This window comes from Roseococcus suduntuyensis (genome assembly GCF_014196305.1).
GTDB classification, from domain to species: Bacteria; Pseudomonadota; Alphaproteobacteria; order Acetobacterales; family Acetobacteraceae; genus Roseococcus; species Roseococcus suduntuyensis.
Genome location: NZ_JACIDJ010000010.1, coordinates 1 through 92,115, shown reverse-complemented (window position 1 = coordinate 92,115; position 92,115 = coordinate 1). Strand labels below are relative to the sequence as shown.

The 92,115-nt window shown below is 69.6% G+C and carries 82 protein-coding genes and 1 tRNA gene; 37 read left to right on the top strand and 46 right to left on the bottom strand.

Annotated elements, in window-relative coordinates; genetic code table 11:
* Window positions 1-174 precede the first annotated feature (174 nt).
* Window positions 175-477: a TM2 domain-containing protein gene (locus tag GGQ83_RS19400; protein WP_184386649.1), complete on the bottom strand. Its 303-nt coding sequence runs from the start codon at window positions 475-477 to the stop codon at window positions 175-177.
* Between the two features lie 75 nt (window positions 478-552).
* Between GGQ83_RS19400 and GGQ83_RS19395 the strand changes: the two genes are divergently transcribed.
* The 5 genes from GGQ83_RS19395 to GGQ83_RS19375 all read left to right on the top strand — a co-directional run bounded on the left by GGQ83_RS19395 (window position 553) and on the right by GGQ83_RS19375 (window position 5,388).
* Window positions 553-1,185 carry a glutathione S-transferase family protein gene (locus GGQ83_RS19395; protein WP_184386648.1) on the top strand — a complete coding sequence of 211 codons (633 nt, stop codon included), beginning with the start codon at window positions 553-555 and terminating at the stop codon, window positions 1,183-1,185.
* Between the two features lie 103 nt (window positions 1,186-1,288).
* Window positions 1,289-1,381, top strand: a tRNA-Ser gene (locus GGQ83_RS19390).
* Entirely contained in the window at window positions 1,339-3,267 is a 1,929-nt protein-coding gene (locus tag GGQ83_RS20350; RefSeq protein WP_311728791.1) for a site-specific integrase, read from the top strand. The genes GGQ83_RS19390 and GGQ83_RS20350 overlap by 43 nt, the downstream gene beginning before the upstream one ends.
* A 220-nt stretch (window positions 3,268-3,487) precedes the next feature.
* Window positions 3,488-3,706, top strand: coding sequence for a helix-turn-helix transcriptional regulator (locus GGQ83_RS19380; RefSeq protein ID WP_184386646.1), 219 nt, complete (start codon window positions 3,488-3,490; stop codon window positions 3,704-3,706).
* Between the two features lie 50 nt (window positions 3,707-3,756).
* Entirely contained in the window at window positions 3,757-5,388 is a 1,632-nt protein-coding gene (locus GGQ83_RS19375) for a reverse transcriptase domain-containing protein (protein WP_184386645.1), read from the top strand.
* Here the strand turns inward: GGQ83_RS19375 and GGQ83_RS19370 are convergent.
* On the bottom strand, window positions 5,345-9,358 hold the full coding sequence (locus GGQ83_RS19370) for an Eco57I restriction-modification methylase domain-containing protein (RefSeq protein WP_184386644.1): 4,014 nt from the start codon (window positions 9,356-9,358) through the stop codon (window positions 5,345-5,347). The two genes, GGQ83_RS19375 and GGQ83_RS19370, sit on opposite strands and share 44 nt — an antisense overlap.
* Window positions 9,359-9,629: 271 nt before the next feature.
* Between GGQ83_RS19370 and GGQ83_RS19365 the strand changes: the two genes are divergently transcribed.
* From GGQ83_RS19365 to GGQ83_RS19355, 3 genes are all read left to right on the top strand, one after another.
* Window positions 9,630-10,361 (top strand): recombinase family protein, encoded by a 732-nt coding sequence (locus GGQ83_RS19365; protein WP_242534779.1) that lies wholly within the window; start codon window positions 9,630-9,632, stop codon window positions 10,359-10,361.
* Window positions 10,362-10,470: 109 nt separating this feature from the next.
* Window positions 10,471-11,553, top strand: a complete 1,083-nt coding sequence (locus GGQ83_RS19360; protein ID WP_184386643.1) for a DUF262 domain-containing protein — start codon at window positions 10,471-10,473, stop codon at window positions 11,551-11,553.
* Entirely contained in the window at window positions 11,540-12,046 is a 507-nt protein-coding gene (locus GGQ83_RS19355; protein ID WP_184386642.1) for a HEPN domain-containing protein, read from the top strand. Before GGQ83_RS19360 ends, GGQ83_RS19355 begins: the two co-directional genes overlap by 14 nt.
* Before the next feature lie 355 nt (window positions 12,047-12,401).
* Here GGQ83_RS19355 and GGQ83_RS19350 read toward each other — a convergent pair whose 3' ends face one another.
* The 6 genes from GGQ83_RS19350 to GGQ83_RS19325 form a co-directional block, all read right to left on the bottom strand.
* Window positions 12,402-14,759 (bottom strand): ATP-binding protein, encoded by a 2,358-nt coding sequence (locus GGQ83_RS19350; RefSeq protein ID WP_184386641.1) that lies wholly within the window; start codon window positions 14,757-14,759, stop codon window positions 12,402-12,404.
* 323 nt (window positions 14,760-15,082) lie between these two features.
* Complete coding sequence (locus GGQ83_RS19345) at window positions 15,083-16,303, bottom strand: ABC transporter substrate-binding protein (RefSeq protein WP_184386640.1); 1,221 nt, start codon at window positions 16,301-16,303, stop codon at window positions 15,083-15,085.
* Window positions 16,304-16,336: 33 nt separating this feature from the next.
* Complete coding sequence (locus GGQ83_RS19340; RefSeq protein WP_184386639.1) at window positions 16,337-17,353, bottom strand: branched-chain amino acid ABC transporter permease; 1,017 nt, start codon at window positions 17,351-17,353, stop codon at window positions 16,337-16,339.
* A gap of 3 nt (window positions 17,354-17,356) precedes the next feature.
* Window positions 17,357-18,229, bottom strand: coding sequence for a branched-chain amino acid ABC transporter permease (locus GGQ83_RS19335; protein ID WP_184386638.1), 873 nt, complete (start codon window positions 18,227-18,229; stop codon window positions 17,357-17,359).
* Between the two features lie 3 nt (window positions 18,230-18,232).
* Window positions 18,233-18,937: an ABC transporter ATP-binding protein gene (locus GGQ83_RS19330; RefSeq protein ID WP_184386637.1), complete on the bottom strand. Its 705-nt coding sequence runs from the start codon at window positions 18,935-18,937 to the stop codon at window positions 18,233-18,235.
* Window positions 18,927-19,712 (bottom strand): ABC transporter ATP-binding protein, encoded by a 786-nt coding sequence (locus tag GGQ83_RS19325; RefSeq protein ID WP_207017790.1) that lies wholly within the window; start codon window positions 19,710-19,712, stop codon window positions 18,927-18,929. Before GGQ83_RS19325 ends, GGQ83_RS19330 begins: the two co-directional genes overlap by 11 nt.
* 271 nt (window positions 19,713-19,983) lie before the next feature.
* On the opposite strand from GGQ83_RS19325, the gene GGQ83_RS19320 reads away from it, so the two are divergent.
* Window positions 19,984-21,618 carry a flavin-containing monooxygenase gene (locus GGQ83_RS19320; RefSeq protein ID WP_184386636.1) on the top strand — a complete coding sequence of 545 codons (1,635 nt, stop codon included), beginning with the start codon at window positions 19,984-19,986 and terminating at the stop codon, window positions 21,616-21,618.
* Window positions 21,619-21,624: 6 nt separating this feature from the next.
* Here GGQ83_RS19320 and GGQ83_RS19315 read toward each other — a convergent pair whose 3' ends face one another.
* Genes GGQ83_RS19315 through GGQ83_RS19295 form a run of 5 tightly spaced genes read right to left on the bottom strand, consistent with a single transcriptional unit; the run spans window position 21,625 to window position 26,658 of the window.
* On the bottom strand, window positions 21,625-22,374 hold the full coding sequence (locus tag GGQ83_RS19315; RefSeq protein ID WP_184386635.1) for an SDR family NAD(P)-dependent oxidoreductase: 750 nt from the start codon (window positions 22,372-22,374) through the stop codon (window positions 21,625-21,627).
* A 50-nt stretch (window positions 22,375-22,424) separates the two neighbouring features.
* Window positions 22,425-23,393, bottom strand: coding sequence for a Bug family tripartite tricarboxylate transporter substrate binding protein (locus GGQ83_RS19310; protein WP_184386634.1), 969 nt, complete (start codon window positions 23,391-23,393; stop codon window positions 22,425-22,427).
* 29 nt (window positions 23,394-23,422) lie between these two features.
* Window positions 23,423-25,024 (bottom strand): acyl-CoA carboxylase subunit beta, encoded by a 1,602-nt coding sequence (locus GGQ83_RS19305; protein ID WP_184386633.1) that lies wholly within the window; start codon window positions 25,022-25,024, stop codon window positions 23,423-23,425.
* A 31-nt stretch (window positions 25,025-25,055) separates the two neighbouring features.
* Window positions 25,056-26,435, bottom strand: coding sequence for an acetyl-CoA carboxylase biotin carboxylase subunit (locus GGQ83_RS19300; RefSeq protein WP_207017792.1), 1,380 nt, complete (start codon window positions 26,433-26,435; stop codon window positions 25,056-25,058).
* A 1-nt stretch (window position 26,436) separates the two neighbouring features.
* Window positions 26,437-26,658, bottom strand: a complete 222-nt coding sequence (locus tag GGQ83_RS19295) for a biotin/lipoyl-binding carrier protein (RefSeq protein WP_184386631.1) — start codon at window positions 26,656-26,658, stop codon at window positions 26,437-26,439.
* Window positions 26,659-26,751: 93 nt separating this feature from the next.
* On the opposite strand from GGQ83_RS19295, the gene GGQ83_RS19290 reads away from it, so the two are divergent.
* Window positions 26,752-27,426: a GntR family transcriptional regulator gene (locus tag GGQ83_RS19290; RefSeq protein WP_260170946.1), complete on the top strand. Its 675-nt coding sequence runs from the start codon at window positions 26,752-26,754 to the stop codon at window positions 27,424-27,426.
* Window positions 27,427-27,592: 166 nt separating this feature from the next.
* Complete coding sequence (locus GGQ83_RS19285; RefSeq protein ID WP_184386629.1) at window positions 27,593-28,576, top strand: Bug family tripartite tricarboxylate transporter substrate binding protein; 984 nt, start codon at window positions 27,593-27,595, stop codon at window positions 28,574-28,576.
* Window positions 28,577-28,640: 64 nt separating this feature from the next.
* On the opposite strand, the gene mnhG is transcribed toward GGQ83_RS19285, so the two are convergent.
* From mnhG to GGQ83_RS19220, 13 genes are all read right to left on the bottom strand, one after another.
* Window positions 28,641-28,997, bottom strand: a complete 357-nt coding sequence (gene mnhG / locus GGQ83_RS19280) for a monovalent cation/H(+) antiporter subunit G (RefSeq protein ID WP_184386628.1) — start codon at window positions 28,995-28,997, stop codon at window positions 28,641-28,643.
* Window positions 28,994-29,275, bottom strand: a complete 282-nt coding sequence (locus tag GGQ83_RS19275) for a K+/H+ antiporter subunit F (RefSeq protein WP_184386627.1) — start codon at window positions 29,273-29,275, stop codon at window positions 28,994-28,996. Before GGQ83_RS19275 ends, mnhG begins: the two co-directional genes overlap by 4 nt.
* Window positions 29,272-29,760: a Na+/H+ antiporter subunit E gene (locus GGQ83_RS19270; RefSeq protein ID WP_184386626.1), complete on the bottom strand. Its 489-nt coding sequence runs from the start codon at window positions 29,758-29,760 to the stop codon at window positions 29,272-29,274. The genes GGQ83_RS19275 and GGQ83_RS19270 overlap by 4 nt, the downstream gene beginning before the upstream one ends.
* On the bottom strand, window positions 29,757-31,334 hold the full coding sequence (locus GGQ83_RS19265; protein ID WP_184386625.1) for a monovalent cation/H+ antiporter subunit D: 1,578 nt from the start codon (window positions 31,332-31,334) through the stop codon (window positions 29,757-29,759). Before GGQ83_RS19265 ends, GGQ83_RS19270 begins: the two co-directional genes overlap by 4 nt.
* Window positions 31,331-31,675: a Na+/H+ antiporter subunit C gene (locus GGQ83_RS19260; RefSeq protein WP_184386624.1), complete on the bottom strand. Its 345-nt coding sequence runs from the start codon at window positions 31,673-31,675 to the stop codon at window positions 31,331-31,333. The genes GGQ83_RS19265 and GGQ83_RS19260 overlap by 4 nt, the downstream gene beginning before the upstream one ends.
* On the bottom strand, window positions 31,675-34,593 hold the full coding sequence (locus GGQ83_RS19255) for a monovalent cation/H+ antiporter subunit A (RefSeq protein ID WP_184386623.1): 2,919 nt from the start codon (window positions 34,591-34,593) through the stop codon (window positions 31,675-31,677). The genes GGQ83_RS19260 and GGQ83_RS19255 overlap by 1 nt, the downstream gene beginning before the upstream one ends.
* Window positions 34,594-34,599: 6 nt before the next feature.
* Complete coding sequence (locus tag GGQ83_RS19250) at window positions 34,600-35,073, bottom strand: PTS sugar transporter subunit IIA (RefSeq protein ID WP_242534780.1); 474 nt, start codon at window positions 35,071-35,073, stop codon at window positions 34,600-34,602.
* Between the two features lie 55 nt (window positions 35,074-35,128).
* On the bottom strand, window positions 35,129-35,776 hold the full coding sequence (locus tag GGQ83_RS19245; protein WP_184386622.1) for a hypothetical protein: 648 nt from the start codon (window positions 35,774-35,776) through the stop codon (window positions 35,129-35,131).
* A gap of 145 nt (window positions 35,777-35,921) precedes the next feature.
* Window positions 35,922-36,143: a DUF2934 domain-containing protein gene (locus GGQ83_RS19240; RefSeq protein WP_184386621.1), complete on the bottom strand. Its 222-nt coding sequence runs from the start codon at window positions 36,141-36,143 to the stop codon at window positions 35,922-35,924.
* A 59-nt stretch (window positions 36,144-36,202) separates the two neighbouring features.
* Window positions 36,203-36,421, bottom strand: a complete 219-nt coding sequence (locus tag GGQ83_RS19235; protein ID WP_184386620.1) for a DUF3008 family protein — start codon at window positions 36,419-36,421, stop codon at window positions 36,203-36,205.
* A 44-nt stretch (window positions 36,422-36,465) separates the two neighbouring features.
* Window positions 36,466-37,782, bottom strand: coding sequence for an NtaA/DmoA family FMN-dependent monooxygenase (locus tag GGQ83_RS19230; RefSeq protein WP_184386619.1), 1,317 nt, complete (start codon window positions 37,780-37,782; stop codon window positions 36,466-36,468).
* Between the two features lie 13 nt (window positions 37,783-37,795).
* On the bottom strand, window positions 37,796-39,100 hold the full coding sequence (locus GGQ83_RS19225) for an LLM class flavin-dependent oxidoreductase (protein WP_184386618.1): 1,305 nt from the start codon (window positions 39,098-39,100) through the stop codon (window positions 37,796-37,798).
* A 138-nt stretch (window positions 39,101-39,238) separates the two neighbouring features.
* Window positions 39,239-40,858: an amidohydrolase gene (locus GGQ83_RS19220; protein WP_184386617.1), complete on the bottom strand. Its 1,620-nt coding sequence runs from the start codon at window positions 40,856-40,858 to the stop codon at window positions 39,239-39,241.
* A 355-nt stretch (window positions 40,859-41,213) separates the two neighbouring features.
* On the opposite strand from GGQ83_RS19220, the gene GGQ83_RS19215 reads away from it, so the two are divergent.
* From GGQ83_RS19215 to GGQ83_RS19190, 6 genes are read left to right on the top strand one after another with little or no spacing between them, the layout of a single operon-like run.
* A complete protein-coding gene (locus tag GGQ83_RS19215; RefSeq protein WP_184386616.1) occupies window positions 41,214-42,320 on the top strand; it encodes an extracellular solute-binding protein in 1,107 nt (368 codons plus the stop codon).
* 15 nt (window positions 42,321-42,335) lie between these two features.
* Complete coding sequence (locus GGQ83_RS19210) at window positions 42,336-43,274, top strand: 2-hydroxyacid dehydrogenase (RefSeq protein ID WP_184386615.1); 939 nt, start codon at window positions 42,336-42,338, stop codon at window positions 43,272-43,274.
* Complete coding sequence (locus GGQ83_RS19205) at window positions 43,274-44,044, top strand: class II aldolase/adducin family protein (RefSeq protein WP_184386614.1); 771 nt, start codon at window positions 43,274-43,276, stop codon at window positions 44,042-44,044. Before GGQ83_RS19210 ends, GGQ83_RS19205 begins: the two co-directional genes overlap by 1 nt.
* Entirely contained in the window at window positions 44,041-45,135 is a 1,095-nt protein-coding gene (locus tag GGQ83_RS19200) for an ABC transporter ATP-binding protein (protein WP_184386613.1), read from the top strand. The genes GGQ83_RS19205 and GGQ83_RS19200 overlap by 4 nt, the downstream gene beginning before the upstream one ends.
* Window positions 45,132-45,980 carry an ABC transporter permease gene (locus GGQ83_RS19195; protein WP_184386612.1) on the top strand — a complete coding sequence of 283 codons (849 nt, stop codon included), beginning with the start codon at window positions 45,132-45,134 and terminating at the stop codon, window positions 45,978-45,980. The genes GGQ83_RS19200 and GGQ83_RS19195 overlap by 4 nt, the downstream gene beginning before the upstream one ends.
* 3 nt (window positions 45,981-45,983) lie before the next feature.
* Window positions 45,984-46,769, top strand: a complete 786-nt coding sequence (locus tag GGQ83_RS19190) for an ABC transporter permease (RefSeq protein WP_184386611.1) — start codon at window positions 45,984-45,986, stop codon at window positions 46,767-46,769.
* A gap of 115 nt (window positions 46,770-46,884) precedes the next feature.
* Here GGQ83_RS19190 and GGQ83_RS19185 read toward each other — a convergent pair whose 3' ends face one another.
* The 4 genes from GGQ83_RS19185 to GGQ83_RS19170 are packed head-to-tail and all read right to left on the bottom strand — an operon-like array spanning window position 46,885 to window position 50,904.
* On the bottom strand, window positions 46,885-47,823 hold the full coding sequence (locus GGQ83_RS19185; protein WP_184386610.1) for a tripartite tricarboxylate transporter substrate binding protein: 939 nt from the start codon (window positions 47,821-47,823) through the stop codon (window positions 46,885-46,887).
* 5 nt (window positions 47,824-47,828) lie between these two features.
* The gene (locus GGQ83_RS19180) at window positions 47,829-48,617 is read right to left on the bottom strand and encodes a cyclase family protein (protein WP_184386609.1); all 789 of its coding nucleotides are present in this window, start codon (window positions 48,615-48,617) and stop codon (window positions 47,829-47,831) included.
* A 21-nt stretch (window positions 48,618-48,638) separates the two neighbouring features.
* Window positions 48,639-49,925 (bottom strand): fumarylacetoacetase, encoded by a 1,287-nt coding sequence (gene fahA / locus GGQ83_RS19175; RefSeq protein WP_184386608.1) that lies wholly within the window; start codon window positions 49,923-49,925, stop codon window positions 48,639-48,641.
* A 19-nt stretch (window positions 49,926-49,944) separates the two neighbouring features.
* Entirely contained in the window at window positions 49,945-50,904 is a 960-nt protein-coding gene (locus GGQ83_RS19170; RefSeq protein ID WP_184386607.1) for a tripartite tricarboxylate transporter substrate binding protein, read from the bottom strand.
* A 76-nt stretch (window positions 50,905-50,980) separates the two neighbouring features.
* Between GGQ83_RS19170 and GGQ83_RS19165 the strand changes: the two genes are divergently transcribed.
* Window positions 50,981-51,982, top strand: coding sequence for a VOC family protein (locus GGQ83_RS19165; protein ID WP_184386606.1), 1,002 nt, complete (start codon window positions 50,981-50,983; stop codon window positions 51,980-51,982).
* A gap of 70 nt (window positions 51,983-52,052) precedes the next feature.
* Window positions 52,053-53,090: an extracellular catalytic domain type 1 short-chain-length polyhydroxyalkanoate depolymerase gene (locus GGQ83_RS19160; RefSeq protein ID WP_242534781.1), complete on the top strand. Its 1,038-nt coding sequence runs from the start codon at window positions 52,053-52,055 to the stop codon at window positions 53,088-53,090.
* 185 nt (window positions 53,091-53,275) lie between these two features.
* Here the strand turns inward: GGQ83_RS19160 and GGQ83_RS19155 are convergent, their stop codons facing one another.
* Window positions 53,276-54,253 (bottom strand): Bug family tripartite tricarboxylate transporter substrate binding protein, encoded by a 978-nt coding sequence (locus GGQ83_RS19155; protein ID WP_184386605.1) that lies wholly within the window; start codon window positions 54,251-54,253, stop codon window positions 53,276-53,278.
* A gap of 102 nt (window positions 54,254-54,355) precedes the next feature.
* On the opposite strand from GGQ83_RS19155, the gene GGQ83_RS19150 reads away from it, so the two are divergent.
* Together GGQ83_RS19150 and GGQ83_RS19145 are read left to right on the top strand one after the other, a co-directional pair.
* Window positions 54,356-55,816 carry an amidase gene (locus tag GGQ83_RS19150; RefSeq protein ID WP_184386604.1) on the top strand — a complete coding sequence of 487 codons (1,461 nt, stop codon included), beginning with the start codon at window positions 54,356-54,358 and terminating at the stop codon, window positions 55,814-55,816.
* On the top strand, window positions 55,813-56,112 hold the full coding sequence (locus tag GGQ83_RS19145) for a hypothetical protein (protein ID WP_242534782.1): 300 nt from the start codon (window positions 55,813-55,815) through the stop codon (window positions 56,110-56,112). Before GGQ83_RS19150 ends, GGQ83_RS19145 begins: the two co-directional genes overlap by 4 nt.
* A 51-nt stretch (window positions 56,113-56,163) precedes the next feature.
* On the opposite strand, the gene GGQ83_RS19140 is transcribed toward GGQ83_RS19145, so the two are convergent.
* The gene (locus GGQ83_RS19140; protein WP_184386603.1) at window positions 56,164-57,846 is read right to left on the bottom strand and encodes a thiamine pyrophosphate-binding protein; all 1,683 of its coding nucleotides are present in this window, start codon (window positions 57,844-57,846) and stop codon (window positions 56,164-56,166) included.
* Between the two features lie 125 nt (window positions 57,847-57,971).
* Complete coding sequence (locus GGQ83_RS19135) at window positions 57,972-58,697, bottom strand: transporter substrate-binding domain-containing protein (protein WP_184386602.1); 726 nt, start codon at window positions 58,695-58,697, stop codon at window positions 57,972-57,974.
* A 232-nt stretch (window positions 58,698-58,929) separates the two neighbouring features.
* Between GGQ83_RS19135 and GGQ83_RS19130 the strand changes: the two genes are divergently transcribed.
* The 4 genes from GGQ83_RS19130 to GGQ83_RS19115 all read left to right on the top strand — a co-directional run bounded on the left by GGQ83_RS19130 (window position 58,930) and on the right by GGQ83_RS19115 (window position 63,259).
* Window positions 58,930-59,976: an ABC transporter ATP-binding protein gene (locus GGQ83_RS19130; RefSeq protein WP_184386601.1), complete on the top strand. Its 1,047-nt coding sequence runs from the start codon at window positions 58,930-58,932 to the stop codon at window positions 59,974-59,976.
* Between the two features lie 29 nt (window positions 59,977-60,005).
* The gene (locus GGQ83_RS19125) at window positions 60,006-61,334 is read left to right on the top strand and encodes an ABC transporter substrate-binding protein (protein WP_184386600.1); all 1,329 of its coding nucleotides are present in this window, start codon (window positions 60,006-60,008) and stop codon (window positions 61,332-61,334) included.
* Between the two features lie 65 nt (window positions 61,335-61,399).
* Window positions 61,400-62,371 (top strand): carbohydrate ABC transporter permease, encoded by a 972-nt coding sequence (locus GGQ83_RS19120; protein ID WP_184386599.1) that lies wholly within the window; start codon window positions 61,400-61,402, stop codon window positions 62,369-62,371.
* 12 nt (window positions 62,372-62,383) lie between these two features.
* Window positions 62,384-63,259, top strand: coding sequence for a carbohydrate ABC transporter permease (locus GGQ83_RS19115; RefSeq protein WP_184386598.1), 876 nt, complete (start codon window positions 62,384-62,386; stop codon window positions 63,257-63,259).
* A 28-nt stretch (window positions 63,260-63,287) separates the two neighbouring features.
* Here the strand turns inward: GGQ83_RS19115 and GGQ83_RS19110 are convergent, their stop codons facing one another.
* Window positions 63,288-64,262, bottom strand: a complete 975-nt coding sequence (locus GGQ83_RS19110) for a tripartite tricarboxylate transporter substrate-binding protein (protein WP_184386597.1) — start codon at window positions 64,260-64,262, stop codon at window positions 63,288-63,290.
* 58 nt (window positions 64,263-64,320) lie between these two features.
* On the bottom strand, window positions 64,321-65,346 hold the full coding sequence (arsB, locus tag GGQ83_RS19105; protein WP_184386596.1) for an ACR3 family arsenite efflux transporter: 1,026 nt from the start codon (window positions 65,344-65,346) through the stop codon (window positions 64,321-64,323).
* A gap of 87 nt (window positions 65,347-65,433) precedes the next feature.
* On the opposite strand from arsB, the gene GGQ83_RS19100 reads away from it, so the two are divergent.
* A complete protein-coding gene (locus GGQ83_RS19100) occupies window positions 65,434-66,072 on the top strand; it encodes a glutathione S-transferase family protein (RefSeq protein ID WP_184386595.1) in 639 nt (212 codons plus the stop codon).
* 6 nt (window positions 66,073-66,078) lie between these two features.
* On the opposite strand, the gene GGQ83_RS19095 is transcribed toward GGQ83_RS19100, so the two are convergent.
* From GGQ83_RS19095 to GGQ83_RS19075, 5 genes are all read right to left on the bottom strand, one after another.
* Window positions 66,079-66,912, bottom strand: coding sequence for a ChaN family lipoprotein (locus GGQ83_RS19095; RefSeq protein WP_184386594.1), 834 nt, complete (start codon window positions 66,910-66,912; stop codon window positions 66,079-66,081).
* A 93-nt stretch (window positions 66,913-67,005) separates the two neighbouring features.
* Entirely contained in the window at window positions 67,006-69,111 is a 2,106-nt protein-coding gene (locus GGQ83_RS19090) for a TRAP transporter permease (protein WP_184386593.1), read from the bottom strand.
* A 7-nt stretch (window positions 69,112-69,118) separates the two neighbouring features.
* Window positions 69,119-70,132: a TAXI family TRAP transporter solute-binding subunit gene (locus tag GGQ83_RS19085; RefSeq protein WP_184386592.1), complete on the bottom strand. Its 1,014-nt coding sequence runs from the start codon at window positions 70,130-70,132 to the stop codon at window positions 69,119-69,121.
* A gap of 308 nt (window positions 70,133-70,440) precedes the next feature.
* The gene (locus tag GGQ83_RS19080; protein ID WP_184386591.1) at window positions 70,441-71,769 is read right to left on the bottom strand and encodes a tetratricopeptide repeat protein; all 1,329 of its coding nucleotides are present in this window, start codon (window positions 71,767-71,769) and stop codon (window positions 70,441-70,443) included.
* A gap of 3 nt (window positions 71,770-71,772) precedes the next feature.
* Window positions 71,773-72,891, bottom strand: coding sequence for a CaiB/BaiF CoA transferase family protein (locus GGQ83_RS19075; protein ID WP_184386590.1), 1,119 nt, complete (start codon window positions 72,889-72,891; stop codon window positions 71,773-71,775).
* Window positions 72,892-72,945: 54 nt separating this feature from the next.
* Between GGQ83_RS19075 and GGQ83_RS19070 the strand changes: the two genes are divergently transcribed.
* Both GGQ83_RS19070 and GGQ83_RS19065 read left to right on the top strand, forming a co-directional pair.
* Complete coding sequence (locus tag GGQ83_RS19070) at window positions 72,946-73,926, top strand: Bug family tripartite tricarboxylate transporter substrate binding protein (RefSeq protein ID WP_184386589.1); 981 nt, start codon at window positions 72,946-72,948, stop codon at window positions 73,924-73,926.
* A 3-nt stretch (window positions 73,927-73,929) separates the two neighbouring features.
* A complete protein-coding gene (locus GGQ83_RS19065; RefSeq protein WP_184386588.1) occupies window positions 73,930-74,913 on the top strand; it encodes an NADPH:quinone oxidoreductase family protein in 984 nt (327 codons plus the stop codon).
* Here the strand turns inward: GGQ83_RS19065 and GGQ83_RS19060 are convergent.
* From GGQ83_RS19060 to GGQ83_RS19035, 6 genes are read right to left on the bottom strand one after another with little or no spacing between them, the layout of a single operon-like run.
* The gene (locus GGQ83_RS19060; protein WP_184386587.1) at window positions 74,897-75,649 is read right to left on the bottom strand and encodes an enoyl-CoA hydratase-related protein; all 753 of its coding nucleotides are present in this window, start codon (window positions 75,647-75,649) and stop codon (window positions 74,897-74,899) included. The genes GGQ83_RS19065 and GGQ83_RS19060 overlap by 17 nt on opposite strands.
* 30 nt (window positions 75,650-75,679) lie before the next feature.
* Complete coding sequence (locus GGQ83_RS19055; RefSeq protein WP_184386586.1) at window positions 75,680-76,888, bottom strand: molybdopterin molybdotransferase MoeA; 1,209 nt, start codon at window positions 76,886-76,888, stop codon at window positions 75,680-75,682.
* Window positions 76,889-76,898: 10 nt separating this feature from the next.
* Window positions 76,899-77,405 (bottom strand): molybdopterin-guanine dinucleotide biosynthesis protein B, encoded by a 507-nt coding sequence (gene mobB, locus GGQ83_RS19050; protein ID WP_184386585.1) that lies wholly within the window; start codon window positions 77,403-77,405, stop codon window positions 76,899-76,901.
* 6 nt (window positions 77,406-77,411) lie between these two features.
* A complete protein-coding gene (locus GGQ83_RS19045; RefSeq protein WP_184386584.1) occupies window positions 77,412-78,587 on the bottom strand; it encodes an enolase C-terminal domain-like protein in 1,176 nt (391 codons plus the stop codon).
* Window positions 78,588-78,594: 7 nt separating this feature from the next.
* Window positions 78,595-79,218: a class I SAM-dependent methyltransferase gene (locus GGQ83_RS19040; RefSeq protein ID WP_184386583.1), complete on the bottom strand. Its 624-nt coding sequence runs from the start codon at window positions 79,216-79,218 to the stop codon at window positions 78,595-78,597.
* On the bottom strand, window positions 79,215-80,387 hold the full coding sequence (locus GGQ83_RS19035) for a CaiB/BaiF CoA transferase family protein (RefSeq protein ID WP_184386582.1): 1,173 nt from the start codon (window positions 80,385-80,387) through the stop codon (window positions 79,215-79,217). The genes GGQ83_RS19040 and GGQ83_RS19035 overlap by 4 nt, the downstream gene beginning before the upstream one ends.
* 89 nt (window positions 80,388-80,476) lie before the next feature.
* Here GGQ83_RS19035 and GGQ83_RS19030 point away from each other — a divergent pair, with 89 nt between their 5' ends.
* The 9 genes from GGQ83_RS19030 to GGQ83_RS18990 all read left to right on the top strand — a co-directional run bounded on the left by GGQ83_RS19030 (window position 80,477) and on the right by GGQ83_RS18990 (window position 92,027).
* Window positions 80,477-81,256, top strand: a complete 780-nt coding sequence (locus GGQ83_RS19030) for an enoyl-CoA hydratase (protein ID WP_184386581.1) — start codon at window positions 80,477-80,479, stop codon at window positions 81,254-81,256.
* 64 nt (window positions 81,257-81,320) lie between these two features.
* The gene (locus tag GGQ83_RS19025) at window positions 81,321-82,448 is read left to right on the top strand and encodes an FAD-dependent oxidoreductase (RefSeq protein WP_260170941.1); all 1,128 of its coding nucleotides are present in this window, start codon (window positions 81,321-81,323) and stop codon (window positions 82,446-82,448) included.
* Window positions 82,445-84,037 carry an acyl-CoA dehydrogenase family protein gene (locus GGQ83_RS19020; RefSeq protein WP_184386579.1) on the top strand — a complete coding sequence of 531 codons (1,593 nt, stop codon included), beginning with the start codon at window positions 82,445-82,447 and terminating at the stop codon, window positions 84,035-84,037. The genes GGQ83_RS19025 and GGQ83_RS19020 overlap by 4 nt, the downstream gene beginning before the upstream one ends.
* Before the next feature lie 176 nt (window positions 84,038-84,213).
* A complete protein-coding gene (gene crtI / locus GGQ83_RS19015; RefSeq protein WP_242534783.1) occupies window positions 84,214-85,695 on the top strand; it encodes a phytoene desaturase family protein in 1,482 nt (493 codons plus the stop codon).
* A complete protein-coding gene (locus GGQ83_RS19010) occupies window positions 85,692-87,278 on the top strand; it encodes a phytoene desaturase family protein (RefSeq protein WP_184386577.1) in 1,587 nt (528 codons plus the stop codon). Before crtI ends, GGQ83_RS19010 begins: the two co-directional genes overlap by 4 nt.
* A 20-nt stretch (window positions 87,279-87,298) precedes the next feature.
* Window positions 87,299-88,090 carry a lysophospholipid acyltransferase family protein gene (locus GGQ83_RS19005; protein ID WP_311728758.1) on the top strand — a complete coding sequence of 264 codons (792 nt, stop codon included), beginning with the start codon at window positions 87,299-87,301 and terminating at the stop codon, window positions 88,088-88,090.
* Between the two features lie 6 nt (window positions 88,091-88,096).
* Complete coding sequence (locus GGQ83_RS19000) at window positions 88,097-89,194, top strand: glycosyltransferase (RefSeq protein WP_184386575.1); 1,098 nt, start codon at window positions 88,097-88,099, stop codon at window positions 89,192-89,194.
* Window positions 89,191-90,822: a squalene/phytoene synthase family protein gene (locus tag GGQ83_RS18995; RefSeq protein WP_184386574.1), complete on the top strand. Its 1,632-nt coding sequence runs from the start codon at window positions 89,191-89,193 to the stop codon at window positions 90,820-90,822. The genes GGQ83_RS19000 and GGQ83_RS18995 overlap by 4 nt, the downstream gene beginning before the upstream one ends.
* A complete protein-coding gene (locus tag GGQ83_RS18990; protein ID WP_184386573.1) occupies window positions 90,819-92,027 on the top strand; it encodes a hydroxysqualene dehydroxylase in 1,209 nt (402 codons plus the stop codon). Before GGQ83_RS18995 ends, GGQ83_RS18990 begins: the two co-directional genes overlap by 4 nt.
* The last annotated feature ends 88 nt before the right edge of the window (window positions 92,028-92,115 follow it).

Genomic DNA, 92,115 nt, shown 5'->3' with positions numbered 1-92,115 from the left:
CCGCAAGCTGGTGCATCACCTTGGGCTGGGCGGACCGCATGCGGGTGCCCTGCCCCGCGGCGAGAATGATGGCGGCGCGCATCCTTGGCCCCTGACCTGCAACGGCTTCGCGGTCTAGCCGAGGGGTTCACGGGGCGGCAAGGGCGCGCCGCCCACGCTTTCTTGCGCTTCGTGTCAGCGCGAGAGGCGGCGGATCAGCGCCTCGTTGCTGCGGCTGACCAGCCCGGGCATCAGCAGCGCGTCCAGCGCCCACCAGACCAGAATGAAGCCGAGCCCGATATAGCCGATGAACACCAGCGACAGCACCCAGGACATCACGAAGACGCCGAGCATGACGAGGCCCGAGACCCAGCGGCCCAGATACATGCGGTGAATGCCGCCATAGCCCAGGAAGAACCAGATGAGGTAGGCCGCGACCAGGGACTTGGCGTTGGCGTGGTAGCGCATGGCGGCGTAATCGTCGTGGCGGGGAGGCATGGGTGGAGCGAACCTTTGTCTTGGCGTGGCGCTTGCGGCATATGGAACCTTGTCCCTTCCGGAACGAGGCCCCGCATGACGATCGAACTGCACACCTGGAACACCCCCAATGGCCGCAAGATCAGCGTGGCCCTTGAGGAGATGGGGCTGGACTACAGCGTGCATCCAGTGAACATCTCAAAGGGCGAACAGTTTAACCCCGAGTTCCTTAAATTCGCGCCGAACAACCGAATTCCCGCCATCCGTGACCCGAACGGCCCCGACGGGAAGCCGGCCACGGTGTTCGAAAGCGGCGCCATCCTGTGGTATCTGGCCGAGAAGACCGGCAAGTTCTGGCCGAAGGATCTCGCTGCCCGCGTGCCGGTGATGGAGTGGCTGATGTGGCAGATGGGCGGCTTCGGCCCCATGCCCGGCCAGGTGCACCACTTCCTGATGCAGCCCGAGGGCCCGGCGCGGGACTACGGCTTCACCCGCTACCACACCGAGACCAAGCGCCTCTATGGCGTGTTGGACCGGCGCCTGGCGGGGCGGGACTTCGTAGCGACGGAGGGCGAGCCCTCGATCGCGGATTTCGCCATCATCGGCTGGGCGTGGCGGCATGAGCGGCACCAGGTGCCCTTCGACGACCTGCCCAACGTGGCCGCCTGGTATGAGCGGATGATGGCCCGGCCGGCGACGGCGCGGGGCTTCGAGGTGTCGCTGGGCTGAAGGGCTGGCCGGGGGGCATGCCCCCCGGCAGAGGCATTTGACGGGGGCGGGTTGGGGCTGTATCACCCGCAACTGCATACGCCGTGTGACTTTCCACTCCTGCGGAGGGGTGGCCGAGTGGCCGAAGGCGGCGGTTTGCTAAACCGTTATAGGATGTCAAGTCCTATCGTGGGTTCGAATCCCATCCCCTCCGCCACCTCACGATCCGGGTTCGCTATGCCTCGGAAACTCAAGCAAACCAACGACATCAAGCGGCATCACCCCACCGGACCACTACACAGGTCCACTACACATGGGGGAGAAGAAGTGCCGCGCGTTCCGTGCCTCGCCCGGTTGAACGGCGGCCCGTGGGGACTGCGCCGCCGGGTGCCGGATGAACTCCGGCCGATCATCGGCAAGCGGGAGATTTGGGTCTCCTACAAGACCGATTCCTTTGCCGACGCGAAGCGGCGCCATCACCGGGAGATGGCCGTGGTGGATGCACTATTTGAGGACGCGCGTAAGCGCCTTGCCTCCGGGGGAGACCCGTCCAGCATCGCGCGGAAAGAGGCCGCCCGCATCGCACAGGCGACAGTGGAGGACATCCACCACGCAGCGCGGGCTTGGTTCCATGCGGAAGAGGGCCGCCTGTTGGATCGGTGGCGGCGGGCCGGCAGCCATGACGGCGGAACCGCGGTGGAGCGCGAGGACGGGCTTCACGCGCTCCAGGATAACCAAGCAGCGATCCACGGTCCCGCGGGCGAGGAATGGGCTGCCGAAGCGGCGCAGAAGGCTTTCGCCGCCCGCAACCTCACGTTGCCCCCGGGCGCCCTGTTCGCGGAGGCCGTGGAGGCGTTCCACGCCGCCGCAAAAGAGGCCGTTGACCGCGCGGTGCAGCGGTGGGGCGGGCGGCCGGTGGAGCCGCCCCGGGACAGGCGCTTCGCGGACGTGACCGCTGGCTCCCCGGCGCCTGTGCCCCCACCGCCAGCGGTGACGTTGCGCGCCCTGTGCGATGCCTACCTGAACGATCCTGAGCGCGCGGACATCTCCCCGAAGACTCGGGTGAAGTATGTCGGCAGCCTCCGGCTACTCTGCGACCTGATCGGGGAGGATCGCCGCGCCGACTCCATCACGCGCGAGGATTGCCGGCGGGTCCGGACGGTGCTGCTGACCTACCCCACGAACGCGGTGCAGCGGTATCCAGGCCTGACCGCGCGACAGGTGGCGGAGGCAGCGGCGCGCGATGGCGTGCCGCCCATGAGCGCGAAGACCCTGCGGCACCACCTGGACATCCTCGCCACGCTGTTCCGGTGGGGCGAGAAGGAGAAGGTCATTCGGTTGCCTGATGGGAACCCTGCCGTTGGGTTGCAGGCGACCACCGCGAAGAACGTCACGGCGAGAAAGGGTGAGGACCGGCGCCCGTTCACTCCCGCCGAACTGACCGCGATCTTCAAGGCGCCGCTCTACATCGGATGCGAAAACGATGAAGAGGGCTATCACCTGCCCGGGCCGAACCACCCCCGGCGCGGTCGGTTCTGGGTGCCCCTGCTTGGTCTGTATGCTGGTCTGCGCCTAAACGAAGCCTGTCAGTTGCTCACCGCGGACGTTGAGGAGGTGGACGGCGTTCATGTGATCCACGTGCGGGCGACAACAGAGGGGCAGCGTCTGAAAACGAAGGCAGCCGAGCGACGCATCCCGGTCCATCCCGAACTTCAGCGCATTGGCTTCTTGCACCTCGTTTCACGTCAACGTCTGGCCGGCGAGGTCCGACTGTTCCCCGACCTACGTGCGGGCAAACTTGGCAACTACAGCGACCCGTTCTCTAAGTGGTTCGCGCGCTTTCTGGACAAGGTAGGGGTGAAAGCGCCCGGTGCGGTTTTCCATAGTTTCCGCCACGGCTTCCGCGACCGGATGACGGAAGCGGGCATCCCCGACAGCGTGGCCGATCTGCTTGGAGGGTGGACCGCGCCAGGCAGGAAAAGCGAGGGTGGACGCTATGGCGAAGGCGGCTCCGTGCGCTTCCTCGCGGAGCACGTGGCCCGGATCACCTATCCCGGCCTCAATCTCGACCACCTCCACCTGAGTAACGAAGAGGCTTCGTAAAGCAAGTCGGCAAAGACGTTAGGCAGCGGCGTCGTTGGTCGTTCGGGAAGCGCCCTCAGTCATGGTTCTCACCTCGGTAAGTTCTTTGCAATCCGGTGCAACCGATTCTTGGTCACGCTTATGGATTCTGGGATTGAAGTTCAGGGCATCCCTATTCACGTGTCTGGTAATGGCCCGCGATGTCGGGTGATTGATTGGACTGTTGAGCGGGGGAACCACCATGCGCGACGAAACCGACTTGCTCACCGTTGCCGACGCTGCGGACCTTCTCGGCCTTGCGGCGGAGACCCTAGACCATTGGCGCATGACGCCTGACCGTGGCCCCGCCTTCGTGAAGTTGGGCCGCGCGGTCCGCTACCGGCGCGCGGACGTGCTCGCCTTCGTCCAGCGCGGCCGGCGCACCTCCACCGTGGGCACGCGGGGCGGCGAGGCCGATTGAACCCGGTTGCACACATCCGCAGTCCCGTCCCACACCCGACAGGCTGAGCCATGATCACTCCGCGCTCGCGCCCTCCGCAGCCCACCGGCAACCGCCATCGTGACCTCGCCATGCAGGCGAAGCGTGCGCGGACCAGCATGGCCGCGGGCGCCGCTCTCGGCCACATGCTGGCAGCGGATCAGAAGCGTCTCCGCAATGCCGAAGCCTATCTCCGGAAGCACGCAGGGAGTCGGAAGGCACGACGCGCTGCGCGTAGGCTTGCGGGGGCCTTCGCGGTGAAACTGGCCCACGTCGCGACCGCAGCACGCAAAGGCGCGGCTCAGCGCGCACCCGAAGGGACACGTCCGCGGATGTCGGCGGCAGAGGTTGTCCGGCTTGCGGAAGAGATGCGCCCGAATCGCGCTACCGCGTCGCGGATCACGATGCGCGTGGAAGCAAAGCGGCCGAAGCCTGGGGACGTGCCGCGACTGGTTGAAGCGAAGTCCTGGACGGCGCCGACGCGCACGCGCCGCGTCTTCGCGTTCGGGATGGAGCACAAGGCCCGGCAGGGTATTGTGGCGTGGCTGGCGGGCGCGCTCCACCGCACGCATCCGCATCAGTTCACGCGCCGAGGGCGCGGCCTTGGTCAGATGCAACGGGCCATCGCGGACGCGCTTACCCGCGGCCACCTCTGGGCGGTTCGCCTGGACATCAAGGATTTCTTCGACTCCTTCTGCGGGAACGGGGTGCGGCGCCGCATCGCGCTCCCAGCCGGGGTCGTTGAAAACTCCGTCCTGCACCGGACGGGCAACATCCACGTCAGCAGAAAAGGAGGACCTGAAGAAGCGGAGAGACAGGGATTGTTTATCCCCCTCAGTGAGAGACTTGCCTACGACGACATCATGGACATGCACACTTCGGCGTGCCGAACCGGACTCCCCCAGGGTTCCGCCGCCTCCGGCATCATCGCGGACATCTTGCTCGCGCCGATCTTCGACGCGCTGCCGGATGGAGCGGAGATGTTCATCTACTGCGATGACATCCTGATCCTGACGCGGGATAGGAAGACGGGGGTGCAAGCGATTGAAGCCCTGCGTGCTGCCCTTTCTGGGCAGGGGTTCCCCGGCTCGTTCCGACTGACTCCGGACGATGCCAAGCCGCGACGTGTGAGCCGCGATGTGGAGTTCTGCGGCCTCGTCATCTCCATGCGGGATGGACAGGTGAATATCGCGCCGAAGCCGGCAAGTCTGGCGAAAGCCGAAGAGCGTATTCGACGCCGCGCCATCATGGTTGCCCTGCTGGAAGGCGAAGAAGGCCCAGTGCGGGCGGAAATTGCCGCCACCGTGTCCCGATACCCATGCTGGCGGGGGGCCGTGCCATGGACAGCGCGGCAACAGGATGTGATCCGCCGGGCGGAGACAATCCAGAGGGGTGGGCGGGCTCTTATCGGCGCCGCTGCCCGAGAGCTTGCGAAGCGATGGCGAATACCGCGCGCGGATGACTCGTTGAACGAAGGCATACGCATCATTGGGTGGCTGCTTGAACCCAGGTGCAAACCTCGCGGACAGGGCCGGTCCTTGGTGGACGCCATGCTCGCCGCGCGACGCGAGGAGATGGCCCGCGCCGAAGCGCGTTCGGGCCGAACCAACAATGCTTCGATCACTCCGCTGCCGAGGCCGCTGCATCCGATGCTGGCAGCGTGATCGGCATCCGAGGGGGAGCGGTGCGCCAGACCAGCGCCTCTTCCTCCAGAGTGAGGCCATAGGCCGCGTTGACCACCGCCGACAGGTCTCGCTCAAGCCGCACTGCTTCGCTCAGGCGGACAGCGATGGGGGCGACGGTCTCAGCGTGCGCGGCCTTCACCGCAGCCACTTCCGCGACCGTCAACTTGCGCCTTTTAGGCAGCACCTTCCGCAGCGCGTCCGCAAAGGCGTCGGCGGAGAGCGCGAAGGGCGAGGCGAGCGCGGCCGGAGGTGCAGAGAGGCCCCATTCCACCCGCAGCCAATCGGCCACCTCCACCGCTGCGGCGTGGCGCGCATAGTGAACCTCCGCGAGCCGGTCCGTCAGGTCCATGGCGCGTTCAGTCTGCTTCGGCGTGGGGAGTGGGATGGGCGCGCGCTCCATATGGTAACCCTTCGGACGAAGAGCGTCGTCCTTGCCGTGCACGAGTGTCCGCCAGTTGCGCCACCACATGAGATTGCTGTTCAGGCAGGCGAGAAGCCAAGGGTCCGAACCTGGGACGAAGAAGGTCGTATCGTTGCTGTAGAGCCCCTCTCGGTCCAGGCAGTAGGCGGCGTAGAACTGGATGTCCTGCCACATGATCTTAGGTGCATCGAATGATGCATAGTAGGCGCACGGCCGGAGTTCCCACCAGAACCGACCTTGGTCTTCGCGTGTCTGCAAACGCTTTCTGAACCCGTCCATGTGCCGATGGAGCGCGGGATAGGTCCGTTGAAAGATGCGCTCGGCTTCGCGCGTGTCCTTCGCTTTGGCCCAAGGCCATGCATGATCGGCGCTCGACTTCAGCCCGATCATCCACCTGCCCTCCCAGTGGGGTAGCCAGCGGCTCAGATCACCTCCGCGCACGAACTTGCGAAACACTTCCGCGGAGCCCGGATCGTCGTTCACGAGTCGGTTGCGAGTGGCATCGTCCACTACGAATGCTTCATTCAAGCCGGTCTTGATCCCGTATTGAGGCGCGGCACCTGTGCGCTCAATCAGCGGCGGAAACGCGCTGTTCAGGCGCTCCATGAGCGCGCGCACCGGGGGCGGCTCTAGCATCCAACCGGCGGCCGTCAGCGAGCGGCGAGGCACTGGGAACTGTAGCCCCTTCACCACGGCCGCGAGCCGATCCTGTGGCACCCGGTTGCCCTGGATCACCGCCACAGCAACATCGCTCGCCGGTTCCATCGCCGCATCGGGGCGGCGCGTCACCAGCACGCAAGGGAACACGTCCGCGTCGGGGAAGAGGTCCCGGTTGTGGCCAAAATCAACGATGCTTTCGATCCAGGTGTTCTTCGCCAGGAAGGCGCGCAGCGGCTCCCCGTAGTCGGCCTTAAAGAACTTGTTGGGGAGGACGAAGGCGACGCGACCGCCGGGCCGCACGAGCCGCTGGGCTTGCTCCAGGAAGAAGGTGGAGAGGTCGGCCTTGCCCTCATAGGTCTGGTAGCGGGCCTTGAGCACCGGCTTCTTCGCCGCGATGGTTTCCTGCCGAACCCACGGCGGGTTTCCCACCACCGCGTCGAAGCCGCCCTGTGCGTCCATGCCCTTCCAGGCGCCCCACACGCCCGGGAAGGCGGGCTGCCAATGCAACAGGTTTTCCCGGCGGGCGATGGCTCGCAAGTCTTCCAGGAGTGCGGCCACCTCACGCGCGAAGCGGGGGATGCCCTTTGGCCTCTCTGTCCCAGCGGCGAGGGCGACAGGATCGCCGCACAGACCGTCCAGCCACATATTGATGGTGCGCTGCCGGGCCGCCTCCGCCTCCTTCACCAGCGCCTTCCGCTTTGGCCCGGCGGGGATACCCTCCCCGACCAGTGGTAGCCACAGGAGCGCATGCCAGAGGTCCAGGAAGGCCCGCAGCGGGACCGTGGCCTCCTCTACCGTCTCAAAGACTTGCTTGCTCTCCCGGACCTGCGAGAGGTCTGCGTCTGCCAGGTCTTCGATGCGCGCCATTCCGGCCGCAGCGCCGCGGGCGTTGTCCACCGCCTGATGCAGCAGCATCGAGCCGCGTTTCGCGAGTTGGTCCCCGGTGTCCGCGACCCAGGCACCGAAGAGCGAGTTTCCATGTCGGAGGTGGTGATCCAGAAAGGAGAGCGGCGCCCCGACCGTGAAACTGTGTAGCCACAGGGACAGCTTCGCGAGTTCCACAGCAAGGCGGTTCTGGTCCACGCCATAGACCGCCCGCTTGAGCACGAGGCGGCGAACAAGGTGCCGGTCGTCCAGGTGTTCGGCGCGATAAGGCCACCCGTGCGTCTTCGCGGCGCCCTCGATCCGCGCGCGCTCGGCTTCAATGCGGTCGGAAAGGGGCGAGGTGTAGCCCTCCACCTCGCCGTCCAACTGCGCGACCACCGCAGCCTCTTCCATCGCAAGCAGCACGGCATCCGCGAGCCGGTCCACGACGGAAACTAGGAAATGGCCTGACCCCATCGCGGGATCGGCCAGTTTCAGGTTGAGCAGCGCGTCAGCGGGGTCGAAGCGGCGAAGGTCCTCGATGCGTTCCGCAACCGGGCGCCGATCCCCGTTCAGCGTCTCAGCCTTAGCCTTGAAGCGGTCCCGGCTTTGCGCGACGTGCGGGCCGATGGTGGAGTCCAGGATTAGCCGCACAAGCGAGGGCGGCGTGTAGAAAGAGCCGCTTTCCTTCCGTGCGATGCTATCCTTCGTAAGCACCACCGCCCCGGCCGCGTCCACCTCCACGTCGAAGTCCAGGAGGCGTTCGTAAATGGCGCCCAACTGCTGCACCGACAGGTCCCGGTAATTGACGCGCCGCTTCTCCTCGCCCGCCTTCAGCCGCGAAAGACCATCCAGGATCGCGGCCACCGGCTTGTCGGGCAGCGCCACCGCGTTGAGCATTGGGGCTTCATGCGGGTCGAAGAGGCCGCCGTTGTAGGCAGGAAGCCCCATCGCATCGCTGCCCTTGTCCACCGCATTGAACAGCGCTTTGAGGTCGCCCCACCAGAACGCATCGGTGTCTGAAAGCGGGCGCGCTGCGTCCAGCGCCTCCGCCACCTCCTGCCGCAGTCGGGCGAGCGACCGGGGCTGGTAGCCTTTGTGATCCACCGGCAAGAGGTCCCGATCTTCGGCGTAAAGCAGGAACAGGAGCCGGTAGAGCAGGATCACCGCGTTCTGCCGCACCGTGTCAGGCCATGCGGGATCGGACGGCTTCCGGACGGGATCGGCGGCGCCGAGCGCGGCGAGCAGTTCCGGATAGACGGTGGAGAAGACCGCACGCGAGAGGTCCGCGGTGACGCGCTCCTGCCACTCGCGCCCCTCCTCCATCGCGGCGAGCAAAAAAGAGCGGCCCGCAGTGTCGGGCGCGAAGGCGTCCCGGCGGAAGAACAGCATCAAGGTTCGGAGCCGTCCGTTGCCGTCCGGTGTGTCGGCATCGTCCACCAACGCCGGCAGGTCCACCTCCAGGAAACGGTCTGACATGGAAGCTGCGCCTGCGTAGTAGAGGCGCCACTGCCGCCCATTGGTCAGTAGCGCCCACCTAAGCGCGCCGCCCGTGTGTTCGTCCCCAAGCCGTAGATAGCGGAGCGCCTGAGAGGCCGGGGTCCGCACCGTCTTTCCGCTCGCGCGGTCCAAAGGAAGGTTCCACGCCTTGTTCTCCACCACCACCGCAGCCTGCTTCCAGCGGTCGTAACCGGCCGGCATCGCGAGCGCGTGCGCTTGTGTGGCAGGGTCGAGGAAGAGGAGCGCGTCGGGCACATCCTCCCGCCGCTTGTTCCCCTTCTGCTGCGGCAGGTGTGACCATCCGAGCGCGGCGAGGATGGGAAAGAGCACGAGGGTTTCGGTCTCGGCCTCCCGGAGGTTACCGGAGGCCGGAACCTTCGCGAGCGCTGCGCGGGCGACGCTGGCGAAGGCTTCTACCTCCGCGTCGGTGACGGAGCCCCAAGCTGCACCCTGCCGAACGCCTTCGTCCAAGTAGTATCGGCTGAACAGACCACCGCCGATCATTACGTCCTCACTCCGAATCACACCGCCACAATTGACGACGCGGGCTCAAAAACCGCCCCTGAATTACCCTTGCACATTTTTGGGTTCGCGCTGGACAGCGTTGCACGAGAAGTTTTGTTTTTTCTGCCTCCCCGGGGGGTGGCGGGTTTGAAACCGGTTGTAAGAAGCCGTCAGGCTCACGGGAGCGTGGGTGTGTCTGCACCGCACAGGGGCTTTCAGTCGCCCTTTCGCGCCGTTACATTTACTGTCAACGAGCGTTGCTATAAATGTAATGGAGCGGATGCAGATGGCGACTGGGCGGAAATGGGTGGCCTACTACCGGGTCTCCACGGAGCGGCAGGGTCGGAGCGGTCTCGGCCTGGACGCGCAGCGGGAGGCCGTTGGGGCGTACCTTGCCGGCAAAGGCTGGCCCCCGGTCCAGGAGTTCACGGAGGTAGAGTCCGGCAAGCGTGCGGATCGGCCCGAGCTAGCTAAGGCCCTCGCCGCCTGCCGGCTCCAGGGCGCTACGTTGGTCGTCGCCAAGCTGGACCGGCTCGCGCGCAACACTCGCTTCCTGCTGTCCGTGGTGGAGGGCACAGGGGATGAGGGCGTGGTCTTCTGCGACCTCCCCTCCATCCCACCGGGCGCGGTCGGAAAGTTCATGGTCACGCAGATGGCGGCCGTGGCCGAATTAGAGGCCGCAATGATTTCGGCACGCACCAAGGCGGCGCTGGCGGCTGCGAAGGCCCGCGGCGTGGCCCTCGGGGGGCGCCGAGAGGGCGCTGGAGACCTCTCTCGTGTGGCAAACAAGGGCAGGGCCGCCAGCGCGGCTTCGCGGGCCGCTAAGGCCCGTCAGAGGGGCGCGGACCTCTCTGGGATCATCGCCGAAATTAGGGCCTCTGGCACAGCGTCCCTGCGCGATCTGGCCTCCGGCCTTAACGCCCGCAACATCCCGGCTCCGCGGGGCGGCACGTGGTCGGCGGTTCAGGTGTCGCGGGTGCTAGAGAAATTGGCGCAACCCTGAAAACATAGAGTTGGTGAGAGAGCACTGACGTGCTTGTGCGCCTTCAGGGCAATGCTACGGTCAAGGCAGTGCAAGCGTTTGGCCCACGATACCTGGCGGCGAGAATCCAATGACCAATCCCGACGACCCTGAAGAACTCACCACAGAAGACGAGGTGGATGAGGTTCCATACGTTGAATTTGACATTTCCGTTTCGCCATCCGATCCAAGCCTTGAATTGCTGGCTCAACAGATCGAACGGCAAGACATAATCATCCCGTTCTACCAACGAAAATTTGTATGGAAGATCGAGCAGGCGTCTAAACTTATCGAATCATTTTTGATGGGCCTGCCGGTTCCACAGATTTTCCTTTATGTGAACTCAGACGACCAGCTGGAGGTAATAGATGGCCAGCAACGACTTATGTCAGTGAAGTATTTCATGGAGGGATATTTTGGTGACGTAGATGCCAAGGGCAAACGTCAGGTTTTCAAATTAAAGGGCCTGGCGGAGCGGTCAGAGTTCAACGGAAAGACGTTTGCGGATTTACCTGCCAAAGATCAACGGCGGTTTCGCAACTCGACGCTTCGGGCCATAAATATCAAGCAACTTAAGCCAAGCCTACGTAACGATAGTGTGTTCCATATATTTGAGCGCCTAAACACCGGCGGAACTCAACTGAAGCCTCAGGAGATTAGAAACGCCGTCTATAGGGGGTCCATCGTCTCCAAACTCACTGCCTTGAACGAGAACCCGAATTGGCGCAGCATTCTGGGGCAGACGCTGCCTGACAAAAATCAAAAGGACATAGAATTACTTCTCAGGCTCTTCGCACTTTTTGAAGTATGGTCCGAATACGAAAAGCCTATGCTCCGGTATCTTAACCGGTTCATGGATCGTGAGCGGGATTTCTCTTCGGAGCAGGCCAAGCGATTCACCACACGGTTCCAGGCTGTCACCGCGCTAGTCGCAGGCAGCCTCAATCGTCCATTCCGCCCACGTGGGGTTATCAATGCAGCGGTCCTTGAGGCCGTGATGATTTCGCTTCTAGAAAGTCCGCAGATTGACAGTGCCGCTCTGAAGGCCCGTTATCCTATCCTACTCGCAGACAACGCATTCTTAAAGGTAACTACAGGCGCCACGACTGACACGTTAGTTCTTAAGGATCGTCTCCGTATCGCTCGTGAAGTTTTGACCAATGGCGCGGTCTGATATTGCTCCAATTTTAGATCGGATTGACGCGCTGGCTCAGGAAATCAACAGCTTCGTTCCCCTTGATGCTAGGTCTATTCAGTTTAGAGCCGACCTTGCGGGCCTACTGGTTGTCTCGATTGTTGCGACCTACGAATCTTGCGTCAAAGAGACACTGATGGGGTTCGCGGGACGACATCACGCGCAGTTCCACTTATTTACTCAAAATCACTTTAGAAAGTTGAATAGTAGGATCAGCGTTAGCGATTTGTATAAATATGCCAGAACCTTTGATAATACCACACATACTAAATTCGGCGTGTTGATGAACAAACGAAAGAAGAAATTGCAGAATTATGTTGGTAAAGACTTCACTGCTGCATACGAACAGTTACTGAATTGGCGTCACGATTTTGCTCATGCTGGCGTTAGACACACGACTGTTGAGGAAGCGCTAAAGACCCACCGCCTTGCCAAGTGGGTGCTGCTCACCTTCGACGACGCTTTCTGCTGACTACCGCGCGCACCCGAGACCAACCAGCGGCTCCAGCACTTAGCTAGCTCTGCGGTCCGTGGCGACAATATCTGGCGATAAGGGATCGTATGATCCTTTGCTCTGGAACTTGCCGGCACTACACAACGGCTCTACGCTTGAGTGTAGTGGTGCTATCAAGCCGTTGATTTTGCTGGCGGTGGTGGAGGGTGGGGAGTGTCCCATCCCCTCCGCCAGTTCCCCTTTCCACACCGGACCTGTGAACATCTTCCCCCACCGCGACGGGGTACGGTGCAGCTGCGCCACGCAGCACCTGTGCGTCCGGCGCCACCTTGCGACAAACGCCCCGCACCACATCGCACCCGACAGGGCTGGGCTAGCCGCGCCCAGGCTCCGGCTCCGGCGCGAGCGGCCGCAGGCGCCGCAGGCGCCGCAGCATGGCGAAGAGCGCCTCGCGGTCCACCGGCTTCGCGATATGCGCGTCCATGCCGGCGGCGCGGCACTCCTCGACTTCCTCGGACATCGCCGAGGCAGTCACGGCGATCACCGGCGTGCGGTTCAAGGGCGGCGGCAGCGCGCGGATGCGGCGCGTCGCCTCCAGCCCGTCCATCCCGGGCATCCGCACATCCATCAGCACCGCGTCGAACTGGCCAGCCTCCACCTGCGCCAGGGCCTCCGCGCCATTGGTGGCGAGGCTCACCTGATGACCCGCGGCGCTGAGCAGCGCGCGCATGAGGATGCGGTTGGGCGCGATGTCATCGGCGACCAGCAGGCGCAGCGGCGGCAAGGCGGGGGCCGCGCCCCGCGCGCCGGGCGCGTCCACCGGCAGGCGCGCGGGCTCCAGCGGCAGTTCGAGCCAGAAGGTGGCGCCCTGGCCAGGTACGCTTTCCACGCCGACACGCCCGCGCATCAGCTCCGCGAGGCGCGCCGTGATGGCGAGGCCGAGGCCCGTGCCGGAGCTTTCCGAATCGCCCGTCCGTCCAAGCTGGGTGAAGTCCTGGAACAGCCAGTCGCGCTTTTCCTCGGGCACGCCCGGGCCGCTGTCCTCCACCTCGATGCGGACCATGCCGCCGGCCTGCGCCGCGACGCGCATGGTGACGTGCCCGCCCTGCGGCGTGAACTTCACGGCGTTGGAGAGAAGGTTCAGCAGCATCTGCCGCAGCCGCGTCGCGTCCGCCTCGACGGCCTCGGGCAGGCCCGGCGCGGTGTCGAGCCGCAACGCGATGGCCTTGCGGCTGGCCTCCGGGCCCAGCAGGCCGAGGCAGCCTTCCAGCAGCGGGCCGAGCGCGATGGGCGCCGGCTCCAGCTCCAGCTTGCCGGCGTTGATCTTGGCGAGGTCCAGCAGCCGGTTCACCAGGTCGCGCAGATGCATCCCGGCCTCGTGCAGCAGGCGAAGCTGGTCATATTGCGCGGCGGCGGGCGCGCTGCCGGAGAGCAGCAGTTCCGCGAAGCCCAGGATGGCATTCAGCGGCGTCCGCAGCTCGTGCGACATCCGCGCGAGGAACATGCTCTTGGCCTCGGCCGCCGCCTCCACCTCCGCCATGGCGTCCTTGAGCGCCGTGATGTCGGTGCGCAGGCTCACGATATGGCCCGCGCGCGTGCGGCGCTCCAACGCGTGCGCCCAGCGCCCGCCGGTCAGCGGGACCTCACGGCTCGGGCTGTCGGGCCCAGCCGAGCGGATGCGTTGCAGCAGGTCCGCGATCCAGTGCTCGTTCTCGGGCGTCAGCGGGCCGGACGCATGGACATAGGAGTCACTGGCCACCCCGGCCCTGATCAACCCCTCAAGCGTGGTGCCGGCCCGCAGCGCCGGGGCGAGGCGCGGGAACAAGGCGAGGTAGGCCTCGTTCCAGAGGAAGATGCGCTCCTGCGGGTCGCACACATAGAGGCCGGAGGGGAGCGTGTTGATGATCTCGCGCAGCAATGTCTCCACCGCGCCGCGACGGGCGATCTCGGCCTGCGCCTCCTCCTCCGCGTGGCGGCGGGCCGTGATGTCGGTCTCCACCGCGATGAAGCCGGTGAGCGTGCCGTCCGCGGCCCGCATGGGGCTCGCCTCGACCTCGACCCAGAAGGGGCTGCCATCCTTGCGGTGGTTCACGATCGAGACATGAAACCCCTCGCCCGCGCGGACGGCCTCGCGCATCAGCGCCGCCGTGGCCGGGTCGGTGCCCGGTCCACGCAGCACGGAGCCGGGGCTGCGGCCCAGCAGCTCGGGGCGGCTGTAGCCCGTGACACGCACGAAGGCCTCGTTCACCCATTCGATGCGTCCCGCCGCATCCGTGATGATGACGGGCGTCGTCATCTGCTGCACGACCAGCGCGAGGCGCGCATGTTCGGCGCGGCGCGCGGCGAGCTCCGTGATGTCCTCGATGATGCCGAAGAGCAGGCGCCGGCCGGACGTGTCGCGCGCCGCGCGGCCCCGCACGCGCACCGTGCGCGCGCGCCCGCGCGCCGTGACGAAGGGAAGGTCGAGATCCCAGGGCGAGCCGTCGCGGAAGGACAGTTCCAGCGCCTCGCGCAAGACGATCTGCGCGGCCTCGGGATAGAAGTGAAGTCCCGCATCGAGCCTGGGGATGTAGCCTTCCTCCACCTCGTGCAGTTCGCGCGTCCGCCGGGACCAATGGAGGGAACCATCCTCCAGGTTCGCGCGCCAGGCGCCGATACCGGCCAGGTCGAGCAGCTCGCTGTCGCCGATGCCCGCCTCGGCCCATTCCCCGGAGATGAGGGAGTTCGTCACCGAACCGCTCCGTTCAGCTGGTTCTCGGCGTTGCGGCGGGACATGTCTTGCAAGCTCGGCCCTGGGTCGGCGATGGCGGTTCCGGGAAATCGTCGCAACGCATCCTCTCCGGGTGGCTGACAGGCACCAGGGTCCGCACGGCGCTGCTGGAACAGCGCCCGCGCCGGCCATGCCGTCACCTCGCCCAACGGCCGGGGTGGCAACGATCACCTCAACCAGCGATAAAATCACCTTATCCGAAAATTACGTTCTTCGTCTACTTGGGCGCCGAGGGCGGCGATGCCGCCCCCCCCCACGGCGAGGGTTGGTCGCGCCCCAGCGCCTCAGCTTCCCGCGCCCTCGATCACATTGCCGAAGCGTTCCCAACTGCTGCCATTCCAGCGCTGCAGCTGCATCTGACGGATCACGTTGTAGTTGTCGGGCTGGCTCTGCACCATGACGCCCGGCAACAGGGTGGCGAGCTGCATGGGGCGGATGTTGCGGGCCTGGTTCATCACGTTCTCGCGGCTGAAGTCGTTGCCGCATTGGCGCAGCACCTGGATCATGGTGGCGCCCACGCCATAGCCATAGGTGTAGTTGTTGTCGCCGAGGTCGCCATCGGGGATGTAGCGCTGCATGAACTGGCGCCATTCGTTCATGCCGGGGTCGTTGGCCCAGGCGGGGTCGGACTGGTCCTTGCGGTAGTCGGAGGTGATGAGGCCCACCCCCTTCTCTACCCCGGCCGGCTGCATCACCACGCCCACCGAGACCGAGACATTGGTCATGAACATCATCGGCCGCCAGCCGATGTCATGCACGCGCCGGATGGCCTGTGCGGCGAAGCGCGGGATCACGCCGCAGATCAGCACATCCGCCCCCGTGGCCTGGAGCTGGACGATCTGGCTGTCGATGGTGGGGTCCGTCGCCTCGTTGGTGGCGGTGACGACCATGGCGCGGAAGCGGTCGCCCAGCACGTCCTGCACGCCGTGCAGGTAGTCGCGCCCGAAATCATCGTTCTGGTAGAGCAGCGCAATCTTCGCGTTGGGCCGCTGTTCCAGCACGTGCTTGGTGTAGATCTGCGCCTCGACGCGATAGCTGGGCTGCCAGCCCATGGTGTAGGGGAATTCGCGCGGGTTGGCCCATTTGTCGGCGCCGGTCGCCAGGAACAGATGCGGCACGCGGCGCTGGTTCACATAGCGGTGCACGGCGTTGTTGGTGGGCGTGCCGAGCTGGTTGAACAGGAAGGCCACGCGGTCACGCTCGACCAGGCGGCGGGTCTGTTCCAGCGTGCGCGGCGGCTGGTAGCCGTCATCATAGACGGTGAAGCGCACGCGGCGCCCGCCCACGCCGCCCTCGTCGTTCAGCCGGCGGAACATGCCCTCCAGGCAGCGCGAGATCACGGAATAGGAGGAGGCAGGGCCGGACAGCGCATTGGTGCTGCCGATGTGGATCTCGGTCGCCGTGACGCCGGGCGCTTCCTGCGCGGCGGCGATCCGCGGGGCGGCCAAGGGGGCGGCGATGGCGCCGGCGCTGCCGGCGAGGAGAAGGCGGCGGGTGGTGGTCATGGATGTGTTCCTCTCGTCTCTTGTTGTGATTTTTCAGGAAGCACGCCCGCCCAGCCGGGCGAGGACGCGGCGCACCAGCCCCGCGACCCCATCCGGCAGGACGAACAGAAACACGATGAGAATGATGCCGTAGATCACGCCCGGTGCGGCACGGCTGATGCTCTCCGCGATGTTGGGCACGAAGAGCACGAAAAGCCCGCCGAAGACCGAGCCCAGGATGGACGCCACGCCCCCCACCACCATCCCGACAAACAGCGAGATGGAAAGCAGGAAGGTGAAGCTGTCGGGGGCCACGAACTCCACCGCGGCGGCCGAGAGCGCGCCGGCCACGCCCGTGATCATGGCGCTCACCGCGAAGGCGCGGGTCTTCAGCGCGGCGATGTCCATGCCCATGGCCTCGGCGGCGGTGGGGTGGTCACGCGTCGCCATCAGCGCGCGGCCGATGCGCCCGCGGATGAGGTTCCAGGCCAGCAGGTAGCAGAGGGCCGCCACCACCAGCGCCACCAGGTACATGAACTGGTCGGGCGTGATGGCCACGCGCGCGGTGAGCCAGGCGGGCGGTTCGGGCTTCATCAGGAACAGGCCCTGCACGCCGCCCGTCCAGCCTTCCAGCGCGCGGTGCTTCAGCAGCTGCGGCACGGCGACCGCCAGCGAGAAGGTGACGAGCGCCAGGTACAGCCCGCCCAGCCGCAGCGCCGGCAGCCCCACCGCATAGCCCACCATGCCGCAGACGGCCGCCGCGAAGGGCAGGGTCGCGTAGAAGGACCAGTCGGCCTGCGCCATCAATATGGCGGTGACATAGGCGCCGATGGCGAAGAAGGCGCCATGCCCCAGCGAGATCTGCCCGTTGTAGCCGGTGACGATGTTCAGCCCCAGCACGGCCAGCGACATGATGACGGCCATGGTCAGCTGGAACAGGTGGAAGCTTTCCAGCAGCCAGAGCGGCGCGAGTGCGGCGGCCAGCCCCAGCGCCAGCCACACGCTGCGTCTTGCGATGCTGGCGCGGGGGGCGGCGGCGGCGAGGGTCGGCGTGTCCTGGATCGCGCTCATCTCTCATACCCTCGAGAAGACGACGCGGCCGAAGAGCCCGGAGGGCTTCAGCACCAGCACGCCGATGATGATGATGAGGGCCACGGAGAGCTTGAGCTCGGTCCCCACGATGTAGGCACCGGCCAGGTTTTCCAGCACGCCCACCAGGAACCCGCCCGCGACCGCGCCCGGCGGGTTGTCAATGCCGCCCAGCAAGGCGCCCGCGAAGGCGTAGAGCAGGATGCCCAGCATCATGTTCGGGTCGAGGAAGACGATGGGCGCCACCATCATCCCCGCCACCGAGCCGATGGCCGCCGCCAGGCCCCAGCCAAGTGCGAGCATCACATCCACCCGGATGCCCACCAGCCGCGCCGAGCGCGGGTTGTAGGCGGCCGCGCGCATGGCCAGCCCCAGCGATGTCTTGGTGAAGAAGAGATAGACCAGAACCAGCACGCCGAGCGTCACGCCCACGCTGCCCAACTGATGCGCGGAGAGCAGCCCGCCGAACATCGGTCCGCCCCCCTCGAAGGGCGAGGGGAACACCTTCGTGGTGTAGCCGAACACCCAGCCGGTCAGATTCCCGATGATGAGCAGCATGCCGATATAGACGCCCACATGCGTCAGGATGGGCGCGTGCTGCACGGGCCGCATGATGAGGCGTTCCACCAGCGCGCCCATGACGAAGGAGACGGCGAGCGTGGCCCCGAACGCCACCCAATAGGGAAACCCCGCCTGGATGAAGGTGAGCGCGATGAAGGTGGAAAGCGTCGCCATCTCGCCCTGGGCGAAGTTCACATGGTGCGTCGCCTGGTAGATCATGACGATGGCCAGCGCCACCGAGGCATAGATGCCCCCCGTGGCGATGCCGGCGGCGAGCTGGAGAAGAAACGCATCCATGGGTCAGTATCCCAGATAGGAACGGCGGATGGCCTCGTCCTGCCGGATTTCGGCGGCGGGGCCGGACATGACGATGCGCCCCGTCTCCAGCAGGTAGGCGCGGTCGGCGAGTTCCAAAGCGAGGTTCGCGTTCTGTTCCACCAGCAGGATGCCCACGCCGCTCTCGGCGCGGATGCGACGGAGGATGCCGAAGATGTCCTGCACGATGAGCGGCGCGAGGCCGAAGGAGGGTTCATCGAGCAACAGGAGTTTGGGCCGTAGCAGCAGCGCGCGCGCGATGGCCAGCATCTGCTGCTCACCGCCCGAAAGCGTGCCGGCCTGCTGCTTCCAACGCTGCTTCAGGCGCGGGAACCACTCCCACATGCGCTCGAAGTCGCGCTGCACCTCGGCGTCGCGGCGGGTATAGGCGCCGAGCCGGAAATTCTCCTCGACCGTCAGCTCCATGAAGGTGCCGCGGCCATCGGGCACATGTGCGACACCTCGCCGCGCGATGTCCTCGGTGGCGAGGCCGGTGATGCGCTGGCCGGCCAGGCTCACCTCGCCCTCCGCACGGACCATGCCGCAGACGGCGCGCAGCGTGGTGGTCTTGCCCGCGCCATTGGCGCCGAGCAGGGTGGTGACACCCCCCTCCTCCACCGCGAAGTCGAGGCCGTGCAGCACATGGGTGGGGCCATAGCCCGCGCGCAGGCCGCTCACTTCAAGCAGCATGGACGGCCTCCGCATGGCCATCGCCCAGATAGGCGCGGATCACCTCGGGGCTGGAGCGCACCTCGTCCGGCGTGCCGTCGGCGATCTTCTTGCCGAAATCGAGCGCCACCACCTTGTCGGAGACGCGCATCACCAGCGACATGTGATGCTCGACCAGCAGGATGGCCAGGTCGAAGCTGCGGCGGACATGCTGGAACAGCTCGGCCAGCTCATCCACCTCGCCATGGTTCAGCCCGCCCGCGGGTTCGTCGAGCAGCAGCAGCTTGGGCTGGCTGATCAGCGCGCGCGCCATCTCCACGCGCTTCTGCGTGCCGAAGGGCAGGTCCACCACGGGCTTGTCGGCCACGGCGTCGAGTTGCAGCAAATGGATGAGTTCGCGCGCCCGCCGCGCGGCCGCGGCCTCCTCGGCCCGCGCGCGCGGCAGGCGCAGCGCGTTGGCCAGGAAGCCCGCGCCACCGGCCGAATGCGCGCCGGCCAGGATGTTCTCCCGCACCGTCATGGACTTGAACAGAGCGAGGTTCTGGAACGTCCGCCCCAGCCCCAACGGCGCCATGCGGTGGCGCGGCTGGCCCGTGGTGACGGTGCCCGCGAAGCGCACGCTGCCTTCCTGCGGGCGGTAGATGCCGCTGATCACGTTGAACAGCGTGGTCTTGCCCGCGCCATTGGGGCCGATGAGGCCGCAGATCTGCCGCTCATTCACGTCGAAGGAGACGCCGCCCACGGCGGTGACGCCACCGAAGCGCACCACGATGTCACGGACCTCAAGCAGCGCCACGCGCCGCACCCTTCGCGCGCGCAGGCTCTCGCCGCGCGGACTCCCCCCTGGACCCCATCATTCCTCCACGACCCGGCGCTTCTGATGCACCGATGCCGCAACCATTAGCGACGAGGTTCGCGGCGCAAAGCAAGCATGAATTTGGAGGGGATCGCGCGGCGTGGCGGGCGTTCCAAAATCCACCCCTCATCCCGCAAAGCAAGACTGCACCGCAAACGCATTGAAGTGGCGACGGGAAGCCCAATAGGCTCATGGCAAGAGGGAGAAAACCATGTCCAAAGTGACCCTGCCTGGGCACCTCGACGTGCTCGTCGTGGGTGCCGGCTTCGGCGGCATGTACATGCTGCACCGGCTGCGTGGCCTCGGCCTGTCCGCGCATGTGGTGGAGGCCGGCGCGGGCGTCGGTGGCACCTGGTACTGGAACCGCTATCCCGGCGCGCGCTGCGACGTGGAGAGCATGCAGTATTCCTACTCCTTCCTCGACGAATTGCAGCAGGGCTGGCGCTGGTCCGAGCGCTTCGCCGCACAGCCCGAAATCCTGCGCTATGCGAACCATGTGGCCGATGCGCTGGATCTGCGGCGCGACATCAGCTTCGAGACGCGCGTCACCGGCGCGCGCTGGGACGAGGATGCGGGCGAATGGCGCGTGGCCACAGATCTCGGCCAGGACATCACCGCACGGCACCTGGTGCTGGCAACGGGCTGCCTCTCCTCCGCCCGCCTGCCGGACATCCCGGGCATCGGGCGCTTCGCCGGCCGCGTGCTGCACACCGGGCAATGGCCGCATGAGGGCGTGGACTTCACCGGGCAGCGCGTGGGGGTGATCGGCACGGGGTCTTCCGCCATCCAGGCTATCCCCGTGATCGCGGAGCAGGCGGCGCGGCTGACGGTGTTCCAGCGCACGCCCAATTTCTCCATCCCGTCGCGCAACGCGCCGATGGATGAGCCCTACGAACAATCCTGGAAGCAGGACTACGCGGCGCGACGGGCGGCGGCGCGGAAGATGCGGACGGGCATCCTCTACGAACTCAACCCGAAATCCGCGCTGGAGGTGAGCGAGGCCGAGCGCGAGGCCGAATACGAACGCCGCTGGCAGGCCGGCGGCACCGCCTTCATGGCGTCCTTCAGCGACCTGCTGCTGAACAAGGACGCCAACGACACCGCCGCCGAATTCGTCCGCCGCAAGATCCGCTCCATGGTGCAGGACCCCGCGGTGGCCGAGGCGCTGGCGCCCACCAACCACCCCATCGGCACCAAGCGCATCTGCGTGGACACGCGCTACTACGAGACCTTCAACCGCGCGAACGTGAAGCTCGTGAACCTCCGCCAGGACCCGATCGAGGAGGTGACGGAGGGCGGCATCCGCACAGCCTCCGGCCTGCACGAGTTCGACACGCTGGTCTGCGCCACGGGCTTCGACGCGATGACGGGCACCATCCTCGCCATGGATCTGCGCGGGGCGGGCGGGCTGTCCTTGCGGCAGCTCTGGGCCGATGGGCCGCGCGCGCATCTGGGGCTGATGGTGGCGGGCTTCCCCAACATGTTCATGATCACGGGGCCGGGCAGCCCGTCGGTGCTGTCCAACATGATCGTCTCCATCGAGCAGCATGTGGACTGGGTGACGGAGCTGCTGGCGCGGATGCAGGCGCGGGGCCTCACCCGCGTGGAACCCACCGCCGAGGCGCAGGAGGCCTGGGTCGCGCATGTGAACGAGGTGGCGCACCGCACCCTCTATCCGCAGGCCAATTCCTGGTACATGGGCGCCAACATCCCGGGCAAGCCGCAGCTCTTCATGCCCTATGTGGGCGGTGTGGGCACCTATCGCGAACGCTGCGACGCCATCGCGGCGGAAGGCTATCCGGGCTTCACGCTCACGGCGGGTGCGCGGGCAGTGGCCGCCGAATAACCGGGATCAGTTCGACGTGTGGCCGCCATCCGCCGCCAGCGCCTCGCCGGTGACGAAGCCCGCGCGGTCGGACAGCAGCCACACCACCGCATCCGCGATCTCCTCCACCGTGCCGATGCGGCCCAGTGGCACGCGGGCGAGAATGGCCTCGCGCCGCCGCTCGATGCTGCGGCTGGCGAGCGGCGTCTCCACATAGCCGGGGCAGATGGCGTTCACCCGCACCCCCTGCCCCGCATGGTCCAGCGCCGCACTTCGCGTCAGCCCGATCACGGCGTGCTTGGCGGCCACATAGGCGCCGGCCTTGGGCAGAGCGATGCGCCCGGCGATGGAGGCGGTGTTGACGATGGCGCCACCGCCCCCCGCCGCCATGGCCGGGATCTGGTGGCGCAGGCAGAGGAACACCCCGGTCAGGTTCACGCCCAGCACGCGCGACCATTCCTCGGGCGGGATCTCCGCGAGCGGCAGCGCCTCGGCCGGCGCCACGCCCGCATTGTTGAAGGCGCAGTCCAGGCGCCCCCAGGCGTCGCATGCCGCGCGCACCATGCCGGCGACCTCGGCCTCCACCGTCACATCGCAGGCCTGGCCGTGCGCCTCGCCGCCAGCCTGGCGGATGGTCTCGGCCACGCGCGCGGCCCCTTCGCCGTCACGGTCGGCGACCAGCACGCGGGCGCCCTCCTCGGCCATGCGCAGCGCGGTGGCACGCCCGATGCCCGACGCCCCGCCCGTGACCAGCGCCACCTTGCCCCGCAGCAGCATCGCCCGCGCCCTCCCTTGCCTGGCCATCATTGCAGCATGATGGCGGGCCGCTATTCCACCCGGATGCCGGCGGCGCGGATCACCTCGCCCCAGTCGGCGCGGTCGCGGGCGATGGTGCGCGCGAAGGTCGCGGGATCCTCGAAATTGGGCGCAAGCCCGCTGTCGAGGAGGCGCTGCCGCAGCAGCGGCACCTCCAGCCCGGCCCGGATCGCCGCGGCCCAGCGGCCGATCGCCTCCTCGGGCATGCCGCGGGGGCCGCAGATGCCGAACCAGCCGATCACCTCCAGGCCTGGCACGATGTCCGGCAGGCGGGGCGCGTCGGGGAAGTCGGGCCAGCCCTGGCGGTCGCCCATGGCCAGCAGGCGCAGCTGCCCGCCCTTGATCTGGCCCATCACGTCGCCGAGGTTGGTGATCAGCAAATCCGCCCGGCCGGCGATCACGTCCACCGCCGCCAGCGCGGCACCCCGGTAGGGGACGTGCAGCAGGTCAATGCCCGCCATGCGCTTCAGCCGCTCGCCCGAGAGATGCTGCGCGGCGCCATAGCCCGCGCTGGCATAGGTCAGCGCGCCGGGACGGGCGCGGGCCGCCGCGATGAGTTCCTCCAGCGTGCGATAGGGGCTGTTGGCCCCCGTCACCACCACATAGGAGGAGCGCGCCACATTCGCGACCGGCACCAGGTCCCGCCCCACATCAATCGGCAGGTTCATGCCCGGCAGTTCGGGGCTGATGGTCATGGGCCCCATGGGGCAGAGCAGCACGGTGGCGCCATCGGGGCGGCTGCGGACCACGTATTCGGCCGCGATGAAACCGCTGCCGCCGGTGCGGATGTCCACCACCGCGCGATGGCCGAGTTCGGCGGCGGCACCCTCGGCCACCACGCGGGCGGTGATGTCGGTCGTGCCGCCGGCCGCGAAACCCACCACGACGCGGGTGGGCCTGTCGAAGGGCGCCTGGGCCTGGGCAAGCCCCGCCCCCGCCAGCAGGACGGCGAGGCCGCCCAGGATGCTGCGTCTGATCATTGTCTTTTCCTCCCTTGGTTCGCGCCCGTTCAGGGTCGCATTTGCAGTCTCGACGGTGTGGGCTGGCGCAGCGGGTCCGCCATGCGCGCGAAGTCGCACAGCAGGGGCCGTGTCTCGCGCGGGTCTATGATCTCCTCGACCCAGAAGGTCTCGGCCGTGCGGAAGGGCGAGCGGAGGAGGTTCAGCCGGTCCTCGATCTCCGCGAGCTTGGCGGCCGGGTCTTCCGCCGCGTCCAGCTCGGCGCGGTAGGCGGCCTCGATGCCCCCCTCCAGCGGCAGCGAGCCCCAGCGTGCCGAGAGCCAGGCATAGCGCAGCGAAAGCCGCCCCGCCGGCTGGTGCGCCGCCCCCGCCACACCGAAGGCGTTGCGGATGACGATGGTGCACCAGGGGATGGTAGCCTGGTTCATCGCCGCCATGGCGCGCACGCCGTGGCGGATGGTGGCGCTGCGCTCGGCCTCCAGCCCCACCATGAAGCCTGGGCAGTCCATCAGGTAGACCACGGGCAGATGGAAGGTCTCGGCGAGATCTATGAAGCGCACCACCTTCTGGCAGGTGTCGGCGGTCCAGGAGCCGCCGTAGAAGAACGGGTCGCTCGCCATCACCGCGACCGCCCGCCCGTCCAGCCTGGCGAGGCCCGTGATGAGCGAACGGCCGAACATCTTCCCCATCTCGAAGAAGGAGCCCTTGTCCACCACGCGCTCGATGATGGGGCGCATCTGGTAGACCCGCCGCCGCTCGCGCGGGATGGCGTTCATGAGCGCCTCGTCGCGCCGCCCGGGGTCGTCCTCGCAGGGCAGCACGGGCGAGACCTCATGCACCGAGGAGGGCAAATAGGAGAGGAAGCGCCGGGCGCATTCGAAGGCTTCCTCCTCCGTGTCCACGGCGTGGTCCACGGCGCCGGCCTTGCACTGCGTCTCCCAGCCGCCCAGCTCCTCCTTGGTGACGGGGGCGCCGAGGCGCGAGACCACGGGCGGGCCGGCCACGAACATGGCGGAACTCTTGGTCATCACCGAGTAATGGGTGGAGGCGAGGCGCGCCGCCCCCAGCCCAGCGACCGAGCCGAGGCCCAGCCCCACCACTGGCACCGCCGAGAGGTTCAGCGTGGTGTAGTGGAACAGCCCCGTGCCGCCGACGCCGCCGGGCAGGTTGGCGCGGCCCGTCGTCTCGATCGTCTTGACCGAGCCGCCACCGCCCGAGCCCTCGATGACACGCACGATGGGCATGCGGAACTCATGCGCCATGCGCTCGGCCATCAGGGGCTTTTCGCGGATGGTGGCGTCGGCGCTGCCGCCGCGCACGGTGAAGTCGTCGCCCACCAGCACCACGCGCCGCCCGTCGAGAGTGGCGCGGCCCCAGACGCAGTTGGAGGGCGTCAGCTCCAGCAGGCGGCCCTGCGCGTCGTATTCCGCCTTGCCCGCGATGGCGCCGACCTCGTGGAAGGAGCCGGGGTCGGCCAGCTTCCCGATGCGCTCGCGCACGGTCAGGCGCCCGGCGTCGTGCTGGCGGCGCACCTTGGCCTCGCCGCCCATGCGCCTGGCGTGGGCTTCGCGCAGGCGCAGCTCGTCCAGCTCGGGCTGCCAGAGGCCGGGCTTGGGCGTGGCGGGGGTCTCGGGCGGGGGCGATGCGGACATGTGGCGTCTTCCCAAGGTCAGGCGGGGGGGGTCAGGCGGGGGTGGGCACGGCGAGGCCGCGCTGGCGGAAGGCTTCGAGGAAATGCGTGTCCACGCCGCCCGCCCGCATCTCCGGGCTTCGCAGCAGGCCCGCGAGGAAGGCGGCGTTGAGGCGGATGCCCTCGGCACGGCAGGCATCCAGCGCCTCGGCCAGCCGCGCCAGGGCCGCCGCACGGTTGGGCGCATGGATGATGAGCTTCGCGATCATCGGGTCGTAGAAAGGGGTCAGCGTGTCGCCCGCGCGCACGCCGGCATCCACCCGCAGCCCCTCGATGGGCTCGGGCAGGTCCAGCGCCGCGATATGTCCGGGCGAGGGCAGGAAGTTGCGCGCCGGGTCCTCGGCGCAGAGGCGCGCCTCGATGGCGTGGCCGGTGAGGCGCACCTCCTCCTGGCGCAGCGGCAGCCTCTCGCCGGCCGCGATGCGGAGCTGCCATTCCACGAGGTCCAGCCCCGTGATCATCTCGGTGACCGGGTGCTCCACCTGCAGGCGGGTGTTCATCTCGATGAACCAGATGCTGTCCGGCCCCAGCGGGCGGGAGCCATCCGCCACGAACTCCACCGTGCCCGCGCCGACATAGCCCACCTCGCGCGCCAGGGCCGTGGCGCGCCGGCCCAGCTCCGCGCGGAGGGCCGCGTCCATGCCGGGGGCGGGCGCCTCCTCGATCAGCTTCTGGTTCCGGCGCTGGGGCGAACAGTCGCGCTCGCCCAGATGGATCACGTTGCCGTGGCGGTCGGCGAAGACCTGCATCTCGATGTGGCGGGCCTGGGGGACGAACTTCTCCAGCATGACGGTGCTGTCGCCGAAGGCGGCCGCCTCGCGCCGGGCGGCGGCCAGCGCCGCGGGGAAGCCCGCCGCGTCCTCGGCGCGGCGCATCCCGCGGCCGCCGCCGCCCGCCACCGCCTTGATCATGACGGGGTAGCCGATGCGCTGGGCGGCCTCAGCGAGTTCGGCGTCGGAGGCATCGCCCTCATGGCCGGGCAGCAGGGGCACGCCCGCGCGGCGGGCCACCGCCTTGGCCGCGGCCTTGCCGCCCATGGCGCGGATGGCCGAGGCGGGCGGGCCGATGAAGACCAGCCCGGCCGCGGCGCAGGCCTCGGCGAAATCGGCGTTCTCGCTCAGGAAGCCGTAGCCGGGATGCACCGCCCTGGCACCCGCCTCGCGCGCGGCGGCGATGATGGCGGGGATGTTCAGGTAGCTCTCGGCCGGACGCGGCGGGCCGATGCGGATGGCCCGGTCGGCGGCGGCGACATGCATCGCCTCGGCATCCGCGTCCGAGAACACCGCGACCGTCGGCACGCCCAGGCGGCGGCAGGTGGCGGCGATGCGGCAGGCGATTTCGCCGCGGTTCGCGATGAGGACGGGGCCGATCACCTCAGGTCTCGATCCGGGCCACCGCCTGCCCTTCCGCGATCTGGTCCCCCTCCGCGACCAGGATGGCGGTGATGGTGCCATCGGCCGGCGACAGGACGGGGATCTCCATCTTCATGGATTCGAGGATGATGATGGCGTCGCCCTCGCTCACGCGGGCACCGGGGCCGGCCTCGATCTTCCACACGGCGCTGGTCAGTTCCGCGACGACGGTGATTTCGGCCATGGCTTTCCTCCGGGGCTTCTGTTTTGTTATCACAAATGCCGACCCGCCGCGCGTCAAGTGCGCCGGGGCCAGGAATCGGCGGCAGGGGTGACGATGGCGGAGCGGGAACCGGAGGTGCCGAGCGCGGAACGGGTTGCGGGGCGCGTGCACCAATGGTTGCGCCAGGAACTGATGCGCAGCCGCTTCCGCCCCGGCGAGAAGCTGAAGCTGCGCCAACTGGCCGAGGAACTGGGCGTGAGCCTGACCCCGGTGCGCGAGGCCATCGCGCGGCTGGTCAGCGAGAATGCGCTGGAACAGCTCGACCACCGCTCCGCCCGCGTGCCGCTGTTCTGCGAGGCGCGGCTGCGCGAGGTGTGCGAGCTGCGGATGGAACTGGAGGGCAAGGCCGCCGAACGCGCGGCCGAGCGCGTGACGCCGGCCGATGTGGCCCGGCTGTCCGCCATCCATGCCCGCATGACCGAGGCGCGCCTCGCTGACCGCCGCCCCGAGATGATGCGGGAGAACGAATACTTCCACCTGACCCTCTGCGCCATGGCCGGCATGCCGGTGCTGCTGCAGATCGTGGAAAATCTCTGGCTGCGCTGCGGGCCGTTCAACTTCGCGCTGCTGAGCATGCGCCTGCTGCACCGCCCCGAGGAACACCCGCACAATGACGTGATTCGCGGCCTCGCCTCGGGCGATGGGGCGCTGGCGCGGCTCGCCATCCAGCGCGACATCGCCGTCTACGCGGAGGCCATCCGGCGGCGCGTGCCTGCCGCGACGGATTGAAAGGCGGCGCCTTCCAAAATTCCTTGATCACAAATTTCAGCCATGCCCCACAAGGGGTGCGGGTCCCAAGCGTGCGAGCAACTCGTTGCGCCGACCCTGGCCATCTGGGAACCTCCCTGCACCACCGGCGCAGACCGGCGGATCAAGAACGACCAGGAGGAACACCATGCGCCTGCCCCGCAGGAGATTCGTGCTGCCCGCCCTTGGGCTCGCCCTCGCGGCCCCCGCCGTGCAGGCCCAGGCCGCCTGGCCGCGCGCGCGGCCCATCCGCCTGGTGGTGGGCTTCCCGCCCGGTGGCTCCGGCGATTTCCTGGCGCGCATCTTCGCGGAGATGCTGGGCCGCGCGCTGGACCAGGTGATCGTGGTGGACAACCGCCCCGGCGCTGCCGCCACCATCGCGGCCACGCATGTCGCGCGCTCGGCGCCCGATGGCTACACCATCCTGCTGGGGGGCAGCGGCTCCCAGGCCATCAGCCCGGCGCTCTATGCCGCCGTGAATTTCGACCCGGTGCGGGACTTCACGCCCATCACCCGGCTGACGGACCTCACAGGCATCATCGCGGCACGCCCGCAGCTTGGCATCGGCAACCTCGCGCAGCTCATCGAGCGGGTGCGGGCCGAGCCGGGGCGGTGGAATTTCGGCACGCCGGGCAATGGCACGCCCTGGCACCTGGCCGGCGCCACCCTGGCGCGGCTGGCCGGCATCCAGCTTACGCATGTGCCCTTCCGGGGCGGCGGCGCCTCGCTGCACGCGGCACTCGCGGGCGATGTGGAGCTGCTGGTGGGCACGCCGCCGGTGCTGCTGCCGGCCATCCGGACGGAGCGGATGCGCGGCCTGTCGCTGACCAGCCGCGAGGCCTCGCGCGCCATCCCGGACGTGCCGGGCACGGCGGAGGCGGGGCTGCCCAGCCTCGATGTCGCGGGGTGGTGGGGCTTCTTCGCGCCCGCCGGCCTGCCCGACGAGATCCGTGACAAGCTGTTCGAGGTCTCGGTGGCGGCGGTGTCGGACACGGATGTGCAGGCGCGCATCGCGACCGAGGGGCTGCAGGCCTGGCCCTCGCGATCGCCCACCGAGTTCGCGGAATTCATGGGCCAGCAGATCCCCTTCTGGGCCGAGCTGGTGCGGACGGCGGGGGCGCGGTCGGAGTAGCGCGGCAGCCTTTGCCGAGAGGGCGATTCACCGCTTCGGCGATGCCGCCGTCGCGGATCGCCCTCTACCCCTCCCCCGTCGTGCTGCGCGGAACCTCGGCACTGCCCTCGCGCCGGTCGCGGTAGAGGGCGGCGCGGGCCAGCAGCATCAGCGTCACCGGCGTGGTCAGCACCATGAAGACGCCGATCAGCACCTCATGCAGCACGGGCCGCGCCTGGAGCACGGTGAAGAACAGCATGGAGGCCAGCAGGATGCTGCCGATGCCGAGCGTGGTGCCGAGCGTCGGCGCATGGACGCGCTCATAGAAATTGCGCAGCCTGAGCAGGCCGATGGCGCCCACCAGCCCAAGCCCGGCCCCCAGAAGCAGCAGCAGCGAGACCAGGATGGCGGCCCAGCCCGGCAGGTTCTCGGCATGGGTCATTCGATCACCTCGCCGCGCATGAGGAACTTGGACAGCGCGGCCGTGGCCACGAAGCCCAGCAGCGAGATGACCAGCGCGGCCTCGAAATACACGACGCTGCCGGTGCGGATGCCGAAGACCAGCAGCAGCATGGCCGCCAGCACGTAGAAGGTGTCCAGCGCCAGCACGCGGTCCTGCGCGCGGGGCCCGCGCGCCACGCGCCAGATGGTGCAGCCCATGCCGAGCGCCAGCATCAGCTGCGCGAGAAAGACCGACCAGGAGAGGATCATCGCCGTCATTCGAAGATCTCCATCAGCCGCGCCTCGTAGCGGTCCTTGATGATCCGCACCCATTCCGCCTCGTCGATGAGATCGAGGACGTGCAGCAGCATGATGCCGCGCGCGGAATCATACTCGGCCCAGACGGTGCCCGGCGTGGCGGTCAGGATGCAGGCCAGTGCCGCCAACCCCGCCGGGTTTCGCATGTCGAGCGGGATGCGCACGAAGCCCGAGCTTCGCCCGCGCGTGGTGGGCGCCAGGATGAGGCGCGCGACCGCGTTGTTGGAACGGAACACCTCCACCAGCACCACCCAGGCGAGGCGCAGCGCGGCCAGGGGCCGGCGCAGCCGGGTGCGCGGCGGATCCAGCACGGCCAGCAGCCAGCCGCCCACCAGCGCCAGCGCGCCGCCCAGCAGCAGCGAGCCGGGCCCGAGGCTGCCCTGCAACAGCAGCCACAGCAGCAGCAGCGCCGCCGAGACCCAGGGGAAGGGCAGCACGCGCCTCATGGACGCATCACGCCGCTGACATAGCCGGCCGGGGCGTGCAGCCCCGCCGCCGTGTCGTGCATGTAGCGCATCACCGGCCCCGCCATGAGGGTGAGGCCGAGGCACAGCGCGAGCAGCCCCGCCACGGGCAGGATCTCGACCATGGCGACGCGCGGCGGCGGGCCCGGCGCGGCCCAGAAGGCGTCCATCCCCACCCGCGTCATGGCGATGAGGCAGGCGAGGCCCGAGAGGATCAGCGCGGCCAGCACCGCCCAGGTGGTGGCGGGCAGGCCGTCATCGCCGGTGCCGATCAAGGGCGCCAGGATGGCGAACTTGGCGAGGAAGCCCGAGAGCGGCGGCAGCCCCGCCAGCAGCAGCGCACAGGCCATGAAGCCCAGCCCCAGCAGGGCCATGATGGCGGGGATGGCGACGCCGATCTCCTCGTCATCGTCGAGGTATTCCTCCTCCGCGCCCTCGCCGAAGGCCTCGCGCGTCACGGCCAGCACGTCCGCACCCACTTCGCGCCCGCGCTCGATCAGTTCGATCAGCAGGAAGAGCGCGCCGATGGCGAGCACGGAACTCGTCATGTAGAACAGCGCGCCGCCCGTCACCGCCACCTGCCCCGCGCCGAGCGCCGCCAGCAAGGTGCCGGAGGAGACGATGACGCAGGCGCCCGCCAGCCGCGCCATGTTCTGCGTGGCCAGCACGGCGAGCGAGCCGAAGGCGATGGTGGCGAGCCCGCCCAGCATCAGCCACATGCCGCCGAAGCCCGCCGACGCCCCGGCCCCGTCCCCGAACAGCAGCAGCCACAGCCGCAGCACCGCGTAGATGCCCACCTTGCTCAGCAGGGACAGGATGGCCGCCGCCGGCGCGCTGGCCGCGCCATAGGTGCCGGGCAGCCAGAACCCCACCGGCCACATGGCGGCCTTGATGAGGAAGGCGACCCCCAGGATGGCGCAGCCGGTCTCCAGCAGGGCGCGGTCCTCGGCCGCGATGTCGTGCATGCGGGCCGCGAGGTCGGCCATGTTGAGCGTGCCCGCCACGCCATAGATGACGCTGACGCCCACCAGGAAGACCAGCGAGGCGGCGAGGTTGATCGCGATGTAGTGCAGCCCCGCCCGCACCCGCGCCGTGCCCGAGCCGTGCAGCGCAAGCCCGTAGGAAGCCGCCAGCATCACCTCGAAGAAGACGAAGAGGTTGAACAGGTCGCCCGTCAGGAAGGCGCCGTTCAGCCCCATGAGCTGGAACTGGAACAGCGGGTGGAAATGCGCCCCCGCCCGGTCCCAGCGGGCCAGCGCGAAGACATGGGCGGCCAGCCCCAGCACGGAAGCCAGCACCAGCATCAGAGCCGAAAGCCGGTCCAGCACCAGCACGATGCCGAAGCTGGAAGGCCAGTTGCCGAGGCGATAGAGCTGCACCTCGGCCGCGCCCGCGGCATCGGCGCGCAGCAGCAGCAGCCCCGCCACCACCACCAGCGCGGCCGTGGCGGCCAGGCCCAGCCCCGTCCGCAGGGTGCGCCAGCGCTCGCCCGGCAGCATCATCAGCGCGCCGGCCAGCAGCGGGATGATGATGGGCGCGATGACGAGATGCGTCATCGGTCGTGCTCCCGCCCGTCCACATGGTCGGTGCCCGTCAGGCCGCGCGCGGCCAGCAGCACCACCAGGAACAGCGCCGTGGTGGCGAAGCTGATGACGATGGCCGTCAGCACCAGCGCCTGGGGCAGCGGGTCGGCATGGGTGGCCAGGTCACCCACGCCGCCCGGTTCCAGCACCGGGGCCGCGCCGGTGCGCAGCCCACCCGTGGAGAAGATGAAGAGGTTCACCGCATAGGACAGCAGCGACAGCCCCATGATGACCTGGAAGGTGCGCGGCCGCAGCAGCAGCCACACGCCCGAGCCGGTCAGCACCCCGATGCCGATGGCGACGACCAGCTCCATCAATCCTCTCCCGGCACCAGGGCGCGGGGCGCCGTTTCGGCCCGGCGCTCCGCGCGGTGGCCGCGGACGGACTGGTGCGCCAGCGCGATGAGCATGAGCACCGTGGCCCCCACCACCAGGGCGAAGACGCCGATGTCGAAGATCAGCGCGCTCGCCATCGGCACCCGGCCAATCCAGGGCAGCTCGGCATAGGCGAAATAGGTGGTCAGGAAGGGCATGCCGAAGAACAGCGAGGCCAGCCCCACGCCGCCGGCCAGCAGCAGCCCCGCCCCCATCCAGCGCAGCGGCAGCACGCGCAGCCGCTCCTCGGTCCAGGCCGCGCCGCCGATCATGTATTGCAGGATGATGGCGATGGAGGCGACAAGCCCCGCCGCGAAGCCGCCGCCCGGCTGGTCATGTCCGCGCAGGAGCAGGTGCACGGCCAGGATGCAGATGACCGGGAACAGCAGCCGCGTCAGCACCGAGGGCACCAGCAGCCAGTCCGCCACCGTGTCGCCCTCGCGCCGGTCGGGGCGGGCTTCGTCCCAGGCGGATTGGTCGCGCTGCTGCTCGGGCACCTCCAGGCTGTCGGAGGCGGGGCGGAAGCGGCGCAGCAGGGCGAAGACCGTAAGCGCCACGGCGCCGAGCACGAAGATCTCGCCCAGCGTGTCGAAGGCGCGGAAATCCACGAGGATGACGTTCACCACATTCGTCCCGCCGCCCTCGGTGTAGGCGCGGGCCAGGAAATGCTGGGCCAGCAGGTCGGGCGGGGTGCGCGTCATCACCGCGAAGGCGAGGGCCGCCATGCCCAAGCCCGCCGTGATGGCGATGGCGAGGTCCCGCAGGCGGCGGCTGACGGTAACGACCTCCACGCCCGTGGCCCCCGGCCGGTCCTGCCGCTTGGGCAGCCAGCGCAGGCCCAGCACCAGCAGCACGGTCGTCACCACCTCCACCAGAAGCTGGGTCAGCGCGAGGTCGGGGGCCGAGAACCACACGAAGGTGATGCAGACCACAAGCCCCGCACCCCCCAGCAGCATGACGGCGGCGAAGCGGTGGAACTTGGCCTGCCAGGCGGCACCCAGGGCGCAGGCGGCCCCCACCAGCCAGACGAGGGCGATGACCGGGTCCACCCCCTGCGGCACCAGATTTCCAGGGCCGACGCCCCGGTGCCAGGCGGCGAATCCGCCCGCGGCGAGCGCCAGCACCAGCACCAGGCGCAACTGCTGCTGCAGCCGCCGCGTGCCGAGCAGCCCCTCCATCCGCCGCGCGAGGCGCCAGGAGAGGAAGACCAGCGCGCGTTCGAAGATGCGCCGCCCCTCCAGACGCCGGATCAGCGGCGGGCCCTCGATGCCGCTGCGAAGGTGCTTCTGCAAGGCCATGTAGAGCAGCACGCCGCCGCCGAGCGCGATCATGCTCATCACCAGCGGCAGGTTCACGCCGTGCCAGACGGCGAGGCTGTAGTTCGGCGTCGCCTCGCCCAGCACCGAACGCGCGGCGAGGTCAAGGAAGGGCCCCACCGTCGCCGCCGGCAGCACGCCCACGAAGATGCAGCCCAGCACCAGGATTTCCACCGGGAAGCGCATCCAGGCAGGGGGTTCGTGCGGCGTGCGCGGCAGGCCCTCGGGGTCGGGGCCGAAGAAGGTGCCGTGGATGAAGCGCAGCGAGTAGGTGACGCTGAAGGCCGAGGCGAGCATGGCCGCCAGCGGCAGCACGAGCAGCCCGCCGGCCGAGAGCGCCTCCTCGAAGAACATCTCCTTCGAGATGAAGCCGTTCAGCAGCGGCACGCCGGCCATGGCCGCGGCCGCCACCAGGGCAAGCCGCCCGGTGAAGGGCATGGTACGGTTCAGCCCCGACAGGCGGCGGATGTCGCGCGTGCCGGATTCATGGTCGATGATGCCCGCCGCCATGAAGAGCGAGGCCTTGAAGGTGGCGTGGTTCAGGATGTGGAAGATGGCCGCCACGAGCCCGAGCTGGCTGTTCAGCCCGAGCAGCAGCGTGATCAGCCCCAGATGGCTGATGGTGGAATAGGCCAGCAGCCCCTTCAGGTCATGCTGGAAGATGGCGATGTAGGCGCCGACGAGCAGGGTGATGAGCCCCGCCGTGCCCACGATCCAGAACCAGGCGTCCGTGCCGGCCATGACGGGCCAGAGCCGCACCATGAGGAACAGCCCCACCTTCACCAGCGTCGCCGAATGCAGGTAGGCCGAGACGGGGGTGGGCGCCGCCATCGCGTGCGGCAGCCAGAAGTGGAAGGGGAATTGCGCGCTCTTGGTCAGCGCCCCCAGCAGCACCAGCACAAGCGCGGGCAGATAGAGCGGGTGCTCGCGGATGGCATCGCCCGAGGCCAGCACCACGTCGAGGTCATGGCTGCCGACGATGTGCCCGATCAGCAGCAGGCCCGCGAAGAGGCAGAAGCCGCCCGTGGCCGTCACCGTCAGCGCGATGCGCGCCCCGTCCCGCGCCGCCTGGGTGTGGTGCCAATAGCCGATCAGCAGGAAGGAGAAGAGGGAGGTCAGCTCCCAGAAGAAGGCGAGCTGGATCAGGTTGCCGGACAGCACCAGCCCGCACATCGCCCCCATGAAGGCCAGCAGGAAGGCGAAGAAGCGCGGCACCGGGTCGTCCGAGGACATGTAGTAGCGCGCATAGACCACGACCAGCGCGCCGATGCCCGTGACCATCCCGGCAAACAGCCAGGCGAGCCCGTCCATCCTGAGCACGAAGTTGAGGCCCAGCTGCGGCACCCAGGCGAATTCCGCCCGCAGCACGCCGCCGCTGGAAATGGTGGGATACGCCGTCCAGACCAGCGCGAGGCCGACCAGGGCCACCCCCCCCGCCAGGTAGGCGGCCGCATTGCGGGCATGGGTGGCGAGAAGCGAAGCCGCCAGGGCGCCCAGGAAGGGCAGCGCGACCAGGCTGAGGAGGAGGAGGCTGTCCGACACCCTCCCTCAGCCATCCCTGCCCGGGTTGGGGGCGAGCAGGGAAGCGACCTCCTCCGGCGTGGCGGCGGCGCGCAGGCGGCGCAGCGTCTGGGGTTCGCGCAGCGCGCGGCAGGTCTCGGCCAGCGAGGGCAGGAAGCCCTCCGGCTCGGCCGCCGGCCAGAGGACGAGGATGACAAGGTCCACCGGCTCCTCGTCCCGCGCCTCATAGTCCACGGGGCGGGCGAGGCGGGCGAAGAGCATGGTGGGGGGGATTTCGCCCTCCATCCGCGCATGGGGCAGGGCGACGCCCCGGCCCAGCGCGGTGGAGCCCAGCGCCTCGCGCGCCTGCAAGGCATCCAGCACCTCGCGCTCGGGCAGGTTCAGGCGGCGGGCGGCCTCGGCGGCGAGGGATTGCAGCACGGCGCGCTTGCTGCCACCTGCGAAGCCAAGCAGCACGTCGGCGGGCGCGATCTGGATGGCATGCATCTCTGGGACGGGCATCCCTTGGAGATAGCCAACCCCTCCCCCCGCCGCAATGCCGGGCGCGGGTAGCGGCTCAGCGCGGCCGGCAGGTGGTCAGGCTGGCGGCGGCGAAGCCAGGCACGCCGCTCGGCCCCACCACCACCCGCATCTCGGTGTTGCCGAGCATGAGGCTGGCTTCGGCGGGCAGGCCGGTCATGCTGACGCTGCCGCCCTCCACCCCCAGCCCGGCGAAGGTGACGACAGTGGCGGCGTTCAGATCCGAGGCGGTGGCGGGGGCGACAGCGCGCACGGTGATCATGCCCTCGGCGAAGCTGGTGCCGTCATCCTCCGCGCCGCGCGGACCAATGCCGATGCGAAAGCGGCGCGACACCACGGGCCCGTCGCAGCGGGTGGCGGGTTCGGCACGGGCGATGGCGTCGGCCATGCGCGCGGGCGTGAGCCCGGCGTCCAGCCGTTCGCGCAGCCGCGCGAACAGCGTGGCCATCTCGCCCTGGGGCACCTCGCGGTCATAGCGTTGGCGCAGCGCGGCGAGCGCCGTGCGGGCGGTGTCGCGCTCGGCCTGGAGGTCACGGTTGCGCTGTTCGAGGTCGCGCTGGGTGGCGAGGGCGCGCTGGAGGTTCACCTCCAGCCGCTCCACTTCAAGGCGGGCGAGCTGGGTGCCGGCATGGTGCGCCGCATAGCCGATCGCGACGAAGATACCCGCCACAGTCAGCCATTTCACGAGGGGCCACCAGTTCTGCTGGCCCCTGCTGCCCCGTCTCCTACGCACAGCTTACCCCATCCCGGCATGGCCGGCCGCGATGCGGCGGGCCTGACGCTGGGGTTCTACAGGCAGCGAGGGTTGCGGGACAACCTCGCGCGGCGGTTCAGGCGCGTTCCGGACCAGTAATGCCGGTATGGGCCGGGGGGTCGCTGGCGGGGAAGCTTTCGGCGCTGGCCTCGTCCACGGCCGTCTCGGCCTCGGAAATCTGGCGCAGGGCCTCCTCGCGGAAGGCTTCCGGCCCGCCGGCGGGGGAACCGGCGGCGACCCACAGCGCATGGGCCTCGGCATCGAGGCGCTTTTCCTTCAGGGCGGTGGCACCGGACATCGCTGTCTCCTTGCAGTCATTCCAGCCGCAGAAACGCGGGGGCGCCGGCTGCGTTGCGCTCAATCCTCGTGGTCACACCCCTCGTGGTCGCGCCCCTTGTGGTCGCGCCTGGGCAGTTCGGAACGCCTGGCATGGGCCATCTTGCGAAGCTCGGCCTCGTCCATGCTCTCGGCCATGGATTTCGAGGCGCCCTTGAGGCGTGATTTGGGCATGTCGCCACGCCTGGCGGCGAGTGCGGCGCCGGCGGCCTTTTGCTGCTGCTGGGACTTGGCGGGCACGGGAAGCCTCCTCGCCGGCCTGAACCGGCGAGGAGGCGCGCGGTTCAGAATTCCCGCAGATTGTCGCGGAAATGCGGGTGAGCGTATTCGCGGCGGACAAGCCCGCGGGCTTGCAAGGCGGGCACCAGGCCATCGGCCACCTCGGCCACGGCGCGGCGGCTGACGTCGTTCATGGAGAGCAGGAAGCCATCGCCGCCCGCCTCCTGCATGGCCTCCTCCATCTGCGACGCCACGGCATCGGGCGTGCCGACCAGATCCACCGAACCCGGATTGCCGCGATAGGCCAGCATGGCCTCGCGCAGGCTGCGCTTGCCGGCGAAACGCTTGAACTCGTCCAATGATTGCTGATGCCCGTTGGTGGTCAGTTCCATCTGGTCCACCGGCGTATCCAGGTCCATCTGGCCGAAATCAATGTTCGTGATCTTGCCGAAGAAGGCCAGCATCTGCGGCACCTGGGCCGCGATTCGCGCGCGGCGCTGGCGCAGGCGCAACTCCGCCTCCTCCATGGTGTCGCCCAGCGTGGGCGTGACGAGGAACAGGATCTTCACATCATCCGGGTTGCGGCCCTGGGCCACGGCATGGGCGCGCACATCGTCGCGATAGGCCTTCATGCCCGCCGCGCCCTTCACCTGCGCCACCACCGTGTCCGCATGGGTCGCGGCGAAGCGGCGGCCGCGCGGGCTGCCGCCCGCCTGCGCGATGACGGGCCGCCCCTGCGGGCAGGGGCCGGAATTGAGCGGCCCACGCGTCTTGTACCATTGCCCCGCGAAGTTGGGCGCATGGACCTTGGTGTGGTCCACCAGCACGCCAGAGGCCGTGTCGGCCAGGATGGCGCCGGGTTCCCAGCTGTCCCACAGCGCGTTCACGGCCGCCATGTATTCATCGGCCATGTCGTAGCGCAGGTCGTGCGGCGGCATGCCGTCCATGCCGTAGTTCATCGCGGCGTAGTCGCTGCTGCCGGTGACCATGTTCCAGCCGATGCGCCCCGAGGACACCTGGTCCAACGAGGCCACCAGTCGCGCCAGCAGATAGGGCGGATAGGCGAAGGTGGAGAGCGTGGGAACGATGCCGATGTGCTTCGTCGCCGCCGCCATCAGGGTGGCGATCACGCTCGGGTCCTGGCGCGGCACGGAGAGGCCGTGCTGCAGGTAGATCTCGCGTGAGCCCGCATAGCTCTCGCCGATATAGGAACTGTCCTCGATCAGCACATAGTCGAAGCGGGCGCGTTCCAGCGCGCGGGCCAGGTCGCAGAACAGTTCCGGCACCATCCAGTCGCGCCCGATGGCGCCGGTCCAGGGCTCGCCCCAGGCCTGCACGGAGGAGCCCTGGAGGAACCAGCCGAGATGGAAGGGACGGGTCATCGCAAGCGGCCTTTCATGGGGAGGCGAGGTTCTGGCGCAGCGTGGCGCCGGCATAGTCGCGGCGGAACAGGCCGCGGCGCTGGAGTTCGGGCACGAGGAGGCGGGCCACGTCCTCGAACATCGAAGGGAAGACGGTGGGCCAGAAGATGAAGCCGTCGCAGGCCTCGGTGCTGAACCATTCCTCCAGCATGTCGGCGACGGTGGCGGCGGAGCCGACCAGAAGGCCGCGGGGCTTGGCGGCCGCTTCGGCGAAGCCCAGACCCTCGGCGCGCGCCTGGGCCAGCACGCGGTCGGTGGAGCCGGCGATGCCCTGGTTGCCCTGCGCCTGCGCCACCTCGCGCGCGGTCTGGTGGCGCGTCAGGTCCACGCCGACCAGGGCGGAGTTCAGCATCATCTGCGCGTCGGGCGTGATGAGGGATTGCAGGTGATCGTGCTTCTCGCGCGCGATGCTGTCCGTCTCGGCCAGGACCAGGGCGAAGCTGGGCAGGATCTTGCAATCCTCCGGGCGGCGGCCGGCAGCGACGAGGCGCGCGTGCATGTCCTGGCGAAACGCGACGGCGTCCTCGCGCTGGTGGGGTGTGACGAAGATGATCTCGGCCCAGCGCGCGGCGAATTCGCGCCCGCGCTCGGAGGAGCCGGCCTGCATCAATACCGGCCGCCCCTGCGGGCTGCGCGGGATGGAGAGCGGCCCGCGCGTGCGGACGAAGCGGCCTTCGTAATTGGTGTAATGCACGCGGGATGGGTCCACGAAGACGCCCGCCGCGCGGTCCTTCACCAGCGCGCCTTCCTCCCAGCCATCCCAAAGCGCGCAGCAGGCTTCCAGCGCCTCATCGGCGCGGTCATAGCGTTCGCCCTTGGCCGGAATGCCATCCATCCCGAAATTGCGCGCCTCCAGATCGGTGGCCGAGGTCACGACATTCCACGCCGCGCGCCCGCCGCTGAGATGGTCCAGCGAGGCCAGGCTGCGCGCCAGCGCATAGGGGTGCGCGAAGCTGGTCGAGAGGGTGGCGCCCAGCCCCAGGTGGCGCGTGGCGCGCGCCATCAGCGGCAGCACCATCATGGGGTCGAGGTAGCTGATCTGCCCGCCATGGCGCAGCGTGGCGTCGAAATTGCCGCCATGGATGTCCTGCAGGCCGAAGGTGTCGGCGTAGAAGCAGCCGTCGAACCGCGCCGCCTCCAGCACGCGCGCGATGTGTTCGTAGCGGCCGGGGTCGAAGATGTCGTCCAGTGCCGCGGCCGGGTGGCGCCAGGCGCCCGGGTGGTTCGCGGTGGGGCCCGTCTTGAGATAGGCCACGAGGTGCATGCGACGCGCGGTCATGGCTGGGCCTGACGGCGGGGCGCAACGCGCCCCGATTCGGGCGGCGGGACGATGGGCAAGCGGCCTCCTGATCGTGGGGCGGGCCGTGCGTTGGTCTGGCGTTGTTGAGGGGAACTATGGGGCAGGTGGTGTTGCACGTCACCCCCCATGCCGAAGAACGCCGCCCACCACCGTCGCCGTCACGCGCGTTGCACGAATGGCGGCCGGGTCGCACTCCAGGATGTCGGTGTCGAGCACGGCGAAGTCCGCCAGCTTGCCCATGTCGAGACTGCCCTTGTCATGCTCCTCGCGCTGCGCGAAGGCGCCCAGCGTGGTGTAGGCGGCCAGGGCCTGGCGCGCGGTGATGGCCTCGCTGGCGTCGAGGTCCGCACCCGTCTGCGTGCGGCGCGTGACCATCGCGGCCAGCGCGGTGAAGGGGTTCACGCGGCAGACGGCGAAGTCCGAATGGCCGGGCGCCGGTACGCCCGCCGCGATCAGGCTGCGGTGCGGCCACATGTGGCGCATGGCCTCCTGGCCGCGGTTGGCGACATAGGCCTCGCCGAGTTCGTCCATGAAGCCGGTCGCGGAGGAATCCACGAAACCGCCGCGCTTCAGCCGCGCCAGGATGGCGGGCGTCACGAAGCAGCAGTGTTCCACGCGCATGCGGTGGTCCTGGGCGGGGTGCGCGGCCAGCGCCGCCTCCATCACGTCGAGTGCGAAATCAATGCCGCGGTCGCCCACGCCCTCGATCATCACCTGCAGCCCGGCCTTGTGCGCGGCGGTGACGCGCTCCGTCAGGTCCGCCTTGTCGTAGAGCAGCATGCCGGTGTTGGGCACCGGTTCGCCGGGGACGGGCGTGCCGAGATAGGGGTCCCAATAGGCGGCGGTGCGTCCGGAGGTGGAGCAATCCGGGCACCATTCCACGCCGATCAGCCGCAGCCATTCATCGCCGAAGCCCGAGCGGATGCCCGCGCCGATCAGATGCGGCACCAATGGCACGTCGCGGCCCGACGCCATGATGCCGAGGCGCATCCGCAGCCGCCCCTCGCGCCGCATGGCCTGGAAGGCGCGGATGGCCTGGGTTGGCGTCAGCGCGTTGCCGACCGAGGTGATGCCATGCGCGAGGCACTGGTCCTGCACCATCTCCATGCCGTCCATGATGTCGGATTCGCGGTCGGTGGCGTGGATGGCGTCGAGGAAGATGTGCGCCGCCGTCTCGCGCACCAGGCCGGTGAGCGCACCCGTGGCCGGGTCGCGGCCGAAGGCGCCGAAGGGCGGGTCCGCCACATCGTCCGCCAGGCCGCAGGCGGCGAAGGCGGCGCGGTTGGCGAGGCCCATATGCCCATCCGTGCGCAGGATGAAGACGGGGCGGCCGGCGCCGGCGGCGTCCAGCTCCTCGCGCGTGGGATAGCCACCGCTGGCACGCTCGTTCAGCCGGTAGAAGGCGCCCCAGCGGCCGGGGGGAAGGGCCGCGCAGACGCGGTGGATGGTGGAGAGCAGCGCCTCGCGGCTGGCCACGCGGTCGGGCGAGACCAGCGTCCAGCCCTTCAGCCGCACGGCATAGGCGTCCGGATGGCAATGGCTGTCCACGATGCCGGGAATGACGCGGGCACCCCCCGCATCCAGCACCCGCGTCTCGGCGCCGATGTGCTGGCGCATGGCGAAATCTTCGCCCATGGCCACGATCCGCCCGCCCAGGGAGGCCAGCCCGCCGGTCAAATCCCCCTGCCCTCCCATGGTCGCGATGCGGGCGTTGAGCAGGACGAATTCGGCGTTCATGGGCTTCTCCGGACAGGGCGCGGCAGCCTACAGCGAGATCACCTTTCGGTGACCACGCTTGCGGCCTGGCCGAGCGGCTGATTCACGCCCTTGGCGATTCCGCCAAAGGCGATCAGACGCCGTTTCCGGCCTCGCCGAGCGGCTGATTCACGCCTTTGGCGATTCCGCCAAAGGCGATCAGACGCTAGCCCCAAGCCTCGCGCCATCGCCATGATTGCGGCGCGCGCCGCGGCGTGGTGTGATCCGGCCCGGGAGACTGACGCTGGCGCCACGGCAACCATCGAGTTGCGTCTGGGATGGCTGCGCCGTGCGAAAACACCGCCGCGCACCCGACAGGCACGGGCAGGAGAGACGGATGCAGAGCTTCCAGCAGGATTGCGTCGAACTGGCGCTGGCGAAATACCGGCGCGGGGAGATGGACCGCCGCACCCTGTTGGCGGGCCTGGCCGCGCTCGGCATGGGCGCGGCCGCCGCCGGCGAGGCCGGGGCGCAGACGCCGCAGAACATCGTGATGGTGAACTGGGGCGGCATGGCCAACCAGGCCTTCGGCCGCTTCTATGGCGAGCCCTTCATGGCCGCCAATCCGGGCTTCCGCGTGGTGCAGGACAGCACGGGACCGTCCGCCGGCCGCATCCGCTCCATGGTGGAGAGCGGGCGCGTCACCTGGGACCTTTGCGACAGCTCCGCCACATCCGCCTTCCTGCTGGGGGGCATGAACCTGCTGAACCCGGTGGACTACAATGTGGTGAACCGCGAGCACGTGCTCGGCCCGACCTTCGCGCTGGAGCATGGCGCCGCGTCCTATTCCTTCAGCAATGTGCTCGTCTATGACAGCACGAAGTTCCAGACGGCCCCCACAAGCTGGGCGGATTTCTGGGATCTGCGCCGCTTCCCCGGCACGCGGCTGCTGCGGCGCGATGCCGCTGGCGCGCTGGACGCGGCGCAGATGTCGCTGGGGCGCCCCCTGCCGGAGCTGTATCCGCTGGATGTGCGGGCCAGCCTTGCCCGCGTGCGGGAGATCCGGCGCAACCTGGTCTTCTGGACCTCGGGCGCGGAGTCGGAGCAGTTCATCCGCACGGGCGAGGCGGTGATGGGCCAGATCTGGCACACCCGCGCCAAGGTGCTGGAACAGGAGAGCAACGGCCGGTTCAAGTTCATCTGGAACCAGGGCATCCTCCAGCCCGGCATCTTCGTCAGCCCGCGCGGCAACCCGGCCGGGGCGGCGGCGCAGCGGCTGCTGGCCTCGATGCTGGCCAATGCCGAGCAGCAGGTGGAATTGCTGAAGTTCTTCGGCAATGGCCCGACCAACCCCGCCGCCGCACCTCTCGTCCCCGAGGAATACAAGCGCTTCAACCCGACAGAGCCCGCCAACGCCGCCGTGCAGGTGGCGCAGAACGGGCGCTGGTGGGGCGAGAACTACGCCCGGGTGAATGCCGACTACATCGACATGGTGACCGGCTGACATAGGGTATTTCTTGTGATCCTGGTGGTGAAGTCGGGCGGCCCCGAGGCCGTCCTGGAATGGCGTCGCGGCTTCGGTGACCTGGTGCCGGGCCTGGAGGTCCGGGACTGGAACGACCCGGACGTGACGCCGGAGATGGTGGACTACGCCCTGGTCTGGGACCCGGAGCCAGGGCGGCTCGCCGCCATGCCGCGGCTGCGCGCCATCTTCGGCTCGGGCGCGGGGGTGGACCACATCGTGGCGGACCCGACCCTGCCGCCCGGCGTGCCCATCGTGCGCTGCGTGCCGGAGGAAGCGACGCAGCGCATGGGCGAATTCGTGGTCTGGTCCGTGCTGTCATTGGCCAAGGAGGCGCGGCGCATGGCGCTGGCCCAGGTGGCGTCCGAATGGGCGGCGGTGGACCCGCCCTTCGCCGCCGCCGACCGCACGGTTGGCATCATGGGCCTGGGCGCCATGGGCCAGCGCTCGGCCGAGATGCTGCGCGCGCTCGGCATTCCGGTGCGCGGCTGGTCGCGCAGCCGCAAATCCATCCCCGGCGTGGAGTGCTTCGCCGGCGCGGAGGAGCGCGACGCCTTCCTGGCCGGCTGCGACGTGCTGGTCTGCCTGCTGCCCGCGACGGCCGAGACCCAGGGCCTCATCGCCGCCCCCCTGCTGGCGAAACTGCCGCGCGGCGCGGGGCTGGTGCAGGTGGGGCGCGGCGCGCAGCAGGTGCTGCCGGACATCATCGCGGCCCTCGATTCCGGGCAGTTGTCCGGTGCGGTGCTGGACGTCTTCACGCCCGAGCCCCTGCCCGCCGGCAGCCCCGCCTGGGCGCACCCTTCCATCATCGTCACCCCCCATGTGGCCAGCCTGCCCAGCCGCGCCGAGCGCGCGCGCTATGTGGCCCGCGCCATCGCCGCGCTGGAGCGGGGCGAGACGCTTCCCCATCTCTACGATCCCGCGCGAGGCTATTGATGTCCCTTCCCCCGCCGCCCGTCCGCCCCGACCCGAACCGCGTGCCGACCGAGCAGGAGCTGCGCGAGGATTTGGCCGCGGCCTATCGCCTCATCGCGCATTTCGGCATGACGGACCTGGTGTTCACGCACCTTTCGGTGCGGCTGCCGGGACCGGGCCATCGCTTCCTGGTGAACCCCTACGGCCTGCTGTTCGAGGAGATCACGGCCTCCTCCCTTGTCGCCGTGGATGCGGAGGGCGAGCCCTTGCAGGAGACCTCCTGGCCCGTGAACCCGGCGGGCTTCGTCATCCATTCCGCCGTGCACACGGGGCGTGAGGACGCGGCCTGCGTCATGCACACCCACACCATCGCGGGCATGGCGGTGGCGGCGCAGGAACAGGGGCTGCTGCCGCTGAACCAGATCAGCATCGAGTTCGCGGGGCGCGTGGCGGTGCATGAGTACGAGGGCATCGCGGCGGACGACAACCTCTCCGAACGCCAGCGCCTGGTGCGCGACCTCGGCAGCCACAACTGCATGATCCTGCGCAACCACGGCCTGCTGACGGTGGGCCGCACGGTCGCCGAGGCCTTCTACTACATGTACTACCTGGAGCAGTCCTGCCGCATCCAGCTCGCCGCGCAATCGGGCGGCAAGGCGCTGACCATGCCCCCGCCCGAGGTGGTGGAACGCACGCGCGACCAGTTCGGCAGCGGCCCCACCAAGGGCTGGCTGCCCTGGCAGGCGCTGCGCCGCAAGCTGGATCGCCAGCAGCCGGACTACAAGTCGTGAAGGGCCACGCCCTCTCGCTGCGCCGGCTGACCAAGCGCTATGGCGACTTCACCGCGGTGGACGATGTCTCGCTGGAGGTGGAGCAAGGCCAGTTCCTGACGCTGCTGGGCCCCAGCGGCTCGGGCAAGACCACCATCCTGATGGCGGTGGCGGGCTTCGTGGAACCGACCGACGGGCATGTGCTGCTGGACGGGCGCGACATCACGCCCCTGCCCCCCGAGAAGCGCGATTTCGGGATGGTCTTCCAGGGCTATGCGCTGTTCCCGCACATGAGCGTGGCCGACAACGTGGCCTTCCCGCTGCGCGTGCGCGGCCAGTCGCGCGCGGACCGGGAGGCGAAGGTGCGCGCGGCGCTGGACCTCGTGCAGCTTTCCGCCTTCGCGGAGCGCCTGCCGAAGCAGCTCTCGGGCGGGCAGCAGCAGCGCGTGGCGCTGGCCCGCGCGCTGGTCTTCGATCCCAACCTGCTGCTGCTGGACGAACCGCTCTCCGCGCTCGACAAGAAGCTGCGCGCCGAACTCCAGGAGGAGCTGAAGGCGCTGCACCGCCGCATCGGCCGCACCTTCGTGAACGTGACGCATGACCAGGAGGAGGCGCTGTCGCTCTCCGACCGCATCGCCATCCTCAACCATGGCAAGCTGGTGCAGTTCGGCGGCCCTGGCGAACTCTATGAACGCCCCCGCACCCGCTTCGTGGCGGATTTCCTCGGCAAGTCGAACTTCCTGCAGGGCATCGCGCGCGGGCCGGACGCGGCGGGGATGCTGCTGGAGACGCCGGGCCAGGGCATCCATGTGCGCTTCGCGGGGCCGGTCCACATGCCGCGTGATGGCGGGCGCGCCCTGCTCTCGCTGCGCCCGGAGAAGATCACGGTGTTGAACCCCGGTGAGACGGCCGAGAATGTGGTGGAGGGCACGGTGCGTGCCTTCGCCTATCTGGGTGCCGGCTTCTCGCTGGTGGTGGAGACCGCGCATCTGGGCGAAATCCGCGCCGTGCTGCCGGCCTGGCAATCGCCCGTGGCACCTGCCGAAGGGCTGCCGGTGCGGCTGGGCTGGGCGGCGGACGCCGCCGTGCCGGTCGAGGAGGACGCGGCATGAACGCCTCCGGCCGCGCGAGCCTGGGCTGGTGGCTGCTGCTGCTGCCCGCCGTGGCGCTGGTGCTGTTCTTCTATGTGGCGCCCATCGTGCAGGTGCTGACCATCTCCTTCACCGAGCCCGAGCCGGGGCTTGGCAACTACGAACGGCTGCTGACCTCGGAGGGGGTGCAGCGCGTCATCTTCACCACGCTGCGCATCTGCCTGCTGACCACCTTCTTCGCGCTGCTGCTGGGCTATGCCATCGCCTATGCCATCACGCTGGCCTCGCCGCGGGCGCGGAGCTGGTGGATCCTGGCGGTGCTGGTGCCGCTGTGGATCTCGGTGCTGGTGCGGGCCTTCGCCTGGGTCACGCTGCTGCGCCGCCAGGGCCTGGTGAACAACACGCTGATGCAGGCGGGCGTGATCAGCGAACCGCTGCCGCTGGTGTGGAACGAATTCGGCATCCTGGTGGGGATGGTCCACTACATGGTGCCCTTCGCCGTGCTGCCCATGCTGGCCTCCATGCGCGAGATCGAGCCGCGGCTGCTGGCGGCCGCGCGGGGGCTTGGTGCCTCGCGCGGGCAGGTGTTCCGCCAGGTGTTCCTGCCGCTCTCCATGCCGGGCGTGATCGCGGCCGGCGTGCTGGTCTTCATCTTCTCGCTGGGTTTCTACATCACGCCCGCCATCCTGGGCGGGGGCCGCACGCTGATGGTGGCCGAATGGATCGCGCTGCAGATCCTGGACCTGATCCGCTGGGGGCTCGGCACCATGATGGCGACCATGCTGGTGGTGGCCATCATGGTCACGCTGCTGGTCTTTTCCCGGGTGGTGGACCTGCGGCGCATGTTCGGCAGCGGGGGGGGCTGAGCGATGCATGGCACCCATGGCGCCGGGCCCTTCGGACGGGGGCTGGCCTGGATCACGGCGCTCTACCTCGTCCTGCCCATCCTGATCGTGCTGCCGGTGGCGCTGACGGACCAGCGTTTCCTCTCGCTGCCGCAGGACGGCATCAGCTTCCAGCACTTCCGCACGGTGCTGACCTCGCCCGAGTGGCTGGGCTCCATCTGGCAGTCCTTCACCATCGCGCTCGCTTCCACCGTGCTGTCGGTGGTGGCGGGCACGCTGTGCGCCATCGGCTGCTGGCGCATCTCGCGGCGCGCGACGGACCTTGTGCGGCTGCTGATGCTGCTGCCGCTGATCATCCCCTCCATCATCTACGCGATCGGCCTCTATCGCTACTTCGGGCCGCTCGACCTGCTGGACCGCTTCCTGGGCGTGGTGATCGCGCATGGCGTCACGGGCATTCCCTATGTGGTCATCACCGTGTCCACGGCGCTGGCCGCCTTCGACCCGCGGCTGGAGCAGGCGGCGCGCGGCATGGGGGCGTCACTCAGCCAGACGCTGCGCTGGGTGATCCTGCCGCGCATCATGCCAGGCATCGTCTCGGGCGCCATCTTCGCCTTCATCCATTCCTGGGACGAGCTGGTGATGGTGCTGTTCATCGCGAGCCGCGACGTCTTCACCCTGCCACGCCGCATCTGGGACGGGATCAACGAGAACCTCGACCCCGCCATGGCGGCGGTGGCCGTGCTGCTGATTGTCTTTACGCTGCTGCTGTTGCTGGTGGACATGGCGCTGAGGCGGCGCGCGCAATAGGCGCGTGATCGCCGCAGGCCGAAGGCCCGGAGGCGTGAATCACACGCCCAGCGCAGGCGCGTGATCGCCGCAGGGCGAAGGCCCGGAGGCGTGGACCACGCGCCCAGAGGCACCCTTACTCCGGCTGCACGCCCAACTCACGGAAGGTCCGGCCGGCGGCCTCGTATTCGCGGGCCAGCATCGCAGCGAGTTCCGCGCGCGGCCTAAAACTCGGCACCGCGCCCCAGTTCTCGGTGAAGCGGCGGAAGCCCTCCGTGTCCATGGCGCGACGGCAGGCGCCCTCCAGACGCTCCAGCACCGCGGGCGGCGTGCCGCGCGGCGCGAACAGCGCGGCATAGGAGGGCTGCAGCGCGTCCACCCCCTGCTCGCGCGCCGTCCGCACGTCGGGGAAGGCCGGGTGGCGCCCTTCCGAGAACACCGCGACCAGCCGCACCTGCCCCGCCCGCGCCATGGGCACGCCCGAGGCCACCACGATGGCCGCGAAATCGAGCCGCCCCGCGATCACCTCCAGCAGCGAGGCATTGTCGCCCCGGAAGGGGATGTGCGTGAACTGCCCACCCGCCGCCGCCTGGATGCGGTGCACGCCCAGGAAGGGCGCCGAATTGGGCCCGGGCGAGCCATAGTTCAGCACCCGCTGCCGCGCCGCCGCGACGAGGTCTGTGAGGTTCCGGATGGGGCTGTCGGCCTTGACCATGATGCCGAGGATGTTCTCGGTCACGTTGCAGACGGGTGCCAACGCGTCGGGGCCGAGGCCCGTGTTCCGCACCAGATGCGGCTGGAACACCAGCGGCACCAGGGGCGCATAGGCCAGCGTGTGCCCATCCGCCGCGGCCTGCGTCAGCGCACGCATCCCCACCACGCCCGAGGCGCCGGATTGCGAGGTGACGATGACGTTCTGCCCAAGCTCCCGTGTGAAGGAGTCCGCCAGCGCGCGGGCGGCGGCATCGGTGCTGCTGCCGGCGGCATAGGGGTTGATGATGGTGATGGGGCGCTCGGGCCAGGCGAAGGCGGGCATGGGCGCCAGCAAAGCGAGGGCCAGGAACAGGCGGCGCATGGCGCTCACTCCTCGATGATGGCGACGGCGCGGATCCAGCCGGCCGAGGCGCGATGGATCTTCACGGGGAAGCAGGAGATCATGAAGCCGTCGGCCGGCAGGGTTTCGAGGTTCGACAGCTTCTCCATGTGGCAGTAGCCGATCTCGCGGCCGGCCCGGTGGCCCTCCCAGATCAGCCCGGCATCGCCCGTCTCCTGCACCTTCTGGCGCGTCAGCGAGAAGGGCGCGTCCCAGCTCCAGCCATCCGTGCCGGTCACGCGCACGCCCTGTTCCAGCAGCCAGAGCGTGGCGTCCTTGCCCATGCCGCAGCCGCTGTGGATGAAGTCGTCATGGCCGTAGCGGCTGCCGGCGCGGGTGTTCACCACCACGATCTCCAGCGGCTTCAGCACGTGGCCGATGCGCTTGAGTTCCGCCTGCACATCGGCGGGCGTGCAGACATAGCCATCCTCCATGTGCCGGAAGTCGAGCTTCACGCCGGGCTGGAAGCACCAGTCGAGCGGCACCTCGTCAATGCGCCAGGAAGGCTCGCCGCCGGGCACCGTGCGCTCGTTCATGCGGCTGAAGAAGTGGTAGGGCGCGTCCAGATGCGTGCCGTTGTGGGTGGACAGGCGCACCTGCTCCACCGCCGCGTACTCGCCCTCGGGCAGCTGGTCCACGCGGATGCCGAACTCCTCGGCGAGGCGCGGGGCGGACATGTGGTGGTCCACATAGGTGATGTCCGGCAGCATGTGCGGCGGGTCGCTGGCGATCCCGGCCTGCAGGGCCACGGAGATGTCGATGATGCGGCGGGGCACGGCGTTTCCTCTTGTGTTGGTTCAGGCGGGCCAGGCGATGGCGGGCGCGATCTCGGCCCGGCATTCGCCGAAGCCGATGGGGGTGGCGCCGGGGGCCTCGGCGCGGGCGCGGAAGATCACCTCGTCGCCATCCAGCAGATAGTTCCGCGTCTCGCCATTGGGCAGCGTGACGGGGCCGGTCAGCAGGATTTCGGCGAGGCAGGCGCGGGCGCTGTCCTCGGGCCCAGAGGCGGTGCCGCTGCCGAGCAGATCCCCGGGCAGCAGGTTGCAGCCATTGCTGCCGTGGTGGGCCACCATCTGCGCGCAGGTCCAGTAGAGATGGGCGAAGTCGGTGTCGGTCAGCACGGCGGGTGCGGCGCCTTCCGCGCGCATGCGCGGTGTGACGATCAAGGCCTGCATGCGAATGCCGAGCGCGCCATGGGCGCGGTTCCAGCCGCTGTCGAGGTGCGGGAGGGGGGGCGGCTCGATGGCGGGCGCCGGCCGCGCGAAGGGCGCCAGCGCCTCCATCGTCACCACCCAGGGCGAGACGGTGGTGGAGAGGCTCTTGGCCAGGAAGGGACCGAGCGGCGGCATCTCCCAGCGCTGGATGTCGCGCGCCGACCAGTCGTTCAGCAGGCCCACGCCGAAGATGCGGCCCGGCGCCTGTTCCATAGTGACGGGCGTGCCCAGCGCGTTCTCGCCGGCGATCCAGACGGCCAGTTCCAGCTCGAAATCCATCGCCTCGCTGGGGGAGAAGCGCACACTCCCATCCTCGCGCGGCCATTGCCCGTGTGGCCGCACCACGGCCTCGCCGGAAACGCGCACCGAACTCGCGCGGGAGTGATAGGCCACGGGCAAATGGCGGAAGGCCTGGGGCAGCGGGTTCTTCGGGTCCCGCCGTACGCCCAGCCGCGCGCAATGGTCGATGCTGGCCATGAAGTCGGAGAAGTTGGCGACGGTGGTGGGCAGGTGCATGCGCGCCTCGGCCATCGGCACCAGCAGCGCCGCCGCATGGGCTTCCGCCGGGGAGTGCGTGGCCAACAGCGCCGAAACCTGCCGCCGTAGCCCCGCCGCGCGGCCCAGCGCCATCAGCCCGTTCAGGCTGGGGGCCGCCGCCGCCTCGGCCGCCTCGCCGCGCAGCAGCCCGAGGCGCAGGGCGGCCCCCACATCCAGGATCATGTCGCCGATCGCGACACCTCCGCGCGGCGCGCCGCCCGCGGTGCTGAACACGCCATGCGGCAGGTTCTGGATGGGGAAATCGCAGCCCGGCGCCTGGGCCGAGGCGACCCAGCTGGTCAGCGCGGGGTCATGGGTGGCGTCGGGGGTCATGCGGTCTCCTTCAACAAGGTCAGCGGGCGGCGCCGATGGCGGTCAGCAGGCGGCGCTTGTCGGCGATGTCGCGGGCCAGCCGCGCGGCCAAGGCATCGGCCGGGGCTTCGGGGGTCTCGGGCTGGAAGACGCGGGCGGCGACGGCGCGATAGGCCTCGTCGCGGGCGGCGGCCAGGCAGGCCGCTTCCAGCGCCACGCGGGCGGCTTGCGGCGTGCCGGCGGGGGCGAAGAGGCCGCCGAAGCTGGTCGGCGCGACGGGGAAGCCCAGCTCGGCGACGGTAGGCACCTCGGGCATCAGCGGGTGGCGGGCGGGGGCGAAGACGCCCAGCACCCGCATGTTCTGCCCGGCCAGAGAGCCCATGACGGTCACCGCGAAATCCACCCGGCCCGCGCGCAGGTCGGTGAGGACGGCGGGCTCGCCCCGATAGGGCACGTCCTGGAATTGCAGCCCCGCCGCCTCGGCCAGTTCCAGCGCGGCCAGGTGCGGGATGGAGGCGATGCCCTGGTGCCCGAAGGTGACCGCGCCGGGCCGCGCCCGCGCCGCCGCCACCAGGTCCGCCAGGGTGGCGAAGGGGCTTTCGGGGCGCACCGCAATCGCCATCGCGTTCTCGAAGGTCTGGCAGATGGGCACCAGCGCCTCCGGCCCATAGCCCGGATCGCCGCGCGCCGGCAGGACGGAGAGCACGACCGCGGGCGCGAACAGCAGCGTGTGGCCGTCCGGCGCCGCGCGCGTCACGAAGGCCGTTCCAATCCCGCCCGCGGCGCCATCGCGGTTCTGCACCACCACGGGCTGCGCCAACCGCGCCGTCATGCCCTGGGCCAGGGTGCGCGCCAGGGTGTCGGTGGTGCTGCCGGCGGCATAGGGGTTCACGATGGTGACGGGGCGCTCCGGCGCCCATCCCTGGCCCGTCCCTTGGGCCATGGCGGTGGCCGGCAGCAGCAGCAGGGCCAGCGCGGCCCGGACGCTTTTGGACAACATGGCGTTCTCTCTCCCCCACCCTCTCGGCTTGTGGCGCCGTTCGGTTCAGTATGCGCGCAAAGAACAGGAGCGCGCCATGGCCCCCCCGATCCAGGCTCTCGGCTACCTCGAACTCCGCGCCAGCAACCTCGACGACTGGGCGGGGTTCGGGCCCCGCATGCTGGGGCTGATGCTGGCGGAAAAGACGCAATCCGAACTGGCCTTCCGCATGGATGACCGGCGGCAGCGCATCCTCGTCAGCGGCGACACCCATGACGGGCTGGGCGCCTTCGGCTGGGAACTGGCGGACGCGGCGGCCCTCGACGCCCTGGCCGCGCGGCTGGAGGGCGCGGGCGTGGCGGTCGCGCGTGGCAGCCAGGCCCTGGCCGACCAGCGGCGCGTGGCGGCGCTCATCCTGGCCGCCGACCCGCTGGGCAACCGCCTGGAATTCTTCCACGGGCCGGAGGTGGCCAGCGCCGCCTTCACTCCCGGCCGGGCCATCTCGGGCTTCCGCACCGGGCCGCTGGGCATGGGGCATGCGGTGCTGACGGTGCCGCGCGTGGACGACGTGCTGCCCTTCTACCGCGACGTGCTGGGCTTCGGCCTCTCCGACTGGGTGGAGCAGCCCTTCCGCGGCTATTTCCTGCATGTGAATGGCCGCCACCACTCGCTGGCGCTGATCGAGACCGGGCGCGCGGGGATGCACCACCTGATGATGGAATGCCTCAGCCTGGATGACGTCGGCCAGGGCTATGACCTGGCCCAGGCCGAGGAAGGGCGGGTCGCCACCACCCTCGGCCGCCACACCAATGACTGGATGACCAGCTTCTACGCCCGCACCCCCGGCGGCTTCCTGGTGGAATATGGCTGGGGCGGCCGGCACATCGAGCCTGAGACCTGGCAGGCGGAGTGTATGGACAGCGGCCCGAGCCTCTGGGGCCATGACCGCATCTGGGCGGGCGAGGAGGCGGTGGCGGCGGGCCGCCGCATGCGGATGGCGGCCGCTTCCCGCGGCGAACGCGCGCCCGTGCAGGTGCTGGACGGCAACCACACCCGCATGCCCGGCGCCTGCCCCTGGTGGGACGGTCTGCAGGGCTGATCCGCGGCAACCGCGCGGGGCCCGCGCACGTTGCTGCTCCGATGCCCCCCATACCCCCCGTGCGACCCCCATGCGGCTGATCCGCTTCCGCCGGCCGCCCGGGGCGGCCGCGGCGCTGCGGCGGATGAACCGTGCCACCATGGGGGCCGCCATGGGGCTGATGCAGGCCGCCTGGGCGCCCACCCCGCCGGCCACTCCCAAGCCGGGACGCACATCCGCCATCACGGGCTTCGGCAGCAATCCGGGCGGACTACGCATGCTCATGCACCTGCCGCGCCGCGCGCCCGCCCGCGGCGCGCCGCTGATCGTGGTGCTGCATGGCTGCGGGCAGGATGCGGCAAGCTTCGCAGCCGATGCCGGCTGGATCGCGATGTCAGAGGCGCTGGGCGTGCCCCTGCTGCTGCCCGAGCAGGTCCGCGAGAACAACCGGCACCGCTGCTTCAACTGGTTCCGCCCGCAGGATGTGGCGCGCGGCCAGGGCGAGGCCATGTCCATCCGCCAGGGGCTGCGCTGGGCCATGCGGCACCTCGGCACCGACAAGCGGCGCGTCTTCGTCGTGGGGCTCTCGGCCGGGGGCGCGATGGCGGCGGCGCTGCTGGCCGCCTATCCGGCGGTCTTCGCGGCGGGCGCGGTGGTGGCGGGGATGCCGGTGGGTTCTGCCGTAACGCCCGGCGGCGCGCTGCTGCGCATGCGCCACGCCAACCGCTTCACCACCCGCGCGGGCCTGGCCGCCAGCGTGCGCGCCTTCAACCCGGCCCGCGGCGCGGGGCGCTGGCCGCGCCTGTCCATCTGGCAGGGCGGGCGTGACCGGACGGTACATCCGGACAACGCGGCGCTGCTGGCCACGCAATGGGGCGCGCTGCACGGGCTTGTGGAGGAACCCTCGCAAGACACCGAGCCCGCCCCTGGCGCGCGGTTGCGCCAGTGGTCACGCGGCGCCACCGCTCTGGTGGAGTTGTGGACGCTGGAGGAGATGGCGCACGGCTTTCCCATCAGCGAGGGAGAAGGCCGTGCCGCGCGCTGGGTGCTGGCGGCGGGCACCCCCGCCGCCCGCCGCATCTGCGACTTCTGGGGGCTGTCGCCCACGGCTGATTCACGGCCTCGGTGACCCACCGAAGCCGATCAGACGAGCTGTCGCCCGCGGCTGATTCACGGCCTCGGTGATCCACCGAAGCCGATCAGACGCTTACCCGCGGCTGATTCACGGCCTCGGTGTTCCACCGAAGCCGATCAGACGAGCTGTCGCCCGCGGCTGATTCACGGCTTCGGTGATCCACCGAAGCCGATCAGACGCTAGCCCACCGTGATGTTCTGGGTGCGGATGATGTTGCCCCAGGTCTCCGTGTCCTGGGCCAGCGTGTCGCGCAGCAGGGCCGCATCGCCAGGCCAGGCGGCGATGCCGGCGCCGGCCAGGCGCTCCTTCACCTCGGCATTCTCGGCGGCGGTGCGGACGGCGCGTTCCAGCCGGGCGGCGATCTCCTGCGAGAGGCCGGCCGGCGCGAAGACGCCCTGCCAGAACACGGAGTTGAAGCCCGGCACCGTCTCCGCGATGGGCGGCAGGTCGGGCAGCGAGGCCATGCGCTCGGTGGACGTGACCGCGATGCCGCGCGTGCGCCCGGCCGCGATGGAACTGGAGGCCTCTTGCGCGGCCGCGAACATGCACTGGATGCGGTTCGCCGCGATGTCCACCAGCGCGGGCGCGCCGCCACGATAGGGCACGTGCACCACGTCAATGCCCGTGCGCGCGCGGAAGAGTTCCAGCGTCATGTGGTTGATGGCGCCAATGCCCGAGCTGCCCCAGCTCACCCGGCCCGGATTGGCCTTCGCGTAGTCGATCACCTCCTGCACCGTGCGCGCCGGGAAGTCCGGATGCACGTGCAGCACGAAGGGCGAGATGGTGGCCGGGCCAATGGGGGTGAAGGCCGTGCGCGGATCACGCGGGACGGAGGTGGGCTGCAAGGCTGGCAGCACGGCGAGGGAGGTGGTCCCCATCAGCAGCGTGTAGCCATCGGGCCGCTGCCCGGCCACGAAGGAATTGCCGATGGCCGTGCCCGCACCCGCGCGCGCGTCGATCACGACGCTCTGGCCGAGTTCCTGCTCTATGCGCTGCGCGATGAGGCGCGCGCCGAATTCCGTGGCGCCGCCGGGCGGATAGGGGTTCACCATCATGATGGGGCGCGTGGGGAAGTTCTGCGCGCTGGCAGTGCCGGACAGCAGCGCGGGTGCCGCGAGCGCCGGCGCCGACGCGAAAAGCATGCGACGTGAGAACATTTGGTTCCTCCCAGTGTTTGTGCGGCCATGGCTAACGCGGGCGGGGGGAATGGCGCAAGCGCATGGTTGCCGGGGTGCGGGCGCTGGTGCCACTCTCGCACCATGTCGCATGATCTGATCCGTCTTTCCGCCACCCAGGCCGTCGCGGCGCTCGCGCGCGGCGAGGTCTCGCCCCTCGAACTCGTGGAAGCGGCGGCGTCGCGCATCGCGGAGGTCGAGCCCGCGGTGAATGCCCTGCCCACCCTCTGCCTCGATCGCGCGCGCGACCACGCGAAGCGGCTGATGCGCGGTGAGGGGCGGGAACGCGAGGGCCAGGCGGGGTGGCTGGGCGGCCTGCCCGTCTCCATCAAGGACCTGACCGATGTGGCGGGTGTCAGGACCACCTATGGCTCGCCCATCTTCAAGGACCATGTGCCGGAGCGTTCGCACCCCATCGTGGAGCGCATCGAGGCGCTGGGCGGCATCGTCATCGCCAAGTCCAACACGCCGGAATTCGGCGCGGGCGGGTCCACCTTCAACGAGGTGTTCGGCCGCACGCGCAACCCCTGGAACACGTCACTCACCTGCGGGGGCAGCACGGGGGGTGGCGCCGTCTCGCTCGCGACCGGCGAGGTGTGGCTGGCGCAGGGCACCGACCATGGCGGCAGCACGCGCCGGCCCGGCACCTATTGCTCGGTGGCGGGGCTGCGGCCCTCGCCGGGGCGCATCACGCGCGGCACGGTGAACAACACCTTCTCGCCCATGTCGGTGCAGGGGCCGATGGCGCGGAACATCCCGGACCTCGCGCTGTTCCTCGACACCATGGCGGGCTGGTGCGCGCATGACCCGTTGACCTATGACGCGCCCGCCCTGCCCTACGCCGCCGCCGTGGCGACGGCCGAGCAGAACCGCCCGCGCCGCATCGCCTTCACCACCGACTTCAACGGCAAGCTGCCGGTGGACCGCGAGGTGCGTGACATCTGCGCGAAGGCCATGAAGCATTTCGAGGCGATGGGCTGCGTGGTCGAGGAGTTCGCGCCTGACCTCGGCGAGCTGGACGAGGCCTTCCTGGTGCTGCGCAGCCAGGTCTTCGTGGTGGACCGCGAGTTGCAGATGCAGTCCCACCGCGACCAGCTGAAGCCCGACATCATCTGGAACACCCAGCGCGGGCTGGACGCGACGCCCAGCCGCCTGGCCTGGGCCGACCGCGAGCGCGCGGCCTTCTTCCGCCGCATGGTGGCGATGTTCGCCAAGTACGACGTGTTCGTGACGCCGGGCGCGCCCACGCCGGCCTTCGACGTGATGCTGCGCAACCCCGAGACCATCGCCGGTGTGAAGCTCGAGAACTACATGGCCGGCTCCATGCTCAACGCCGCCATCACCATGACGGGCTGCCCCGCCGTCGCCGTGCCCTGCGGCTTCGACCAGCATGGCCGGCCGGTGGGGTTGCAGGTGGTGGCACCCCATCGGCGCGAGGATGTGGCGCTCCAGGCGGCCGCGCTGTTCGAAGCGGCGGCGGGGCTGGACCGGATGCTGCCGATTGACCCGCGCCCCGGCACCGTGCCCCCGGCCTCCATGGCATGATGACGAAGCAGGAACTCACCGACTGGGCGCTGGCCAATGGCTGGAAGATGATCGGCGCCTATCCCTGCCTGCCCAAGCCCGACGCGCCGAAGGAGGCGCTGGTGCGGATGCTGCTGAAATCCATGGGCGTGGATTTGCAGATGCGCCGGCCTTCGGGGCGATGGGAGAAGGTGGCGGGACAGTCCTACCTCAAGATCTACCCCGACCCGCGCACCGGCCAGCCCCTGGATATGGGGCTGGAGAAGATCACGGGCATCGCGCGGTTGATGGAGCGGGCGAGGGAGGGCGGCGAGTAGCGTCCGATCGTCGTGGCGCAGCCGCGGCGTGAATCGGCCGCGCCAGCAGGTTCAACGCTGCGCACGCTCCGCGTGCTTGCCCATGGTGGTGTAGGGCGCATAGGGCGGGAAGGGCCCGATGGCGACCATGTCCACCTCGACCAAGGTGGGCCCGTCCACCTCCAGCGCCTGGGCCACCACGGCGCCGAAAGCCTCGGCGCGCGAGACCTTGAAGTGCGGCAGCCCGGCGACCGCCGCCAGTTGCGCGAGGTCCGGTCCCAGCAGGTCATCGCCGAAGCGGCGGCCCTCCACCACCGCATCCTGGATCACGCGGATCACGCCATAGCCGCGGTCGTTCATCACGATGGTGCAGAGCCGCGCGCGTTCCTGCACGGCGGTCCAGAGCTCGCTCATGTTCATGGCGAAGCCGCCATCGCCCACCATCGCCACCGTCTTGCGGCCTTGGGCACCCATGGCCGCGCCAATGCCCAGCGGCAGGCCAGGCCCGATGGCGGCCCCCACGGGGTGCACCGCATCGCGCGGGCCGTAGATGGGGAAGACGCGGTTGCCCCAGGTCGTGTTGCTCATGGTGATGTCGCGCACCCAGAGCGCGTCGCGCGGCATGACGGCGCGCAGCTGATCGCAGAAGCCGTGATAGGGGCCGAGGGTGGCGAGGAATTCCTCCACCGCGCGGCGGCGCGTCTCCGCCAGGTCGGCGGGGAAGGCCGGGTCCGTGTGCAGGCGGCCCTTGAGGCGCCGCGCGAGGCCCTGGGCCACCAGCTCCGCATCGCCCTGCACGAAGAGGGTGTTGGGATAGGTGCGGCCATCGGCGGCGGGGTCCACATCCACATGGATGAGGTTCGCGGGCAGCTTCTGCGTGCCATCCTGCGTCTCATGCCCGCGCAGGCGCGAACCCAGCACCAGCATCGCGTCCACCGTGCCATAGAACTCCTGCACGCGGGGCGATCCATTGCCGTGCATGGCGCCCAGCGTCATCGGGTGATCCTCCGGCACGATGCCGCGGCCGTTCCAGGAATTCACACAGCCGAAGCCGAGTTCGATCAGCGCCATGGCCCCCGCCCCCGCCTCGCGCGCGCCATTGCCGAGCCAGATCATGGGGCGCTTCGCCGAAGCCAGACGGTCGGCCAGTTCATCGAGTGCGGCCTCAGAGGGCGGCAGCGGCGGCGGCACGGGCAGTTCCAGCGTGTCGAGCGCCGCAGGCCGCGCGATGGTGGCGCGCTGGATATCAATGGGGATTTCCACCGAGACGGGGCCGCGCGGCGGCGTCATCGCCTCCATGGCCGCACGCCACAGCGTGCCGAAGGCCTGGTTCGCGTGGCGCACGCGATACGCGGCCTTGCCCGCCGCCTCCAGGATGGCCGTCTGGCCCGGCACGTCATGGACGCTGCCCGTGTCGCGGTCGAGGAACTTCGTGAGCGTCTGGCCGGTGATGTGCAGCACGGGCGAGCCCGCGAAGCGTGCCTCCACCAGTCCACCGATGCTGTTGGCCATGCCGGGCCCCGTGCTGGTGAAGAGCACGCCCAGATGCCCCGTCACGCGCGCATAGGCATCGGCCATGTGCGCGCCGCCCATCTCGCCGCGGCACATCACGTAGCGGATGGCATTGCGCCGGCCGATGGCGTCCAGCATCGGGATGTTGTGGACGGAGACGATGCCGAAGGCGGTGGTGACGCCCACGCGTGCCAGGAATTCGGCCACCATGTCGGCGACGGTGTAGGGGGTGTCGTGGGTCATGCGGCGCTTCCTCGGAGGTTCTGGCCGGCCGATTCAGACCTCCGGGCGACATCGCCCTTCGGCCATCGGACGGCTCTTTGCCGCCATGGTGTCACGATGCGCGGCCCACGCCACCCCCTGCGGGGTCAGGCGAGCGGCGCCACCGACAGGCCACGCACCTGATGCTTTGCGATGAGGTCGGCCACGAGGCCGCTGCGCTTCGCCTCCTCCACGAATTCCGCGAGGAAGGCCGCGGCCGCGGTGTTGGCGCGCGCGGTGCCGATGGCCTGCTGCACCGCCGTGAACTTGCCCTCCAGGATGCACGCGCCGGGCTGCTTCTCCACATCGGTCAGCAGGCGCGGGCGCAGGCCGGCCAGCACGTCGAGGCCGTCGCGCAGGTAGAGCTCCATCGCGCCATCCAGGCCTTCCGCGCGCACCAGAGTGGCGTGCTTGATGTTGCGCTCCAGCCAGAGGTCATAGGCCGCGCGCGCGGCGACGGCGATGCGGATGCCGGGCCGGTCCACCTGCTCCAACGACATGATGGCGCTGCCGGGCGGCACCATGTAGGTGGCCTCGATCTCGGCATAGGCGGCGGTGAAGTGGATCTTCTCCGCGCGTTGCGGCTCGGCGCCGATCAGGCCGATGTCCCAGGCGCCGGTGCCCGCCGCGTCGGCCAGCTCGCCGGGGCGTGGATAGGGCACGTAGTGGACGGGCACACCCAGCTTGTCCGCGATGGCGCGCGCCATGCCCGGCGAAACACCATCCGGCTCGCCATTCGGGCGGCGCCCGGTGACGAGCAGGAAGTTGCTCATGTTGATGCCGGCGCGCAGCACGCCCGTGGGGGCGAGCTGGGCAAGAATCTCTGGTGCCATCGGGCGTCTCCGTGATGCGGTCCCCCCTGTTCTGGACCCGCTTTCGCCGCGCGCCAATGCCCGAACGACTTCGCGGGTGCAGCACGTATTTCAGGAAATCACCACTGGACAAGTCCTCGCCGAAGGACGTGAAGTAGCCACAGCGGCACAGACCGCGACGAGGAAATGGAAAAGGAAGCGGCATGCCGGAACAGGCAGGAGCGCGCGCGCCCATCTCGAAGGCCGCGCACTGATGGCCAGCGTCGAAATCCGAAATGTGCGAAAGGCCTTCGGCAGCACCGCCGTGCTGCATGGCGTCTCGGTGGACATCGAGGATGGGGAGTTCGTGGTGCTGGTCGGCCCCTCGGGCTGCGGCAAGTCCACGCTGCTGCGGATGCTGGCGGGGCTTGAGAACATCACGGGCGGCGAGATCGCGATCGGCGGGCGGGTGGTGAACACCGTGCCGCCCAAGGACCGCGACATCGCGATGGTGTTCCAGAACTACGCGCTGTATCCGCACATGACCGTCTACGACAACATGGCCTTCTCGATGAAGCTGGCCAAGGTCGGGCGCGAGACGATGGACGCGGAAGTGCGCAAGGCCGCCGCCATCCTGGGGCTGGAGCAGCTGCTGGACCGCTATCCGCGCCAGCTTTCCGGCGGGCAGCGGCAGCGCGTGGCGATGGGCCGCGCCATCGTGCGTGACCCACAGGTGTTCCTCTTCGACGAGCCGCTGTCCAACCTCGATGCGAAGCTGCGCGTGCAGATGCGCTCCGAAATCCGGGAGCTGCACCAGCGGCTGAAGGTGACGACGGTCTATGTGACGCATGACCAGATCGAGGCCATGACCATGGCCGACAAGATCGTCGTGATGGAACTCGGCCACATCCGCCAGGCGGGCCCGCCGCTGGAACTCTATGACCGGCCGGCCAACCTCTTCGTGGCGGGCTTCATCGGCAGCCCCGCGATGAACCTGCTGGAAGGGCGCATCGCCGATGGCGCCTTCCTCACCCCCGACGGCACCAGCTGGCCGCTGCCGCCGCAGCAAGCCCGCCTTGGCCCCGCCGTCTATGGCATCCGGCCCGAGCATTTCCGCCTGGCCGGCGATGGCATGCCCGCGCGCGTCCACCTGGTGGAGCCGATGGGCAGCGAGACCATGGTCATGATGCGCATCGGCGACACACCGGTGAACGGCGTGTTCCGAGAGCGCATCTCGGCCAGGCCCGGCGACACGCTGCCCGTGCTGCCCCAGGCCGCCATGGCGCATCTGTTCGACAAGGACAGCGGGCAACGTCTCTGACGCCCGCCACAAAGGGAGGAACGGAAACAATGCCAACGCAATTCAGCATCACCCGCCGAACCCTCGGCCTCGGCGGCGCGGCGAGTCTGGTGGGGGCCCAGGCCTCGGCGCAGATCCAGGCGGCGCAGGTCCCCACGCCCAATTTCCGCGTGGAGAACGGCGCCACGCTGCGCGTGCTGCGCCCCGTGCGCTTCGTCCAGCCGGACGAGGAGGTGTTCCGCGCCAACTGCGCCCGCTTCGCCCAACAGACGGGCGTGCAGGTGCGCGTGGACTTCGTGGGCTGGGAGGACATCAACCAGCAGACCGCCGTCACCGCCAACACGGGTGCCGGCCCCGACGTCATCATCGGCTTCAACGAGGCCCCGCACGTCTACGCCGACAAGGTGGTGGAGGTGACGGACGTCGCGGAATATCTGGGCGCCAAGTATGGCGGCTGGAAGCGGCTGGCCGAGCGCTATGGCAGGCGGCATGGCACGAACAACTGGCTGGCCCTGCCCTTCGGCGCATCCGGCGGCCCATTGGTGTGGCGGAAATCCGCGGTGAACGAGGCGGGCTTCCAGTCCATCCCCGACGACCACGCGAGCTACCTGCGCCTCTGCCAGCAGTTGCGCCGCATCAACAAGCCCGCGGGCTTCGCGCTGGGCAATGCGGTGGGCGACGGCAACGGTTTCGCCAACTGGCTGGTGTGGTCCTTCGGCGGGCGGCTGGTGAATGATGATGGCAGCGTGGGCATCAACAGCCCGCAGACCATCCAGGCGCTGGAATACCTGCGGGAGCTGTATGCCACCTTCGTCCCCGGCACGCTGGCCTGGGGCGACATCAGCAACAACCGCGCCTATGCGTCGAACGAGCTGTTCCTGACGGCGAACGGCGTCTCGCTCTACTTCGCACTGAAGAACGACGCCGCGACGCGCGCCATCGCGGACGACACGGAGCATTCGCTGCTGCCCAAGGGCGTGGCCGAGACCTCGCCCATGGCGGGGCTGACGCTGAACGCCATGGTGTTCCGCCACAGCCGCTTCCCCAATGCCTCGAAGGCGCTGCTGGCCTTCCTGATGGAGAGCGAGCAGTACGACCCATGGCTGCAGGCGAACCTCGGCTACTGGTCGCAGCCGCTCAACGCCTACAACACCAGCGCGGTGTGGGCGAGCGACCCGAAGGTGAGCATCTTCCGCGACGTGATGGATACCGCCTTCTACAATGGCTACAGCGGGCCCATCACCGAGGGCTCGGCCGCCGCCAATGCCGACTACGTGATGGTGCAGATGTGCGCCTCGGTCGCCTCCGGCCAGGCCACGCCCCAGGCCGCGGCGCGCGAGGCCGAACGCCGCGCGACGCGCTTCTTCCGCCGGCGCTGACGCCACCCTGAAACCCCCGCGCGGTGTGCCCCACCGCGCGGGAACCCTGCCGGAGCGCCCGCGCCATGGCCATGGACACCACCCTTCCCGCCGAAAGGGCGCAGCACTGGTCCCGCACGCGGCGGCAACCCACCGCGTTCGGCCGGCTGTTCGACAGCAAGACCTTCCTGATCATCGCCTGCCTGCTGCCGACGGTGGGGCTGCTCGGCGTCTTTCTCACCTATCCGCTGGGCCTGGGCATCTGGCTCGCCTTCACCGACGGCACCATCGGCCGGCGCGGGCAGTTCGTGGGCTTCGAGAATTTCGAGTGGCTCTTCACCGACCCCATCTTCTGGAACGCGGTGTTCTTCAGCGTCTTCTACACGACGCTGGCCACCATCGGGAAATTCGCGCTGGGGCTGTGGCTGGCGCTGCTGCTGAACCAGTACATGCCGTTCAAGTCCTTCTTCCGCGCCATCATCCTGCTGCCCTGGATCGTGCCCACGGTGCTGTCGGCCATCGCGTTCTGGTGGATGTATGACCCGCAGTTCAGCATCATCTCCTGGGTGTTCATCGAGCTTGGGCTGCGGACCACCAACATAGATTTCATCGGCAGCGAATGGCCGGCGCGCTTCTCGCTGATCGTGGCCAACATCTGGCGCGGGATTCCCTTCGTGGCGATCTCGCTGCTGGCGGGGCTGCAGACCATCTCGCCCTCGCTGTATGAGGCCGCGCTGCTCGACGGTGCGACCGCGTGGCAGCGCTTCCGCTACATCACCTTCCCGATGCTGCTGCCCATCCTGGCCATCGTGATGACCTTCAGCATCATCTTCACCTTCACCGACTTCCAGCTGGTCTATGCCATCACGCGCGGCGGCCCGGTGAACTCCACGCACCTGCTGGCGACGCTGGCCTTCCAGCGCGGCATTCCGGGCGGTGAGCTGGCGGAAGGTGCGGCCATCGCCGTCTCCATGATCCCCTTCCTCGTCTTCGCCACCCTGTTCAGCTACTTCGCGCTGGCGCGGCGCAAGTGGCAGCAGGGCGAAGGCAATGACTGAGAGGACCCAGCCATGAGCAACGCCGCCTCTGACGGACCGGAAGCCATGCAGTGGGACAGCCGCGCGCGCCGCGTCGTCACACTGTGGGTGCCGCTGTGCTGCTTTCTCTTCATCCTGCTCTTCCCCTTCTACTGGATGACGGTGACGGCCTTCAAACCGGACGCCGAGCTGTATGATTTCGCGACGCACAACCCCTTCTGGATCACCTCGCCCACGCTCGACCACATCCGCAAGCTGCTGTTCGAGACCTCCTACCCCTCCTGGCTCTGGACCACGATGCTGGTCTCGGTGGGGGCGACCTTCCTTTCGCTCTTCGCCAGCACGCTGGCGGCCTATGCCATCCAGCGGCTTCGCTTCCGTGGCAGCCAGTATGTGGGGCTGGCCATCTACCTGGCCTATCTCGTGCCGCCCTCCATCCTGTTCATCCCGCTGGCGACGATGGTGGTGCAGCTCGGCCTCTTCGACAGCCCGATGGCGCTGATCCTGGTCTACCCGACCTTCCTGGTGCCCTTCTGCACCTGGCTGCTCATCGGCTACTTCAAGTCCATCCCGTATGAGCTGGAGGAGTGCGCGCTGATCGACGGCGCCACGCGGCTGCAGATCCTGACCAAGATCACGCTACCGCTGGCGGTGCCGGGCCTCATCAGCGCGGGCATCTTCAGCTTCACCCTGTCCTGGAACGAGTTCATCTACGCGCTCGCCTTCATCCAGAGCAGCGAGAACAAGACCGTTCCCGTGGCCATCCTGACGGAGCTGGTGACCGGCGATGTGTATCAGTGGGGCGCGCTGATGGCGGGCAGCCTGCTGGGCTCGCTGCCGGTCGCGATCTTCTACTCGTTCTTCGTGGACTATTATGTGAGCAGCCTGACGGGCGCGGTGAAGGAGTAGTCCACCGCGCCGCCAGGCTTGAACCGGCTCAGTCGGGCCGGATGTTGTTCTCGCGCACCACCTGGCCCCAGGTGCGGATCTGGCGCGACAGGAACGCCCGGAACGCCTCCTCGCCCTGCGGCTCCAGGTCGATGCCGAGATTGGTCACGCGCGTGCGCACCGTCTCGATCTCCAGCGCCTTGCGGAGTTCCGCCTCCATCCGTTGCTTGATGGCGGCCGGCATGTTCGCCGGGCCGAGGAAGCCCCAGAAGGCCCGCGCATCGATGCCCGCCACGCCGCATTCGGCCAGCGTCGGCACATTGGGCATGGTGGGTGAGCGCGTGGACCCCGTCTGCGCCAGCGCCACCAGCGTGCCGCTGTCCACATGCACGCCGATGGCAGGCCGCGTCGCGATGGGCAGGTCCACCTCGCCCGCCAGCGCGGCCGCCGCCAGCGGCCCGCCGCCGCGATAGGGCACATGCACCAGTTGAAGCCCGGTGGTGCGCCCCACCAGCGCCATGGTCAAATGCGCGAGCGAGCCATTGCCAATGGTGCCATAGGTCAGCGTGTCGGGCCGCGCGCGCGCCGCCGCGGCCATCGCCGCCCAGTCCTTGTAGGGCCGCGTGGAATGCGCCGTGAGCACCATGGGGGCCGTGCCGAAGAGCAGCAGCGGCGTCAGGTCGCGCTCGGTGTCGAAGCCCATGTTCGGGATCAGCGCGGGGTTCACGGCATGGGTGTCGAAGACCAGCACCCAGGTGTTGCCGTCGGGCGCGCTGCGCGCCACGGCGGCGGTGCCGAGCGAGCCCGAGGCACCGGCGCGGTTCTCCACGATGACGGGCACGCCCAGTGCCTGCGACAGCGGCTGTTGCAGCAGCCGCGACAGCGCATCCGTGCTGCCGCCCGGCGGAAAGGGTGCGATGATGCGGATAGGCCCCGAGGGCCAGGCGGATTGCGCGCGCAGCGCGGGGGCGGCCAGCAGCGTGGCCCCGCCCGCCAGCAGCAGCCGGCGTGTGGATGTCGTCATCTTGGTTCCTCCCCGTTCGGTGTCGTTGCCCCGGTTGTGCCCGAGTTGCGCCGCCGGCTCAACCGGCCGGGAAACGGTCCCGCGTGCGGTTGGCGATGGCGACGAGGGAGAGCATCACCGGCACCTCCACCAGCACGCCCACCACGGTGGCGAGTGCCGCGCCGCTGTTCAGCCCGAACAGGCTGATGGCCACCGCCACCGAAAGTTCGAAGAAGTTCGACGTGCCGATCAGCGCGCAGGGCGCCGCAATGCGGAAGGGCACCCGCCAGAGATACGCCCAGACATAGGCCACGGCGAAGATGCCATAGGATTGCAGCAGCAGCGGCACCGCGATCAGCAGGATGACGAGCGGCTGCGCCAGGATCACGCCGCCCTGGAAGCCGAAGAGCAGCACGACGGTGGCCAGCAGCCCCAGCACCCCGGCGGGCTTCAGCCGCGCGGTGAAGGCCTCCACCGCCGCCGCCTCCCGCAGCGCCACGCGCGTCGCGATGCCCGCGGCCAGCGGCACCACGACATAGAGCAGCACCGAGAGCAGCAGCGTCTCCCACGGCACCGGGATGGAGGTGACGCCCAGCAGCAGCGCCACGATGGGCGCGAAGGCCAGCACCATCACCGCATCGTTCACCGAGACCTGCACCAGCGTGTAGGTCGGATCGCCCCGCACCAGCTGGCTCCAGACGAAGACCATGGCGGTGCAGGGCGCCGCACCCAGCAGGATGACGCCGGCCAGGTATTGCTGCGCGTCGGCGGGCGCGATCAGGTCGGCGAAGACCACCTCGAAGAACAGCACGCCGAGTGCGGCCATGGTGAAGGGCTTCACCAGCCAGTTCACCACCAGCGTGATGATCAGGCCCTTGGGCTTGTCGCCGATGCGGCGCAGGGAGGAGAAGTCCACCGCCACCATCATCGGATAGATCATCACCCAGATCAGCACGGCGACGACCAGGTTCACCCGCGCATATTCCAGCGCCGCCAGCGCCTGGAACAGGCCAGGTGCCAGCGCGCCCAGCCCGATGCCGGCCCCGATGCACAGCGCGACCCAGAGGCTGAGCCAGCGTTCGAAGGTGCCGAGCGGTTCCTGCATGGCGCCTGTCTATCCCCGCCCCGCCCCATCTGGCCAGCGATGCCATGGCGCGCCACTCTGCCCGCGCGCCAGACGAGGAACCGCCCCATGCCCCCTGCCCCGCTCCGCCTGCTCGGCCGCAAGGACGCCTTCAATGTCCGCAAGGTGCTCTGGATGCTGGAGGAGCTGGGCGAACCCTTCACCCAGGAGGATTGGGGCCGCGGCCATCGCAGCATGCAGGTGCCGGAGTTCCTGGCGCTGAACCCGCTGGGCACGGTGCCGGTGCTGGTGGATGGCGATGCGGTGCTGCGCGAATCCCACGTCATCATGCGCCACCTCGCCGCCACGCGGGCGCGCCACGACCTGCTGCCCGCCGAACCCGCCGCGCGGGCCGAGGTCGAGGCCTGGATGGACTGGGTGGCCTATGAGATGACGCTGCCCATGCGCCTGGGTTATCTCGGCGGCGTGCTGAACCTCGCGCCCTGGAACGGGCCCGGCATGGCGGCGTTGGGGCGCGCGGAATACGCGCACCGCATGGGCGTGCTGGAGCAGGCGCTGGCGCGCAGCGGGCCCTACCTGGCGGGCGCCGCCTTCACCCTGGCCGACATGGCCTGCGGCATGGCGGCCCATCGCTGGGACGCGGTGAAGGATGGCAGCGAAGCCCCCACCCCCGCCCTGGACGCCTGGCTGGAACGGCTGGCCGAGCGGCCGGGCTTCCGCGCCCATATCCGCAACGGGCTGCCCTGACGCCCATCAGGCCCCGGAAGGGGGCGGCCCACCGCGCGACGCGGGTTCCTCCGGCTGGTCGAGGCGGAACACCGCTTCGGCGACGCCGGCCCATTCCTGCGTGTCCAGTTCGGGCGCCTCACTGGTGCGGAGCACCGAGACCTCCGCAACGCCGAGCGAGGCCAGCTGGTGCGGCGTGCCATGGCCGAAATCGAGGTGCCCCCGGCCGATGATGCCCACCACCAGCGGCACGCCACCCTGCAGCGCGGACGCGATGTTGCAGGCGAAGGCGCGGTCCCACACCTGCTGGGCGCGAAGGAAGCGGTCGGTGATCTCGGCCTCGGGCCGGCCGGTCAGCCAGGAGATGTAGGCGCGGTGGCCGGGCGTGGGCGGGGCCGCGGGCGTCATGCCGTCGCGCTCCTCCTCGGGCACGGAATCCCAGCCATCCTTGCCGATGCGGGTCACCAGCGGGCGGTGGCAGTTCAGCGCCAGCATCCGCACGCCCTGCTGACGGCAGAAGTGGAAGAGGGGCAGGTAGATCTCGGGCGGGAAACCCCAGACCTTCTCCCACTCCACCTCGCGCAGGAAATCGGCGGTGGTGAACTCGCCCTCCACCCAGCGGTCCAGCACGGGCTGCAGGCGGCGGGGGAACATCTCGAAGCCGACCGCGAGGCGGGGCTCCAGCAGATGCAGGCAGGTGGTGACCTGCAACTGCCAGCGATGGATTTCCGCGACGTCGTGGCGCTCGCCCAGCAGCACGGCGCGGCGGGTGGCCAGGCGCCGCATGAGGGGGCCGGGGTCGAGCAAGGCGCCGGTGGTGGGGTCCATCCAGCGGGCGCGGGGGTGGGGCGTGAGGGTCATCGGCGGGCCTTGATGCGAATCATTCGCATTCTCGACCAAAGCCGGGAAAGGGAAAAGACCCGCCCGGGGGGTGATCCCCCGGGCGGGCGTCGTTCAGGCGGCGGCGGCGGAATTGCGCCGCGCGCGCACCAGGTTCATCCCCATGATGATCGCGAAGACCACGATGGCGATCCAGTTCACCATCTGGCCGAAGGGAACGATCAGCACGAAGCCCGCCACGCCGAAGATCACGCGCTCGATGATGTTGAGGCGTGCTTCCGCGAAGCCCTCGAAGGCGGCCGACATGGCGTAGATGCCCGGCAGCGCGAAGGCCGCGATGGAGATCTGCACCCAGATGTCGCCCGAGAGGAAGGGCTGGTAGGCCATCATCAACGGCACGAAGTAGAGCGCTTTCGCCAATCGCCACGCGACGAAGCCCGAGGCCATGGGCGAGGCATTGGCGATGGCCGCCGCCGCATAGGCCGGGATGCAGACCGGCGGCGTCACGTTGCTGTCCTGGCTGAGCCAGAAGATGATCATATGCGCCGACAGCAACGCCAGCATGGCCGCCCCGGAGGAGAGCGAGGCGTCATAGACCTGCGCCCGCATGTCCGGCGGAATGGCCGCCAGCAGCCGCGCCGCCTCCGCCGCCGCCATGCCCGTGCCGGGGGGCGGCAGGGAGATGTCAGGCGCGGCCAGCATGGCCACGGCGCGGACGATGTCGGGGATGTTCCCCGCCACGAAGGCCGCCTGCGCCGAGGAGTTCAGGATCATGTCCGCGAGCGCCGGCGCGGACAGCGTGGCCAGCACCACATAAGAGGCCGTGACCGGCAGCGCCGCCCCCAGCACCAGCGAGGCGAGCGCGATCAGCACCAGCGCGATGGCGAGGTTCCCGCCCGCCCAGGTCTCGATCATGATCGAGAAGACGTTGCCGAGGCCCGTGGTGGCCACCGCCGAGATCAGGATGCCGATGCCCACCAGCAGCACCGCCGTCGGCGCCATGGTGCGGGCGCCCAGATACAGCGCCTCCAGGATGCGGCGCGGCCCCATGGGCGTGTCGGAAATCCAGGAGACCACCACCACCGTGGCCGTGGCGGCACCGGCGGCATAGGCCGGGCTCATCCCCGAAAACAGCAGATAGAGCAGCACGCTGAAGGGAATCAGGAAGGGCAGGCCGCGGCGACGCACCGTCTCCATCAGCGGCGGCGCCTCCTCGTCCACGAAGCGGATGTCGTGGCGCTTCGCATGGATGCGCACGCCCACCGCCACGCCGAAGAAGAAGACCAGCGCCGGGATGGCCGAGACGGCCGCGATGTGCAGGTAGGGAATGGCCGTGAAGGAGGCCATGATGAAGGCGCCCGCCCCCATGATGGGCGGCAGGATGCCGCCGCCCGTGCTGGCCGCCGTCTCCACCCCCGCCGCGAAGTGCGGCTTGAACCCCGCCTTCTTCATCAGCGGGATGGTGACCGCGCCGGTGGACGTCACGTTCGCCACCGCCGAGCCCGAGATGGTGCCCGACAGCGCCGAGGCGATGACGGCGACGAAGCCGGGCCCGCCCTGCATGCGCTTGGCCACCGCGCGGCCCAGGTCCAGCACGAAGCGGTCCGCCCCCGACACCTGGAGGAAGGCGCCGAAGATGATGAACATCGCCACCAGGTTCCAGGAGATCAGGGCGATGTTCCCGAACATCCCGTCATCGGAATAGAAGGTCCGGAACAGGGCGATCTCGACCGAAAGCCCGGGGAAGCGCAGCACGCCGCCCAGCCAGGCGCCCCAGAAGGTGACGTAGGTGAAGCCCAGGATGCACAGGATGGGCACGACGATGCCCGTGGTGCGGCGGATCAGTTCCAGCGCGATCAGTGGCGCCGCGATGGTGAAGACCCAGTCATACCAGAGGAATTCGCTGGCGCGGGCATAGAAGGCGACCTCGCCCGTGATGAGGTAGATGGCGCAGCCCACCGCCATCAGCCCGATGAAGATGTCTATGGCGAGGGCAAGCCAGCCCCGCGCACCCTCCCCGCGCATGATCGGCCAGGCCAGCGCGCCGATCACGGCGAAGCCCGCGAAGTGGATGATGGAGGCGCGCAGCTCGCTCATCACCCCGAAGGTGTTGAGCCAGATGTGCCACGCCGAGAGGAGGACGCCGGCCACGAACAGGAACCGCGCGACGAGGCTTCCCTCGCCGCGCAGCCCCCGCGGAGCCTGTTCGGTGCTGTTCACGCGCGTCTCAGGCCGGACGGATGCGCTCCGGAATGGTCACGCCCCTTTCCTGGTAGTAGCGCGCCGCACCCGGGTGGACGGGGTTCACCAGGCCGTTCAGCGCGGTTTCCAGCTGGATTTCGCGCGTGGCGGCATGGATGCCGTTCAGGAAGGGCAGGTTCTCGAAGATGGACTTCGTGATCTCGTAGACGTCGTTCTCCGGCACCGCCGCGTTGCAGGCCAGGAAGTTGGGCTGAACGATGGTCTGCAAGGCCTGCGCCTGGCCCGGGTAGGAGTTGGCCGGGATCTGCGTCGGCACATAGAGGCCGTTGTTGCCGTCGGCCTGGGTCGCCTGCTCATTGGTGAAGGAGAGCAGCTTGAACTGGGCCGCCTGGCGGGCGAAGATCTGCGTCACCGCCGCCACCGGGATGCCGCCGCCCGGGTTGCTGCCATCGATCTGGCCGTTCAGCAGCGCCTCGGCCGAGGGGCCGAAGCCCTGGAAGACCAGGTCGAAATGCGTGTCGGGGTTGATGCCCAGGTTGGCGAAGATGAAGCGGTTCGAGAACTCGGTGCCCGAGTTGCGCGCGCCCATGGAGAAGCGGCGGCCGCGCATCTGCGCCAGGTCCGCGATGGTGCCGGTGGGGGCGAGCGTCGCGCGCTGCACGAAATGCTCGACATTGCCCCAGATGTTCATGATGGAGCGCATGTTCTGCTGCGGCCCCGAGGACTGGATGGGGCCCGACCCGTCGCGCGCATAGACGCCGAACAGGCCCTGCATGATGGCGAACTGGGCCTGGTTCTCACGCATCAGGCGCACATTCTCGCCCGACCCGGCCGACGAGATGGCCGACATGTCGATGCCGCGCGAATTGGCGAGGCGCAGCTTGACCAGCGTCGCGAAGGCCACGCCCACCGGGTAATAGGTGCCACCGATGGAGGCGGTGGCCAGGATGTAGCTGCGGGTGTTGCCCTGGGCGCGCGCCACGGCCGGCGCCGCCAGCACGGCGGCACCGCCGGCCAGGATGTTGCGGCGAGTGGTCATTGGTTTCGTCTCCCTGTCGTGCATGGCAAAGGGCCAGCTCGCAGGCCAACCCGCCATTTCCTGTCCGGTGCTTAACCTTCCGGCGCAGGCGGCACAAGCCTGTAACGCAGGCCGGGTATGCAAGGGGTGGGGCGCCAGCGAGGGGCTCTGCCCCTCGCGCTCCCCGCCGAGGGACACGTCCCTCGGAACCCCGTCATTGGGTTTCACGGAGGGGGCAAAGCCCCCTCCGTGAAACCCAATTGAAAGGGGGGCTCGGGGGAACATGTTCCCCCGACGGGGGCCCGGGGGCAGCGCCCCCGGCAGCGCGCCTACCCCCGCGCATACCCCGCCCGCCGTTCCGGCGGTGTGGGCCAGCGGCCGCGGACGCGTTCCAGCAACATGTCGGCATCGGTCTGGGCGTCAGCCTTCAGCGCCACGTCCAGGAAAAGCTGCTCCAGCACGTCCTGCTGCGCGTAGCTCCCGCCGAGTTCGTGCATCCCGCCCAGCGCCGGGCGCATCACGGCCACGGCCGCACTGTATTCGCCGCGCGCGCGGTGCAGCAGGGCGGCGCAGGCGGGGATGGCGTAGTCGCGCACGATGCGCGGGTTGTCGCCGGTATTGGCCAGCGCATAGTCGCGCATGGCATCCAGCATGCGGGCGGCGGCGTCGAGCCGGCCAGTGGCCGTCAGCGCCATCATCCAGTGCGGCAGGGTGAAGGCGGAGAGGCAGTCCCCGATACGGCCCTCGGCCTTGTCAGCCAGTTCCACCCAGCGCTCGCCCACATCCACGCCCTGGCGCTCCAGGCGGAACAGCATGGAGGCGGCGTTCTGGCAGTCGATGTAGAGGTCGGGCTGCACCTGGGTCACGGGGCTTTGCAGGTCGCGGAAGCCCTGGTCGTAGAGGCGCAGCACCTCCTCATGCTCATGGCGCTCCAGGTGGAACATCGCCTGGTGCCAGAAGATGTGGTGGCGCAGGTTGTTGCCCGCGCCGAAATGCGGCGTGAGCTGCGTGATCCAGCCGATGCCCTCGGCACGGCGGCCCTGCATCTCCAGCACATGGGCCACCGCATGCGCGGCCCAGAGGTCGGAGGGGTCGCGGCGGATGGCCTCGCGGCCGGCGCGTTCGGCAATGGCGTAGCTGCCGCATTCCTCATGGGCGAAGGCGCGGCAGGCCAGCATGGAGCCATAGCCCGGCAGGTCGTCGGCCCAATGCGGGATGGCCTGCTCGACCAGCCGGTACATGGCGGGCGTCCGGCCCATCCAGAACGCCGAGAAATGGTGGAAGCGGAAGGCCAGGATGTCGCGCGGGTGCTCGGCCACGATGCGCTCCCAGATGGCCAGCGCCCGTTCCTGCCCGCCATCCGCCCAGGCATCGAGCGCGTCCAGGTGCAGGGCCTCGCGCGCGTTGGGCCGCAGGCCCCGCGCAGTGGCGATGGCGGATTTCGCGGCGGGGATGAAGGCCTGATTGTAGGCCATCATGGAAAAGCCCGCCTTCATGGCGTGCAGCAGCGGCGCTTCGCCATCCAGGGCGAGGGCGGCCTTGAGCTGGAGCGGCGTGTCGAAGCGGTAGTTCAGGAAGGAGGCGATGGTGCGGTCATAACCAACGGCGGCCTCGTCGGAGGCGAAGGTGGCGGCGTTGCCCTGGGCGTCGCGCGGCATGGTTCAGGCTCCCCATTCCCGGAGGATGGCATCGGTGTCGGCGCCGAGACCGGGGGCGGGCACCTCCCAGGCGCCGAAGCCCGGAATGGCCGGGAAAGGCAGGGTGCCGAGGCCTGGCTGGTTGAACAAGGGGGCGGCCCCCACGGCTTGCACATGGGGGTTCTGCAGCCATTCGAGGGGTGTGTTCACCCTGTCGCACAGCATCCGCACGCCCTGCAGCTGGGTCACCCATTCGGCGGCCGTCTTGCGGCGGAAGGCCTCGCGCAGGATGGGCACGATCTCGGCCTTGTTCGCGGCACGTTGGGCGAAGCTGTTGAAGCGCGGGTCATTGGGCAGCTCGGGCAGGCCCAGTTCCTGGCAGAGGGTGACGAACTCCGCCTCGCGCACCATGGCCACCATCACCCAGGCGCCGTCGCTGCCCTGCCAGGTGCCGGCGGGGACGTTCAGCTCGGCCGGCATGCGGCCCAGGAGCCCGCCCTCGGCGATGGGCAGCACCAGCAGCGAGGCCGCGGCCTGCATGAGCGAGATGTCGAGGTGCCGCCGGCGTGGTTCGGCGCCCGCGGCACGGTCGCGCGCCTGCTCGGCCAGGGCCGACTGGCAGGCGGCGAAGGCGGAAAGCCCGGAAAACACGTCCACCACCAGCGTGCCCACCTTGTGCGGCACGCCATCGGCGCCGGCGTTGAGTGACACCAGGCCCGAAAAGGCCTGGGCCACACCATCGGTGCAGGGACGCTCGCTGTAGGGGCCGGACTGGCCGAAGCCCGAGACGGAGACGCAGACGGCATCCGCCTTGGCCTGCTCGGGGCCGAGGCCGATGCGAGCCGCGACCCCGGGGCGGAAGGCCTCGATCAGCACATCGGCCCGGGCGGCAAGTCGCGCGGCCTTGGCGCGGTCCTCCGGCTGGGCCAGGTCCAGCACCAGGCCCTTCTTGCCGCGATTGAAGGCGGTGTGCATCACGGAATGGTCGCCCTCGCGCGCCGTCAGCCCGCGCGACCAGTCGCCCTTGGGCGGTTCGAGCTTCACCACGGTGGCGCCGCCCTGCGCCAGCAGCATGCCGCAATAGGGGCCGGCGATGCCCTGCGCGGCGTCGAGCACGAAAATTCCGTCATAGGGTCCTGGCATGGCCGTTCCTCCGTTTGGGCGTATCATCGCCCCAACCGAGGAAGGGAGAAACCCATGAACACCACCCGTCGCGCCATCCTGGCCGCGCCGCTGCTCGCCACGCCCATTCTGTCCACTCCGGGGCAGGCACGCGCGCAATCCTGGCCCACGCGGCCGGTGCGCATCATCGTGCCCTATCCGCCGGGGGGGCCCACCGACATCGCGGGGCGCGTGGTGGCGGCGGGCTTGCAGGCGCAGCTGGGGCAACCGGCGGTGGTGGAAAACCGGGCCGGCGCCTCGGGCGTGATCGGCTCGGGCGAGGTGGCGCGCGCGGCCCCCGATGGCGGGATGTTCCTGGTGAATGCCTCCGCGCATGTCATCATCCCGCATCTCCAGCCCAACATGCCCTTCGACGCGGTGGCGGACTTCACCCCGGTGACGGAACTCGTGAAGGTGCCGCTGATCCTGGTGGTGAACCCGCAGCTTCCGGTGAACAGCGTGGCGGAACTCATCGCCATGGCGCGCGCGCAGCCGGGGCGGCTCTCCTATGCGTCGTCGTCCATCGGCGGCGCGCCGCATCTGGCGGGCGAGATGTTCAAGCTCATGACGGGCACGAACATCGCGCACGTGCCCTATCGCGGCTCGGGCCCCGCGCTGACGGACATGGTGGGCGGCCATGTGCAGGTGATGTTCGACAGCCTGGCCTCCTCCGCCCAGCATGTGCGCGAGGGGCGGCTGCGGGCGCTCGCCGTCAGCACGGCCGAGCGCATCGAGGCCTTCCCGAACCTGCCCACCATCGCGGAGGCCGGGGTGCCCGGATACGAGATCGCCACCTGGTACGGCATGTGGGGACCGAAGGGCCTGCCGGAGGCCATCGCCACCCGCATGCAGCAGGCCGTCGCAGCGGTGAACGCGACCGAGGAGGCACGGGCGCGCTTCACCGCCCTCGGCGCCCAGCCCGTGGCGAGCCCGCCCGCCGACTTCGCCCGCTTCGTGCGCGCGGAACATGAGCGCTGGGGCCGGCTGGTCCGCGACGCCAGCATCACGGCGGGCTGAGCCATGCGCGCATTGGTCTGCGAATCCTGGCGGCCCTTCGACCAGCTGGAGGTGAAGGACATCCCGCCGCCGCCCATGCGCCCCGGCGCGGTGCGAATCCGCGTGGAGGCCTCGGGCGTCTCCTTCGCCACGCAACTTGTCGTGGAGGGCAAGTATCAGCGCCGCCCGCCTTTGCCCTTCACCCCGGGGACCGAGGCCGCGGGCGTGGTGCTGGAAGGCCCGCTGCGCGTGGGCACGCGCGTCTTCGCGGCGTTGGATTGGGGCGCCATGGCCGAGGAGGCGGTGGTGGACGCCATCCACGTCACCCCCCTGCCCGACCATCTGCCGCTCGATGCCGCGGTGGCCATGCCCATCAGCTATCCCACCGCGGCCTCGGCGCTGATGTGGCGCGGGCGGGTGGGGCCGGGGGACTGGGTGCTGGTGCAGGGCGCCGGCGGCGGCGTGGGGCTGGCGGGTGTGGAGGTGGCCAAGGCCCTCGGCGCGCATGTCGTGGCACGGGCCGGCGTGGCGAAGCACGAGGCGCTGCGTGCGCGGGGCGCGGAAGTGGTGCTGGATTCGGCGCAGCCCTTCCGCGACGCGGTGCGTGCCGCGACCGGCGGCGCGGGTGTCGCCTGCGTGCTGGACACCATCGGCGGCGACAGCTTCGACGAATCGCTGCGCTGCCTGGGCGATGGCGGCACGCTGGTCACCATCGGCTATGCCGGCGGCGGCATCCCGACCGTGCCGGCCAACATCCTGCTGCTGAAGAACATCGGCGTCGCGGGGCTGAACTGGGGCAGCTACATCGGCTGGTCGCCGGGCGATGGGCGCGAGGGTTACGCGCCCCGCGTCCGCGCGCTGTGGGACCAGCTGGTGGCCTGGTGGGCGGAGGGGAAGCTCCGCCCGGAGGTCCATGCGCGCTACAAGCTGGATGACTTCCGCGCGGCGATGGCGGAAGTGGCCAACCGCCGCGCGCTGGGCCGCGTCGTCATCAACCCTTGCGCTTGAGGAAGCCGGCGAAGGCGGCCTGCGCCTCCTCGCTGCGCAGGCGCTCACCGAAGGCGACGCGCTCGGCCGCCATCACCGCGCGCAGCGCCTCGGCGTGCGGGGCCTTGATGAGGCGCTTGGATTCCTGAACCGAACCGGGCGGCAGGGCGGCCAGGGCCGCGGCCATCTCGGCGGCGGCGGCCTCCACCGCGCCATCCTCGACGGCGCGTGTGGCGAGGCCGGCTTCCGCCGCCTCGGCGCCGCTGAAGGCGGCACCTGACAGCAGCCACCAGTTCGCCCGCGCGGGTCCCACGCGCAGCGGCAGCAGGAAGGAGGACCCGGCCTCCGGCACCAGGGCCAGCTTCGTGAAGGGCATCATCAGCCGGGCGGTGGTGCTGGCCACCACCACGTCGCAATGCAGCAGCATGGTGGTGCCGATGCCCACGGCGTTGCCGCGCACCGCGGCCACCACGGGCTTGGTCGTGGCGACCAGGGCTTCCAGGAATTCGAAGGCCGCACCCGGGTCGCCCGGCTTGCGCTCGCCCGCGCTGGCGAAGTCCGCGATGTCATTGCCCGCGGTGAAGTCGGCGCCGCCCGCCAGCAGGATGACGCGCACGGCGTCGTCGCCCGCCGCCGCGCGCAGGGCGTTGCCCATGGCGCCATACATCTCGCGCGTGAGCGCGTTCTTCTTGTCGGGGCGGTTCAGGCGGATGGTCAGCACCGCGCCCTCGCGCGCGGTCTGGACGTGGTCGGTCATGCGGTTTCCTCCGGGTCTCGGGCGAGCCTGTCAGAAAATCCCCTGGAAGGGGAGGAGGCGCAGCGCATCTCCGGGGCGGACCAGTTCCAGCGCCTCGGGCAGTTCGGCCAGCGCGTCGGATTGCGTGAGCGAGGTGAGCCAGGCCGAACCTTCGCGCGGGAATTTTTCCGCGATGCCGTCGCGCAGGGAGACACGCAGATACTCGCGGCGGCCGGGCCGCTTCGTGTGGTGGAAGCCGGCGATGGCGCTCAGGCGCGGCAACGTCTCGGCCTCCGCGCCCGCCAGGCGCAGCACCAAGGGGCGCGCCAGGTGCAGGAAGGCCACCACCGCCGCCACGGGGTTGCCGGGCAGGCCCAGCAGCGGCGTGCCCGCCACCATGCCCATCACGGCCGGTCGCCCGGGTTTCACGGCGAGACGCCAGAAGTCGAGGCGGCCCAGGCTCGCCCGCACATGGTCGGCCTCGCCCGCCGAGACGCCGCCCGAGGTCAGCAGCAGGTCCTGGCTTTCGGCGGCGGCGCTGAGGGCGCGGCGGGTTTCGGTGGCGTCATCGCGCAGGATGCCGAAATCCGTCACCAGCACCGGCAGCGCGGCCAGCAGCGCCATCAGGGTGAAGCGGTTGCTGTCATGCGTCCGGGCAGGGCCGAGGGGCTGGCCGGGCGCGACCAGCTCATCGCCCGTGGAGAAGACGCCCACGCGCAGCAGGGGCCGCACGGGCAGGGTCGCGGCGCCGAGGGCGGCGGCCAGCCCGATCTCGGGGGCGCGCAGGCGACGGCCCGCGGGCAGCGCCTCCGCGCCCATAGCGAGTTCCTCGCCCGCCCGGCGCGTGTTGGCGCCAGGGGCGAGGCCGGGTGGCACATGCAGCGCGCCGTCCATGATCCGCGCCGCCTCCTGCATCAGCACCGTGTCCGCGCCCTTGGGCAGGGCGGCGCCGGTGAAGATGCGTGCGGCGGTGCCGGGGGCCAGCGCGCCAACCCCCTGCCCGGCCGTGATGCGCGTCGTGATGGGCAGCGGAGCCGTGGCCGGGTGGCGGAAGGCGTAGCCATCCAGCGCGGCATTGGTGAAGGGCGGCAGGGGCGTGGTAGCGTAGAGCGGCCGCGCCAGCACGCGGCCCAGCGCGGCGGCGAGCGGCACCCATTCCTCGCCGCCGCGCGGGGTGACGCGCGCGGCGATCAGCGCCTGCGCGGCCTCGACCGTCAGCGGGGAATCATCCAGCGCGAAGCAGTCGTCAGGAAGCGCCATGCCGCGCAGGTTACAGCGCCGCGCGCGGCACCGCGAGGCGAAGTGCGGCGGCGCCGATGGCCGGAATGTCGTCCAGGGAAAGGTGCTGGGGCGCGCCGGGGGGTGGGGGCGCATCGCTCGCCAGCGCCACGATGCCGGTGTGGTCGGGATAGAGGAAGGGCTGGCCCAGCGCCGCCCGATGCACTTCGATGCGCGGATGCGGGCCGGACTTGAAGCCCTCCACCAGCACCAGGTCCACGGGGGCGAGCTGCGCCAGCAATTCGGGCAGTTCCGGCTCCGGCGCGCCGCGAAGCTCGGTCAGCAAGGCCCAGCGTTGCGAGGAGGCGAGCAGCACCTGCGCCGCCCCGGCCTCCCGATGGGCATGCGAATCCTTGCCCGGCCGGTCCAGGTCGAAGCGGCTATGCGCGTGCTTGATGGTGGAGACCGTCACCCCCTGCCCCGCCAGAAAGGGAATGAGGCGCGTGACCAGCGTGGTCTTGCCGGCGCCGCTCCAGCCGGCGAAGCCGATCACGCGCATGGGGCCTCAGAGGTCGCGCAGCACGGCGTGGAGGTCGGACTTGGCCTCGAAGCCGATGCCCGGGATGTCGGGCATGCGGATGCGGCTGTTCTCGACGGGCGTGCTGTCGGCGAAGCCGCCGAAGGGCGCGAAGACTTCCGGGTAGCTTTCATTGCCGCCCAGGCCCAGGCCCACCGCGATGTTCAGCGCGAACTGGTGCCCGCCATGCGGCACGCAGCGGCGGGGCGACCAGCCGTGCTCGCGCAGCATCTCCAGCGTGCGGAGGTATTCCACCAGGCCATAGGACAGCGCCGGGTCGAATTGCAGCACGTCACGGTCGGGCCGCAGCCCGCCGTGGCGGATCAGGTTGCGGGCATCCAGCATGGAGAACAGATTCTCGCCGGTGGCGAGCGGGGGCGCGTAGTGCTCGGCCAGCGTCGCATGGGTGCTGTAGTCCAGCGGGTCCAGCGGTTCCTCATACCAGCGCAGGCCGAAGCCCTGGATGGCGGCGCCGTAACTGAGTGCGGCGTGCAAACCAAAGCGCCCGTTCACGTCCACGCAGAGGCGGTGCCCCTGCCCGTCCAGCAGCTTCAGCACGGCCTCGATGCGCTGGAGGTCCAGCAGCAGCGCCTCGCGCAGCCCCATGCCGGGGCTGCCGCCGATCTTCATCTTCACGACCGAGTAGCCGAGGCCGAGATAGCGCTTCATCTCCTCGACCAGCGCATCCACGTCCTTGCCAGGCTGGTAGTAGCCGCCGGCGGCATAGATCCAGGCCTGCTCATCGGCGCGGCCCTGGTTGTAGCGGTCGGCCAGCAGCTTCCACAGCGGCACCTGGGCGAGCTTCGCCGCCGCGTCCCACAGCGCCATGTCGAGCACGCCGACGGCCACGGAACGGTCGCCATGGCCGCCGGGCTTCTCGTTCTTCATCATCGCCGTCCAGGCGGGGATGGGGTCGAAGCCGCCATCGGCATGGGCGGGGAGTTCGCCCACGGCTTCAAGGCGCGGGATGAAGCGCTCGGCCAGCAATCCGGGCTGGGCATAGCGGCCATTGGAGTTGAAGCCATAGCCGGTCGCGCTGCGGCCATCGCCGGATTCGACGGTGACGGCGACCACGCTCGCCGTCATCTTCGAGAAGTCGATATAGGCGTTGGCGATGCTGCTGCTGATGGGCACCACGCCCTGGCGTATGCTGGTGATCTTCACGAGTGCCTCATCTCTGGCTGGTGACGTTCTGCGCCGCGCGCTTGCGGAAGATCAGCCGGTCCCAGGTGACATTGGCACGCCGCAATCCATCCTTGGCCTCCTCGCGATACGCGCAGACGAGGCCCGAGGCTTCCGCGAGCGCGATGGTCTCCTCCGCGTTCACCTCGAACATGTGGCGCCCCGCCGGGACGGGGCCGTGGCGCAGCGTCAGCGCGAAGATACCCCCGCTTCGCAGCAGCGCGGCCACGCGCGGCATGCCACGCGACCGCTCCGCGCCGTCGAGGTGCATCCAAACCGCCGTGGCCAGGACCGCATCGAAGGCGGCCTCCCCAGGCAGCCGGGCGAGCTCCGGCAGGGAATCCTCCACCCAGGAGATGGCCTGCGACGCATGCAGCGCTTGGCCGTGTTCCCGCATCTCGGCCGTCGGCTCCACGGCCGTAACATGGTGGCCCATCGCGGTGAGCCCCGCCGCGTCCCGCCCCGTGCCGGCCCCGACATCGAGCACATCGGCCGGGGGCGAAGGCAGGAAGGGAAGCAAATGGGCCTGCGCGCGGGCGAAGGGCACGCTCTCGTAGAGGCGGGCGAGCGTGTCCGCCTCTACCGCGTAGCCCGCGCTGCCGGAGACGCTCAAATGGCCCTCTTGGAACGCAGCTGCGCGATTTCCTCCGCGGTGAAGCCGAATTCCGCCAGCACCTCATCCGTGTGCTGGCCGCGCTCGGGCGTGGGGTTGCGGGCGCATTCCACGCCCTCGATCTGCATGGGCGCGCGGACCAGCGTGATCTCGCCCAGCTGCGGGTGCTGCACGGGCATGGCCACGCCCAGATGCTTCACCTGCTCATCGGCGAAGACCTGGTCCATGGAATAGACGGGGCCGCAAGGCACGCCGGCCTTGTTGAACTCGGCCACCCAATGCGCGCTGGTGTTGGTGCCGATCACGGCCTGCAGCATGGCGTTGGTCTTGGCGCGATTCTTCGAGCGCAGCTTGTCGTTGGCCACGTCGGGGTCCTTGGCCTCCTCCTGGATGCCGAGGACGGAGATAATCCGTTCCCACATCTGCTGGCCGCCGCCGGCCAGGTTCACCACGCCATCGGTGGTGGTGAAGAGGCCTGTGGGCACGGTCGTCGGATGGTCGTTGCCGGCCTGGGGCGGCACCTCGCCCGCCATGGTCCAGCGGGTGGCCTGGAAGTCCATCATCGCGATCATGGCCTCCAGCAGCGAGGTGTGGACCCAGCGGCCCTTGCCCGTCGCCTCGCGCTCCAGCAGCGCCACCATGATGCCCAGCGCGCAGTAGAGGCCGGCCGTGAGGTCCGCCACCGGGATGCCGGCGCGCACGGGGCCCTGGCCGGGCAGGCCCGTCACGCTCATCAGCCCGCCCATCCCCTGGGCGATCTGGTCGAAGCCCGGTCGCTTGGCATAGGGGCCGGTCTGGCCGAAGCCGCTGATCGAACCCAGCACGATGCGCGGGTTGATGGCGGACAGGGTCTCGTAATCCACGCCCAGGCGGTTCTTCACGTCGGGGCGGTAGTTCTCCACCACCACATCGGCCTTGGCGACGAGGCGGTGGAAGGTGGCCCGCCCCTCCTCGGACTTCAGGTTCAGCGTGATGCCGCGCTTGTTGCGGTGCACCAGCTGGAAGTCCGGGCCATGGCGTTCGCCGCCCAGACCTTTGCCGGTGTCCACCTCGTCGGTCGCCTCGACCTTGATGACATTGGCGCCCCAGTCGGCCAGCTGCCGCACGCAGGTGGGCCCCGAACGGACGCGGGTGAGATCGAGCACGGTGAAACGGGAAAGCGGCATCATGGCATGGGTCCCCTGGCGACTGCGCGTGCGCATCTTCCACCCCGCGGCTTTCGCTGCAACCCTGCCGCAGGAAATCGGAGGGACGACACATGTCGGATGAATTGTTGATCGAGCACCGGGACGGGATCGCCTTCGTGACCCTGAACCGCCCCCAGGCGCGCAACGCCATGACCTTCGAGATGTATGAGGGCCTGGCCAAGCTGGCCACGCAGGCCAACACGGACGACGCCATCAAGGCCATCGTCATCACCGGCGCGGGCGAGAAGGCCTTCGCCGCCGGCACCGACATCAGCCAGTTCACGAATTTCCGCACGGCCGAGGATGCCCTGGCCTATGAGGAAAAGATCGATCGCATCATGACGGCGCTCGAGACCTGCATCAAACCCACCATCGCGGCCATCGCCGGCGCCTGCACCGGGGGTGGCGCGGGGATCGCGGCGGTGTGCGACCTGCGCATCGGCGCGGCCAATGCGCGCTATGGCTTCCCCATCGCGCGGACGCTGGGCAACACGCTCTCCATGGCCAATTTCGCGCGGCTCTCCACCATGATCGGGCCGACGCGGGTGATGGACCTGGTCTACACCTCGCGCCTGATCGAGGCGGAGGAGATGAAGGCCTGGGGGCTGCTGTCGGAAATCCTGCCCGACCATGCGGCGCTGCAGGCGCGGGCAGCCGAACTCGCCGCCACGGTGGCCGGCCATGCCCCGCTGACGCTGCGCGCCTGCAAGGAGGCCCTGCGCCGCCTGCGCGCGCCGCTGCGCGAGATCAATGGCGATGACCTGGTGGAGATGTGCTTCACCAGCCGGGACTTCGCCGAGGGGGTGGAGGCCTTCCTGGCCCGCCGCCCCGCCCAGTGGCAGGGACGCTGACCGGGAGGGTAACGAACCCTAAACGCCCCTGTGACACGGGCGAAAATGCGCTAGGTTGGATGGAATGCAGAACCGTCCAACCGCTCTTGTCCTCGGCGCCGGAATCATGGGGCTCGGCGCCGCCTGGGGGCTGCGGCGCGAGGGCTTCGCCGTCACGGTGGTGGATCAGGCCACGCCGCCCAACCCGCATGGGGCCTCGGTGGACCACCACAGGTTGATCCGCCACAGCTATGGCGCGCAGCACGGCTACATGCGGATGGTGGACGCCGCCTATGCCGCCTGGGAGGAGCTTTGGGCGGAGCTGGGCCAGGTTCTGCACATCCCGACCGGGGTGCTGAGCATTGACGAGACGGGCTGCACCCGCGTCGCCACCAGCCGCGCCGCGCTGGCGCTCGGCGGCTACCCGACCGAGGACCTGACAGGGCCCGAGATCGAGGCGCGCTTTCCCTATCTCTCCGGCGGCCATGTGGCCGATGCGCTGTTCTGCCCGCTGGGCGGCGTGCTGCTGGCCGGGCGGATCGTGGGCGCGCTGGCGGACCATCTGCGCGAAGGGGGCGTGGTGTTCGAGCAGGCCCGCGCCATTTCGGTGGACGCGGCCCGTGGCGCCATCACGCTGGAAAACGGCGCGACCCGCGCGGCGGACGTGCTGGTGGTCGCCGCCGGCCCCTGGGCGCCGCGGCTGCTGCCGGCGCTGGGCGGGCGGGTGGTCGCCTCGCGGCAGGTGATCGTGCGCCTGATGCCGCCCGCCGCCACCCTGCCCCAGTGGGAACGTGCCCCCATGGTGCTGGAGCTGGGCGAGACGGGCGGCTTCTACCTGGTGCCCCCCGTGGCCGGCACCCCGCTCAAGATCGGCGATCACAGCTTCTCCCGCCAGGGCGACCCGGACGAGCCCACGCGCGAGGCCGACCCGCGCGAGGTGGCGCGCATCCTGGACCTCGCCCGCGCCCGCATCCCCGGGCTGGACGGCTTCACGTTGGTTGACAGCGCCAACTGCTTCTACGATGTGGAGGATGAAGAGCGCTTCGTCATCGAGCCCCTGTCGCCGCGGGCCTGGGTGATGAGCGGCTTCTCCGGCCATGGCTTCAAGTTCGGCGCGGTGCTGGGGCTGCGCCTGGCCCGCGCGATCGCGCGCAACGAGGACGCGGCGGCCTTCTCGGCCTGGGCCGCCGGAGAGGAGAGGCTGCCCGCATGACAAGCCAGCTCGACGACATCCGCTTTGCCCTGACGCGCCTGCATCCCATTCCGGGTGATGTGCTCGGCGCCGACGACGTGGCCGCCCTGCTGGAGGAGATGCGGAAGTTCACCGAGGGCGTGGTCGAGCCCCACCGCCTGGAGGCCGACCGCCAGGGCGCCCGCTTCGAGGGCGGCGAGGTGCGCTGCCCTCCCGCCTATCACGACATCTACGCCAAATGGGTCGAGGCCGGCTGGCAGGGCCTGCCGGCCGACGAGGCCCATGGCGGCCAGGGCCTGCCCTTCGCGCTGGCGGCCGCCATGAAGGAATTGCTGACCACGGCCGACCACGCCTTCAGCCTCTGCCCCACCCTGACCTGGGGCGCGATCGAGCTGCTGGAGCGGCACGCCACGGAAGACCAGGCCGGGCGCCTGCTGCCGCCGCTGGTCTCGGGCGAATGGAACGGCACCATGTGCCTGACCGAGCCCCAGGCGGGCAGCGACCTCTCCACCGTCCGCACCCGGGCGGAGCCGATGGGGGGCGGGCGCTACGCCCTGCACGGCCAGAAGATCTACATCACCTATGGCGAGAACGACCTCGCGGCCAACACCCTGCATCTGGTGCTGGCGCGGCTGCCTGAGGCGCCGGCGGGGTCGCGCGGGATTTCGCTCTTCGCCTGCCCGAAGCTGAAAGCGGATGGAAGCCGCAACGCGGTGCGCTGCGGCGGGATCGAGCGCAAGCTGGGCATCCATGCCTCGCCCACCTGCATCATGCTGTTCGAGGGGGCGGAGGCGGAGCTGATCGGCGAGCCCCATCGCGGCCTGCCCGCCATGTTCGCCATGATGAACAATGCCCGCCTCCAGGTGGGGATCGAGGGGGTGGCCGCCGGGGCGCGCGCCCTACACCTCGCCTCCGCCTATGCCGAGGGGCGCGAGCAAGGGGGCAAGCCCATCGCCCGCCACCCCGATGTGGCGCGGATGCTGGCGGAGATGCGCGCGACCACGCTGGCCGGAAGGTTCCTGGCCTTGGAAGCCTGCGTGGCCGCCGATGCGGCGCGTGCCGGCGTGACGGGGGCGGAGGAGAAGCTCGCGCTGCTCACCCCCATCGTGAAGGCCTGGTGCACGGACCGGGGCGTGGCCGCGGCCTCGCTCGGCGTGCAGGTGCATGGCGGCATGGGCTTCGTGGAGGACACGGGCGCCGCCCAGGTGCTGCGCGATTCGCGTATCTGCCCCATTTATGAGGGCACGAACGGCATCCAGGCGCTGGACCTCGTCACCCGCAAGCTGCCGCGCGACCAGGGGGCCACGCTGCGCGCCATGCTGGCCGCCGCCGTGGCCGAGGATGCGCGCCTCGCCCCCGCCGCCGAGGCGCTGGAGGGGGCGACGCGCCGCATCCTGAGCGCCGGCCCGGCCGAGGTGGCGGCGACCGCCACCGCCTATCTCGAAGCCTGTGGTTGGTTCCTGGGCGCGGCACAGCTCGCCCGTGCCGCCCGGCTGGACGTCGCCTATGGCCCCATCGCGGGTTTCTACATGGCGCGGCTGCTGCCCCGCGCCGTGGCGCATTGCCAGGAAATCGCCGGGGCCGACGAAGTCCTGGCGCTGATCGCTTAGGGGAAAGAAGTGGTTGTGAACAATCGGGGGCTTGCGCCCTCGCGCCAACGCAGCATGTTGATGCGCAGCACAAGAACAGCCCAGGCATGAACGCATCACTTCCCGCTCCCGCCCTGCGGCGCCCCCGTCCCAGCATCGCCATCATTGGCGCAGGGCCAGGGGGTCTCGCGGCCGCAATGCAATTGGCCGCCACCGGCGCCCGCGTGACCCTGTTCGAGAAGGATGAGGTGGTGGGCGGGCGCACCCGTACCTTGACCTCTCCGGAAGGTTACAAGTTCGACCTGGGGCCGACCTTCTTCCTCTACCCGCGAATCCTGCGCGAAATCTTCACCGCCTGCGGCGCGGACTTGGATGACGAGATCGAACTCATCCAGCTCGACCCGCAATACCGGCTGATCTTCGAAGGCAAGCCCAACGTCACGCTCGACGCGACCGGTGACCTGGACCGAATGGAGGCCGCCATCGCCGCCATCGCGCCCCAGGACGCGCAGGGCGTGCGGCGCTTCATGGCGGACAACCGCTGGAAGCTCGATGCCTTCAAGCCGGTGCTGGAGCAGCCCTTCAGCACCGCCGCCCGCATGCTGGGCCGCGACGTGCTCGGCAGCCTGCCGCAGCTGCGCCCGCATCTGCAGGTGGATGACGACCTCAAGCGTTACTTCAGCGACCCGCGCATCCGCCTCGCCTTCAGCTTCCAGACCAAGTACCTGGGCATGTCGCCGTTCAAATGCCCCTCGATGTTCACCATCCTGAGCTTCCTGGAATATGAATACGGCGTCTATCACCCGCGCGGCGGCTGCGGCGCCGTCAGCGACGCCATGGCCCGCGTGGCCGAGCGGCTGGGCGTGGAAATCAAGCTGAACACGCCGGTGGATCGCATCACCTTCCAGGGCCGGCGCGCCACGGGCGTGGATGTGGGTGGCCAGCACATCCCGGCCGATGCCGTCGTCATCAATGGCGATTTCGCCCATGCGGTGCCGCGCCTGGTGCCCGACCGCATCCGCAAGGCCTGGTCCGACCGCAAGATCGAGCGCGCGCGCTATTCCTGCTCCACCTTCATGCTCTACCTGGGCATCGAGGGCGAGTTGCCGCAGCTCTCGCACCACAACGTGCTGCTGGCCGAGACCTACCAAGAGAATATCCGCCAGATCGAAGGCGGCGTGATCCCGGCGGTGCCGAGCCTCTATGTCCAGAACCCGACGGTGACGGACCCCTCGCTCGCGCCCCCCGGCCATTCGGCCCTCTACATGCTGGTGCCCGTGCCCAACCTGCGCTTCGGCGCGGATTGGCAGAAGGAGGCGAAGCCCTTCCGCGACCTGGCCATCAAGCGGCTGGAGACGCTGGGCATCCATGACCTCGAATCGCGCATCCGGTATGAGCGGGTGGTGTCGCCGCAAGGCTGGCAGGATGATTTCTCGGTGGGCTATGGCGCCACCTTCAACCTCAGCCACGACCTGATGCAGATGCTGAGCTTCCGGCCGCGCAACCGCTTCAACGACACCGAGGGCCTCTACCTCGTGGGCGGCGGCACGCATCCGGGCTCGGGCCTGCCCGTGATCTATGAGGGCGCGCGCATCACCACGCGCCTCATCCAGGAAGACCTGGCGCTGGCGGCCGGCAAACGGCCCGCCGCCCTGGCGCCGCAAGGAGCGAACACATGACCACCTCCCATGTCGTCGTGGTGGGGGCGGGGCTGGGTGGCCTCGCCGCCGCCGTCACCGCGGCCGCGCGCGGCCACCGCGTGACGCTGCTGGACAAGAATCCCTGGCTGGGCGGCAAGGCGGCACAGCTTTTCCTCGACGCGCCCGATGGCAGCGGCGCCTTCCGCTTCGACATGGGCCCCACCATCCTGACCGTGCCGCGCGTGCTGCGACGGATCATCGCGGAGGCGGGGCGCGACCCCAACGCGGAAATCCCGCTGATCCGCCTCGACCCGCAATGGCGCTGCTTCTTCGAGGACGGCACCCGAATCGACCTGATGGAGAATGTGGACGCCATGGCCCAGGCCATGGACCGCTTCTCCCCCGGCAAGGGCCTGGGCGAGGGCTACAAGAAATTCCAGGACGTGGCGAAGCACCTGCACGGCGTCTCGGAGAAGTTCTTCTTCTGGAAGTCCGTCGAGGGCATCGGCGACACGCTGGACCTCAAGGCCAATTTCAGCCCCTCCACCCTGCGCGACGTGCTGTCGCTGCGCATGGGCCAGACGGTGGCCAAGGTCATCCGCGGCCATGTGCCCGATGAGCGCCTGGCGCAGATGCTGGACCATTTCTGCCAGTATGTCGGCTCCAACCCCTATCTCGCGCCGGCCGTGCTCTCCTCGATCGGCGACATGCAGGCGAGCGAGGGCGTGTGGTACCCGGTGGGCGGCACGCGCGCCGTGGCGGAAGGCCTCGCGCGGCTGGCCGGTGAGCTGGGCGCCGACCTCCGCCCCAACAGCGACGTGACGGGCTTCGACATCGAGAACGGCAAGGTCGTCGCCGTGAAGCTCGCCTCCGGCGAGCGCATCGCCTGCGACGCCGTCATCTCGAACATGGACGCCATCCGCACCTACAAGGAGCTGGTGGGCGGCGCGCCCGGCGAGACCTATGGCAAGAAGGGCTATGAGCCGGCCTGCTCGGGCGTCGTGCTCTATCTCGGCCTGAACAAGCGCTATGACCACCTGGCGCATCACTGCTTCGTCTTCTCGCGCGACGCGGAGGAGGAGTTCGACGCCATCTACAAGAAGGGCGAGCCCGCGCCGGACCCCACGGCCTACCTCGCCGCGACCTCCGCCACCGACCCGAGCAGCGCGCCGGAGGGGGGCGAGGCGCTCTATGTCCTGGTCCACACGCCCTACATGCGGCCGCACCATGACTGGAACCAGCTCTTCCCCGGCTATCGCCAGAAGATCCTGGACAAGCTGAAGCGCACCGCCGCCATGCCCGACATCGAGGAGCGCATCGTGGTCGAGCACCGGCTCACGCCGGTGGACATCCATGAGCGCTACCGCGTGCTGAACGGCGCGATCTATGGGCTGGCCTCGCACGGGGCCTATATGGGCGCCTTCAAGCCGGGCAACCGCTCGCGCGCCGTGAAGGGGCTGTATCTGGCCGGTGGCGCGGCGCATCCGGGCCCCGGCATGCCCATGGTGATGATGTCGGGCTGGATCGCGGCGGACAGCCTGGACAAGGACCTGGGCGGCCGCGGCATGTCGCCCGAGGCGGAGCTGGCCGGCCGGCGCGAGGCCGAGCTGCTGGGCGCCTGACCGCCATGGCGGCGGAAGACGTGTCTCCCGTCGCCCTGCGCTCCGAGCGCATGATGGCCTTCTTCCAGGTGGCCTTCACGCGCACCTTCCAGGGCAGCTTCACCGCGCTGCGCGTGGCGAAATGGGGGCTGCCGCAGGTGCCCCCCGGCCGCCCCGCCATCATCCTGATGAACCATCCCGGCTGGTGGGATGGCGTGCTCATCCTGCTGATGATGCGCCGCTTCTTCCTGGACCGGCCGGGCTTCACGCCGATTGATGCGGCGGCACTTGAGAAGTACCGCTTCATGAAGAGGCTGGGCGTCTTCGGCGTTGAGCAGGGCACGCCGCGCGGCGCGGTGCGCTTCCTCAACACGGCGAAGCAGGTTCTGGCCGATCCGCACCACATGCTGTGGATGAACGCCGCCGGCCGCTTCGCCGATGTGCGTGAGCGTCCGGTGCCGCTGGCGCCCGGTGTCACGCGGCTGGCCGAGATCGCGCCTGACGCGCTCATCATCCCCCAGGCCACGGAATACCTGCACTGGAGCGAGAAGCGCGGCGAGGCGCTGATCGCCTTCGGACCCCCGCTCGACGCGCGCGAATTGCTGGCCATGGACCGCGACGCCCGCACCGAGCACATCCGCGCCGCCTGCACCGCCGTGATGGACCGCCTGGCCGAGGACGCCATGAGCCGCGACCCGCAACGATTTGAAGTTGCGGTGGAAGGCCGGAAAGGGATGGGCGGTTTCTACGGCACTTGGCAATATGCACGCGCGCTGCTGCGGGGGCAGCGCCACGACCCGCGGCACGAGACACGCGGGCAAACGGGAGCCTGAACGTCCATGGAGTTCGCCCATATCGCCCTGGCGCTGGCGCTGATGCCGGTGATCTTCGGCATCATCAACCTGCGCAACATGGCGCGCGTCACGGGCACGCCCGGTGCCGGCACCAAGGTCTCCATCCTGATCCCGGCGCGCAATGAGCAGGCCAACATCGCCACCTGCCTCGACGCGGCCCTGGCCTCCACCGGCTGCGAGGTCGAGGTGGTGGTGATGGATGACGGCAGCACCGACCGCACGGCCGAGATCGTCCGCGCCTATGCCGCGCGCGACGGGCGGGTGCGGCTGGTGGCGGCCCCCTCCCTGCCGCCGGGCTGGACGGGCAAGGTCCATGCCTGCGCGCGGCTGGCCGAGGCCGCGACAGGCACGCATTTCCTGTTCATTGACGCCGATGTGCGCTTGGCACCCCACGCCGCCGCGGCCATGGCCGCCCATGCCGCCGAGAAGAACATCGCCCTCATCAGCGGCGTGCCGCGGCAGGAGATGCGCACCATCGGCGAGGGGCTGACCGTGCCCTTCATCAATTTCCTGCTGATCTGCTACCTGCCCTTCGGCGGCCGGGCCATCCAGCGCAAGCCGAGCCTCGCCGCCGCCTGCGGGCAGCTCATCCTCGTCGAGCGCCGGGCTTATGAGGGCACGGGCGGCCACACCACCATCAAGGGCGTGCTGCACGACGCCATCGCGCTCGCCCGCCTGTTCCGCGAACGCGGCCACGACACCGAGATCGTGGACGGCGCGCCGCTGGCCGTCTGCCGCATGTATGACGGCTTCGCCCATGCCTGGGGCGGCTTCATCAAGAATGCGCGCGAAGGCATGGCCACCCCCATCGGCCTGCCCATCTGGACGGTGCTGCTGGCGGGCGCCCATCTCTGGCCCTGGGCCCTGCTGCCCGGGTGGGAGGCGGCCATCACCGTGCTGCTGATGTTCGCGCTGCGCGCCGCCGTGACCATCCGCACGGGCGAGCCCTGGTGGACCGTGCCGCTGCACCCGCTGACGGTGCTGGTGGCGCTGGCCATCCAGTGGACGGCGCTGGTGCGGTCCGCATTGGGGCTCAAGGCGGGCTGGAAAGGTCGCGCCTATACCGCCACAAAGGGGGCATGACGGACGTCAAGGCCCCGGGCGCGCCCAACCGCGACCACGATACCGAGAACTTCCCCACCGCCTCGCTGATCCTGGCGAAGGAGGTGCGCGGGAAGGTCATGGCCTTCTACCGCTTCGTCCGCACGGCGGACGACATCGCGGACAGCGAGAGCCTGACGGAGCAGGAGAAGCTCGCCCGCCTCAACGCCATGGAGGCGGCGCTGGACGACCAGCGCACGCCCCTGCCCGAGGCGGCGCGGCTGCACGCGGAAGGGTTGGGCACCGACGAAGCCCGCCTGATGCTCTCCGCCTTCCGCCAGGACTCGACGCAGGCGCGCTACGCCGATTGGGACGCGCTGCTGGACTACTGCACCCGCAGCGCGGACCCCGTGGGGCGCATGCTGCTGCGCCTGCATGGCAGCGACACGCCCGAATCGCGCGCCAGCGCCGATGCCCTCTGCACCGCTCTGCAGATCCTGAACCACATCCAGGACCTGGTGCCCGACCGCGCGAAGCTCGACCGCGTCTATGTGCCGCAGGGCTGGATGGCGCTGGCGGGCGGCGAGGAGGCCTTCTTCACGCCAAGCAATACCAAGCGGCGCGAGGTGCTGGACGCCATGCTGGACCGCGTGGAGGAACAGCTCGACCGCGCCCAGGCCCTGCCGCGCCTCGTCGCCTCGCGCCGGCTGGCCATCCAATCCGCCATGACCATCGGCCTCGCGCGGCGGCTGCTGGCGAAGCTGCGCGCCGCAGACCCGGTGCTGGGGCGGGTGGCGGTGGGCAAGCTCGACTTCCTGGGCGAGTTGCTGGCCGCTCCCCTGCCCGGCCCGCATGATCCGGACCTGGCGGCCAGCCGCGTGAAGCGCGCCGGCTCCTCCTTCGCGCGCGGCATGGCGACGCTGAAGGGTGAGCGCCGCCGCGCCCTCTGGGCCGTCTATGCCTTTTGCCGCGCGGTGGACGACATCGCGGACGGCGCCATCCCGGAGACGGAGAAGCGCCGCTTCCTGGCCGATTGGCGCGGCAAGCTGACGGCGCCCGACTGCGTCATCTCCCGCGAACTGCACCTCGCGCGCATCGGCTTCGACGTGCCGCTGGCGGAGTACGAGGCCATGATCGCCGGCATGGAGACGGACGCCGCGGACCACCTGCGCCTGCCGGACGAAGCGGCGCTCGATCTCTACTGCCGCCGCGTGGCCGGCAGCGTGGGCGCGATGAGCGTGCGCATCTTCGGTGACCCGGGCGCGGAGCAATGGGGCCTCGACCTCGGCCACACCTTCCAGCTGACCAACATCCTGCGCGACGTGGACGAGGATGCGGCGCGGGAACGCGTCTACATCCCGCGCAGCCTGCTGGATGCCGCCGGTATCCCGGAAGGCCCGGCGCGGTCCATCGTGGCGCATCCGGCCTTCCCCGGCATCTGCGAGCGCCTGGCCGAGCAGGCCCGCCAGGGTTTCGCCCGCGCCGAGGCGGAACTGCCCCGCCACGACATCCGCGCCCTGCACCCGGCACGGGTGATGATGATGGCCTATCGCCGCATCCTCGACATCATGATCGCGCGCGGCTTCGCGGGTGCCCGGCCGCGCGCCCGCCTCTCCCGCCGCGAGAAGATCGAGATGGCGGCCTTCGCGCTCGGGCTGCGCGGCGCATGATCCATGTGGTGGGGGCGGGCGTGGCGGGGCTCGTCGCGGCCCTGGTCCTGGCGCGCGCGGGCCGCGAGGTCACGCTGCACGAGGCCACACCCGGCGCCGGCGGCCGCGCCCGCGCCTTGCCCGATGGCACCGACAACGGCACCCATGCGCTGATCGGCGCAAACCGCGTGGCGCTGGGCTTCCTCGACGAGATCGGCGCGCGCGCGGGTTGGATCGAGCCGGAGCCGGACGGCCTGCCCGTGCTGGACCTGGAGGATGGCTCGGCGCGGCTGGTGGCGCTCTCGCCGCTGGGCTGGTGGCGGGCGGACCGGCGGCCGGCGGGCGTCTCGGCCGGCGCGGTGGCGGCGATGATGCGCATGGCCATCCCGGTGCCCGACCGCACCATCGGCGACGCCATGGCCGCGCACCCCGCCTTCCTGCGCGGCTTCGTGGACCCGCTGACCATCGCGGCCCTCAACACCCCGGCGCATGAGGCCTCCTCCCGCCGCATGGGCCAGGTGCTGCGGCGGCTGGGCGCGCCCGGCGCCACGCGGCTGTTCGTGGCGCGGCGCGGGCTGGGGCCGGACCTGGTGGAGCCCGCGCTGGACGCCATCGGCAAGGCCGGCGGGCGCTATGTGTCCGACCATCGGCTGCGGCGGCTGGACCAATCGGGTGGCCGCGCCACCGCGCTGCATTTCCACGAGGACAGCATCCCCCTCGGCGCCCAGGATCGCGTGGTGCTGGCCCTCCCCCCCTGGGAGGCCACGCGCCTGCTGACCCATGTGGACGCACCCCATTCCCATGCCCCCATCGTGAACCTGCATTTCGCGCGCACGGGACCGGGGCCGGTGCGGTTCATCGGCCTGCTGGGTGCGCTCTGCCAATGGATCCTGGTGCGGCCGGAAGGCGTGTCCGTCACCGTCAGCGCGGGCGATGCCGAGGCGGGCGAGGACGCCGACACGCTGGCCGCCCGCGCCTGGACGGAAATCCTGCGTGCGGCGATGGCCTTCCGCCTGCCCGGCGAATGGCCCATGGCGACGCCCGCCTGCCGAGTGGTCAAGGAACGCCGCGCCACCCCGCGCCAGCGCCCCGGCGCCATCCCGCGCCCCAAGCGGCTGCACCTGGAAAACCTGGCGCTGGCCGGCGACTGGACCTGGCCACACCTGCCCGCGACCATCGAGGCCGCGGCATGTTCGGGCCGGGCGGCGGCGCGCACCGTGGCCTAGGCTCCGGACTCATTCAGCACCAGCAGATGATCACGGCGGCGATGGCGACGGCGGAGGCGAAGTTCCGAGCGAGCTTGTCGTAGCGGGT

What these genes read in the sequence shown, in the direction of transcription:
- GGQ83_RS19400 (WP_184386649.1), bottom strand. Translation starts at nt 477, where the DNA reads ATGCCTCCCCGCCACGACGATTACGCCGCCATGCGCTACCACGCCAAC.
- GGQ83_RS19395 (WP_184386648.1), top strand. Translation starts at nt 553, where the DNA reads ATGACGATCGAACTGCACACCTGGAACACCCCCAATGGCCGCAAGATC.
- GGQ83_RS20350 (WP_311728791.1), top strand. Translation starts at nt 1,339, where the DNA reads ATGTCAAGTCCTATCGTGGGTTCGAATCCCATCCCCTCCGCCACCTCA.
- GGQ83_RS19380 (WP_184386646.1), top strand. Translation starts at nt 3,488, where the DNA reads ATGCGCGACGAAACCGACTTGCTCACCGTTGCCGACGCTGCGGACCTT.
- GGQ83_RS19375 (WP_184386645.1), top strand. Translation starts at nt 3,757, where the DNA reads ATGATCACTCCGCGCTCGCGCCCTCCGCAGCCCACCGGCAACCGCCAT.
- GGQ83_RS19370 (WP_184386644.1), bottom strand. Translation starts at nt 9,358, where the DNA reads ATGATCGGCGGTGGTCTGTTCAGCCGATACTACTTGGACGAAGGCGTT.
- GGQ83_RS19365 (WP_242534779.1), top strand. Translation starts at nt 9,630, where the DNA reads ATGGAGCGGATGCAGATGGCGACTGGGCGGAAATGGGTGGCCTACTAC.
- GGQ83_RS19360 (WP_184386643.1), top strand. Translation starts at nt 10,471, where the DNA reads ATGACCAATCCCGACGACCCTGAAGAACTCACCACAGAAGACGAGGTG.
- GGQ83_RS19355 (WP_184386642.1), top strand. Translation starts at nt 11,540, where the DNA reads ATGGCGCGGTCTGATATTGCTCCAATTTTAGATCGGATTGACGCGCTG.
- GGQ83_RS19345 (WP_184386640.1), bottom strand. Translation starts at nt 16,303, where the DNA reads ATGACCACCACCCGCCGCCTTCTCCTCGCCGGCAGCGCCGGCGCCATC.
- GGQ83_RS19340 (WP_184386639.1), bottom strand. Translation starts at nt 17,353, where the DNA reads ATGAGCGCGATCCAGGACACGCCGACCCTCGCCGCCGCCGCCCCCCGC.
- GGQ83_RS19335 (WP_184386638.1), bottom strand. Translation starts at nt 18,229, where the DNA reads ATGGATGCGTTTCTTCTCCAGCTCGCCGCCGGCATCGCCACGGGGGGC.
- GGQ83_RS19330 (WP_184386637.1), bottom strand. Translation starts at nt 18,937, where the DNA reads ATGCTGCTTGAAGTGAGCGGCCTGCGCGCGGGCTATGGCCCCACCCAT.
- GGQ83_RS19320 (WP_184386636.1), top strand. Translation starts at nt 19,984, where the DNA reads ATGTCCAAAGTGACCCTGCCTGGGCACCTCGACGTGCTCGTCGTGGGT.
- GGQ83_RS19315 (WP_184386635.1), bottom strand. Translation starts at nt 22,374, where the DNA reads ATGCTGCTGCGGGGCAAGGTGGCGCTGGTCACGGGCGGGGCGTCGGGC.
- GGQ83_RS19310 (WP_184386634.1), bottom strand. Translation starts at nt 23,393, where the DNA reads ATGATCAGACGCAGCATCCTGGGCGGCCTCGCCGTCCTGCTGGCGGGG.
- GGQ83_RS19305 (WP_184386633.1), bottom strand. Translation starts at nt 25,024, where the DNA reads ATGTCCGCATCGCCCCCGCCCGAGACCCCCGCCACGCCCAAGCCCGGC.
- GGQ83_RS19295 (WP_184386631.1), bottom strand. Translation starts at nt 26,658, where the DNA reads ATGGCCGAAATCACCGTCGTCGCGGAACTGACCAGCGCCGTGTGGAAG.
- GGQ83_RS19290 (WP_260170946.1), top strand. Translation starts at nt 26,752, where the DNA reads ATGGCGGAGCGGGAACCGGAGGTGCCGAGCGCGGAACGGGTTGCGGGG.
- GGQ83_RS19285 (WP_184386629.1), top strand. Translation starts at nt 27,593, where the DNA reads ATGCGCCTGCCCCGCAGGAGATTCGTGCTGCCCGCCCTTGGGCTCGCC.
- mnhG (WP_184386628.1), bottom strand. Translation starts at nt 28,997, where the DNA reads ATGACCCATGCCGAGAACCTGCCGGGCTGGGCCGCCATCCTGGTCTCG.
- GGQ83_RS19275 (WP_184386627.1), bottom strand. Translation starts at nt 29,275, where the DNA reads ATGACGGCGATGATCCTCTCCTGGTCGGTCTTTCTCGCGCAGCTGATG.
- GGQ83_RS19270 (WP_184386626.1), bottom strand. Translation starts at nt 29,760, where the DNA reads ATGAGGCGCGTGCTGCCCTTCCCCTGGGTCTCGGCGGCGCTGCTGCTG.
- GGQ83_RS19265 (WP_184386625.1), bottom strand. Translation starts at nt 31,334, where the DNA reads ATGACGCATCTCGTCATCGCGCCCATCATCATCCCGCTGCTGGCCGGC.
- GGQ83_RS19260 (WP_184386624.1), bottom strand. Translation starts at nt 31,675, where the DNA reads ATGGAGCTGGTCGTCGCCATCGGCATCGGGGTGCTGACCGGCTCGGGC.
- GGQ83_RS19250 (WP_242534780.1), bottom strand. Translation starts at nt 35,073, where the DNA reads ATGCCCGTCCCAGAGATGCATGCCATCCAGATCGCGCCCGCCGACGTG.
- GGQ83_RS19240 (WP_184386621.1), bottom strand. Translation starts at nt 36,143, where the DNA reads ATGTCCGGTGCCACCGCCCTGAAGGAAAAGCGCCTCGATGCCGAGGCC.
- GGQ83_RS19230 (WP_184386619.1), bottom strand. Translation starts at nt 37,782, where the DNA reads ATGACCCGTCCCTTCCATCTCGGCTGGTTCCTCCAGGGCTCCTCCGTG.
- GGQ83_RS19225 (WP_184386618.1), bottom strand. Translation starts at nt 39,100, where the DNA reads ATGACCGCGCGTCGCATGCACCTCGTGGCCTATCTCAAGACGGGCCCC.
- GGQ83_RS19220 (WP_184386617.1), bottom strand. Translation starts at nt 40,858, where the DNA reads ATGAACGCCGAATTCGTCCTGCTCAACGCCCGCATCGCGACCATGGGA.
- GGQ83_RS19215 (WP_184386616.1), top strand. Translation starts at nt 41,214, where the DNA reads ATGCAGAGCTTCCAGCAGGATTGCGTCGAACTGGCGCTGGCGAAATAC.
- GGQ83_RS19205 (WP_184386614.1), top strand. Translation starts at nt 43,274, where the DNA reads ATGTCCCTTCCCCCGCCGCCCGTCCGCCCCGACCCGAACCGCGTGCCG.
- GGQ83_RS19195 (WP_184386612.1), top strand. Translation starts at nt 45,132, where the DNA reads ATGAACGCCTCCGGCCGCGCGAGCCTGGGCTGGTGGCTGCTGCTGCTG.
- GGQ83_RS19190 (WP_184386611.1), top strand. Translation starts at nt 45,984, where the DNA reads ATGCATGGCACCCATGGCGCCGGGCCCTTCGGACGGGGGCTGGCCTGG.
- GGQ83_RS19185 (WP_184386610.1), bottom strand. Translation starts at nt 47,823, where the DNA reads ATGCGCCGCCTGTTCCTGGCCCTCGCTTTGCTGGCGCCCATGCCCGCC.
- fahA (WP_184386608.1), bottom strand. Translation starts at nt 49,925, where the DNA reads ATGACCCCCGACGCCACCCATGACCCCGCGCTGACCAGCTGGGTCGCC.
- GGQ83_RS19170 (WP_184386607.1), bottom strand. Translation starts at nt 50,904, where the DNA reads ATGTTGTCCAAAAGCGTCCGGGCCGCGCTGGCCCTGCTGCTGCTGCCG.
- GGQ83_RS19165 (WP_184386606.1), top strand. Translation starts at nt 50,981, where the DNA reads ATGGCCCCCCCGATCCAGGCTCTCGGCTACCTCGAACTCCGCGCCAGC.
- GGQ83_RS19160 (WP_242534781.1), top strand. Translation starts at nt 52,053, where the DNA reads ATGCGGCTGATCCGCTTCCGCCGGCCGCCCGGGGCGGCCGCGGCGCTG.
- GGQ83_RS19155 (WP_184386605.1), bottom strand. Translation starts at nt 54,253, where the DNA reads ATGTTCTCACGTCGCATGCTTTTCGCGTCGGCGCCGGCGCTCGCGGCA.
- GGQ83_RS19150 (WP_184386604.1), top strand. Translation starts at nt 54,356, where the DNA reads ATGTCGCATGATCTGATCCGTCTTTCCGCCACCCAGGCCGTCGCGGCG.
- GGQ83_RS19145 (WP_242534782.1), top strand. Translation starts at nt 55,813, where the DNA reads ATGATGACGAAGCAGGAACTCACCGACTGGGCGCTGGCCAATGGCTGG.
- GGQ83_RS19140 (WP_184386603.1), bottom strand. Translation starts at nt 57,846, where the DNA reads ATGACCCACGACACCCCCTACACCGTCGCCGACATGGTGGCCGAATTC.
- GGQ83_RS19135 (WP_184386602.1), bottom strand. Translation starts at nt 58,697, where the DNA reads ATGGCACCAGAGATTCTTGCCCAGCTCGCCCCCACGGGCGTGCTGCGC.
- GGQ83_RS19130 (WP_184386601.1), top strand. Translation starts at nt 58,930, where the DNA reads ATGGCCAGCGTCGAAATCCGAAATGTGCGAAAGGCCTTCGGCAGCACC.
- GGQ83_RS19125 (WP_184386600.1), top strand. Translation starts at nt 60,006, where the DNA reads ATGCCAACGCAATTCAGCATCACCCGCCGAACCCTCGGCCTCGGCGGC.
- GGQ83_RS19120 (WP_184386599.1), top strand. Translation starts at nt 61,400, where the DNA reads ATGGCCATGGACACCACCCTTCCCGCCGAAAGGGCGCAGCACTGGTCC.
- GGQ83_RS19115 (WP_184386598.1), top strand. Translation starts at nt 62,384, where the DNA reads ATGAGCAACGCCGCCTCTGACGGACCGGAAGCCATGCAGTGGGACAGC.
- GGQ83_RS19110 (WP_184386597.1), bottom strand. Translation starts at nt 64,262, where the DNA reads ATGACGACATCCACACGCCGGCTGCTGCTGGCGGGCGGGGCCACGCTG.
- arsB (WP_184386596.1), bottom strand. Translation starts at nt 65,346, where the DNA reads ATGCAGGAACCGCTCGGCACCTTCGAACGCTGGCTCAGCCTCTGGGTC.
- GGQ83_RS19100 (WP_184386595.1), top strand. Translation starts at nt 65,434, where the DNA reads ATGCCCCCTGCCCCGCTCCGCCTGCTCGGCCGCAAGGACGCCTTCAAT.
- GGQ83_RS19095 (WP_184386594.1), bottom strand. Translation starts at nt 66,912, where the DNA reads ATGACCCTCACGCCCCACCCCCGCGCCCGCTGGATGGACCCCACCACC.
- GGQ83_RS19085 (WP_184386592.1), bottom strand. Translation starts at nt 70,132, where the DNA reads ATGACCACTCGCCGCAACATCCTGGCCGGCGGTGCCGCCGTGCTGGCG.
- GGQ83_RS19080 (WP_184386591.1), bottom strand. Translation starts at nt 71,769, where the DNA reads ATGCCGCGCGACGCCCAGGGCAACGCCGCCACCTTCGCCTCCGACGAG.
- GGQ83_RS19075 (WP_184386590.1), bottom strand. Translation starts at nt 72,891, where the DNA reads ATGCCAGGACCCTATGACGGAATTTTCGTGCTCGACGCCGCGCAGGGC.
- GGQ83_RS19070 (WP_184386589.1), top strand. Translation starts at nt 72,946, where the DNA reads ATGAACACCACCCGTCGCGCCATCCTGGCCGCGCCGCTGCTCGCCACG.
- GGQ83_RS19065 (WP_184386588.1), top strand. Translation starts at nt 73,930, where the DNA reads ATGCGCGCATTGGTCTGCGAATCCTGGCGGCCCTTCGACCAGCTGGAG.
- GGQ83_RS19060 (WP_184386587.1), bottom strand. Translation starts at nt 75,649, where the DNA reads ATGACCGACCACGTCCAGACCGCGCGCGAGGGCGCGGTGCTGACCATC.
- GGQ83_RS19055 (WP_184386586.1), bottom strand. Translation starts at nt 76,888, where the DNA reads ATGGCGCTTCCTGACGACTGCTTCGCGCTGGATGATTCCCCGCTGACG.
- mobB (WP_184386585.1), bottom strand. Translation starts at nt 77,405, where the DNA reads ATGCGCGTGATCGGCTTCGCCGGCTGGAGCGGCGCCGGCAAGACCACG.
- GGQ83_RS19035 (WP_184386582.1), bottom strand. Translation starts at nt 80,387, where the DNA reads ATGATGCCGCTTTCCCGTTTCACCGTGCTCGATCTCACCCGCGTCCGT.
- GGQ83_RS19030 (WP_184386581.1), top strand. Translation starts at nt 80,477, where the DNA reads ATGTCGGATGAATTGTTGATCGAGCACCGGGACGGGATCGCCTTCGTG.
- GGQ83_RS19025 (WP_260170941.1), top strand. Translation starts at nt 81,321, where the DNA reads ATGCAGAACCGTCCAACCGCTCTTGTCCTCGGCGCCGGAATCATGGGG.
- GGQ83_RS19020 (WP_184386579.1), top strand. Translation starts at nt 82,445, where the DNA reads ATGACAAGCCAGCTCGACGACATCCGCTTTGCCCTGACGCGCCTGCAT.
- crtI (WP_242534783.1), top strand. Translation starts at nt 84,214, where the DNA reads ATGCAATTGGCCGCCACCGGCGCCCGCGTGACCCTGTTCGAGAAGGAT.
- GGQ83_RS19010 (WP_184386577.1), top strand. Translation starts at nt 85,692, where the DNA reads ATGACCACCTCCCATGTCGTCGTGGTGGGGGCGGGGCTGGGTGGCCTC.
- GGQ83_RS19000 (WP_184386575.1), top strand. Translation starts at nt 88,097, where the DNA reads ATGGAGTTCGCCCATATCGCCCTGGCGCTGGCGCTGATGCCGGTGATC.
- GGQ83_RS18995 (WP_184386574.1), top strand. Translation starts at nt 89,191, where the DNA reads ATGACGGACGTCAAGGCCCCGGGCGCGCCCAACCGCGACCACGATACC.
- GGQ83_RS18990 (WP_184386573.1), top strand. Translation starts at nt 90,819, where the DNA reads ATGATCCATGTGGTGGGGGCGGGCGTGGCGGGGCTCGTCGCGGCCCTG.